The sequence below is a fragment of the Novosphingobium rhizovicinum genome (genome assembly GCF_040813635.1).
Classification (GTDB): Bacteria; Pseudomonadota; Alphaproteobacteria; order Sphingomonadales; family Sphingomonadaceae; genus Novosphingobium; species Novosphingobium rhizovicinum.
Map to the genome: position 1 here is coordinate 234,369 of NZ_JBFNXR010000054.1, position 114,469 is coordinate 348,837.

Genomic DNA, 114,469 nt, shown 5'->3' on the forward strand with positions numbered 1-114,469 from the left:
CCGTTCAAGCAACCACGGCGTCGCGCAGCTTTGCGCAAACCGCGGGTCCGGCTCCCAGAGCGTCGCTCATATAGCTGTCTAGCGAACCGTACTCCGCCTCGATGGCTAACAGCGCAGTTTCGAGGTATTCGGCCTCAACTCCCATGAGGACCCGAAGCGCCGCCTCATCGATTTCGCCAGCCATCGTGCGGATCGTTGCAGCTCCCGCTGCAATGCGCGCCTCCACGTCGCCCGCCGTATTGGTCAGCAGATAGTCTTCCAAAACATCGTCGCGATGAACTCCTGCAGCAAACTGCACCATCGCGACGGCAAGCCCGGTCCGGTCCTTGCCCGCCATGCAGTTTACAAGTGTCGGCCCCTCTCCCGACGCAACGGCAGTGATCAGCTGCGCCATCATCGCCTGCAACTCCGGACGAAAAGCAATTTTCGTGTAGTTTTGCAAAAGGCCTTCGCGCGTACTCTCCGCCGTGCGCTGCCGGGTCACTCGTGCGGCGGCAATATGCGGCGCGCTGTGCTCTGCAGGGTCGGGCGCATGGACCACGCGCGCAGCGAAGGAAGCAGGACGACGACAGGGATGGCTCGCACGCTCCCGATGAGAGCGGAGGTCGAACACAGCAACCAGCCCTAGGGAACCGATCCGCTCCAGGTCGGCCTCGCTTGCGCCATGGTGCTGGCCAGAGCGCCACAACACCCCACGACGTAGCCGCCCTCCTCCTGCGGTCGAATAGCCGCCGTAGTCTCGAAAGTTGTGCACGCCCTCAAGGGCCAGCACTCTGTCCTCGCTCATCCGACCACCGCTCTTGTCCACCTCAGACCCAGTATCCACAGGACCACTCCATTGTGAACACCGATCAGCGGCAGTAGGTCAAGTCGAGAGCAACAAGAACGCCTCGTCGGCTAGAGAATAAATGCCAGACCAATTGCGGCCCAACAACTAGCGCTGAAGCCAAGAGCGATGACAAGCCCCCGCGGGTTATGCAGTTCGCCCTTGGCCCCCACGACCTCTGGGCCGTGAAGGACAGATATTCTCTCCTGAAGGGCGACAACCTCTGCCTTCCGACCCAGGACTCTCAATTCACCGCCTCTTTTCATGCCGCACCCTCTGGAACGCTTGTCTATCCTTGTTTTTCTGAACAAACGTGAGCGGGTCAGGTTCCTTGTAGGTGGCATGATCGCCGCTGTTCAGGGCGACATTCTGCAACTGAAGGCGAGACACGGCAAGGGAGCATGGGAAGCGGTTCGTCAGCTTTTTGGCAGCTGCTTCGATGTTCTTATTCTCAAGCGCCTAACCATTGTGGATCACGCCTCTCGAACACGGAGGCCACCCCTTCAGCGTAGTCCCGCGTGGGCTTCAGGGCGGACTGCGCAGCATGTTCCTGCCGCATCGCTTCGACGACTGCATCCGCGAAGCCAGACGTGAGAGTGGAGCGTACTGCGCTCAAGGCCAGGGGTGCGTTGAACGCTATCTCCCGGGCCATGCGCCGGGCGCCCTCGCGCTCCTCACCCTCGCCGACAAGGCGATCCACCAGTCCCCATGTAAGCGCATCCGCAGGCTTCACCCGCTCGGCTGAGAGCATCATCCATGAGGCACGTTGCGCACCGATGAGCCTCGGCAGCGTGTGCGTCAGCCCAAATCCGGGATGGAACCCCAACCGAACGAAGTTGCTGGAGAGCCTTGCCCCAGGACCTGCGACGCGAAAATCGGCAGTGAGCGCAAGTCCGAGACCCGCTCCGATCGCCGCGCCTTGGACAGCGGCTATCATTGGTTTGCGACGCCTGAATATGCGCTCGGCCTGCGTATAGAGCCCGCCGATCGCGTTCATCCCCTGCTCACCAGTGATGCTCTCGTCCCCGGCCAGATCGGCACCGGCACAGAATGCCTTCCCCACAGACGAGAGCACGGTGCAGCGTACCTGCGGCTCTGCATCCAACGCTTCCAGCGCGTCTGCAATGCCGCGCAACAGTTCCGGGCAAGCGAAGTTGTGCGGTGGTTTGGCGAAGCGGACCTCTCCAATCTCGCCGTCTATGCTGACTTGAAGATCGATCGTCATAAAAAAGTGTCCCTTTCCGCTTCCGCCTTGCGTCTTTTCAGCGACTCGTGCGTTGCCCGCGTGACCGTTCCCGTGGCGAGGCGCTTTGCAGCATCAGAAAACTAGATCCAAGGCCGAGCAGTCTCGGTTAACGCGCGCGACTGGCCCGCTAAAGGGTACGCACGGTCCATTTAGATCATAGCTGAGCCTCACGGTTAACACGGCTCTCAGTGACAGGAAATACGGGGCTCACGTGCGATCAGAGGTGTCGAGAAAATTGAGGCTTGTTAACTTTTATGGCGCTATGCCTTCAGTCATGCCGCATCGCACAACGCCCTCCCGAATGGCTGCCTTGCCCAAGCGCAAGGCCCGAGGGCATCGGGATTCGATGGCATCGAGCGAGCACTCTGTCACAGGTTTCGGCACTCTCCGCAGTCGGATTGCTGGCGCACTGGCAGTTGTGTTCTTCTTCCTTGTCGCGACTCTGCTGGTTCTCCTCGCCGCGGGTTTCGCGACGATAGACATCTCGCTCAGCAGCGGAATGGGCATTGCGTCGGCAGTGCTGATCGCGACTTTGTTCGCGCTTGAACTCGTCCTCGTCATCGTCTTCGGACTGGCACTTGCCCGGACGATCACGCGGCCGGTGGCCGACCTGATTCGAGCCACACGCCACATTGCAAAGGGGCGTAAGACCCGGTTGCCCGTGGGGTCGGGCGATGAGTTCGGTCGCCTTGCCGAGAGTTTCAACGCCATGGTGGATGCAATCGAAGCGCGCGAACAGCGTATCGCTCACGCCGCTCTCCACGATGGTCTGACCGGCCTGCCTAACCGGCAGTACTTCGTGGAACAGCTCGAGCAGGCGCTGCAGCGTCGCCAGCCGGACGAGCAGGTTCTCGTAGCATACATCGACCTCGACGACTTCAAGATGGTGAACGATACGCTCGGCCATGCGGCAGGAGACAAGCTGCTGTGCGACGTCTCAGCACACCTCCGGTCGAGCCTCCCTGAGGCACTCGTCGCGCGGCTTAGCGGTGACGAATTTGCGGCAATGATACACGGCTTGGCTGCGGACGCGGACGTCGCCAAATTCGGCGCAAGGATTCAGAGTTGCTTCGCGCAAGATATTATTCTTGCGGGTCGCAGAGCGGAAGTCGCTGCAAGTATCGGCATTGCGGTAGGGCCGAACGACGGATTGGACGCGACGATATTGCTGAAGAATGCGGATCTCGCGCTCTACCGGGCCAAGCAGCAGGGCAAGGCGGGCCATCACTTCTTCGAACCCTCGCTGGACGAACGCGCGCGCCATCGCCGTCAGTTGGAGGCGGACTTACGGGAGGCGATCCGTGCGGGCGCTTTCGAGCTGCATTTTCAGCCGCTTTACAGTCTCACGGAAGAGCGGCTGACGGCCTTCGAAGCACTGGTGCGCTGGCCTCATCCACGGCTCGGCCTGATCGGACCGGCCGACTTCATTCCACTTGCAGAAGATACAGGGCTCATAGCCGAAATCGGCGAGTGGGTTATGCATGAAGCCTGCGCGCAGGCTTCCTCGTGGCCCGAACCCCTGGCGGTCGCCGTCAACCTGTCATCGCGGCAATTCCTGAGTCCTGCGCTGCCGTCCATGGTCGTCAAGGCGCTTGCTGCCTCCGGCCTTCCCGCCCAGCGTCTCGAGGTAGAGATTACCGAGAGCGCACTCGCGTCCAACGTTGAGAAGACGCTTGAGACCCTTCATGCTCTGCAAGGCCTCGGCGTGCGTATTGCGCTGGATGATTTCGGCACTGGCTACTCCTCTTTAAGCCACTTGCGACTGTTCCCGTTCGACAAGCTCAAAATCGACCAGAGCTTCGTGCGCGACCTTGCTCGCGAAACCAATGGCCATGCGGTGATCCGCGCCATCATTACATTGGCCGAGGCACTTGGAATTGAGACGCTGGCGGAAGGCGTGGAAGAGGCCTCGCAATTGGCCGTTCTGCGGCAAGAGGGTTGCCGCCAGATCCAGGGTTTTCTCCTCAGCCGGCCTATCGTCGGAACCGAGGTGTCTCACTTCATCGCGGACCGGGGTTCCCGCACCGAGGTCATCCGCCTGCGCGCATGACTCGCACACGCCACAGAGCACCTCAGGCAAACCCACAACGACAGTAAGCCGGCTCTGCCCACTCGGGCACGGCGGGAACGGCTGAGCCTTCCAACGGCTTTGGTCCTTGCCGGTTTTGCCAAACGCAAGGAGCGATCAGATGACCCTCAAAAAGGGCGACGCGGTGGAGTGGAACACCAGCCAGGGCACCACGCATGGAACGGTCCAGAAAAAGCAGACTTCCGACACCCACATCAAGAGCCACAAGGTCTCGGCTTCTAAGGATGAGCCTCAGTACATCGTAAAGAGCGACAAGTGCGGTGCCCTTGCTGCTCACAAGCCTGAGGCTCTGCGCAAGCGCTGACACCTCCTCACAGAGGGCACCTTGCAGATGTTGCAGTGCCTGGGGTTTGGTTCTCTTCGTACCACAGCGCGGTCAAAGGTTGGCGTTTATCCCGAAGTTCACCCGAGGTTGCCGATCGCCAGTGTCGTAGCGTGGTCCGGTCAGCGGCTGCGCAACTTCGAGCGACACATTCAAGGTGTTCCGCAGACCGAGGCGCAGGCCTCCTCCGGCAGAAGCAAGACTTCCACCGCCGAAGCCATCGTCGAGATTGGAAACCTCTCCGGCGTCCGCGAAACCGTAGACCTGAGCGCGCTTGAGGAAACCCGGCGGCAGATTGAAATCGTAGCGAAGTTCGGCGTACCCCATCGCGCCGCGGTCGCCCAAGCGCTCGCTCCAGTCATATCCCCGCAGATACGCTCCACCGCCTAGCCCAAGTTCCTCCCCGACCAGCAAGGATTCGCTGGCGAGTTGCCCGCTCGCTGAAACCTGAAGGCTGACACGCGGCACCAACTCCCCGGTCCACTGCCCCCAGAGACTCAAGGATGTGAATGTGCCGTCGGCATCGTAGCGCGATGCCAGGAGGTTGCGCGCTTCGGTGGCATCGAACAGGTCCAAGCCCCGGGAGACGACGGCGCCCCCGCGGATTCTTCCACCCAGCGCATTATGATAGCCATAGGCTCCGAGGCGAAGGACCGTGGTGCGATCACGCCGGAAGAGCCTGCCTGAGCCGGTTTGCTTGAGCCGATTGACCTCGAGATTTGCGGTCAGCCAGAGACTGGACTGCCGCGTCCGGTGCACTGGTTGCAGCAAACCGATGTTGGCGCTCCAGGCGCGACCCTCAATATCGTATTGGGACAGATAAGCCCCAGGACGCACAAGCGAATACGAGAACGAAGCCGTGGCCTCTGTCCCGCTGGCGTTCAGTCGTTTTTCGTAGCGGACGCGCCCGTACTGCAGTTCGCCGGGCTCGAAACTCGTGCCAGCGTAACCAAAGGTCACAGAATCGTCTGCATCAAGCAGTTGCGACAGCACGGCGGAGATGTAGACCTTTTCCCGGCCGATCGGCCGAGTACCATCGTTGCGCAGACTCACATCCGCCGAGGCCCTGTCTTCCGTCACCTCAACCACAAGCACGCGCTGGCCATTCTCCCGAAGGAGTCGGGAACGACCGATCTGAATGCCGTCGATGTCGTCCGCGAGAAGCAATGCACGCTCAAGCCGCTCCAGCTTCACAGGGCCTTCAGTGAGCCCTGCGAGAGCCGCTTTGACCGCAGTGTTCTGGCTACCGTCCAGGCGGACAGCATCCACCCGCCCCTCGTCGAGCAAGACGGTGAGTACGCCCAGGCTCAGGCGTTGCGGTGCGATCTGAGCGGTAGCGAAAACGAAGCCCCGATCGCGCGCACGCTGAGCCAGGCGATCGGTCAGGACCGCAAGGTCATTCGGCCCGGCAGTCTTGCCCACGTAGTCCGAGATAATGTCGGCAAATTCGCTCGGCTGAAGGCTCTCCAGGCCGGAGATGGAAACGGCGCCTATAAGGATTTGCTCGCCTTGCAGCTGTACGGTCCGCGACTTGTTCTCGACTTCTGTCGGCAGTTGCGAAGCGTCGCCTGTCGCGGCCGGTATTGCAACAGAGGCATCCCTTGGCGTCACACGGTCGAGGGCGCTCTGCGCAAATACCGGCGAAGCAAACAGACCACACGCTGAAGCGAACCAGATTGAGTTCTTCATATTAGGGATGCCCTCCAATTGTGGCGGCTAGCGAGCAACCCATTACGAAATCGTCAAATTCGAGAATTTTAACCTTCACCGATAACCAGCTGGCAAGATCGGGCCAAGTACCGGCACAATCGCATAACAGGGGGTACTTCATGCGTCTGGTTCACGGGCTTTGCACAGCGGCTGCCTTGCTGACATCAACCAGCGCCTTCGCTCAAAGCGGAAGCTGGACCATCAGCGAAGCAAGCGGGCGCGTTATCCTACGCGAGGGCCAGGCAGAGCGCAGTCTGTCACGCGGCGCCACGGTTCCCGCCGGCGGCACCGTCGTAACAGGGCCCTCATCTCGCGCTGTGATGGTGCGCGGAGAGGACTTCGTCACGATGAGCGCGAACACGCGCATTCGTGTGCCTGAGGCAGCGCAGGCCACCGGCTTGTTTCAGCTCATTGAGGAATGGGGCAGCGCGGTCTTTAAGGTGAAGCACAGCCCCAAACCCCGGTTCGGGGTCCAGACCCCCTACCTCGCCGCCGTCGTCAAAGGCACCACCTTCTCCATCAACGTGAGCAACGAAGGCGCAAGCCTGCAAGTCGTCGAAGGGGCCGTCGGGGTGGCGACGAGCGATGGAGGCGCGAACGAGCTCATCAGGCCTGGCATGGTAGCTGTCGTGGCCGCGTCCGATCAGTTCAGGCTGAATGTCCAAGGTCAGAGCGCCAGGACAATAGATTCTCCGCAACGTGGCGCCACTTCAACAGCGACCGATACGGGCGGGAGCAGCTCCGTAGATACGGAATCCGCCGGTGAGCAGAGCGCTACATCAAGCCCGCTGGGCGAGGGTCTGGAGCGATCGAACTCAGATAGCTTAGGCACGTCGATGGACTCGGCAGGTCCTCCAGTGTTCTCCTCCGAGGTTTTTGTATCCGACGGTGGGGCTGATCAGGCGATCGGCGCCGCAATAGAGGCCGAACCGGTCGATATCGCCGCTGCCACGCGCGGGTTGATCGGCGCTGGGCCACAAGCGGCGCCGCCCCAGACCGTGGCGGCAAGTATCGCCTCGGTGGCAACCGTCGCACGCGAAATCGAGACTCCGAACAGCCCCAATCCTGGACCGGGCAACGGAAACGGCAATCCCAATCCCGGTCCTGGCAACGGGAACGGCAATCCCAATCCAGGTCCTGGCAACGGGAACGGCAACCCCAATCCAGGTCCCGGCAACGGAAACGGCAATCCCAATCCCGGACCCGGCAATGGAAACGGCAATCCCAATCCAGGTCCGGGCAACGGAAACGGCAACCCCAATCCGGGTCCCGGCAATGGGAACGGCAACCCCAATCCAGGTCCGGGCAACGGAAACGGCAACCCCAATCCCGGTCCCGGCAATGGAAACGGCAATCCCAATCCAGGTCCGGGCAACGGAAACGGCAACCCCAGTCCCGGACCGGAGAACGGGAACGGCAATCCCAGTCCCGGTGACGGCAATCCCGGTGGGAACGGGAAAGGTCCCAAATAGCCTGATTGCAGCATCTCGTGACGCAATGTTAGGTTTTGGGCCTTAGGCGAGCGGCATGCAGATCGGTATGAAGAGCATGACGGAGCGTTTGGTCAGGCGATGGCGCGGATCAACGCTCCTCGTTGCCTGTCTGCTGGGCGTACTTGCCGGCATCACGGGTGCGGGCATCAGTCTGGAGCATACTCTCGCCGATCTTCGATATACGCTCCGGTCCCAGTCCAGCAGCGGCGAGCTCCATCTGGTTGAGATCGACGCCCGCTCCATTGAGGCAATCGATCACTGGCCGTGGCCGCGGGCGCACTACGCCAGGCTGGTGGACGAGCTGCACCGCGCCGGTGCCAGTTCGATCGCGTTTGACGTCGACTTCTCGACGCCATCTATTCCCCGCGAGGACATGCTGTTCGCCCAAGCGCTGGCGAGAGCGAATGGCGGAGTCATCCTCCCGACATTTCGTCAGCCGAGCGGCACCGGCCAGACATCCTACATCGACTCCATGCCGATCGACATGCTCCGCGCCCATTCGCAGGCTGCGACCGTCAGCATTCGCCCCGAAGCGGGAGGCGCCGTTCGGAAGGCGCCACTTGGGCAGATCACCGAAGGCATGCCCCGCCCTTCCCTCGCTGCCCTCATCGCCGGGCGCCAAGGCGCGGCGGACGCAGCCTTCCCAATCGACTTCGCAATCGATCCAGCTTCCATACCCCGGCACAGCTTCATCGACATCGCTAGCGGGCGCTTCGACCCAACCGAGTTGAAGGGCAAGCATGTGCTTGTCGGAGCGACGGCAATCGAGTTGGGCGATCGCTATGCAGTGCCCCGGTTCGGGGTGATCCCGGGAGCTGTCATCCAGGCACTTGCAACACTGACGCTGATCGAGGGCGTGCCGATCGAGGCTGGTTGGCTCCTTCCTCTGACGCTCACGCTCATCGTCAGTTGGCTGATGCTTCGCGAGCGGAGAGTAGAGCGATTTGGAATGGCTGCCGCAGTGGCGCCCCCCGCTCTGTTTGCGCTTTCCCTTTGTGCATCGGAATGGGGCTACGAGTTCTCCCTGGTGCCTTCGTACATTGCGCTGTCGACGGTTGTCGCAGCTGCCAGTGCCCTGTGCGTGCGACGCTGGCTGGCCGAGAAGCGCACTCATGACGAACAGACCGGACTGCCGAACAGGCATGCTCTGTTAGCCACCCTGCACGGCCAGGAGAGTTACGGCGTCGTGACAGCACGCATCGCTGAGTACGACAAGGCGCTGGCAGCACTGGGTCAGCGGGGCGTTAGTGAGCTCATCAACCGCGTTCGCGACAGGATCAGCGTTCTGGGCTCTGGTGTAACAGTTTATCGCATCGGGGATCGCGTGCTGGCTTGGCAGGCGACGGTTGAGGCTCGCGACGTCCCTATCCGTTGCGAACAACTCAGGGCGCTTATGCTCAATCCGGTTGAGGCACGCGGCCGCAAGGTCGATGTCTCGATAGCGATCGGCTATGCCCAAGGGAGCTTGGGTTCTGAGGCGGAGACGATCGACAACGCCTTTCTGGCCGCTGACCTTGCCCTTTCGCGCGGACAGCCATTCCACATCCATGAGGACACGGACTCTGCCATTGTCGAAGATGAGCTGTCGCTGCTCAGCGACTTGGACAACGCTTTGCTCGCAGGTGACGTCTCGGTTGTTTATCAACCCAAGCTTGATCTCTCGAGCGGGGTAATCACCAGCGCAGAGGCACTCGTTCGCTGGAATCACTCCACCCGCGGTCCCTTGCGCCCCGACTACTTTATTCCCATCGTGGAGAAGAGCGACAGGATCTGCAGCCTCACCATCTATGTCTTGCGCAGGGCAATTGCCGACCTGAAGCTGTGGAACACAGGATGCCCGGCACTCCGCGTAGCAGTGAACATTTCAGCCACCCTGCTCGAATCCCCGGCCTTTATGGATGAACTCCAGATCGTGCTGCAGGATACAGGCGTGGAACCGCAGAACCTGATTTTCGAAGTAACAGAGTCGGCTACGATGACAGGTCACGACCGGGCTGCCGAGGCTCTGCTTGCTCTGAAGGAAATCGGCATTGCAATCTCGGTCGACGATTACGGAACGGGCCAGTCGACGCTCACCTATCTCAAGAAGCTTACGCTCGACGAGTTGAAGATCGACCGGAGCTTCGTGGAGCATGCTCACCAGAACCGCAGCGATGCCGTCTTGGTGCGCTCAACCATCGACATGGCTCACGAACTTGGCTTGAAGGTTGTCGCAGAAGGCGTCGAGACGGCCGAGTGCCTCGACTTCCTGCGTTCCGTCGGCTGCGACATGGCGCAAGGCTACCTCATCAGCCGGCCAGTTCCGCCGTCTCGCTTCGGCGAGCTCTTGGCGGAGTACCGGCTGGCAGCGTGAGCGGGCGGCTGGAACCCCAGGTTCAGCGCCTATCGGCCAATAGCGTTCGGCAGTTCCTTTCGAGTGCGTATTTCCAGGCCGCGAGCCGGTGCGGCGCCGCGCTCTAACTGCATTCTTTCGTTGGGAACGGCGAGCAAGCCCGCGTGATTGATCTTCTCCAGCATCCGAAGCTCGCTGCGCACTCGGTGCCGAGCCAAGGCGGCGCAGATAGGGCCCGCGTCTCCTGGCACATGCCAGAATCCAGAGACGTCGGCGAGAAGCACCCGAAGCTCTTCGGCAGCCTCTCGGTCGGCATCCGTCACCACATGCATGCTCGTTCATCTCCTCGCACAGACTGCTGAGACGAAAACCATCTGCGTGCGCTGGAGTTCCAAAGAACGCCTTGTATATGATTGAAATAAAACGAACTCTGCCGCACGTCGAGCGGCTCGCGGGTGCTCCACCCAGTGCGGGCTGCACCCTCAGATCACGCCGGAAATCAGCCCGAGATCGAGCGCCTTGCGGGCCTCCACATACCAGTTCGATGGTGCCCGCTTGAGAACCTCGTCCATTGTCACACCAGAGCCGCGGATCAGGTTCTCGAACCCCTCGTTCTGTATCGCGATGGACTCCCTGATCTCATTGAGCGTCGCCTCCAGACCCGCGATGCACTGCGTCAACGGTCCCTCGACATGCAACTGCGTGTTCATCTTCCGCTCGTGGATCATGAGCCGGGTGCCGCGCGTAAGGTAGCGGTTCTCACGCGCGAAGAAGCTCATGAACGTCGTGCCGGCTGAGTAGACTGCCGCCTTACCCAAAAACACGAACCGCCGTGCCGGCTCGAGGTCGCTATGGAAGCGCACATCCTCGCCCATCACCCGCGCCACTTCCGGGTCGCCGCCGAGTGTCGTAAGTTCGATAACGACCAGACCCTGCTCGGGCGCGGTCTCAAGCTTCCCCCGAAAGTCAGCATACATCTGATAGTCCACCGGGCCCGAAAGCAGGATGGCCGGATTATGGAAATCCTTGGCGCTCAGTGCGGCCACTCCGGTGTCCGTCATTGCATACCCGCAGAATAGCCGGTGGCCGTAATGCCCATCGAATGATACTCGCTGTCCGTCTTCGCGCATGCAGCAGCGAAGCTAGCGCATAATGCCCCGAACGCTACTTCGTTCCTGTAGCGAAGACTCCCGGACCTCTAAAGTTTCCGTAGCGCGGACGCGACCCGCACCCCGAGGACCGGCAGCGAGCCAAGAACGCCGATTCCGAGCGTGAGGATTGCCCCTCCTGCGAGAGTGGCCAGTACAACCGGCCATTCAGGCGCCCAGCCGAACTCGAACACCCCGACAATGACGTACCATCCTGCAAGCACTCCAAGACCCAGCGCCAGCATGCACAGCACGGCGGCCAGTATGCCGTATTCAAGTGCCTGCGCCCCCAGTATCTGCCCACGCGTGGCCCCGAGAGTCTTGAGGATGACGCTGTCATAAGTGCGGACTTGCCGCGAAGCCGCAATCGCACCGACGAGCACGGCGATGCCCGCCAGGATAGCGACGGAGGCGGACAAGAGGATGGCCGTCGCCATCTGATCCAGGATTGTACGGACCTGACCCAGCACTTCGCTGACTGCGATGATCGATGCGGACGGAAAGGCCGCGAGCAATGCGCGTGACACTGCCCCCTCATGGCTGGGATCGATTTCGATGGTCGATGTCAGGCTGTGCGGCGCACCTTGGAGCGCATTGGGAGAGAACACGAGCACATAGTTGAAACCCATCGAATCCCAGTTGACCTGTCGCAGTGAGGCTATCCGGGCCTCGATCTCTCGACCGAGCACACTGACGGTCAGTGTATCTCCAACGCCGAGATCCAAAGTCTCCGCTGCCTCGCGGTCGAGAGAGACAAGGGGCGGCCCCTCATAGCCCTCCGGCCACCATTCGCCGTCTACGAGTTCGCTGCCCTGGGGAAGTGTTTCAGCATAGGTGACGCCCCGCTCTCCACGGAGAAACCAGGCCCCTTCCGGCAACTGCTCCAACTCAGCGACGCGCTGCTCTCCGTATGCTGCGATCGTACCGCGCAACGAAGGGACGATGTTGAACTCAGCCTCTGGCGCTTGCTCCCGCACCAGCGCCACGAAGCGTTCACGCTGGTCGGAGGGAATGTCGAGCACGAACTGGTTCGGTGCGCGCGCGGGTACGGCTCGGGTTATCTCCGCGTTCAGGCTCGTCTGGATGGCGGCCAGCGTGACGAACAGCGTAAGCGCCAGCCCCAGCGCAATGACGAGTGCACTTGTCTGCGCGCCCGGACGATGAAGATTCGCCATCGCGAGCCGCAACAGAGGCCTTCGCGGGCGCGGGAGCCGCGCGGCGAGCGCCTTTACCCCGGCGCCAATGGCGAGCAGCACCAGCAGGACCGCCGCAACGGCTCCAAGTACCGCCGCCGCGAAGAGAGGCTCCCGCGCCGTCGCGAGCGCGAGAGCGATCACGAGCACCGCCGCCCCTGCCACCGGCAACCAATCGCGTGGAGGCATATGCGGCAGAACCTCGACCCCGCCACGGAACTGGGCCGCAACAGGTTGCGAACGCGCCCTCGCCAGCGGCGGAAGCGCGAATGCCAACGCGATCAGCAAACCGTAAGCAGCACTTGTGGCGAGCGGTATCGGGTGCAGTCCGAGGCCAGGAGCAACGGGCAGGAGTTCGCGGACAAGCGCCACCAGCACGAGCGGCAGAACGGCACCGACAGCCACTCCCGCCATGACGGCGAGCAGGGCAACTGCACCGATCTGCAGCAGGTAGATGCGCGCGATGTCCGCCGATGTGGCACCCACGATCTTGAGCGTAGCTATGCTGTTCCGCTTGAGAGTGAGGTATGAAGCCACCCCATTGCTGACGCCGATGCCGGCGATCACAAGCGCGGCAAGGCCAATGAGGGAGAGAAACTGCCCCATACGCTCGAAGAACCGGACTGCGCCGGGCGCGGCGCGTGAACGGTCCTTGTATTCCCATCCGGCCTCTCCGAAGCGGGATTTCAGCCCCTCCACGACAGCCTCGGGATCGGCATCGGGAGCAAGGCGGATGCGGTACTTGGTTTCGTAAAGTGCGCCGGGACGCAGGAGCCCTGTCCGCTCCATGCCCTCTAGGGATACAATGGCCACGGGACCGAGGGTGAAGCCCTCACCCACCCGATCCGGCTCCTCGGCAATGAAGCCCGCGACCCGAAAGCTTGCATCGCCATACCGGAGTGCATCGCCCCGCCTTAGAAGCAGACGTTCAGCCAGCGCACGATCCACGAGCACTTCATCGACTGGAAGGTGTCGGTAGTTCCCCTCGGAGAGCTTGAGCTCTCCGTAAAGCGGATACCGGGCATCGACGCCTTTGAGCTCAGTAAGCACGGCATCGGGGGCGCCGGTGATCGGCTCCGCCCGCCGCGCCATCGCCCGTAGCCGGATCGTATCGCTGACCTCCCCCTGCGCAGTAAGAGCGGCATGCTCGTCCTTTGTCGCCTGGCGTTGCGTCATCGAAATCTCGACGTCACCACCGAGCAGAATGCGCCCACGAGCAGCTAGCTCATCCGTGATGGAGGACGTCAGGCTGCCGATGGTCGCCAGCGTGGATACACCCAGGAACAGACACACCAGGAGCAGGCGCAGGCCACGGAAGCCTGAAAGGAGATCCCGTCGTGCAATCCGCCAGCTTGCTTGCCACCCAAGCGCAGGCACCTGTAACAGTCGTCCGCTCATGCGGCAGTATCCGAAACGATGCGCCCGTCCCGCATCTCAAGCGTCCGATCGCACCGCTGCGCCAAAACCGGATCGTGGGTGATGATGAGCAAGGTCGCACCTGCATCGCGCTGCCGCGTAAACAGCAGATCGATGACCGCGCCGCTGGTCGCGCCATCAAGATTGCCCGTCGGCTCGTCAGCAAAGACAATATTGGGCCTTGGCGCTACGGCGCGTGCGATGGCGACGCGCTGTTGCTCACCGCCGGACAGCTGCACCGGATAATGCCCAAGCCTGTGGCCGAGCCCCACGGCACGCAGTTCTGCCTCTGCGCGGGCAAAGGCATCGGCCGCTCCAGCTAATTCCATCGGCACCGCAACATTCTCAAGCGCAGTCATGGTCGGGAGCAAGTGGAAGGCTTGAAGAACAATGCCTATGCGGCCGCGCCGAGCCAGGGCGAGACCATCTTCGTCCAGATCCGCATAGGCGACACCGGCCACACTCACCGTGCCGCCGCTCGCCTGCTCCAGACCCGAAAGGATCGCCATCAGCGACGACTTGCCAGAGCCCGACGGACCGAGGATCGCTACGCTTGTTCCTTGAGTGACCTCCAGATCGATGCCCTTCAGAATCTCGGTCGGAGCTTCCGCCGTACCGAGGCGCAGGGTGACATCGCGTGCGCGGATTGCGATATCCGCGGCCATATCATTCGACATCTTTGGAGAAACACCCGTGATTAAAAAGCTTGCTCTATATGCGGGTGCATTCGGGCTAGTCCAAGGTCTCACCGGCTGCACCGAAGAGAATGTCTCAGCCGATCGCGCCGGCTCAGAGAGAGTCCTCAACGACACGCAAGCCGTACCGGCGTCCGCCCCTCAAGACGACGAGCGCCTGGTCCTTGCATTCGGTGACAGTCTCTACGCAGGATACGGCCTTGATCCGAAGGAGAGCTTTCCGGAGCAGCTGGAGCAGGCGCTTGCCGCCAAGGGACTAGCTGTTGATGTTCGCAACGCGGGCGTGTCCGGTGATACGACTGCGGCCGCGCAAAGACGCCTTGCCTTTGCTTTGGATGGGCTGGACCGCAAGCCGGACCTCGTCATGGTCAATCTGGGTGGCAACGACATGCTGCGCGGGATCGATCCCGACGAAACCCGCCGCAATCTTACCGCGATTTGTGAGGAGCTGAAGAGCCGGGACATTCCGATCATGCTCACCGGCATGATCGCCGCTCCGAACCTCGGAAACGACTATGCGGACCGTTTCAACCCGATCTACCGCGACTTGGCAGAACGCTATGATGCCACGCTTTATCCCTTCTTCCTTGAAGGCGTCATCACCGATAGCGGCCTGATGCTTGCCGATCGCATCCATCCGAACGCGAAAGGGATCGAGGCGATCACGCGGAATGTCGCTCCGCTGGTGGCCACAGCGCTGAAGGCATCTTAACGGCGCCTGCAGCACTGTGGTGGGCTTCTCCGCGCAGATCAGACGATCCGCTTGTCCCAGTGCCCATAGCTCTCATGGATACGGCCTCTCGGGAAGCTGAGACCGATCAGCGCCACACCGATCAGAACGCTTGCGATCGTATGGGCAGTGCCTGCTTCAAAGAGGAACGGTGTGGCGAACTGTGCCAGCCCGAGCGGAATGAGGAGATAGCGCAGCGGGCGCGCCACTTCCGCGGCGGCGATGGAGATCACGGTCAGCGCGAGAAAACCGATTATGTGATCGGCATCAGCCATTGCGCCTTGGGCGTCGAAAGTCAGACGCGTAAACAGCAACGAAAGCGCCGCTAATCCCGCGACAACCAGGTTCCACGGCAAATTCACGCCCCCTGCCCACATGCCCTTGAGAACCTCTCCGGGGCCGCGGTCGAATTCGTCGCGGCGCTCGGGGCGAGCCCCTTCATCGGTATCGCCGAACAGAAATACTCGCAGCCACGGCCGCCCTGCTTTCGCCCGCCGCCGGACAAACTGCAGGGTGGCCAGCAGCTCATCGAGAGAATACGGAATCTGGATCAGCATCGCCGCGGCCCCTACGAGCGTGAGCGTAGCCCAGGTGCCGATCATCACCGGCTGGATGATGACAAAGAAGATCGAGACGACGCCAAGGGGCGCGATCATCAACCCGAAGAGGAACACCATCCAAGGCATCGTGCGCCAGCGCGCTCGGGAGCCGACGAGTCCAGTCACGACCTCCAGCGCATATGTGTAGCCCCCCAAAGCCGCATCCGGGATCGGAAAGGCCTCGGACACGAAGGAGGTGATGATTGCCTCCGTTCCGTTCTTGGAAGGATCATCCGGCAGTCCGGGGAAGAACGGGTCCCAGACCGAGCTGATGTGGCCTAGCTGATAGGCAGTGAGATAACGGGCCACCAGCAGGCCGATGAGCGCCAAAAAGATAATCGGAATGCGCTGCGTCCAGGTGGACGGGTTATAAGACCATCCTGGTGGCACATCGGGCCCTGTCATGCTGGCCAGGATCGAGGGCCCCGGCTCCGGTCGCGTACCAACAGCCAGCCCGAAAGCAAACGCGCCCACCAGCGTGTCAGAAAGGAAGGCAGCGGGATTCTCGGTCCAGAAGAGAAATGGCACCGCCATGATCAGAGCAGCCACCCCGGCCTGCGCCCAGCGAGCCCATGTAAGCTGCCAGGAGAGCGATAGCGTCGCGAACACGATCAGGGCTGCGCCAAGCACAACTTCCGACCAGAAAAGCAGTGGCTCCGTGACTTCAACGATGACCGGCTGGACCAGTATCCACAAACCCAGCGCCGCATTGATGAAATGCGCCCAACGGCTGTCCGCGTGCTGCGCGCGCCGGCGCCGCTCGTACTCCGCACGAAGAGCCTCCGGCTCACGCCCAATTTCCTCCGCTTCTTCCACGAAGGCAGGCGGGCTGATCTTGTTGGCTGCATACCACGCAGCCGGGTCGCTCTTTAAGTTGGCCACGATCGCGGGAAGCTTGTCCGCGAGGCGGTGTCTGGGTTCCCAGCCAAGCAATGTGCGAGCCCGCGTAATGTCGAGCGCGTAGTGATCGCTTGCCATGCGAGTCATGAAAGGCTGGATGAACGGACGCTCTCCTCCGTCAAGAGCATCGGGGACGACTGGCTCTGCCTTGTCCTGCGCCCAAGCACCCGCTCCGGCCAATGCACTCGGCAAACGGATCGTGGCCCAGTCATCCTCGCCATGAAGCAGACACCCCAGGCGGTCCTGAAGATCGGCATAACCGATCGCGTCTTCCTCGCCGACCAGGATCACAGTCTCGCCGGTGAAACGCTCACGCCGGTCCACGGTGCGCACGAATGCGTCAATCATGTCCTCACGGTGGACCATCGCCTGTCCCGCGTCGGTGTCACCCGAGTACAGATGGCTCTGGAAATCGCGCTCGTAGATACGGGCAATCTGGTTGGAGAACGTGGGAACAGAGGTTTTCTCGTCATAGACCCCGGCCAGGTGCAGGAACACCACGGGCATCTCTCCCCGCTCCTGCCGGATTGCATCCTCTGCCTGGGCCTTGGACTTGGGATAGGCCCAACCCGGCTCGATGGGGGTGCTCTCGTCGATGCGCTCGCCGGGCCGGCCGGGAGCATGGACAAGCATCGTCCCTGAATAGACGAATTGCTCGACATCGAAGCCGCGCAAGCTCCTGACCAGATTGCGGCTGCCCTCGACGTTGACAGCGCGATATTGCGGCTTGTCCTCACCGCTGAAGTCGAAAAATGCGGCCAGATGCAGGACGCTGGCGATAGTGTTGCCGTGCTCCTGCCTGAAGCGAGCCAAGGCATCGTCGACGCTCTTCGCATCGGACAGGTCCACCTCAAGGACCGGATAATCCGTGTCGCCCGTGCGGGTATCCAGGCCGACGATAGAATACCGTCCGCTTAGTGCCTGCGCCAGCGAGCGACCGAGATTGCCGGCGGCGCCGGTGATGAGGACGATCGGCTTCGTCGGCATGCGCCTCCCCCTTGTTCAGCAACCGCTACACAAAGGTATACCGTCGAACTCCGCGATAGTTCCGCCGCCTTGCGCCAGCGCTCTGACCGAGCGCTGGCGATGTTTTCCTTACTCTATGTCCCGCAACGACTTGCCTGCTGTTTCCCGCGTATAACGAAGCCCGACCGCGCCGACGAGACAGGCCGCCATCATGGTGTAGGCAGGCATCAGAAGGTTGCCCGTGGCATCGATAAGCCAGCTGTTGAACGCCGGTGCCGTGCCTCCGAACAACGACGTCGAAACGTTGTAGGAAATGGCGAAGCCGGCAAAGCGCACATGCGTGGGGAACATGGCCGGAAAAGTCGCCGAGATGGTCGCGAGTTGCGGCACGTAAAGCAGACCAAGCACCGCGAACCCGACGATTGCGCCGCTGATCCCGCTTCCCATGAGGAGATAGAGAGGCACCGCGCCCACGAACAGGCCGATCAGCGAGAACCACCACATCGGCTTGCGCCCAATCCGGTCGGAAAGGGCTCCGGCGAATGGCACCAGCACCATCATGAACAGCATACCCACGATCGGCACCACGAGCGCCGCATCGGTGGACAGGCCAAGCCGGCGCTGCAAGTACGTCGGCATGTAGCTCAGCAGCGTGTAATTCACCACGTTGAGCGCAACCACCATTCCGCCCATGGCCAGAAGCGGCCGCCGGTAGCGGGTGATCAGGTGCCTCAGCTCCGTTGAAGCGGCCGGCTCCGTCTCGTGATGGGCCTCGATCTCCCGAAAGACCGGCGTGTCCTCCATCTTGGAGCGCAGATACATACCGACCAGGCCCATCGGTCCGGCGACGAGAAACGGAACGCGCCAGGCCCAGTCGTACATCGTCTGGTCGCCCAGCAACAGTGAGAAGCCAAGCATGAGCAGCGCACCGAACGAGAACCCCGCAAGCGTACCGAACTCAAGGAAGCTGCCGCAAAAGCCGCGCTTATCGTCAGGTGCATACTCGGCCATGAAAGTGGCCGCGCCCCCATACTCCCCGCCAGTCGAGAAGCCCTGCACCATCCGCAGCACCACCAGCAGCAATGGCGCCCAAAATCCGATCGTCTCGTAAGAGGGAATCAAACCGACACCGACAGTAGCGCCCGACATCATGAGAATGGTGAGGGCCAGCACCGTCTTGCGGCCATAACGATCACCCAGCGGCCCCCAGAACAAACCACCGAGCGGGCGAACCAGGAACGAGATCGCGAACGTCGCCAATGCGAACAGAGTGGCATTCTCGGTCTGGCCGGGGAATAACGCGGCAGAGATATAGGTCAGCCCGTAAGCATAGATGCCGTAGTCGAACCACTCCGTCGCATTCCCCAGCGCAGAAGCCGCAATCGCGCGGCGGAGCACCGGCGCTGGAACGGCTTCGGGATGGCCTATGGGCACGTCGGCCCCGAAAAGCGGCGGATTGTCCGTGTGTGACGTCATGGCTTTTCTTCCAATTCTTCGTCGGCGCGAGGGTCGAGCGTTGCCGCAACCGGCGTGGTACGCGGCAGGACCTGGTAATTCTGCTGCTGATCGAGAGGCACAGGCAGCGCACGCAACTGTCGCCAGAACGCGAAGACCAGTGTTCCGCCGGCACACAGGGCGATGAAGAAGAACAACCCTGCCGGGCCCGCCACCGTCACCGCAGCCGCACCGGCCATAGGCCCAGCCGCAGCGCCCGCGGAGTAGAGGAGTACAAGCCCCCCGGTGGCAGCGACCCTCTGAGCCGGAGCGAGGTGGTCGTTGGTGTGCGCCACGCACAACGGATAAAGCGCGAAGCTCAAGCCCCCGAACAGTGCGGCAAGGGCAAACAGCGCAGGGCCTTGGCTTGCTAACACAGCGATGCCGAGGCTCGCCAGCAGAGCGCCGGCGAGGACGCCGACGATGACCTTACGGCGATCGAAGCGATCCGACAGCCGCCCAAGGGGCCACTGCAGAGCCACGCCTCCAAGAATCACCACGCTCATGAACAAGGCCGTGGCTGAGAGATCCATCCCCAGGCGGCGGACGAAAACAGGTCCAAGCGCATAAAAGGCGCCGAGCATCAGCCCCGTGATCGTGGCTCCGACTATCCCGAGTGGTGAAGCGGCATAGAGATCACGCACCGGCAGCGCCGCGCCATCGTCGGGCAAAGGGGCAGAGATCCGCGTGAGTACGACGGGAATGGCGGACAACGAGATCAGGATTGATGCCACCAGAAAGGGCATCGAAGGTTTGGTCTCACTTAAATTCAGCAGGAACTGTCCGACCGCCTGACCGGAGTAGAGCGCGATCATGTAACCCGCGAGCACCGAGCCACGGGTGGCTCCCTCTGCTCGCTCGTTGAGCCAACTCTCCAGGCAGACGAAAACACCTGCCACGCACAGGCCATCGATGAAGCGCAGAGCACCCCACAGCAGTGGATCGCGGTGAATGGCGTACGTCAGCGTACTGGCAGAGAGCAAAGCCACGAAGGCTGCGAAGGCACGAATGTGACCAACTCTGCGCACAAGCTGAGGCACACGCAGAGACCCAGCCACCAGCCCCGCGAAGTAGGCGGTCGCGACAAGGCCAATGAAAACGGCACTGCTTCCCGCGCGCTCAAGGCGGACGCTGACAAGAGTGGAAAGAAACCCGCCGCCCGCCATCAGCATAAAGATGGCGAGCAGCAGGCTTCTTACGGGCAGGATCGCTGTCAGCATGTCAATTAACGATCCGGCCTCTCAGATGATCCTGAAACCAGCGGTTGTGCCGCGGTTCGTCGTGGCAAGCATCACGCCGCGGCGCGTGCCGATTCACCGGATCCAGTATCGACCAGCGCTTCGTGCAGCGCCCTGACAGCATCGTCGAAGCGCGCGCGCTCAACGATAAACTGCACATCCACGTTCCGGATCTGATGCTGCATGGCGATCATCTCAACACCCGCCTTGTCGAGCGCGAGCAGGGCGCGAGGGACAAGCCCAGGCTCCGAGATATCGCTGCCGATCACCGAGACCATCGCGACTGGCTGCGATGTGACGGCCGAGCCCGGGAACGCGTCTTCCAACTCTGCGATCACTCTCGCAACTGTCTGCGAGTCCGTCGACAGGTAATGGGTGATCGTATTCGCGTTGGACGACTTGCTGACGATCCAGGCGCCGTGCCGCGTAAGCGTTTCGAGAATGGCGGCATCGAAGCCCTTCTCGCCCACCATGTCCTGTTCGAAGAACTGGAGTGCATAGACGGTTTTCAGGCCGGTGACGATCTCGACCCGCGGCTTGCTGGTGACATAGTCTCCGCAGATCAGCGTGCCGCCATCCAGCCGGTCGAAAGTGTTGCGCACGCGCAGCGGGATTTCAGCCTGCCTGAGGCCCCGTCCAGCCCTCGGGTGAATTGCCTCCATCCCAAGGTTCGCCAGTTGGTCCGCCACGTCATAGTTGGTGCGGCCAATCTTGCGTGCCTTGTCGACGCCGACCAGCTTGGGGTCCGCACTGGAGAGGTGGAACTCCTTGTGGATGATCGCCTCGCGCGCCCCGGTAAGAACCGCGATGCGAGAGAAAGTCATCTCGGAGTAGCCGCGCGCGTACCGCTTCACCATGCCGCCTTCGCAGCCGGCATAACCGGTCACGATCGGCATCTGCTTGGTGAGATCTATCGGCTCAAGCGCCTCGCGAATGCGCTTGTCCAGCGAGGCAAGATCGTCCTGGCTCCACAAGGTAAGGTCGACGAAAACCGAGTTCACGCCACGATCCCGCAGCAGCAGCGCAGTAGAGTGAGCACTGTGCGCCTCGCCAAAGCCCGCGAGCATTTCACGCACTGTGACAAGCTGCTCCTTGAGACAGAAGCGCCCATGCGCGCGCAAGCGGTCCAGATCGGCCAGACAATCGCTGAGTTGCTCAACTCTGCAATCCACGAAGGCATTCGCCTCGGCCAGACTGTCTGCACGAGCGAACATCTCCGCATTGCGCGCCTGCATCGCGTCGCGGACGGCTTCCAAAGCCTCGCGCCAGCATCCCTTCGACTCGTTGGCCGCGAAGCGGGCGTAAACCCCGGCCGCGCCCGTCTTCTTGTGCTCCAGAAGCAGGTCGGTCATGCCCGCATAGGCGGAGACGACAAAGATCCGGTTATAGAGTTCGGACCCACTGCGCCCGGCGATCAGCACATTGTCGAACACCGTCGACGTGGCGGCCATGGATGTGCCGCCGATTTTCTCTACACTATGTCCGTTCATGCAGCCATCTCCGCCAATGATCCCGCTTGGATGCGCACTGGCGAGAAATCGCGCTCAGCGATGAAGTCCGGCCGGGGAGCTTCGGCAGCGAACGGCGCTTCGATGTGGTTTGACACCGCGTTGTAAACGAGGAAGGCGTTCGCACGAGGGAACGGCGTGATGTTACCGTTGGACCCATGCATGGTGTTGCAGTCGAACACGATCACTGTGCCCGGCTTTCCGACCGGAGCCTCGATGCCATGCTTGTGCGCGAGTTCGGCAAGGGTGTCCGCATCCGGCACTCCGAACTCCTGTCGCTTGAGCGACATCTTGTAGTGATCACTCGGCGTGCGGCCGACGCAAGAGACGAAGACGCGATGCGAACCAGGGATCAGCATCAGCGGCCCGTTGTGCGGGGTGTTCTCTGCCAGCAGCACGGACATCGAGAGCGCGCGCATGCGCGGCATTCCATCTTCGGTATGCCAGGTCTCGAAGTCGGAGTGCCAGTAGAACTCCTTGCCCTGGAAACCAGGCTTATAGTTCAGCCGCGACTGATGGATGTAGACCTCGTCGTCGAGAAGGTAGCGGGCAACGCCTGCCAGTCGCTCGTCCGACGAAAGCCGCTCGATCACCTTGCTCTGCCGGTGGATCGCGAAGATGGACCGAATTTCCTGAGCTGCAGGCTCAGTGATGATGGTCTCTTCGTCCAGTCCGGCCGGATCAGCCAGTAGCCGGCCTGTTTCGCTCTGCAGAGCAGCCACTTCGTCTTCAGAGAAGACATTCTCGATTACGAGATAGCCATCGCGGTCGAACTGTTCGACCTGCGCCGCGCTGAGCGGTGCTCCCGGCTCCCACTGGCGATAGGCAACCGGGTCGTGGCGCGGCAGCAACTCGGGGGTCGCCGCCTGACGCGACGGGTAGCTGTCATTCATGGTTTGGCCCCTGTTGATCTTTCATTCAGTAAGCGCAGGCTCGCGATCCTGATCGACATCGGCGGGATACGCGCCGTTCTCGTCATGGACTTCGCGGCCCGACACTGGCGGGTTGAAGACGCAAGCGGTCAGCAGGTCTGTCGTCGGACGAACGATGTGCCGATCATGCTCGTTGAGCGCGTACATCACGCCGGACTTCAGGTCGTGGATTTCACCCGTACCCAGGTCCTCAATGGTCCCGGTGCCTTTGAGAATGAGGACGGACTCCAGATGGTTCTGGTAGTGCATCTTCAGTTCGGTACCGGCAAACATCGTGGTGACATGGAACGAGAAGCCCATGTTGTCGTCCTTCAGCAGCATGCGGGCGCTGACCCAGCCGTCTGACTTTACGTTCTTTTCGGACGAGCGGATTTCCTTGAGATCACGAACGATCATGATAATTTCTCCTTGTTACGCAGCGACGCCGTAGGCTGGCGAGAGTGCCGCCCGGATCGCATGCTCCAGAATGTCGAGGCCGCTTTCGAGAACAGAGTCCTCAATGGTGAGCGGCGCGAGAACCTTGACGATCTCGTCGTGCGCTCCGCTGGTCTCAATGATGAGGCCCTTGTCGAAGCAGGCGCTCGTAATCGTCGAGGCAATCTCACCCGAACCCACGTCAATGCCACGCATCATGCCGCGGCCGCGTGTCGACAGGCCGTGCTCCTTCGCCATGCGATCGAGCCGCTTCTCCAGCAGCGCGCCGCGGCGGGCGATATCGGACTTGAATGCCTCGTCCGCCCAGAAGTGCCGTATCGCCTTAGTAGCAGTTACGAAGGCGTGGTTGTTGCCCCGGAACGTGCCGTTGTGCTCGCCCGGCGACCACACGTCGAGTTCAGGACGGATCAGCGTGAGCGCAAAAGGCAGGCCCATGCCGGACAGCGACTTGGCCATCGTCACGATATCGGGGGTGAAACCCATACCCTCGAAGCTGAAGAAGTTGCCGGTCCGGCCGCATCCCGCCTGGATGTCATCGACGATCATGAGCGCGCCGTGCTTCTTGGCGATCGCGGCAATCTTGCGCAGCCACTCTGGCGAAGCGGCGTTCAGCCCCCCCTCGCCCTGGACCGTTTCGACCAGGATCGCAGCAGGAGCATCAAGCCCGCTTGAGGGGTCGGACAGCCGCTGCTCGAGGAGCGCGGCGGTGTCCACGTCAGGCCCATAGTAGCCGTCGAATGCCTCGTGGCTGACATGACTGAGGGGAATGCCCGCCCCGCCACGCTTCCCGGCATTGCCCGTGCAGGCAAGCGCACCAAGCGTCATGCCATGGAAGCCGTTGGTGAAGGCGAGGATCAGTTCACGTCCGGTAACCTTGCGGGCCAGCTTGATGGCCGCCTCTACAGCGTTGGTGCCGGTAGGACCGGTGAACATCGCACGATAGTCCAGACCGCGCGGCCGCAGGATGACGTCCTCAAGAGCGCCCAGGAACTCGGCCTTGGCATCGGTGTGCATGTCCAGACCATGAGTAATGCCGTCCGAGCTGATGTAGTCGATCAACACCTGCTTCAGTTCGGGATGATTATGGCCGTAATTGAGCGACGAGCAGCCCGACAGGAAATCAAGGTAACGCCCGCCGTTCCCGTCATGCAGCCACACGCCTTCAGCGCGATTGAACTGGCGCGGCATGGAGCGAGAGTAGCTGCGAACCTGCGATTCGCGTCGGTCATAAATGCTGATGTCCGGCGCAGAGGCGCTCGGACGTGCTGTAAGAGCCATGTGGAATTCTCCCTGTTCAGCTCGTGATTGTGTTTGGAAGCGGTGCGATCTGCACCTCCCATTCGGTGTCATGCGCCCCGCCGAAATGGACGTCCCGCTCAAAGCGCGGCGCCTTGGTCAACCCCGCGCCGTGACGCCGGGCGAAAGCGCCAAAGAGACGCCACGAGGCGGCATTGTCTTCGGTGATCGTGGTCGTCATCATGGTCGTGCCGGCAAAAGCGGGACGCACCAGCAGCTCATCGAGCATACGGCCTGCCAACCCTTCCCCACGCGCAGAAGCAGCCACGGCGACTTGCCAGATAAACAGCTTCTCGGGGGCAGATGGCGGACGATAGCCGGATATCCAGCCTTCGATCTCGCCGCCGCGCTCAGCCACGACACAGGTGTCGGCGAAGTCGCTGCACTGCAGCAGGTTGCAATAAACCGAGTTGGTATCGAGTGGAGGGCAGGCTGCGATCAGTTTCGCAATCGGGTAGCCATCCTCGGCCCGCGGACACCTGAAAGTGAACGGGGCCTTGAGCGTATGGGCGGCCTCTTCAGGGTCGCGCGCGCGCTCCTTTGCATTGCCTGGGACTTCGATAATTATTCGCTCCCCGAATTATCTGCACCGCAAACTTCGGCGGCATCCGACAGTGTGGGCGCTTTATATGGCTCTCTTCTGTCATTCCGCAACCCGCAACAGCAAAAAGATCACGAAACATGCTTCGGAAGCCGAAGGATAAATTTCGTTGGCAGAGACTGCGGCGGAGCATAGCAGGGCGTACATGAGCGACGTACTGACCACCGAGGCACTGAAAGCGCTGCGCCGTATTCTGAGGGCTTCCGATCTGGGCACGCGCAAGCTCGCGACGGCCACGGCGCTAACGCCATCGCAGCTTCTGGTACTCCAGGAAGTGGAGCAGCGCGGGGAGACCACCCCGAGCGCGCTTTCCGCTTCGCTGCAGTTCGGGCAGGCGACGATTACCAACATCGTCGATCGACTGGAGAACGCGGGTCTGGTCACGCGCCAGCGCAGCAGCCGCGACAAGCGTCAGATCATTCTCCAGGTAACGGATGCCGGCCGCGCCACGATCGAGCGCGCACCAGACCTGCTGCAAACACGTTTCAGCGAGGGTTATGAGGCTCTACCCGCATGGGAGCGCGCCATGATCCTCGCAGCACTTGAGCGCCTCGGCGAAATCATAGGCGCGCAGTCCATCGACGCCGCTCCGCTGCTGGACGCAGGCGCCATCGCCCGATCGCACGAAGTGTAAGGCAGGCCTTCCCGGTTCATGCCCAAGCGTCGCTGTTACAAGGGTAATCGGCGGAGCGACACGCTCCCTGTCTCGCGGGGAGGACGGCACCGGTTGCACCGCTGGTGGTGAAGAACGACAGCCGGTAGCGCTGGTCATCGCACGTGATACAAATGGCCAGTAATCGGTCCCGCGCAAGCTATTGCTGCCTGCGTACGGGGATAAGCCTCTACACACGGGCCGGTCGCTTCGGACGCTGCCTGTCAATTTGTTGGACAAAGGCGCCCGAGCGAACCTAAATGCGGGCACGGAGATAACTCGCTTACATGCAATCACTTCTTTCCCATTTTCGCACGGCGACGAAGGCTTCGCACGAGCTTCTCGACTCAGCTTTCGGGTCGCTGGACCTTTCCGACCGCGCTGATTACGTCCGCTTTTTGAGCGGCCACTACATGGGGATGGCGCCGGTCATCGGTCAGTTCAGAAACTTCGTGGAAGGCACACTTGGCCTCCAATACCCGGATTACAGCCGCATGCTGCGCGAAGACCTGGCGGCGCTTGAAGTGGATGCCGACAGTTTACCTGGAGTGACGCCGAGCGGTGAAGTGTCGCCAGAAGCGGCTGGATATGTTGTCTCCGGCTCACGTCTGGGACTCACTACACTGGCCCGCGCCGGGTACTGGGGCCGTTCTCACGATCTTCCGTCCGCGTACATGGATGACGTAGAAGGTCTCTCCATATGGAAGAGCACAGCAGCCCTGTTGAAAGAGGACATGCCGGACGACGCGCGCGCGAAACGTCAAAGCATGGCGGCCGTCGTGGTATTTGACACCTTCCGTGAAGCCTTTGCCACAAGCGCACCGGATCCGGTGCGGTAAGCGCGATGGTAGACGCGTTTCAGCAGGTGGACCTTTCGACCTGCGATCTTGAACCGATTCACATCATCGGTCGGATTCAAAGTTTTGGTTGGCTTCTGTCGTTCTCGAGCGACTGGATCATCAATCACGCCTCGCTCAACTGCGTTGATTTGTTCGGCGTGGATGCGGTGGAGATGTTCGGTCGCGCTGCGACTGACTTTATCGCGCCCAGCGCCCTGCACGACATCCGCACCCGGCTGCAGATCCTGGGGAGCCCCGACTCGGTCGAGCGGATCTTCTCGGTCGAACTGCTGGACGACGGACGCTGTTTTGACATCGCGCTTCATGCGTCAGGCCAGTCTTTCATCCTGGAGATCGAGCCGAGCGACACCGGACGCCGCCGTGACTACGTGAACTACGTGCGGCCGATGATCGACCGCATGCGCACGTCGAAAACGACTGAGCAATTGTGTGCCAGCGCTGCTCGGCATCTGCGCGCCCTCACCGGCTTCGACCGCGTAATGATCTACAGGTTCGAGCCGAATGGCGCTGGCGAGGTTATTGCGGAAAGCCTGAACGGCAGCGTGGACAGCTTCCACGGACTCCACTTCCCGGCCTCGGATATTCCCGCTCAGGCCAGGCGCCTCTACTCCCGCAATATCTTGCGAATTATCAGCGATGTGGACGACCCCACCGTAGCGGTGGTTCCCTACACAAGTCCGCGTGGCGAGCCGCTTGATCTCTCGATGAGCGGTCTGCGCGCGGTATCCCCCATCCACATCGAATACCTGCGCAACATGGGCGTAAAGGCTTCAATGTCCGTATCGATCATGCGGCGGGGAAAGCTGTGGGGGCTGATGGCCTGCCATCACTACTCACCCTTGCGCCTGTCTTACTCGGTTCGAACTGCGGCCGAACTGTTCGGAGAGTTCTTCTCTTACCTGCTGGATCAGCGAGAAAGTGACTATTCCTTCGAGAAGCGCAACCAGTCGATGCGCCTCCATGACGAGATCATGGCGCGCGTAGCAGGCGGCGATTCCCTTCTGGGAGCCTTTCACGATTTTGCCGATTCGATCGGGAAAGTCATTCCGTTCGATGGGATTCTCGGCTGGGTCGATGGCCAGTTCATGGCACAAGGATCAACGCCCACCCAAGTGCAGTTCGAGGCGCTGGCAAGGTTCCTGAACACCGCCGGTGCAAGCACCGTGTGGTCTACCGAGAGTATCGCCAGCGTTCATGAACCCGCTCGCGCCTTTAGCGAGAGTGCGGCGGGTCTGCTCGCTCTGCCCGTATCTCGAACACCACGTGACTACATCGTGCTTTTCCGGCGCGAACATCACCGCGAGGTCCATTGGGCGGGCAATCCCGAGAAGGCCATCGAGCTTGGTCCGAACGGGGCGCGCCTGACTCCGCGAAAGAGCTTCGATCTCTGGAAAGAAGAGCGGCGAGGCTTCTCCAGGCCTTGGACCGCCGACGAGATCTCTGCCGCGGAGTCTCTTCGCGTCACCCTGCTGGAAGTCGTGCTACGGCTCGCCGACGCGGCCAACCTCGAACGTGAGCAGGCGAACAAACAGCAGGACATGCTGATCGCCGAGTTGAATCACAGGGTACGCAACATCCTGAACCTTATCCGCGGGCTGGTGATGCAGTCCAAGGACGGCGCCGAGACGATCGATCATTTTGCCGAGATCATCGGCAGCCGCATCCACGCGCTTGCCCGCGCACACGATCAGGTGACGCAGACTGACTGGTCACCCTCTTCACTGTACAACCTCATCCGCACCGAGACGGACGCCTACGCCAGCGAAAGTGCAGACCGCGTGACGATCGACGGTCCCGACGCAATGATCGCACCGGGCGCGTTCACGACGCTGGCGTTGGTCATCCACGAGATGATGACCAATTCCTGCAAGTATGGCGCGCTCTCGGATTCGCGCGGCTCCATCGCCATCAATGTCAGCCATGGCGACGACCAGTCCCTTGAGATCGATTGGCGCGAGACCGGTGGCCCAACGGTCAAAACGCCGACCCGCCGCGGGTTCGGATCGACCATCATCGAACGTACTATCCCGCATGAGCTCGGCGGCTCCGCCGTCGTCGACTACCCGCCGGATGGACTCCGCGCGACATTCCTGATCCCAGGAGAGCACATCGCCGCATACGACACGCCGATGCCATCGGCCCACGAAGCCCTCGCTACGGTGCCAGAGGTACGTGAAAGTGCGCCGGAGCTCTTCTCCGCGACGGCACTCATTGTGGAGGACAACGTCATCATCGCCATGGAAGCCGAGGACGTCTTGCGCGACCTGGGCTTCGATGATTGCGAGATTGTCGGTTCGGTGAAGACAGCACGGGCGCTGATTGCCAGCGAAGACGTGAGCTTCGCGATGTTGGACGTCAATCTCGGCAAAGAGACGAGCGAGGAGGTCGCCGAACTCCTCCACGGTCGTGGCGTGCCCTTCATCTTCGCCAGCGGCTATGGGGATCGGTCCTTTACGACCGGCAGGTTTGAAGGGGTCCCGGTCATCACCAAGCCCTACACAGAACGCGACATCCGCGCGGCGATTGCACGCCTCAGGCGCGACTGAGCCAGAAGGCGCAGGCTTACGGCTCCGAGATTATGCAGAGGTATTCTCAAGGAAGACGATCAGCCCGCGTTCTTCCCGGGTCAGCCATTGCGTCTTTCGCGGAAGAGAGGCGGGCAGCGGAGGTGCGTTTCCATCACCTTTCGCCAAAGCCACCACCGCGGGATGAACATAAGACTTCCGGGCTATGGCCGGGGTATTTCCAAGCCGTTCGGACACCTCGCTCATCAGCCCTTTCAACGTCATCTGCGGCTCCTCCCAAAGCCGCCCGAACGCGAAGGCACTCGCTGCCCAGGTGCGGAAGTGCTTGGCGGTGAATGCGTCACCCATCGTCTCGTGAAGGTAGTCGTTCACGTCGTGGCTGTGCACGGGCGTAGAATTGCCCTCCTCGTTCAGGTACTGAAAGAGATGCTGGCCCGGTAGATCTTGCATTCGACGCACACACCGTACGAGCTTTGGATCATTACAATCGATCTCATGGAGCTTGCCGGACTTGCCACGGAAGCGCAGGCGCAGCATCCCCCGGTCGATCTTCGCATGCCGGCTGCGCAACGTCGTCGCGCCGAAGCTCTTATTAACTTTGGCATAGCGCTCATTGCCAATTCGGATTGCGCCTGTGTCCAGCAGTGCCACGACTGACGCAATCGCGCGGTCGCGAGACAGCTTGCGTGACGCCAAGTCCTGAGAAACTCGCTTTCGTAAAATCGGAAGTTCTCTGCCAAATGCTGGGCAAAGATCGAACTTCATCGCCTCCCGCTCTTCGCGCCAGTCGGGGTGGTACCTGTACTGCTTTCGCCCTTTCGCGTCGTATCCGATTGCCAGAAGGTGGCCGTTCGCATCGGGACAGAACCAGCAGTTCTCATACGCGGGCGGCAGTGCGATGCGATTCAGACGGTCAATCTCATCCCGGTCGGTAATCCGGGTGCCCTCGGGAGAAAAGTAAGCCCATGCGCCACTTCGCACTCTGCAGCGCGTAACTCCCGGCTCGCTGTCGTCTACGAAGCGCAGCTTGACCATGCGTGTTTGGCTTTCCACTCAAAGGTTTGCAGCCCAAACGCATCAATGCCCGCAAAGTTTGCACGGCATGTTCAATGCTCTGCACCAAAGGGCAATCGCCACCCCCTGCATGCGAACATATAACGAACATCATGGCTCATCTGTCTCTGAAGGAAAAGCTGACAATCCTGGCTGACGCCGCGAAGTATGATGCTTCGTGCGCCTCCTCGGGAACAGCCAAGCGCGATAGCCGGACAGGTGGGATAGGCTCGACGGAGGGCATGGGCATCTGCCATGCCTACGCACCGGATGGGCGGTGCATATCCTTGCTGAAAATCCTCCTGACCAACTACTGCCAGTTCGATTGCCATTACTGCATCAACAGAAAGAGTTCGTCGGTTCGACGCGCCGCCTTCACTGTTAAAGAAGTCGTCGATCTTACACTTGGATTTTATCGCCGGAACTACATCGAAGGGCTGTTCTTGTCCTCGGGCATCATCCGCAGCCCGGATCATACGATGGAGCAGCTGGTACAGGTTGCGCAAACGCTGCGAGAAGGCCACGGCTTCAAAGGATATATCCACCTCAAGACCATCCCGGACGCCGATCCGGAGATTGTTGCGCAGGCGGGTTTGTGGGCCGATCGAGTGTCCATCAACATTGAATTGCCTACGACAAGCGCGCTCACACGGCTGGCACCAGACAAGTCCGAGAAGCGGATTACCGGGGCGATGTCCGACATGAAATTCCTGATTGCGGATGCGAAGGACGCCAGCCGGCGCTACAAGTCTGCCCCGGTTTTCGCCCCGGCTGGTCAATCAACGCAAATGATCGTCGGTGCAGATGGCGCAACGGACGCACAGATCGTGGACCGCGCCGCTTCGCTCTACCGGGGCTATAAGATGCGCCGCGTTTATTATTCGGCGTTTTCCCCCATCCCCGACGCAAGCGCCGTGCTCCCTTTGAAGCGACCGCCACTCTTGCGCGAACATCGGCTTTACCAGTCAGACTGGCTCATGCGGTTCTACGGCTTCGCGCCTCACGAAATCAGCGATGCGGCAGAAAACGGTATGCTTCCGCTCGACATTGACCCCAAGCTCGCCTGGGCGCTGAAGTTTCGCAGCGCTTTTCCGGTAGATGTGAACCGTTCCGAGAAGGAGCGATTACTTCGGGTGCCCGGGCTTGGCGTCAAAGCAGTGAATACCATCGTGTCCACGCGGCGTTTTCGCACTCTGCGGCTGGAGGACGTGGCGCGCCTCACGCAGTCGATTGCCAAGGTGCGCCCCTTCATCATCGCAGCTGACTGGCGGCCCACGGCTCTCACCGACCGTGCCGACCTGCGAAGACTACTCAGCCCTCGCGAACAGCAACTGGAGCTTTTCGCGGCTTGAGAATCGTTCGCGACAGCAACCCCGGTCCATCCTGCCGGTTTTTCTCTGCAACAAGGAGATCGACAATGGCAGATGCCCGGATATTCCAGGACCTCAAGGCTGATCACGACCGTCAGCGCAAGATGCTCGCAAAGTTGGGCGATACGTCCGGCAAAGGCGATGAGCGAGCCAAGCTGTTCGAAGAGCTTCGCAAGGAACTGCAGGCGCATGCGGCAGCAGAAGAGGAATCGCTGTACGCCACCATGCTCGCCTGTCCGGAATTGCGCGACGAAGCACGCCACTCTGTGTCCGAGCACAAGGAGGTCGACGATTATCTCGGCGAACTCATGGATCTGGAGATCAGCTCTGAAGAGTGGCTCAGCAAGTTCGGAGAGATGCGCCACCGGTACCTTCATCACATCGATGAGGAGGAAGAGGACATGTTCCCGGAAGCTGCGAAGACGTTGAGCGACGAAGCCGAGGCCCGGCTGGCGCGCGTTTTCGAGGATCGCAAGCCCAAGGAGCTTCAGCTGGCAGAAGAAGAAAAGCCAGGTGACGAGCGCGAATAGCCTTCAGTCCAGCGACACGATGCGCGCGCCGCCGGCGCGCGCCGTTCGCCTTCAAAGCGAGGACGACTGGGAAGAATGGCGCGACGCGGCCCGTCGCTTCCTGGCTGCCCGCGTAGAGCCCGACCGGATCTCTTGGCACGTCGGCGAAAGCGCGGACGACTTATTCGCGGCAGGGGACCGCGACCTTCCTTCCCCTCCCCAGCTTGAACTTCGCGTTCCGCGGCGTTTTCCGGATCTGGCGCAAAGTGCATTGCTGCACTCCGATCCCGAGCGTTTCGCATTGGTTTACCGGCTCCTTTGGCAGGTCACCGAACACCCCGGACTGCTGGACGATCGCGCGGACCCGCTGGTCCGCCGAGTTGAGCTCATGGCGAAGTCTGTGCGAAGAGACCTCCACAAGATGCGCGCCTTCGTGCGCTTTCGCGAGACGGAGGAGAACGGCGGCAGCACGCGCTTTGTCGCATGGTTCGAACCTGAGCATCATATCGTGCGGGCCAACGCCGGCTTCTTCCTGCGGCGGTTCGCCAACATGGCGTGGTCCATCCTCACTCCAGAGATCTCCATCCACTGGGATGGCGAGACGCTGACTGAGGGGCCCGGAGCAGATCGCACGGCAGCACCGCGCGAGGACGAAATCGAAGAGATTTGGAAGGCGTATTACGGCGCCATCTTTAACCCGGCTCGGCTCAAGGTCGGGGCAATGACTCGAGAGATGCCTCGGAAGTACTGGAAGAACCTCCCTGAGGCGCAACTTATTGCACCGCTGATTGCTGGAGCACAGGCAAGGGAGTCGCACATGGTCGCACAGCAAGTACCACCAGCTGAGCGCGCAACCACTCTCCATGCTCTCGCAGAAGAGGCCCAGGGATGCCGCCGCTGTCCGCTTTGGAAGGGAACGAACGGCTGCGTCTTTGGAGAAGGACCGGGCGATGCCCGCCTGATGATCGTGGGTGAACAGCCAGGAGACGAAGAGGACAAGGCGCACCGTCCATTTGTCGGACCGGCTGGAGGGGTACTCGATCGTGCCCTAGGCGAAGCAGGGATTGATCGCGAGGCGGTCTATCTCACGAATACGGTCAAGCACTTCAAGTATGTGATGCGCGGCAAGCGACGGCTTCACCAGAAACCCGACGTTCCAGAGATCGAGGCGTGCAGATGGTGGCTTGATCAGGAGATCGGTCTTGTTCGCCCCCGCGCCACCGTAATGCTCGGAGCGACCGCAGTGCGGGGCGTAACCGGACGGACAGGTGCCATTGGCAAGATGCGCGGCTCGCCAGTTCCCCTGGATCACGGCGCCGGAATTGTCACCTGGCACCCATCGTACATCCTGCGCCTGCCTGACCGGGATGCGGCGAGCAATGCATTCTCTGGCTTGGTGGAGGATCTGCGCCTCGCCGCGAAGGAAGCGCAAGCCGGCTGAACACCTATGGCCCTGCCCTTTGGAGCAGGGAACGCCGCATGTCCCCTCGCGTTGATCCGTTAAGACCGGCCCAATTTGACCGCGAGGAGAAGACCATGGACCACGAGACCCGCGAGACGTTCTGGAAGGCGTTCGAAGACAGCCCTTACATCATGATGAAGCTGGAAGGCTCTCACGAACACTCCGAGCCGATGACGGCGCAGCTCGACAAGGACGCGCACCACGCGATCTGGTTCTTCCTTCCCCGGAGCAACCGCATCGCCGCTGGTGGCGCCGCAAATGGCCACGTTGCGACAAAGGGGCACGACACCTTCGCTTCGCTTACCGGCCTGCTGGTGGAGGAGACTGACGCCTCCGTTCGCGACAAGCATTGGAATACGGTTGTGGAAAGCTGGTTTCCAAACGGCAAGAACGACCCGAATGTCCTGATGCTACGCTTCGACATCAAGGACTCAGAAGTGTGGGTTGCTGACATGTCGCTCAAGGGCAAGTTCAAGATGCTGACGGGTCAGCCAGTCAAAGCCCACGAAGCCGGCGAGCACGCGACCGGTCGGGTCTGACCATAGATCGAGCTTAAATCACTTCCCAGTCTGCATGCTCGCGCATCTCCACAAGGTGGAACGCGCGAGCATGTGTTTACATTTCGTTCCGCGCTCCCCATCCTGTGGGCGCATGCCGCCCCTGTCTCTTCCCGCCCTTCATGCCAGCCACGCAGGCTCATGGCTGCTTGACCGGTCGGGTTCCACCCGCACCGTTGGCAAAGGCGAAGCCGTAACCGCGGCTGCGGACACCCCTCATCTCATCATCAACGCGCCCTTGGTGGCCACACGGCTCGGCTACCCGGATCTTTCCGGATTGGATGTGCTCGAACTCTTCGCCTTCGTGCACCCTGCTCGCTTCGTCGTCCCCACGCCCAAGGGCCTAGCCCATGCCCTGGGGCTACCGGAGCCTGCAGACGATGCCGAGGTGCCACACCTCCTTCAGAACGCAGCCGGGGTACTCTTGGCTACGTGCATGGACCCGGCGTGGCCGCAGCGGGAGGGCGCGTGGAGTGCTCTGCAGTCGCTTACCCGTTTGCGGTGGGCCTGGGCAGCACCTCTTGCCGGTCACATCGCGCGGCCCGAACGGGCAGAGCGCTGGCTCTTTTCCAAGCTGCCTGAATGGGAAGAAGCAGGCGAGCAGCCGCAACCGCGCCAGATCGCTATCGAAGAGGCCGCCACGCTCACCCGCCTGCAGCAGCTGACAGGAGCGTCGGCAGAACAGCGCGAAAGCCAACGCGACTACGCAGTGCGTGCCGCAAGCGCCTTCTTACCACGCCGCAAGTCTGGCGAGCCGCACCTGCTGCTCTCCCAGGCCGGTACTGGAATCGGCAAGACGCTCGGCTACCTGGCACCCGCTTCGCTCTGGAGTGAGCTTTCGGGCGGAACCGTGTGGGTCTCGACTTTCACGAAGGCGCTGCAGCGGCAGCTGCGAAAAGAGAGCCGGCGTGCCTGGCCGGAACGGCGCCCGGATGGATCGCAGCCAGTGGTGGTGCGCAAAGGCCGCGAGAACTACCTCTGCCTGCTTAACCTGGAAGACGCTCTGCAAGGCGGGTTTGCCGGTCGGGCTGCGATCCTTGCGCACCTTGTCGCGCGATGGGCAGCATACACTCAGGACGGAGATATGATCGGCGGGGACTTGCCCGGCTGGCTAGCCACCTTGTTCCGTCAGCGCGGCATCACGGCGCTGACGGACCGCCGGGGTGAATGCGTCTACGCGGGCTGTTCGCACTACCGGAAGTGCTTTATCGAGCGTGCCTCCCGCGCCAGCGCCAGCGCCGACCTGGTGATCGCCAATCATGCTTTGGTCATGGTGAATGCGGCGCGCGGGCGCGACCACGCCGCGCGACCGATGCGAATCGTCTTCGACGAGGGCCATCACGTCTTTGACGCTGCCGATTCCACCTTTGCCGCTGCCCTGACAGGTGCCGAGTCGATAGAATTGCGCCGTTGGGTTATCGGCCCGGAGAAGTCATCACGCGGGAGGCGTCGCGGGCTTTCGGCGCGTCTTGCAGATGTCGCCAGCTATGACGAGGCGGGTGGCCGGGCAGTCGAAGCCGCGCGAACAGCGGCGGAGGCCCTGCCCTCCGATGGTTGGCTCCAGAGGCTGGCAGAAGGGGTGCCCTCAGGCCCGCTTGAAGAACTGTTCGCCGCCGTACGCGCCACTGTCTATGCTCGCGACGAGACTGGCGGCACCGAAGCAGGGTATGGCTTGGAGACGGAAGTCGCCGGGCTGGAGGGCGCTTTCGTGGAACTGGCGCAATCTGCCCGCGCGGCTTTGGCCGAACTGCGACAGCCGCTCATCCGCCTCGGGACACGGCTGGAGGCCATGCTTGAGGAACCGCCCGATTGGCTTGACGGCCAAGGGCGCCAGCGCCTCGAAGGCGCTCGCCACTCACTTAGCTGGCGCGTGGATCTGCTCGCTGCCTGGGAAGCACTTCTTGAAAGGCTGGGCGGGCCCGCTGATCCTGAGTTCGTCGATTGGCTGGCCATCGACCGGAGCGAAGCGCGTGAGTTCGACATCGGCATCCACCGCCGGTGGCTCGACCCGATGAAGCCATTCGCGCGAACAGTACTGGAACCGGCACATGGCGTAGTCATGACCTCCGCAACGCTGGCCGACCGTACGGGGAATGAGGATGATGACTGGCGTCTGGCCGTAGTGCGTAGCGGGGCGCCACACATCGGCGTGATGCCGCAGCTGTCTGCCCACGAGAGCCCCTTCGATTACGCGGGACAGGCCGAAGTGCTTATCGTCACCGATGTCCCCCGCGGCGACATTCCCGCGCTGGCGGGGGCATACGGTCGACTTATAGAGGCATCCGGAGGCGGAGCGCTCGGCCTGTTTACTGCCATACGCAGGCTGCGGGCGGTGCACGGCCGAATTGCCGACCGCCTCGCGCGGGGAGGCCTGCCGCTATACGCGCAGCATGTCGACCCGATCGACACCGGCACTCTCGTGGACATCTTCCGAGATGACCCTTCCGCATCGCTATTGGGCACCGATGCCCTCCGGGACGGGGTGGATGTGCCCGGCCGGTCGCTGCGGCTGGTGGTGATGGAGCAGGTTCCCTGGCCCCGGCCCACTATCCTCCATCGTGCACGCAGGTTGGCTGCCGGCGCCCAGAAAGGCGGTGCAAGCGCCTATGACGACGGGATCATCCGCGCCCGGCTGGCGCAGGCATTCGGACGCCTGATCCGCAGCAAGGAAGATCGCGGGCATTTCGTCGTACTTTCGGCCGCCTTCCCCTCCCGGTTGCTGACGGCATTTCCACCAGCGACGCCAATCCGGCGCGTCACGCTGGACGAGGCCTTGCAACGCGTCTCCGCTCATGGTCTGGAGCCGACGATGAACGATCAAGCTGCTGCCCCTCTTGCATGAAGACCCTCGGCCTATTTCGCCATGCCAAATCCGACTGGAACGATGCACGCCTGCGTGATTTCGACCGGCCGCTGAACGAGCGCGGTCGTACGGGCGCGGGCCTGATGGGGCTGCACATTCGCCATTATGGGGTACGCTGGAAGCGAATCATCGCGTCCCCCGCGGTGCGCGTAACTCAGACGATTGAACTGGCCGCCCGTGCAGCCGGGCAGATGCCGCCTCTCAACTGGGATCGTCGCATCTATCTCGCCAGTTCACCGACGCTGGCGGATCTCCTGCGCGAACAGGACAGCGATCCCGCCTCTATCCTGATGGTCGGACACAACCCGGGCCTGGAAGATCTTATCTTTGATCTCGTTCCCGACGACGGGAGCAGCCCGTTGCGCGATGAAGTGGAAGAGAAGTTTCCGACCGCTGCATTCGCAGTCCTGGAACTTGAGATCGACGCCTGGTCCCAGCTCTCCGACAACTGCGGGCGGCTGAAGCATCTCATGCGCCCGCGCGATCTGGATGCAAAGCTAGGACCCCAGATAGAGGATTGAGCCTCGCCCGCAGCAACGCAGATTCATTTCAACGCAAAACGTCAGCAGCGGGCAAGTGCCGCGGCAAGTTCATCGCGAATCGCTCTGAGTTCGGTGTGAAGCGGTGACTGAGGCGCAGCAGAACGATTGGCGTACGACGCCGAATTGTCCGCCTCGATCGCCTGGCGTGCACCGCGCAGAGTAAAGCCTTCGCGATGCACGAGGCGGTCGATCCTCGCGATTAAGGCAACATCCTCGGGACGGTAGTAGCGGCGCCCGCCGCTGCGCTTCACGGGCCGGAGCATCGGAAACTGCTCCTCCCAGTAGCGCAGCACATGCTGCCGAATGTCGAGCGCCTTCGCCACTTCACCAATGGTGCGCAGCGCTTCTGGTGCCTTGCCGTCGTCGAACTCCGGCGTCATCGTTTCACCTCCCGCCGCGTCAGCCTCCTGCAATGCGATCCTTCAGCATCTGACTGGCGCGGAACGTCAGCACTCTACGCGGAGTGATCGGCACTTCAACGCCCGTCTTCGGGTTGCGCCCGATCCGCTCACCTTTGTCGCGTAGAAGAAAGGTCCCGAAACCTGAAATCTTGACGTTCTGTCCGTCTGCCAGGGCCTCGCACATGTGCGTAAGAATCGCCTCAACCATGGCAAGAGACTCGGCACGAGAAAGGCCAAGTTTCTTGTGTATCGCTTCGGCTATAGCTGCTCGCGTAAGCGTCTCCGTAGAGCGCATCGATCCCACCCTTTATCCACAAATTCCCCGCGGCCGTCATAGGTTATACGGCGAAGAAATCAACAAATGTGAACTAACGTGCAGAAGTCGAGCAGAGGAATGCCAGCGACTACATCCTTAACAGGCTGGCACCCCAAGTGAATCCACCGCCCATCGCTTCCAGCATGACGAGATCCCCCTGCTGAATTCGCCCATCGCGCACGGCAACATCGAGCGCCAGGGGAACGGAGGCAGCCGAGGTATTGGCATGCTGATCGACGGTGATCACGACCTTGTCAGCAGGCATACTGAGCTTCCGCGCGGTCGCATCCAGGATGCGGGCGTTTGCCTGGTGCGGGACGAGCCAGTCGATATCGGCGGTGCTCAGGCCTGCATCATCAAGCACTTCGCGCAGAACATCGGCGAGATTCACTACGGCGTGACGGAATACTTCACGCCCCTTCATCCGCAACTTGCCGACCGTGCCGGTCGTAGAGGCGCCGCCATCGACGTAGAGAAGCTGGTTGTGATTGCCGTCGGCATGCAGCTTGGTTGCGATCACACCTCTTGGCGCCTCGCCCTCAACCTCCTGCGCCTCGAGGATAACCGCGCCCGCCCCGTCCCCGAACAGGACGCATGTGGTGCGATCTTCCCAATCCAGAATGCGGCTGAAAGTCTCCGAACCGATCACCAGTGCGCGCTGCGCCATGCCGCTCCGCAGCATCGAGTCGGCAACGCCCACCGCGTAAAGAAAGCCGGAGCACACCGCGGCCACATCGAATGCGATGCCACCATGGCACCCGAGGTTGTGCTGAACAGTGGTTGCCGTGGCCGGAAAGGTTTGGTCCGGAGTCGCCGTGGCGAGGACGATGAGATCCACATCCTTGGCCTCAAGACCCGCCGCAGAGATCGCCTTGCGCGCTGCATCGGTAGCAAGGCTGGCTGTGGTCTCGTCACTCTCCGCAATGTAGCGCTGGCGAATGCCCGTGCGCTCGACAATCCATTCGTCAGTAGTGTCCACCCGCGCAGCAAGCTCCGCATTGGTGACTACGGTGCGGGGCAGTGCCGAGCCGGTGCCGAGTACAACCGAGCGACGCATCAGGCGCGTTCCTCCTGCCCACGCATCACACGCAGGGAATCGGCACCCACACGGGCAAGGTCGGCGGTGATCCGCTCGGTCACGTTTTCCTCCAGAAGGCGGGCAGTGACCGCCACAGCATTGGCGACACCAGCAGCGTTCGCACTGCCATGACTTTTCACAACGATGCCGTTAAGCCCGAGAAAGACCGCGCCGTTGTGGTTGTTAGGGTCCAGGTGGTGCTTCAGCAGTTCCGTAGCCGGACGAGAGATCAGAAATCCGATCTTCGAACGCAGTGAACTCGCGAAACTGCGCCGCAAGAGATCGCCCACGAACCGGGCAGTGCCTTCAACGGCCTTGAGCGCGATGTTTCCTGAGAAACCATCCGTCACGACAACGTCAACATCGCCGCGGCAAACCTTGTCGGCTTCAGTGAAGCCGTCGAAAGAAATCGCAAGATCGCTCGCGGCAGCCTTCAGGACGTTAGCGGCGTCGCGAAGCTCGTCAGTGCCTTTGGTCTCTTCCGTGCCGATGTTCAGCAGGCGCACGCGAGGCGCCTCGCGCGCTGTGACCACTCTCGAGTAGGCAGCACCCATGATCGCGAACTGCACAAGATTGCGCGTATCGCACTCGGTGTTTGCCCCCAGGTCCAGCATCACCACGTCATTGTCGCCAAGCGTTGGCAGCAATGCAGCGAGAGCCGGGCGATCAATGCCTGGCATCGTCCGCAGCGTGAGCTTAGCAATCGCCATCAACGCGCCGGTGTTCCCAGCACTCACAGCGGCTCCGGCATCACCTGCCTTCACCGCATTGATGGCCATGCCCATGGAGGTACCCTTGGCCCGGCGCAAAGCCTGGCTGGGTTTGTCCTCACCACTGATCACGTCTTCGGTGTGAAGAATCTCAGACGACGCGCGCAAGTTCGGATGGCTCTCAAGCGCGGCTTTGATCCGCGGCTCGTCGCCCACCAGCAGAAACTTGAAACGCTCGTGACGGCGACGCGCAAGTGCCGCGCCTTCCACCATCACGCGCACGCCCTCGTCACCGCCCATCGCGTCAACGGCGATACGCGGCAAGCTCATCGACAGTCTCCAGACCTCAGAGCGTCAGACTTAGGCTTCAACCGCGACGATTTCACGGCCGTTGTAGTGGCCGCAAGCCGTGCACAAGTGGTGCGGGCGCTTCAGCTCGCCACAGTTCTTGCATTCGCTGAAAGCCTCAACCGTGAGCGCGTCATGGCTGCGGCGCATGCCCCGACGGGAGGGGGATGTTTTTCTCTTAGGGACAGCCATTTCGGCACCTGTTCCTGAAAACTTGCGTTGCTGTTAAAAAGGCCGCCGAGACCAACAAGGGCCGGCGGCTTGCGAAGGCGCGCCTATACCCGATCTGGCGCGAGTTGCAAGCCGTAGTCGCCTGACGCATGCTTATACCTGACATTCAGTACGAGAGGGCAAGCATGATCCTGCAGACGACGTTGAGCCTGGCCGCGGCCGCGGTTTTCATCAATCTGTGGCTTTTCGTCCGAATAGTGCGGGTCCGCATGGCCGAACGCTTGATCCACGGGGACGGGGGCAATGCCCTGCTCCTGCAGCGGATGCGCGCCCAATCGAACTTTATCGAACACACGCCGCTGTTTCTTATACTCGTCGCCGTGATTGAGATGACCGGCAAGGGTCACAGCTGGCTGGCCATCGTGGGCTCGGTCTTCATGCTTGCACGGGTGGCGCATGGCTTCGGCATGGATCGAACGAGTGCGAATCCTTACCGTGCGGTCGGAATGGTGGTCACCCTCCTCTCCGAGATCGGCCTGGCTGTCGTCGCAGTGCTGATCGCCTTGCAAGTGATGTGAGACGCGAACGCGAGGGCCGGGGCTAATTGCACGCCTCCCCTGAGAGAACGTGACGACGCCGGGATGCGCAATCGCAAGAGGAGACGCTGGCATGGCAGGCCAGCATCTCCTTTATGCGCACCAGTCTAAGCGAGCTACGCGGTTGCCCTGGCCAGAGCGGCGTCGCTCACGAACGGATTGCTCCGCCGCTCCTCGCCAAAGGTGCTGATGGGACCGTGTCCCGGCACAAAGGTGGTCTCATCGCCGAGAGGCCAGAGGCGCTCCGTGATAGAATTCACCAGGGTTTCAAGATCGCCCTTGGGAAAGTCTGTACGGCCGATCGATCCCTGGAACAGAACGTCGCCGACGATCGCGAACCGGGACGGGGCGTGATGGAACACGACATGACCCGGCGTGTGCCCCGGGCAGTGGTAGACATCCAGCGTGAGGTCGCCAACCGTCACCTGATCTCCATTGAGCAGCCACCGATCCGGCTCAAAACTGTGCGCTTCCATGTTCCAGCGTGGGCCGTCCTGATCAAGCTGAGCGATCCAGAAGCGATCCTCTTCCTGCGGCCCCTCGATTGGAACATGCAGCTCCTTGGCCAATTCGCCAGCCATCCCGCAGTGATCGAGGTGCCCGTGTGTCACGAGCACTTTCTCCAGCTTGACCCCTGTCTTGGCGAGCGCGGCCTTCAACTGGTCCAGGTCGCCGCCGGGATCCACGAATGCACCCCGCATCGTCTTGGTACACCAGATGAGCGTACAGTTTTGCTGCAACGGCGTGACAGGCAGAATAGCCACGCGCATCGGCGGCTCCTGTGCGGATTTTGGGCTTTCATTCATCCCCGCGGAAATGGCGGGAGACGATGATGATTGCAACCGGGAGCGCGTGACTGACCTTCCTCAAAGGCGTCCACTCTTCCACACCACCCGCCCCACCAGGTCCAGTTGGTCTGGCGGGCATTCGATGGGTGGATAAGCCGTGTTGTCGCTGAGCAGAGAGACTCGCCCCGGTCTGCTGGTGTCCAGCCGCTTGACCAGCAGCGCGCCGTCGAAACGCACCACGTGAATGCCGTCGCGCAGGGTACGACGGCCTCCGTCCACGAGGATCTCGTCGCCGTCTCGCAAGGTGGGCTCCATCGAGTCGCCGCGCACGGTTATGGCGGAAAGCCGCTCCTGCTGGAGCCCCTGATCCCTCAACCAGCGCTGAGAGAAACGGAAACTGCCAATCGCGTCTTCGCCGATCACGTCCGCGCCGGGTCCAGCCGAAGCAGTGAGACAGAGTCGCGGAATCTCGATCCAGACCACATCGCCTTCCGGAGACGGATGCGCACTGTATTTTTCCTGCGGAGCTCCTAGCTCCGTTTCCGCGACACCAAAGAACCGAGCGAGCAGAGCGCGATCGCCCTCCTCAAGCTTGCGGGGACTTCCTTTCCGGACGAATTGCTGGAGATAGCTCGCGTTCTTGCCGATCATCCTCGACAACCGCGTCAGACTGACATGCCGCTCCTCCGCAAGAGCCAGCAACCGGCGGCGGGAGGTATCAAGTTCCATATTCGAGAAAGTACACGAGAGATATTTCCTAGACAAGTAGGATTTGGACTGGAACAAAAGGTGATCACCTGAGTCGAACTGAACGGAGGACATGATGTTGTTGCGGCGCATAGAGCGCTTCTTGCGGGCGACAGGTATGCCCCGCACAAAGTTTGGCCGCCTTTCGGTCGGTGATCCCAGGCTCGTCGACGATCTGCGCAACGGGCGTACCCCACGCCCTAGCATGGAGCAGCGAGTAGAACATTTCATGAACATATATCAGGAGGAAAGTCATGCTCGCTGAACCGGCGCGTCATCTGGAAATGATCGCAACCCTTCGTCATGCGGGTGCGCGCGGACCTTGGCTGGGTCTGCTCCGGGAAGTGCTGAGCCTGGCAGGGCCTGATGCGCAGTTCATGCGCCACTCCGAGCGGCCCTGGTCAAGCGCCACATTCTGCGGCGCACGGCATGTCGTCGCGCTTACTTACGAGGGCGCGGAGGCCATCGCCCAAGGCGAAGCATTCATCGCAGCCCTGCCCGACCATGAGTTCACGTTACGCGGAGCGCTCGTCGCCGATGCGACTGTTACGTTCGCCGAGCATAGCCTGCTCGACGAGCAAAGGCTGTCCATCGAAGCTGAAATACTCGTGCTCGACGATACGTAAGCCGCAATCAGTATCCGGCGCCAAGATCTACCGCATGCAGCAAGGGCTCGCCGGCAAGAAAACGCCGGCAGTTCGTCAGGAACCGTTCGGCACCTTTCTGGAAGATCGTGTCTTGTGAGCGGCCGGATAGATGCATCGAGATATGCACGTTATCGTACATCCACAGTGGGTGCTCAGCCGGCAGCGGCTCGGGATCGGTAACGTCCAGGAAGGCGGCGCCAAGTTGCCCGCTATCAAGCGCGGCAAGGAGCGCATCGGTTTCGATCACCTCGCCGCGTGCGAAGTTAAGAATCGCCGCTCCGCGCTTCATGGCTCGCAATTCTGCCGAGCCGATCAGGCCCCGAGTCTCAGGAGTCGAAGGGACTGCCATGATCACCCAATCGAACTCGCCAAGTCGCGCCTGCCATTCGCCGGGACGCAGTGCGCCCTGGCTGCTGCTTCGCCTGACCTCCGTCACCTGAACATCGAAGGCCCGGAGCAAGTGCGCGATGCGTCCGCCAATGGCGCCGGAGCCAACGATCAGCGCCGAAGTTTCCGCAAGCTCGCCCTTGCCGGGCGGCTCGCGGAGCCATTCATGCCGGTCTTGCGCGCGGACAACTTGCCGATACCCCTTGGCGATCGTCAGCATGCCGAGCAAGGCATACTCCGCAATCGTGCCAGCATGCAGCCCGGCGCCGTTGGTCAACATCGTTCCGCGCTCGGCCATCAACTGCAGCGGCAAGTGGTTGATTCCCGCTGCAACCGTGTTCAACCAGCGCATGTTCGCAGCAGAACGGACCGCATCGGGCATTGCGGCCGATCCGAACGCATCGAACCAGCCGATCTCCGCATCGGGCGCATGACGGACCATCTCTTCGGGCGTGGTGAACCACAACGGGGATATCTCAGCCGGTAGCCGTCCTTCCAGCAATGGGCGAGCCAGCGATGTGATGACTGCTAACGGCATGCGCCCTTTCCTCCCTCTTTTCCGTTCAGCCCAGCTTCCACTCCCAACCTAGTGGGTCGCCGTCCATTACCTCAACGCCGCGGCCAGCAAGTTCGTCGCGGAGAGCGTCGGAGGTTGCGAAATCCTTCTCCGCGCGCGCGGCCTTGCGCCTCTGCAGTGCGGTTTCGATCTCCGCTTCAGTCATCTCGGCAGCCTTCGGGCGCAGACGCAAGTCTGCCCGCGTCCTGCCGAACAAGTCCAAGCCCAAAACGGCGTCCATGCGCTCTACCGCAGCGCGCTTGGCGCCGGCATCGATCTTCTTGGCAGCCAGTGCGTCCTCAAGCGCCGTCAAGGCGACCGGCGTGTTCAGATCATCTGCGAGTGCGGTCGCGAACGTCTCCAGCAGCGGCGCCAGCTTGGGATGGATTGTGTCGGCCGCCTCTACCTCGCGCAGCCGCTCAGCCGCTATGATCATTCGCTTGAGGCGCGTGAGGGCAGCGCCCAGGTTCTCCCATGAGAACTCCAGTTCGCTGCGGTAATGCGCCTGCAGGCACATCAACCGGTAGGCGAGCGGGTGATATCCTTTGTCGATCAGCAGCTGCAGGCGCAGAAACTCGCCGCTCGACTTGCTCATCTTGCCCGAACGCTCGACGAGGAAGTTGTTGTGCATCCATATGCGCGCACCCGAATTTGTCGGCACGTCCAAGCCGTTGGTGCAGCAAAAGGCCTGGTTCTGTGCGATCTCATTGGGATGGTGGATCTCGCGGTGATCGATGCCGCCCGTATGAATGTCAAAGGGGAAGCCAAGCAGATCCCCTGACATGACGGAGCATTCTAGGTGCCAGCCCGGTGCTCCTCGCCCCCATGGGGAGTCCCACTCCATCTGCCGCTTTTCGCCGGCAGGAGTCTTGCGCCAGATCGCGAAGTCCGCTGCGTTACGCTTGCCCTCGACAGCTTCGATGCGCCCCTCGCCTTCCTCAGTCACCGCACGAGCGAGCCGGCCATAGTCTGCGACCGTCGACACATCGAAATACAAACCGCTCTCAAGTTCGTAGCAATGCCGAGGCGCGATCTTCTCCGCGAACTCGATCATCTGGGGAACATACTCAGTCGCTATCGACCACTTGGCTGGCTGCCGAATGTTCAGAGCGCGGATGTCGTCCCAGTACGCTTCTGTGTAGTGCTTCGCGATCTCCCAGATGGACTGTTCCTGCTGCCGGGCCATCTTCTCCATCTTGTCCTCGCCCGCGTCGGCGTCGTCGGTCAGGTGGCCGACATCGGTGATGTTGATGACGTGGGTCAGCTTGTAGCCGCTGAAGCTAAGCGTGCGGCCAAGGACATCGGCGAACACGTAAGCTCGCATGTTACCGATGTGAGGATAATTGTAGACCGTTGGGCCGCAGGTGTAGACCCGCGCCTCTCCCTCGTGGACGGGGGTGAACTCCTCGAGAGTACGGGTCAGGCTGTTATAAAGGCGTAGCGCGGTCATGGGCGGGACTTACGCTGCCCCCCTTTCCAGTCAAGCATAGCCGCGCGCGAACCCGCCGGTTGGATTAGCGAGCCTGAACCGCCGCCGTAGGTCCGCTCATTCCCAGCCGACGAACCGCACCTGCTCGTCAAGCGGCACCCGAGGCCGCTCGAACGTGTTCACAGGAGCATCGGGGTCCCGGTGGTCGATGGCGACACCACAGAACAGGATCTGCTCCTCGTCCGCCACGCCAATCTCTGCCTTGATGAGCCGGGCGTAGAGCGCCATCCACTCCTGCGGGCAGCTGTCGAGCCCCTCTTCGCGCAAGAGCAGCATGATCGTTTGCAGCCACATACCCACGTCCGACCACTGCGGCGGGCCCATGAAGCGTTCGAAGTGGCAGAGAAGCAGCACTGGTGCGCCAAAGGAGGTCAGGTTCTGCCGTGAGACCTGCTCCCGCAACGCCGTATCCTCACGGGCAATGCCCAGCGATCCGTACATGCAGGCGCCGAGTTCCTTGAGCCTTGCAAGGTGTCGCGGCGACTGGTTCGGCTCGGAAAAACTGTATTCGATGGAATCCTGCGGCTCGCTGGCGAGGAGCTTTTGCTGCAGCGCCGCCAAGGGCTTGCCCGTGAGAACGGTTGCGCGCCACGGCTGAAAGTTGCAGCCCGAAGGAGCCATGCGGGCCCGATCCAGGACTCTTCGGATCGTCGCCAGATCAACGGGAGTGTCATGGAACGCCCGGATGGAGCGCCGAGTGGCAACGGCTTCGGCGACGTTCATCAATCCTCCTCGAACAGGTCCGCCAGTTGCTCGATCATCGTGCCGCCGAGTTGCTCGACATCCATGATCGTAACGGCGCGGCGATAGTAGCGGGTGACATCGTGCCCGATTCCGATCGCGACAAGCTGAACCGGGCTCTGGCGTTCGATCCACTCGATCACACGCCGCAGATGCGCTTCAAGATAACCGGCACTGTTGACGCTGAGCGTCGAGTCGTCGACCGGAGCACCGTCCGAGATGACCATGAGGATGCGCCGATCTTCGGGCCGCGCAAGGAGCCGGCTGTGGGCCCACAGCAGGGCCTCGCCGTCGATGTTCTCCTTCAACAAGCCCTCGCGCATCATCAGCCCAAGGTTCTTGCGCGCACGGCGCCAGGGTTCGTCCGCTTTCTTGTAGACGATGTGCCGCAGGTCATTGAGGCGACCGGGGTGCTGCGGCTTACCGTTCGCAAGCCACGCCTCTCGGCTTTGTCCGCCCTTCCAGGCTCGCGTCGTGAAGCCCAGAATCTCCACCTTGACGCCGCACCGTTCCAGTGTGCGTGCAAGCACGTCAGCGCTGATCGCCGCGATGGAGATCGGGCGTCCACGCATCGATCCCGAATTGTCGATCAGGAGGGTGACGACGGTATCCTTGAACTCCACGTCGCGTTCGACCTTGTAGGACAGCGACTGGCCGGGCGAGACAACCACCCGCGCAAGCCGTGCCGCGTCGAGCAATCCTTCTTCCTGGTCGAAGTCCCACGAGCGGTTCTGCTGCGCCATCAGACGGCGCTGGAGCCTGTTCGCAAGCCGCGTGACGATGCCTTGCAGCCCCTTCAACTGCGCATCGAGATAGGCCCGAAGCCGTGTCAGTTCCTCTTCGTCACACAGGTCGTTAGCGGCAGTGACCTCATCGAAGGCCTCTGTGAACACCTTGTAGTCGAAGGTCTCGGGAATGTCGGTCCAGGGGCGGTTGGGACGAACGGGGAGCATTCCTTCCTCGCCCTCGTCGCCTTCCTGGCCTTCCTCCATCTCGTCAGAGGATTCGCCTTCCGCTTCGCTTTCGCCTTCGTCCTGCCCCTCGTTAGGCTCGGCTGCCACTTCGCTTGGCTGCTGCTCCTCGCCCTTGTCGTCGCCGGTCTGCTCTTCCTCGGTCTCCTCGTCGCCATCCATGTCGTCGGAATTGTCGGGTTCTTCAGGCAGCCGCTCGGTTCGTGTAAGCTCCAGGTGCTGCAGCATGTCCAGCGAGAGGGACTGAAAGGCCTTCTGGTCTTCCATTGAAGCTGCCAGCGCATCGAAGTCAGCGCCCGCACGCTCTTCGATCCACTGCCGGAGCATGTCGACGCCGCCCTGCGCCGCTTCCGGGATCGGCTGACCCGTTAGATGTTCGCGCAAGAGCAGTGCCAGCGCCGCCTGCACCGGCACTTCATCCGCGCTCTCCGCGCGGGTGATCGGATCGCCACCGATGCGAACGTCAAGCGCCGCGTCCAGGTTGTCGCGCATTCCCGCAAAGCGATTGGAGCCGAGTGCCTCATACCGCACAAGCTCAACCGCGTCATAGCAGGCCCGCGCCGCCGGCTCGAGGGGAGCATGGCGCTGGTGCAGGAGCTCATCGTGGTGGCGGAGCTTCAGTGCAAAGCTGTCCGCAAAGCCGCGGGCCTGCATCGCAGCGGCGCGTGGCAGCGATCGACCGGGCATCGGCACGCGGAAGGCCGTGCCGCTGGAGCTCGGCGTCTCTGCGGTCCAGTTAACCTCGACTTCGGGTTCATGCGCGATGGCACGGCTGGCGCCCGCGAGAACGGACTTGAAGCGATCGGCGGGAGATTCGTCGGACATGTCTCGAAAACGCTAGAGAGCCGGTGGCGCTTCGACAAGCGCCACGCCCGATCGCTCCCGTTTCATCACGGCCGAGCCGGGTGAAAGAGGAGCGATCTTCATCCTCAGATCGACTGCCCGGTCTTGGCCCAGTCTGCGAGGAACCCCTCGATGCCCTTGTCGGTCAGGACGTGCTTGAACAGCGCGCGGATCACGGCAGGGGGGGCAGTCATCACGTCCGCGCCGATCTTTGCGCATTCCAGCACATGGACGGGGTGGCGGATGGAGGCGGCGAGGATCTCCGTCTCAAACGCGTAGTTATCGTAGATAAGGCGGATGTCGCGAATCAGATCGAGACCGTCGAATCCGTTGTCATCATGACGGCCGACGAAGGGCGAAATGAAGCTTGCACCCGCCTTCGCAGCCAGCAGTGCCTGATTGGCCGAGAAGCACAGCGTCACATTGACCATCGTCCCATCGTCGCTGAGCTTGCGGCAGGTCTTGAGGCCATCGATCGTCAGCGGCACCTTGATGCAGACGTTGTCCGCAATCTTGCGCAGCACTTCAGCCTCACGCATCATCTCTGCATGATCCAGCGCGACAACCTCGGCGCTGACCGGCCCTTTGACGAGGCCGCAAATTTCCTTGGTGACTTCCATGAAGTCACGGCCGGATTTCGCGATCAGCGAAGGATTGGTGGTAACGCCGTCGAGAAGGCCCGTTTCGGCCAGATCGGCGATTTCCTGGGTGTCGGCAGTGTCGACGAAGAACTTCATGGTAGTTTCCTGTTGAGCGGTTTGGGCGTCCTATAGGGGCCGGAGCAGCAAGCCGCCAGCCCATCCTCCTCCGCGAGAGTCAGCCTCCGAAGACTCTTTTCAGCACTGGGTCGCCGCTCTTGCCAGGATCACGCCGGATGGCGGCCTCCTCCGCGCCAATCTCATACCAGATGGCGTTGTCCGCCTCGAGCGCGAGAGCATGAGCCGCCTGCGCGACATCGACGCCTGCAAGGAGCGATAGAGCCTGGTTGACGAGTGGGTCTGAGGTGATGCGCATGATATCTTGCAGCTCGGGTATCATGGCGTTCACCAGCGCTGCCCCCATCTGCGCGCGCAGGAATGTCGTCGCGGCTGACGGCTCACCCGTGATGAGGGCATATGCGTTCTCGATGCCGATCGTGCGGACGGTGTCCGCGACCACGGGCGCAGCGGCACGGGCGCCATCCTCAGCGATAATGTTCAAGCGATGTTGGAGCCGTTCGCGAAATGCCGGCGAGCGCAAGATGCCCTCCATCACGGAGCCGCGCTTGCCGAACAGAACGGGAAGCTCGATCCGCGCCACGGCGCTGTCCCAAAAGCCTTCCGGAGCAGTCAGCCGGGCGAAAGCATTGCGGGTGGACGCTTCCAGCAGACGGCGCACGGCGTCGACGTAGAAATACTCTCCAAGCCCGCTGGTCGTCGTGCAAGCAGGCAGCACCAGCAGGCCGGCAAGTCCAAGGCCGCCGCCCAAAACGCCGCGGCGTCCTAGCGGTGCGCGCAGATTTACAGCGTATCGATCTACAAGCACGCCCCAATTCCTTCCCGAGAGTTTCCGTGAATGCCTATATGCGCAAAGATGTCCAACCCAGCGACTCCCATCAGGCGCATTCGTCTCCTCGTCTTCAACGCCGCCCTCGGCGTGCTCGATTACCGCGAGCCCGAGGGGCTGACGCTTGAATACGGCTCGGTCGTCGTCGCGCCCCTCGGGCCTCGCCAGATCATCGGCATCGTCTGGGAAGCGGAACGCCTGAACACCAAGGAAGTGCCTGACACAAAGCTGCGCGCTGTGCTTGAGGTCTTGCCAGTCCCCCCCCTGTCGGCGGAGCTGCGCAGGCTCATCGAATGGACGGCGGACTACTACTGCGCGCCAATGGCCAGTGTTGCACGCATGGCATTGGCCAGCAGCGCTGCACTGCGCGGCGGCGGTACCACAACGGAGTACCGGCTGACAGGCGTCGAACCCGCTCGTCTGACGCCGCAACGAGCCGCCGCGCTGGACGCACTTCAAGGCGAGCAAGGATCGATCCGCGAACTGGCAGAACTGGCGGGTGTATCAGAGGGTGTGTTGCGCGGCATGGTCGGCGCCGGGCTGCTGGAGTCACTGGTCATCGACTGCGACCGCCCCTACCCCGCGGCCCTGCCAGACTTCACACAACCTCAGCTCAGCGACGGACAGGCGCAAGCCGCGCAGGTCTTTGTGGAGGCGGTGCGGTCCGGCGGGTTCACACCGTTTCTCCTCGACGGCGTGACAGGATCCGGGAAAACCGAGACCTACTTCGAGGCCGTAGCCGAGGCTCTGCGAAGGAACCGCCAAGTGCTGGTGCTGCTTCCCGAAATTGCTTTGACGGAGAACTTCCTGCGCCGCTTCGAGCAGCGGTTCGGAGCTCCGCCCATTCTTTGGCACTCGTCGTTGAAAGCGAGCGAGCGGCGACGGGCTTGGCGCGCCATCGTCCGGGGCGAGGCCCAAGTCGTGGTAGGAGCGAGATCCGCGCTATTTCTGCCCTACGCGCACCTCGGCCTGGTCGTCGTCGACGAGGCCCACGAGGTCTCTTTCAAGCAAGACGACGGAGTTCGCTACAACGCGCGTGACGTGGCGGTGATCCGCGCCCGGTTTGAGAAAGCGCCGGTCATCCTCGCCAGCGCGACGCCTGCACTGGAATCGATGCAACTCGCCGAAGCCGGCGTCTACAAGCGTATAGAGTTGCCCGACCGCTTCGGTGGCGCACAGCTTCCCGAGATCGCAATCGTCGATCTCCGCAGCGAGGTTCCCGAACGTGGCCGTTGGCTCGCACCCCGACTGGTAGAGGAGATGAAGGTCCGGTTGGGACGCGGCGAACAGTCGTTGCTCTTCCTCAACCGCCGGGGCTACGCGCCACTGACGCTGTGCCGGCACTGCGGCTATCGCTTTCAATGCCCCAATTGCACCGCCTGGCTTGTGGAACACCGCTTCTCGAGCCGGCTCGCCTGCCACCACTGCGGCCACGAAACTCCGGTGCCAGACGCCTGCCCCGAATGCGGCACTCCCGACTGCCTTGTTGCGTGCGGCCCCGGTGTGGAGCGCATCGCGGACGAGGTTGGAGAATTGCTTCCCGAGGCACGGATCGCGGTTGTCACTTCCGACACCCTGAACTCGCGAGAAGCAGTCGGAAACTTCGTGGCGCAGGCAGAGGAAGGTGCCATCGACGTAATCGTGGGAACGCAGCTCGTTACCAAGGGCTACCATTTCCCGGAGTTAACGCTCGTTGGCGTAGTGGATGCCGATCTTGGCCTCGAAGGCGGTGACTTGCGCGCGGGTGAGCGCACTTATCAGCAGATCGCGCAGGTTGCGGGGCGCGCCGGGCGCGGCGAGAAACCGGGAGACGTGCTGATCCAGACACGCCATCCCGAAGCGGCAGTGATCTCCGCTCTTGCCTCCGGCGACCGCAGTGCTTTCTACGAGGCCGAGACCCAGGCGCGCCGCGAGGCGGGCGCGCCGCCGTTTGGCCGCTGGGCGGCGATCATTGTCTCGAGCGAGGATCAGGCAGAGGCCCAGAGTGCTGCCCGCGCGATTGGCGGCACCGCCCCCCGACATCCAGACATGCTTGTCCTGGGGCCAGCTCCTGCTCCGATGGCCCTGCTGCGGGGCCGTTACCGGTACCGCCTGCTCATCAACGCGAGACGATCGGCGGAATTGCAGCGTTACCTTCAGGAATGGCTGAAACCGCTGGAGTTCCCCCAAGGTGTGCGGGTCGCCATCGACATCGATCCATATAGCTTCGTCTGAAGGCTGCTGAGGCGATTGGCAGAAGCGGAAGACGGCCGCCCCTCTTTTTCATCCGCGCGTCACGAATTGGTGAGAGATCGGGCTATAATGCTCTTATCGTTTTCACCACTGGAGCGGCGGAACTCGGACGCGTGCATAGGGCCTGGCGAAGGAAACAAGCATGACGCTCCGGCGCATCCAGCGTGATCAGATCCGCCTGGGCATGTACGTCCACGCCTTCGAAGGCTCGTGGTTCAAGCACCCATTCTGGCGCCGCGGCTTCCTTCTCGAGCGAGAGAAGGACGTCGAAACGGTTCTCGCCAGCGAAATCGAGACGTTGCTGATCGACATATCGAAGGGCCGGAACTTGTCGCCTTTGCCGGTCACGGGCGCGCAAGAGGCCGCAGCGCTCGAAGCCGAGGCGCAGCACGACGAGAGAATGGCAGCTGCCACCGAGGTCGTGAATCGTTCCAGAGAGACAATGCGCGGCCTGTTGAACGAGGCTCGGCTGGGAAAGGGAGTGCGGTCGGACGCCGTCGTCTCCGTGGTCGAAGATGTCACCGCATCGATCGAGCAGAACCGACACGCCCTTCTCAAGGTACTGCGTCTCAAGACGAAGGACGAGTACACATATCTGCACTCTGTCGCCGTCTGTGCGCTGATGGTCAACCTGGCCCGCCAGATTGGGCTCGATGACGAGACGACGGCAGAGATGGGCACCGCGGGCCTCCTTCATGACATCGGCAAGGTGAAGCTTCCGGACGCCTTGCTCAACAAGCCGGGACGATTGACCCCGGATGAGTTTGCGCTGGTCAAGACGCACTCGATGCAGGGCTTTCAGATGCTTCAGGAAATCGACGGCATCCCGGCCGCCGCCCTGGACGTTTGTCAGCATCACCATGAGAAAATCGACGGAACCGGCTACCCACATGGGCTTCAGGCCGAACAGATCAGCTTGGCTGCTCGAATGGGAGCGATTTGCGACGTCTACGACGCCGTCACCTCTAGCAGGCCGTACAAGGAAGCCTGGCCGCCGGTCGATGCGATCACCCGCATGCGGCAGTGGATCGGTCACTTCGACGCGGAGCTGCTGTTCTCATTCATGCTGAGCATCGGCGTGTTTCCGGTCGGCACCATCGTCCAACTGTCGAACGATCGCCTTGGTGTGATCATCGAAGGCGGTCGACACGCGGCAAAACCAAAGGTGCTCGCCTTCTACTCAACTCGCCGGCGTAAATTCACGCGTACGGAACTTGTGATCGCCGGCGACGGTCGCTCGAGCGATGCGATCCTCGGTGAGGTCGATCCAAAAGCCTGGGACATCTCCCAGGAGCGGATCGACCGCCTTGTGCAGCTCGCAACTCCGTGGGTCTAGCCGGGCAGACCGCCGCCTGCGGACGCCATAGCATCGCTGCACCGACCTCTGGGCAATAGCACGCCGGCCTCGGGTACCGGCGCGCTATCGAACAGCATCTCAGTCGGGCATGCTCTCAGTCGGGCATGCACTGGCCGTCCTGGCAGGACCGTGGATTATAGGTCCAGCCGCCGTCGACCTTACGACAATCACTTACGGTCTCCCCAGCCTGAGCCGCAAGTTTGGCTGCAGCCCGACATTCGGACCACGTCGCAAAGACATCATAGCGTCCTTGCGCAAAGGCCGAAGGGCCAGCCACTCCAGTCACCAGAAGCGCTGCTATTACCAGCTTCTTCATCTGAGCCTCCTCTCCTTGCCCGTGTGTGGGCAGCCTGAACATTCCACTATTTCCTCGACTTAGACATCGACCGAAAGTTCATGTTCGAAGAAGGCAATCGGATTAGTCACTTTTGGGACGCTTGTAGGGGGGCAGCACCTTAAAACGAGATCGCTCCCCCTTTTCACGCCCTAAAGGGCATGGCGCCTCGCCCGACCGGGAGCGTTAGCGTCTGCCTGCATGACAACTCTTGTTCCCATTCTCGGCGATCAGCTTAGCCGAAACATCGCCAGCCTCGCAGGGTGTGAGAAGGCTTCCACCACTATCCTGATGATGGAGCTGTGGGACGAGGCCACTTACGTTCGCCATCACAAGCAGAAGCTGGTTCTTGTCTTTTCTGCCATGCGCCACTTCGCTGCGGCTCTGGAGGACGATGGATGGAGCGTCGACTACATTCGGCTCGATGACGACGGCAATACCGGCAGCTTCACTGGTGAAGTGAAACGCGCAATCTCACGTCACCAGGCTGAGCGAATTAGAGTGGTTGAGGCGGGCGAATGGCGAGTCGCAGAGATGATGAGCGCCTGGAAGGAGACCTTCCAGATCCGCGTCGACATCCTCCCGGACGACCGCTTTTTGTGCACCAAAGAGGAGTTCTATACTTGGGCACAGAGCCGCGACCGGCTGCTGATGGAAAACTTCTATCGTGAAATGCGGCGTCGCACGGGGCTTCTCATGGATGGCGGCGAGCCTGAGGGTGGCCAGTGGAACTACGACAAGGAAAACCGCGCCGGGCCCGACATGTTCATGGCCCCACCTCCCGTTCCCGGGTTTCCCCCGGACAAGGTGACCCGCGAGGTGGTCGCGCTCGTGGAGCGCCGTTTCGGAGATCACTTCGGCAGCCTCGACCGCTTTCGCTGGCCCGTCACCGCCAAGCAGGCGGCCAAGGCCCTCGACAAGTTTATCGCGGAGCGCCTGCCGGAGTTTGGAACCTATCAGGACGCCATGGCCCACGGGCAAGACGACCTGTTCCATGCGCTGCTATCGACATCGATAAACCTTGGTTTGCTGGATCCACTGGAGGTCTGCCGACGCGCTGAGAGAGCTTACCGCGAGCGAAAGGTTCCGTTGAACGCTGCGGAAGGATTTATCCGTCAGATCATCGGCTGGCGCGAGTATATCCGCGGCATGTACTGGTTTGAAATGCCGGAGCTGCGCGAAGCCAACGCGTTGAATGCGCAGCGCCCCCTTCCGGAGTTCTACTGGACCGGGGAAACTGACATGCGCTGCCTGGCAGACTGTATCCGTTCCACCCGCGAGAATGCACATGCGCACCACATCCAGCGCCTCATGGTCCTGGGAAACTTTGCCCTGATTACAGGCGTCCACCCCCAAGAGCTGCAAGACTGGTTTCTCGTCGTTTACGCCGACGCCTACGAATGGGTGGAACTTCCGAATGTCAGCGGAATGGCTTTATGGGCGGATCAGGGACGCCTTGCTTCGAAACCCTATGCTGCGAGCGGCAACTACATCAACAGGATGTCGGATTACTGCAGCGGCTGCCGGTACGACGTTGGGAAAAAGACGGGCGATGACGCCTGTCCGTTCAATTCGCTCTACTGGCACTTCCTCGTGCGGCACCGAAAGCTCTTTGAAGGCAATATGCGCATAAACCGGGTTTACGGCACATGGGACAAGATGGACCAGAGCAAGCGGGAAGCCTACCTCGAGAGCGCGGAGACATTCCTGGCGAACCTTCCACCTGCAACCAGCGGCCGGGCGCGAAACTGACCCAGGCCCTCTCCCTCACTTTCTTTCGCGCCGCAGGAGTTCGCGCTTCAGGTCGACTCCGTAGGCGTAGCCACCAAGCGCTCCACCCGTTCGGACGACGCGATGGCACGGGATGAGAACGGCTACATTGTTCGCGCCATTGGCGGACCCGGCTGCGCGGACGGCTCCCGGTTTGCCGACAGCGGCAGCAATCTGAGCATAGCTCCGCGTTTCGCCGGCAGGGATTCGCTGAAGCTCCTGCCACACCGCCTCTTGAAACGCTGTTCCTTGCACATCCAGAGGGATCGCCCGGGATTCGCCGGGGCGCTCGACCGATGCCACCACGTCGGCGATCAACTCGGAAAAGCTCTCGTCAGCTTGCACCAATTCGGCGCGCGGGAAACGCTTCGCCAGCACCTCTGGTCCCTCGCCGAACGAAAGGCGGCATATGCCCTTACCAGTGGCAGCGACGAGCATCTGCCCCAGTGTAGTGGGAACCACCGCCCAGTGGATCGTAACCCCTGCCCCACCTTTGCGCCAAGCTGAGGGTTCCATGCCGAGTTTCCTCTCACTCGCTTCGTAGAATCGCGAGGCCGCGCCATATCCCGATGCGTACACAGCCTCAGTCACACGCGCGCCGCCGCTCAGCGCGGTCCTCGCGCGTTCGAGTCTGACAGTACGCATGTAGGCCGCGGGGCTCATGCCAACGGCACGCTTGAACACCCGCTGAAAGTGCGTAGCCGAATACCCCGTCTGCTCCGCAAGCTGCGCGAGCGAGATTGAGCCTTCACTATCGCGCAGCAAAGCCAATGCGTGAGCGACTGCGGCTTCATCCCGCGCGACCTGTCGGGGGCTACATCGTTTGCACGCGCGAAGGCCGGCAGCCTCTGCCTCGTCCGCCGAGGCGTAGAACCGCACATTCTCCCTTTTCGGGTGCCGTGCCGGGCAAGACGGCCGACAGTAGATGCCGGTAGAGTGCACGCCCGTGACGAATCGTCCGTCGAAACGCCGATCACGTGCAAGCACCGCCGTCCAAGCCGTAGAGTCAGCAACCAACCCGCTCCCGCTACTCATGCTGTTTCTCCGCTCTCCAGTCCGACATGCACGCCATCGCGCTTTCACCACATGCGAAACGGAACCATGCCAGCGATTCGCCGTGGCAGCATCCCGGCGCTTGCGCTCAAAACAAAATCATCGTCGGACTGTTCAACGGCGGTCACCTCGGCGGCGTCGGTTCCACAATGAACCCGGAAGTAAGTGACGGCTCTGCGGCGATCTTTCCCCAGGTGGGTCGGGGCAGCTTGCACCATCGGGGAATCGCCGCTATGCGCCGCCCGGTCTGGGGGCTTCGGAGCGCGGTTTCGCGCCTTCGCAGGCGCGCCCCGGCGAACCTGATGCAAGGATAGGACACGCGTGGAGAATTCCGGCGGAATCAAGGCCAGTCTGCAGGGGCGTTACGCTTCGGCTCTGTTCGACCTCGCCAGTGAGAACGGCACCGTAACCGCGGTTGAGGGAGACCTCGATCGCATCGGTCAGGCCATTCGTGAAAGCGAAGACTTCGGTGCGCTGATCCGCAATCCGCAGGTGAGCCGCGACGCTGCCGGGCAGGCGATGAATGCAATTGCGCCGATCCTCGGCCTCTCTGATCTCACCAAGAACTTTCTTGGTGTACTCGCGGCAAATCGCCGCCTCTCCTCACTGCCAGAGATCATTCGGGCTTTTCATGCGATCGCTGCCGCCCAGCGCGGTGAAGCGACTGCCGAAGTCAGCTCAGCCCACCCTCTCAGCGACGGCCAGATCGAGCAGCTGCGCCAGAAGCTGGAGGCGCGTGAGGGCCGCAACGTCAAGATCCGTACCAGCGTGGACCCTGAGCTGCTTGGAGGACTGGTCGTCACGATCGGTTCCAAGCGCATCGACAGCTCGATCCGCACTCGTCTCAATTCGCTCGCCCAGGCCATGAAGGGCTAAGAAGGAAAACCCGATGGACATCCGCGCCGCAGAAATCTCGAAGGTCATTAAGGACCAGATCGCCAGCTTCGGCACCGAAGCGCAGGTCTCCGAAGTCGGCACCGTACTCTCGGTGGGTGACGGTATCGCTCGCATTCACGGCCTCGACAAGGTTCAGGCTGGTGAAATGGTCGAGTTCAACGGCGGCATTCAGGGCATGGCGCTGAACCTCGAAGCCGATAACGTCGGCGTCGTGATCTTCGGCTCGGACGCTTCCATCAAGGAAGGCGACAGCGTCAAGCGGACCGGCACCATCGTTGACGTACCCGTCGGCAAGGGTCTTCTCGGTCGCGTCGTCGATGCTCTGGGCAACCCGATCGACGGCAAGGGCCCGATCGTGTCGACCGAGCGTCGCCGCGTTGAGACCAAGGCTCCCGGCATCATCCCGCGCAAGTCGGTGCACGAGCCCGTGCAGACTGGCCTCAAGGCAATTGACGCCCTCGTTCCCGTCGGCCGCGGCCAGCGCGAGCTGATCATCGGTGACCGCCAGACCGGCAAGTCCGCCGTCGCGATCGACACCTTCATCAACCAGAAGGGCCCGAACTCGGGTACGGACGAGAACAAGAAGCTTTACTGCATCTACGTCGCCGTCGGCCAGAAGCGCTCGACCGTCGCGCAGATCGTCCGCCAGCTCGAAGAGAACGGCGCGATGGAATACTCCATCGTCATCGCCGCGACCGCTTCGGAACCCGCGCCGCTGCAGTACCTCGCGCCCTACACCGGCGCTGCCATGGGTGAGTTCTTCCGCGACAACGGCATGCACGCCGTCATCGTGTTCGACGATCTTTCCAAGCAGGCTGTCGCCTACCGCCAGATGTCGCTGCTGCTGCGTCGTCCTCCGGGCCGCGAAGCTTACCCGGGCGACGTGTTCTACCTGCACTCTCGTTTGCTTGAGCGTGCGGCGAAGATGAACGACGACTTCGGCGCAGGATCGCTGACTGCACTGCCGATCATCGAGACTCAGGCAGGCGACGTTTCGGCATACATTCCGACCAACGTGATCTCGATCACCGACGGCCAGATCTTCCTTGAAACCGGCCTGTTCTATCAGGGCGTGCGTCCGGCCATCAACGTCGGCCTCTCGGTGAGCCGCGTCGGCGGTTCGGCGCAGACCAAGGCGATGAAGAAGGTCGCCGGCTCGATCAAGCTGGAACTGGCGCAGTACCGCGAGATGGCCGCGTTCGCACAGTTCGGTTCGGACCTCGACGCTTCCACCCAGAAGCTGCTCAATCGCGGTGCACGCCTGACGGAGCTGCTGAAGCAAAAGCAGTTCTCGCCGCTGGCTATGGAAGAGCAGGTCGCCTCGATCTACGCAGGTACCAACGGCTATCTCGACAAGCTGCCGGTCGACAAGGTGACGCAGTACGAGAGCGAAATGCTCAGCTACCTGCACTCCGAGCACCCTCAAGTGCTCGCCGAGATCCGCGACACCGGCAAGTTCGAGGGTGAAACCCCCAAGCAACTGGCAGCCGCGCTCGAAGCGTTCGGCAAGCAGTTCGCCTGAAGTACGTCGTCCCGGGCTCAGCCCCGGGACTGGCATCCGATCTCGGCATTGGCCGGGACGATTTGGAGATGATTGAGTGGCTTCGCTGAAGGAACTCAAAGGCCGGATCAACTCGGTCAAGTCGACCCAGAAGATCACCAAGGCCAAGCAGATGGTCGCGGCCGCGAAGCTGCGCAAGGCTCAGGCCGCTGCCGAGGCAGCGCGTCCTTACGCGCAGCGTCTCGCCGAAGTGATGGGCTCGCTTGGCGGCAAGATCACCTTGACCGAGAACAGCCCTAAGCTGCTCGCCGGAACAGGTAGTGACAGCGTTCACCTGCTGGTCGTCGCCAACTCGGATAAAGGTCTGGCGGGCGCGTTCAACTCGAACATCGTCAAGGCTGCACTGGCCGCTGCCCGCAGGCTTGAGGCCGAAGGCAAGACAGTGCTGTTCTATCTTGTGGGGCGCAAGGGTCGCGCGGTGATCCGCCGCAACTACCCCCACGCAATCCTCCAGATGTTCGACACGACCGACGTACGCGAACCGGGCTTCAACGAGGCCGAGCGTATCTCCGATGAGCTGGTCAAGCTCTACGAGGAAGGCCGCTTCGACATTGCGCACTTGTTCTTCTCGAAGTTCAAGAATGCGCTGACGCAGGAGCCGACCGAACAGCAGATCATTCCGGTGCCTGCTCCCAAGGCCGCTGTTGCCAAGAGTGATGCCGTCGTCGAATACGAGCCGGACGAGGAAGAAATTCTCGCCGCCCTGCTCCCCCGTTACCTCAAGACCCAGATCTTCGGCGCTTTGCTGGAGAACATGGCGTCCGAGCAGGGCGCGTCGATGACCGCGATGGACAACGCCACTCGCAACGCCGGCGACCTGATCAAGAAGCTGACCATCCAATACAACCGCAGCCGTCAGGCCGCGATCACCACCGAGCTGGTGGAAATTATTGCAGGCGCGGAAGCGCTCTAAAGCCACGAAGGCAAGGAAACGAAAATGGCAACCGCACCCGTGCTAAACCAGACCACTACCGGCAAGATCAGCCAGGTCATCGGCGCCGTCGTCGACGTGACCTTCGAGGGCGAACTGCCGCCGATCCTCACCGCGCTGTCGACCGACAACAACGGCAACAAGCTGGTGCTCGAAGTCGCGCAGCACCTTGGTGAGAACACCGTGCGCTGCATCGCCATGGACGGCACCGATGGCCTGACCCGCGGGCAGAGCGTCACCAACTCCGGCGCGCAGATCTCGGTGCCGGTTGGCCCCAAGACTCTCGGCCGGATCCTTAACGTCGTGGGCGATCCCATCGACGAGCGCGGCCCTGTGGGCTCCGACATGTTCGCACCGATCCACGCCGAGGCTCCCGCCTTCATCGACCAGTCGACCGAAGCGGCGATTCTCGTTACCGGCATCAAGGTCATCGACCTTCTCGCGCCGTACGCCAAGGGCGGCAAGATCGGTCTGTTCGGCGGCGCTGGCGTTGGCAAGACCGTGCTGATCCAGGAGCTGATCAACAACATCGCCAAGGGCCACGGCGGCGTCTCGGTGTTCGCTGGCGTGGGTGAGCGTACCCGCGAGGGCAACGACCTTTATCACGAGTTCCTCGACGCCGGCGTTATCGCCAAGGACGCTGAGGGCAACCCGACTTCGGACGGCTCCAAGGTCGCTCTCGTATTCGGCCAGATGAACGAGCCTCCGGGCGCTCGCGCTCGCGTCGCTCTGTCGGGTCTGACCATGGCCGAGTACTTCCGCGACCAAGAGGGCCAGGACGTGCTCTTCTTCGTCGACAACATCTTCCGCTTTACGCAGGCAGGCGCAGAAGTGTCGGCTCTGCTGGGCCGTATTCCTTCGGCCGTGGGCTACCAGCCGACCCTGTCGACCGACATGGGCCAGCTGCAGGAGCGCATCACTTCGACCAACAAGGGCTCGATCACTTCGGTTCAGGCAATCTACGTCCCTGCGGACGACTTGACCGACCCGGCACCGGCAACTTCGTTCGCCCACTTGGACGCGACGACCACGCTGAACCGTGCCATTTCGGAGCTGGGCATCTACCCGGCCGTCGACCCGCTCGACTCGACCTCGCGCGTTCTTGAACCCCGCGTCGTCGGCACAGAGCACTACGAGACCGCTCGCAAGGTTCAGGAGACCCTGCAGAAGTATAAGTCGCTGCAGGACATCATCGCGATCCTGGGCATGGACGAGCTGTCGGAAGAAGATAAGCTCACCGTCGCCCGCGCGCGCAAGATCCAGAAGTTCCTCAGCCAGCCGTTCCACGTGGCCGAGGTCTTCACCGGCATCCCGGGCAAGTTCGTCCAGATCGAAGACACCGTGAAGTCGTTCAAGGCTGTCGTCGATGGCGAGTACGACCACCTGCCGGAGAACGCCTTCTACATGGTTGGCGGCATCGACGAGGCTGTCGAGAAGGCGAAGAAGCTCGCCGAAGAGGCCTAAGATCACGCGTAGCCCCTCCCGTGCGCGGGAGGGGTCGGGCAGAAGTGCGACAGGATCGCGCTGCCCCAGCCCATCCCCCGGCCCCTCTCCATGCGGGAGGGGAGAGGAAAGACAACAATGGCACTGCACTTCGAACTCGTGACCCCTGCCCGGCTCGTCCGCTCCGAGGAGGTCCACATGGTGGTCATTCCTGGCACAGAGGGCGAGATGGGCGTGCTCCAGGGCCATGCCCCGTTCATGACCACGATCAAGGATGGCGCGCTGAGGGTATATCGCACCGAAACCGGTGCGCCTGAAGACATTCAGATCCAGGGCGGCTTTGCGGAAGTGGGCGCAAACGGCCTGACCGTCCTGGCAGAGCACGTCGAAGCGTAAACTCTCTGGAGCATTTTCGCGATTGCGCGGAAATGCTCTAACCCTCGGTCTGCGCACTTTCTCACTTCAGCGGCCGAGCTTCTCGCAGAACACCTGTATCACCTTCTCCTCCTCGCAGTCCTCGCGTGGAAATCTGGGTGCTTGTCGCCAATCCAGGCGAGGAACCGGGCTACGGCAGGTTCGGCCCGCAGGCCCGATACGTCAGCCCCATGCCGCGCCAGCTCCGCATTCGCAAAGGTAGCGTGCAACGTGCGATGGCAGATTGGGTGTACAGGCACGGTCTCTCGCCCGCCGCGACTCTTGGGCACCGGGTGATGCCATTCTATCTTCGCGCCCAACGGCCGTGCGCACAACCAGCAGACAGGGCCGTCGATCTCACTCACACAGCTGAGATAGGACGTGAAGGATCTACGGCCAGAGTATGGCCACGGCTTTCGTGCACGACAGGCGCTTCGCTCCATTCCTAACGTGGATGCACAGACTGGCCCAAGCCATTGAGTTGGCGCTGCATTAGGAAGTTATCAAAGCTTCAACCTTAATACCCCCTGCAGATCGGAACTATCGCGCCCGCGACTGGTGCGGGCGCAAGGGGTTGATGAATTCATGACAGCATTCGGGCGTCGCAGCGGCATCGGCGGAGTGAACTCGGGGACGAGGCCCGCTTTTGGAGTGGCGAAACCACTTCGAGGAGCGCCCGAACGCGTTGGCTCTGGGGCACTACCTGGCGGGGAGCAGTTTCCGCCAATGCCGGCAAACGAAGTGCAGTCCGGATCGGCCAACTCCCGTGATGACGCGATGTCGCGCCTCGCCGACCGCGCCAACGCCGTGCACGAGCAGTCCGAGCAAGACGGCTTCGAGGCGTCGATTCACAAGATCAAGGAACAGGTGCTCCCCCGCCTCTTGGAGCGGGTCGATCCCGAAGCTGCCGCAACGCTTACGAAGGACGAACTCTCCGAGGAATTTCGTCCGATCATCGTGGAGGTTCTGGCCGAGTTGAAGATCACCTTCAACCGGCGCGAGCAGTTTGCGCTCGAGAAGGTTCTGATCGATGAGTTGCTGGGGTTCGGGCCGCTCGAAGAATTGCTGAATGACCCTGACGTCTCCGATATCATGGTCAACGGCCCCAACCAGACTTACATCGAGAAGAAGGGCAAGCTGCAGGTCGCCGGAATCCGCTTTCGCGACGAGCAGCATCTCTTCCAGATCGCGCAACGGATCGTCAATCAGGTCGGCCGCCGCGTCGATCAGACGACGCCGCTCGCTGACGCCCGCCTCAAGGACGGCAGCCGTGTCAACGTAATCGTGCCGCCACTCAGCTTGCGCGGCACTGCCATCTCCATCCGCAAATTCTCCGAAAAACCGATCACCATCGACATGTTGCGCGACTTCGGCTCGATGAGCGAGAAGATGGCAACCGTGCTGAAGATCGCCGGCGCATGTCGCATGAACGTCGTGATCTCTGGTGGTACCGGCTCGGGCAAAACGACAATGCTGAACGCCTTGTCGAAAATGATCGATCCCAACGAGCGTGTTCTGACGATCGAGGACGCGGCGGAATTGCGTTTGCAGCAGCCGCACTGGCTCCCGCTGGAAACCCGTCCTCCGAACCTGGAGGGCCAGGGAGCCATCACGATCGGCGATCTCGTCAAGAACGCCCTTCGTATGCGGCCGGACCGGATCATCCTTGGCGAGATCCGCGGCGCGGAGTGCTTTGATCTGCTCGCCGCGATGAACACCGGTCATGACGGGTCAATGTGCACCCTCCACGCCAACAGCCCGCGCGAATGCCTGGGTCGTATGGAAAACATGATCATGATGGGCGACATCAAGATTCCCAAGGAGGCGATTAGCCGTCAGATCGCCGAATCCGTCGACCTCATCGTGCAGGTGAAGCGCCTGCGCGACGGTTCGCGGCGTACGACCAACATCACGGAAGTGATCGGGATGGAAGGTGACGTCATCGTCACCCAGGAGCTGTTCAAGTTCGAGTATCTTGACGAAGCCGACGATGGCAAGATCATCGGCGAGTATCGCAGCTCCGGCCTGCGCCCCTACACACTCGAAAAGGCTCGGCAGTTCGGCTTCGATCAGGCTTATCTTGAGGCCTGCCTCTAGTCGCAGGGATGGAGGCAGAGGCTGCCTGTAATCAGCGGGCAAACCACTGCCTGATCCCAAGCCCCAGCATCACTACGGCGGCCATCAGCGCAAGAAAGAAGACGGTTGTCCACGGCATGAATCCGACCTGATCGAGGTTCGTGCGTCGCACCCGTCGCCCCTCGGCCAACCAGGATAGCAACGCGATGGAGGCTGCCATGCCTCCTCCGATGATCAGCCAATTGTCGCCCAGATCCATTCAGCCGCCTTGCCTCAACGCTGGGCAAGGGTAAACGCACCGAGTGAATACACCTCCCGTCAACATCGCGCCCGTTGCTCCTTCGGGGGCAGCGCAGGCTGCTCCTCGTGCCGACCGCCCCCTGCTTGCGATCAGCCTGCGACTTTGCGCGATGGTGCTACTCGCGACCATGTTCATGCTGGTCAAGTACGTCGGGGAATATGGTGTCGCTGCCACGGAGGTGATGTTCTGGCGCCAGGCTGTCACAGTGCCTTTGGTGCTTTTTTGGCTAGGCGCTCGCGGCCAACTGGGTGTGCTGCGCACGACCCGCATGGCCAGTCACGCGCGGCGCGCGGCGACCGGCACAGCGGGGTTGTTCTGCAACGTGACGGCGGCGATGTTGCTCCCGCTGTCGGAGGCAACGACGCTTGGGTTCACCACACCGTTGTTCGCAGTGTTGATCGCTGCGGTGGTGTTCCGCCAGCCGGTTGGTGTCTGGCGCTGGACTGCCGTCGTGCTCGGCTTTGTGGGCGTGCTCATCATCAGCCAGCCTGGGCATGAACCGGTCTCCCCGTGGGGTGTGGCTGCCGGACTGGGCGCAGGGCTGCTGGTGGCACTGGTAAGCTTCCAGATACGCGATCTTGCCCGCACCGAAGCGCCGATATGTTGCGTTTTCTGGTTTGCGTTCTACGGCGCGCTGATCGCCTCGCTTCTCCTGCCTACGTCCATCACGCCTCACGATGCAACCGAGTGGGCGCTACTGATCGGGGTTGGAGTCTCCGGCACCCTTGCTCAGCTCCTCATCACCTTCTCTTTGCGCTTCGGCCAGGTCGCAACGGTCGTGGTGATGGACTATACTGCGCTGGTGTGGGCCACAGCTTACGGGTGGCTGATCTGGGATCGCTTGCCGTCCGCCGCGACCTGGCTTGGTGCCCCGGCAATCGTCGCGGCCGGTCTGGTCATCACGTGGCGCGAGCATCGACTGTCACGCGCCATTTCGCCCGGCTCGTCCCTGGAGGATGTTTGAGGCTGGAAGGGAACACGGTACTGCATTGCGTGTTTGGTGCGCAGGCGCAGCGAGGTGAAACCGCAGCGCCCTATCGAAAGGATCAGGACATGCTCAGGAAAGTCGTTTTCGCACTCGTGGCAGGCAGCATCGCACTCGGCGCCACTGCTTGCAACACGGTCAAGGGCGCGGGCCGTGACGTAGAGTCCGTGGGCGAGGCAGCAGACCGGGCGCTTTAACCGCTGCGCGGCCGCGAAGAGAGAACTTTCAAGTTCGCTCACGTCTCGCGGCCGCCGCTTTGCGCCTCTTGGCTAGCGGTCACCGATCTCCGTCAGCGTAGGCTGACCGGGCGAAGCTGGTTGCCCCTTCCAGACCAACACCGGCTTGCGTGCAGCCAGCGTCTCGTCCAGCCGCCGCCGCGGTGCGTAGTGAGGAGCCGAATGCAACGTCTCGTCTCCACTGCGGGCGCGCTCGGCAAGACTGCGAAGCGAGCCGATAAAGCGATCCAGTCCCGCCTTGCTCTCAGTCTCGGTGGGCTCCACAAGCATCGCTCCATGCACGACGAGAGGGAAGTAGACGGTCATCGGGTGGAAACCCTCGTCGATGAGCCCCTTGGCCACGTCCAGCGTCGAAAAGCCCTCGGCAAAGCCTTTATCGCTGAAGAGCGCCTCGTGCATGCACGGCCCACTCGATCCGAACGGCGCGTTCAGCACGTCCTCCAGGCTACGCAGCACGTAGTTGGCGTTGAGTACCGCGTCCTCGGCCACCTGACGCAGTCCGTCGGCGCCGTGGCTCAGGATGTATGCCAGAGCGCGCGTGAACATGCCCATCTGGCCGTGGAAGGCAACCATGCGCCCGAAGCTGTTCGGGTGATCTTCGCCGGCAGTCTCCTCCTCGACCAGACGCAACTGTCCTTCCGCATCGCGCGTGACGAACGGCAGCGGCGCATAAGGCGCCAGCGCCTCTGACAGAACGACCGGCCCTGCACCGGGTCCACCTCCACCGTGAGGCGTGGAGAAGGTCTTGTGCAGATTGATGTGCATGGCATCGACGCCCAGATCCCCGGGACGAACCTTGCCAACCACCGCATTGAAGTTCGCGCCGTCGCAGTAGACGTAGCCGCCTGCCGCATGCACCGCATCGGCGATCGCTTTCATCTCGGGCTCAAACAGGCCACACGTGTTGGGGTTTGTGATCATGACCCCGGCGACGTTCGGCCCCAGCTTTTCCTTCAACGCCTCCAAATCCACGCGTCCTTCCACGGTCGCGGGAATGCTCTCAACCTTGAAGCCGGCAAAAGCCGCTGTGGCAGGGTTGGTGCCATGCGCGGACTCAGGCACCAGAACGACATCGCGGCTCTCGCCCCGCGCCTCGATCGCGGCGCGGATACAAAGAAGGCCGCATAGCTCTCCATGGGCGCCTGCCTTAGGCGACATCGCGACAGCCGACATGCCCGTCAGCGTGATGAGCCAGTCGGCGAGTTCGGAAATCACCTCGAGCGCACCAGAGACGCTTTGCTGGGGCTGAAGCGGGTGAACGTCGGCAAAGCCGGGAAACCGCGCAACCTTCTCGTTCAGGCGGGGATTGTGCTTCATCGTGCACGAGCCCAGCGGGAAAGGTCCGAGGTCGATAGCGTAGTTCTGCCGGGACAGACGGGTGTAGTGGCGTACTGTCTCGGGCTCGGTCAGGCCGGGAAGGTCAAGCGCCGCCTTGCGCAGAGGCAAATTGGAGAGCGGTGCACATTCCGGCTCATCCAGATCGACGCCGCACTTGCCATTGCCTCCCAGTTCGAAGCTAAGCGGCTCTTCCAGCATCAGGCCGTAGTCGCCGCTGAAGGTACGCGGCGTATCGCTCGACATGTCGACCTCGCCCATGGTCGGCCGCCAGCCGGCGGCATTCGTCGCGTTCATGACAGCACTCCTGCAAGCTCGGTCGCGAAAACCTCGATATCCTCGTCGGTGACCGTTTCGGTGGCAGTCACCAGCAAGCCGTTCGCAAGCGCATCGACACCGGGATAGAGCCGCCCCAGCGACACGCCGCCAAGTACGCCGCGATCCGCCAAGGCGCGCACCGCCTCACGTGCGTCTTTTGGCAGCAGAAGAGTCGCCTCGTTGAAGTAACTGGTGTTGAGGCACGTGACACCGGGAACCTTGGTCAGCCGCGCTACCATCTTCTGCGCACGCGCATGATTGACCCGAGCGAGCCTGCCCAGCCCTTCGCCGCCAAGCAGCGTCATGTGGATGCTGAAGGCGAGCGCACAAAGACCGGCATTGGTGCAGATATTGCTGGTCGCCTTCTCGCGGCGGATATGTTGCTCACGCGTAGAAAGGGTCAGCACGAAGCCGCGCTTGCCCTCCGCGTCCACGGTCTGCCCACAGAGGCGACCTGGCATCTGCCGGACGAACTTCTCACGGCAACCGAAAAGGCCGAGGTAGGGGCCGCCAAATTGCAGGCCCACACCCAGAGACTGCCCCTCGCCCACGACGATGTCTGCGCCCGCTTCGCCCGGCGCCTCGATGAGCCCCAGGGCGACAGGCTCCGTCACCACCGCGATCAACAAGGCGCCCTTCGCGTGCGCGGCGTCAGCGATCGCGGCGAGATCCGGGATGCGGCCAAGGATGTCGGGATATTGCACCACGACGCAGGAGGTCTTGTCATCGATAGCCTGGATGATCGCCGCGTCATCTGGCGCAGCGGTCAGCTCGGGGAGCCTCACGTCGATCTCGTCGTTCGTGAACTTTGCGAGGGTCTTTACCACTTGCGCATAGTGCGGATGAAGTCCGCCGGACAGGACTGCGCGCGCGCGCCGCGTCACCCTGCCCGCCATGAGGATCGCCTCCCAGCACGCCGTAGAGCCATCGTACATTGAGGCATTCGCAACATCAGTGCCAAACAGGCGCGCAACCTGCGTCTGGAACTCGAACAGCACCTGCAACGTGCCTTGGGCGATCTCAGGCTGATAGGGCGTATAGGCGGTCAGGAACTCGCCACGCTGGATCAGGTGATCGACAGAGGCGGGTACATGATGCCGGTATGCTCCAGCCCCCAGGAAGAATGGAGCGTTGCCCGCTGTCAGGTTCTTCGCGGCCAGCCGGCTCATATGCCTCTCCACAGCCGGCTCGCTGGCGTGGAGGGGCAAGCCTTCGATCGGGCCGGAGAGGCGCGCCTCTTCCGGAACATCGATAAACAGATCATCGACCGAAGCAGCACCGATCACGCGCAGCATCTCAGCGCGGTCGTTCTCGGTCAGGGGCATATAACGCATGATGCGGGAGCTCCGAAATGGCTCAGGATGACCCTCCCTCGCAGGAGGATCCGCAGGGCTTAGAGGCTTTCGACGTAGGTCTTGTATGCTGCCTCATCCATGAGCGCGCTCAGCTCTGAAGGGTCGCTCAGGGTTACGCGGAACAGCCATCCACTGGTCTCAGCATCGGTGTTCACCAGCTCAGGCGCGTCGGCCAGTGCGGCATTCGCTTCCGCGATGGTGCCGGAGACCGGCGTGTAAACGTCCGATGCGGCTTTGACCGAGTCCACGACGGATACAGAGTCGCCCTTTGCAACGGCGCTACCCTCACCGGGCAGTTCCACGAAAGTGATGTCGCCGAGTTGACCCTGCGCATAGTCAGTGATGCCGACAGTGCCGGTATCGCCTTCAACTTCGATCCACTCATGTTCTTGGGTAAAGTAACGGGTCATGTGAGACATCCTCAGCGGTGATAGCGGTGGGGGACAAACGGCATTGCGACGACGCTTGCAGGCAGACGCTTGCCGCGCATCTCCAGCTCCAGCGCAGTTCCTTCGGCACCAAGCGGACGCTCGACATAAGCCATAGCGATCGGCCGCTGGAGTGTAGGCGAGAAGCCGCCCGAGGTGACAACCCCGACCTGACGGTCGCCAGACCAGACTGTTGCACCCTCACGAGCTGCCATTCTGCCCTCCAGAGCCAGCCCCACGCGTGCTGTTGCGGTGCCGCCTTCAAGCTGCGCGAGTATCCGTTCGGCTCCGAGGAAGCCGCCCTCCGCTCGCCGACGCTTTGACACAGCGAATGAGAGGCCAGCACTTACCGGATCGATTTCTGGCGAGAGGTCGTGGCCATAGAGCGGCAGGCCAGCCTCGAGCCGCAGTGAATCCCGTGCCCCCAAGCCAATCGGCTTGACTTCAGGCTGATCGCAGAGCGCGTCGGCAAGAGCCTCTATATCTTCGCCGCGCACCGAAATTTCGAAGCCGTCCTCACCAGTATATCCGGATCGGCTTATGGCGAGCGGCCGCCCCTGCCATTCAAATTTCGCCGCTTGCATGAACTTCAGTTCATCCAGCCCCGGACCATCCGGGGATGCAGGCGTCAGCCCCAGGCGACCCAGTGCGGAGGCAGCCTTCGGGCCCTGCAGCGCGAGGAGACCATGCTCGTCCAGATGGTTGAGTGTGATCGCATCTGGCAGGAACTCCCGCAGATGAGCGATGTCGTCCCACTTCGTGGCGCCGTTCACGACGATGTAAAAAGCGTCGCCGCGGTTCGTGACCATTAGATCATCGAGAATGCCGCCGTTCTCGTCCAGCAGAAGCGAATAGCGCAAGCGCCCGGGCTTCAGAGCAGAGATGTCTCCGGGCAGCAGGGTCTCCAGGGCAGCGGCCGCGCCCTCACCCGAAACTTCCAGCTGTCCCATGTGGCTGACATCAAACAGTCCAGCGCTTTCACGGGTCCAGAGGTGTTCGGCGATGATGCCTTCGAACTGAACCGGCATCCAGTAACCGGCAAACTCGACCATTCGGCCACCACGTGTGCGATGCCAGGGATCAAGCGGCAGCAGCTGCGGCTCGATCGCAGTTTCCTCGTCACCAGGGGTATCTATTTCGCTCAAGACATAGCTCCGCACAGCTTTGGCACACCAATCAGGTGCCCCCTCTGTCACGGAAGCCTGAGAGCTTTCCCCCGCGCGAACGCCACGAGGTTACACCTTCGGCGGCTCAGCCCATGACAGGCAGAGCACTTTCCAGAGTCACGCTATAGACGCCGCGCGGTCCTTTTGCCTGAGAGTTTCCGGGGCGGTTGCTCCTTCGGCGCCAGCCTGATCCGCAAGCGAATCGTGCCGGTCTCTCCCGCGCTGTCAGCGATCACCGACCCTTGAGCGAGCACGGGGAGCAAGTCAACGTGAACCCGAGAGCAGCGCAGATCGATATCGAGGTGACCGCCGCCACGCGTATCAAAGCGAGCGAGCGGCCTTGAGGATATCATCATACTTATGGATAAAGCAGCCGGGCTCACTCTGCTCTGCCAGCGCAAGGATCGCGGACGCGACGTCTTGCGCGGCGATGGAATGGTACCGGCGCAGGGGGCCTCGCATCAAGATGTCGAGCAGATTGGCGGCGGCCTGAGCGATGCTTTCGAGCGCGCGCCTTTCATCACGATGGCCGATCAGTTGTGCTGGGCGCAAAATGTCCAAGCGCCCGAAGCCCAGCTGTACAAGACCAGCCTCCATCTCTCCCTTGGTGCGCAAATACAGGTTACGGCTACCGGAGTTCGCGCCGACTGAAGAGACGACGATCATCCGCTCCACGCCCGCGGCGCGAGCAGCGCGGCCGCAGGTTAGCACCAGATCGCGATCGACCGCCTGAAACGCTGCCGGCGAACCAGCCTTCGCTCGGGTGGTGCCCAAAACGCAAACGAGAACATCGGCTTGGGAAGAGGCAATAAAATCAGACCAATGCGCCGTTTCACCGCACAACACGCGCACCGACGGAGGGCCAGCTCCCATCGGTTGCCGTCGCGCGATCACGGTCAGCTGCAAACTCTCTCGCCCGTGTGCGCCTTCCAGAGCGAGACTGCCGATCAAACCGGTTGCCCCGACAAGGCAGACGCGTGTCTCGGCGTGGGGCAGCCTGCTCATGCGCCTGCTTACGAGATACTCACAGGGTTAAACATTGCTCAACCCGTCTGGCATGGTGCCATAAATATCGGCGTAACGCGCGATAGCGAAGCGGTCCGTCATTCCGGCAATGTAGTCAGCGATGTGGCGGCTGCGCTCCGGCTCGTGGCGCGGCAAGCCGTCGATCCACTCCTCTTCCATCAGCACCGGCTGCTGCGAGTAGGCACTGAACAGTTCGGCCACGACCGCTTTTGCTCGGCGAGCTGTTTCGAGTTGCTCGGGATGGTAGTAGAGCTTCTCGTACATGAAGCGCTTGAACGCCCGTTCCTGGGCAGCAAGTTCGTCAGAAAACGCCGCTATCGGGCGCTCGGCCGCGCGGATCTCATCGACGCTCCCAAACCCCTGCAGACGTTTGCGCGTTTCAGCAAGCAAGTCATTGACCATAAAGCCGATCTGGCTGCGGATCAGTTCGGCAACCTTGCGGCCCAGTGGAGCCGACGGGTAGCGCCTATCGACCAGCCGCCAGTGGTCAGCCACGAAGGGATGCGTCAGCACTTCCTCAAGATCGAGAAAGCCCGCACGCAAGCCGTCGTCGATGTCGTGGTTGTCATAGGCGATATCATCGGAAAGCGAAGCAACCTGCGCCTCCAGGGAGGGCCAGGTGCCGAGATCCATTGGAAAAGCAGAGTTCAGTTCAGCAAGAGCCCAGCCAGCCTGCGCTACCGGGCCGTTGTGCTTCGCAAGGCCCTCAAGCGTTTCCCAAGTCAGATTTAGCCCCTCATGCTCACAATACGGGGACTCCAGCCGCATCAGCGTGCGCAAGGTCTGGGCGTTATGGTCAAATCCGCCGTGATCGTGGAGCGCGCCATCCAGCGCTTCTTCACCCGCATGCCCGAAAGGCGCGTGACCGATATCATGCGCGAGCGCCAGTGCTTCGGTCAGATCCTCGTCCAGGCCGAGAGTGCGGGCAATGACCCGTGCAATCTGCGCGACTTCGAGGCTATGCGTCAGCCGAACGCGATAGTGGTCGCCATCGGGCGCAACGAAGACCTGCGTTTTGTACCGAAGCCGACGAAACGCGATCGAATGGATGATGCGGTCGCGATCCCGCTGGTAGGGACTGCGGGGCCCCCTTGCCACCGCGTTCTCGAGCGTGAACTCACGCCCTCGCGAACGTGTCCAGTCGGTGGCGTACGGTGCGAGGTTCACCCGAGTATCCACATTCACCCGAGTATCCACTCCACCGCGCAATCTGCGTGGACGGCCGTGCAGTCAAAGATCGGCAGCACGTTGGCGTCCACGTCCACGATCATCTCCAGTTCGGTACAGCCCAGCACAATCGCTTCGGCGCCTTCCTGTTCCAGAGTGGTGATAATGGTCTTGAGTTCACGCTCTGCCTGTCGGGTCGCCTTTCCGTACATCAGCTCTTCGTAGATAATCCGGTCAAGCATCTCCACGCGCTGCAGATTGGGCGGCAAAAGCTCAATATCGCGGGCGATCAGCTTCTGGCGGTAAAAGCTCTCAAGCATCACGTTGCGGGTACCGATCAAGGCCGCGCGCTTCACACCCTTCTGGACCATGCGCTCCGCCACGCACTCCGCAATGTGCAGGATCGGCACCGACACGGCGGCGGCGACGTCGTCATAGACCTTGTGCATGGAATTGGCGCCGATCAGGATCGCAGTAGCGCCTGCTGCCTCCAGCCGGCGAGCGGAAGCGGAAAGCTCCTGTGCTGCGCGGGCCCAGTCCTCGGCTCCCGAAAGGCGCATCAGCGCGGTAGAATCCAGGCTATCGATGACCATCGGCGCGCTTGCCTGCTTGCCGGACCGCGCTTGGACGCCATGTTGGATGTGTTCGTAATAGGTCTTGGTCGAGTACCAGCTGAGGCCGCCGATCAGGCCGATCTTGCGCACTAAAATTCCTTCCGGTCTGTGCATCGGTCGTTGCGTAGCACAATGCCTAGCGTGAGGCGGCGACTCCCGTCCAGCCCCATGAAGGGCTGGACAGCCCGAACGTCACGACCGGTTCACCATGTCGTTGACGGCCTCCTGCCTGGCCTGGTTCGCTCGCTGGAGGGTACGTCGCGTAGTGCGCGGCATCACGCCATTGCAAACGCTCAGGAGCCTGCCCGAGCGCAGGCCCTGCGGTTCTGCCGTATGGAGTACGGAGCGAGCATAACCACGAGACTCAGGCTCCGTTCGCGACGGCTTGGTGATCTGCAATCTGCCATGAACACCGGGCACCGTCCGGTGCCCTGTCAGCAACCGGGGAGCCCCCTGATCGCCGCCATAAAGCAGCCGGGGATCAAGGCGGTGAGACCCGCACCGGATCCCACACGCACCTCGGCTTCAGGTGCCAGCAGCTTCTTGAGGATTTCGGGCCCCGCCGCAGCGCGTATGTCCCCAGCGGCACGCTCTCTGAGGATGGCAATGCGGCGGCCCAGCGGCACGCCTGCGCTCAGGCGATCAGCATGACCACGGCAACGGCAGCAATGATCGAGGAGATCGTTCCCACCTTAACCAGCGTGAGGAAGCCGCTGTATGTGTCGTTGGCGGCTTTCATGTTCTTGCCGGATGCCATCGTGGTATTCTTCCCTGTTGATGCGGAAACTGGCTTGCGGCTCTAGCCGGGACCCTCTCCGCGCTCAAGTCCTCTCCATAAAGACGCGGAGTGTGGTTGGCTTAATTCCGTCTTTACCCGCTGCGGGTACGAAGAGGGCCGTTGCGAAAGCGAGGGCACACCGCAAGCGAACATGTCCGAATTCGAACCACGCCTGCTGATGCTGATCGACGACGAGCCGGCGCAATGCCGCCTCGTCTCGGCACTTGCCGCCCGCGAAGGTTGGCGCACCATTGTTGCGCGCGACGCTGAGACGGCCATCGCCACGCTTGGCACGCGCCAGGGTATGCAACTCAGCGCGATTATCCTCGATCAGTGGGTTCCGGGCGACGATGCCTGCGCGCTAATTGCTGAATTGAAGTCGCGCCGTCCCGCCATTCCCATACTGATGCTGACGGCCAGCACTTCGCCGCTGCTCGCCGTAGAGGCCATGCGTGCGGGCGCGACCGACTACCTGATCAAGCCCGTCGCACCCGATCGCCTCATGCACGCGCTTCGGGTCGCAACCACGCGGGAAGCGCCACAGGACGAGTTGGCACCTCTTACCGAGAAGATGCCTTCGACTCCTGATTTTGAATCCATGATCGGCGCTGCCTCCACTTTCCGGAAGGCGCTGGCAGTCGCCGCGAAGGCCGCGCGAGGACATGGGCCGGTTCTGATCGAAGGTGAGAGCGGCTCTGGCAAGGAAATGCTGGCGCGCGCCATGCACGCGGCATCCCCGCGTGCAAAGATGCCGCTGCGCATCGTGAACGTCGGAGGAACACCGGCAAATACAATCGAATCAGTGCTGTTCGGGCATGAGAAAGGCGCTTTCCCAGGGGCCTTCGACCGTCAGATCGGCGCGCTACAGCATTGCGATGGCGCGACTTTGGTCCTCGATGAGATCGACCGTTTGCCGCTGACAGTGCAGGAGCGGCTGCTCGAATCGCTGGCGCGCGGCGATGTTCGCCCGATCGGTGTGCGTCACAGTTTCCGTGTAGACGTGCGGCTGATCGCGGCCAGCAATGTTCCGTTGCGGGAATTGGCGGATGAAGGCTTGTTCCTGCCCGAATTGCTTGAAGCTCTCTCTGCAGTAAGCGTGACTCTGCCCCCCTTGCGCGAACGAATTGGCGACATCCCCTCGCTCTCCCGCCATTTTCTCGCACGCATTGGCGAACAGCCCGGCTTGCGAGAGCTCGGAATTACCGATGGGGCGTTGTCTCTGCTCGCGGCCTATGATTGGCCCGGCAATGTTCGCCAACTTCAGGCAGTGCTGTTCCGGGCCGCCGTGTTCTGCGACGGCGACGCCTTGACCTCAGAAGACTTTCCACAGCTTCTCAACATCCTTGGCCCCAAGCAATCCCCAGCTTCATCCACACCCGCGCAGAGCAGCTCCGGCGTCATGCTTTATACGGCCGACGGGAACCTGCGCCCTCTTGACGAGATCGAGGCAGACGTCATCCGGCTGGCTATCGGCCTCTATCGCGGACGTATGACGGAGGTGGCGCGGCGCTTGGGGATCGGCCGTTCGACTCTCTATCGCAAGCTCAGTGAGTTGGGCATCGACAACGCTGCCTGATGCTCTGACCTTTGCTTCCACGGCCTTGCTGAACGAGATGCAGGCGCCTGGGCGTTAGCTTTCGTTCAGCTCGGAGAGAAACTCACCCACAAGGGCGCGTACATCTTCGTGTCCGGTGGTGATACCGAGATCCCCCTCACGGGTCATTGCAAGCGCTACGCTGGTGGCCAGGAGCGCAATTCCCGCAGCTGACAGCCGAGGCGACTGGCCAGAGCGTTCCAGCGCCTCGGCAAGCGCCTCCACCTGTATACGCCGCGATTCCTCGATGAAATGAACGACTTCCTGCGCCAGACCGGGAATGCGGTGCGCGAGCGCCATGAACTGCGAAACCAGGCGAGCATCCGTCGTGTGGATGCACACGTCCCAAATCTCGCGCACGGGCCTTTGCGACGCACGCGCCTTGCTCAACCGCGCGAGTTCGCGTTCCGAAAGGCGCCTGAACGTCTCGATGATCAGGTCGTCCATCGTTCGGAAGTAATAGTAGACGAGGCGCTGCTTAACGCCAATTTGCTCTGCCACCCGTCTGGATGTCAGTGCTGCATGGCCCTCTTCACGAAGAATGGCTTCCGCGCCGTCCAGCATCGCCAGCCAGTTTTCCGACCCGGGAGGGCCCATGCGGCGGCCCGATGTTTCCTGCTTCTCTTCCATGTGCCTCCGGTGATCCCACGCTCGGTACTCGCCTATCTGGCGAGCGTAAAGGGCCGCGAGCGTCCCGGACGCAGCCGATATACAGCCCCTGGGTGGGTATCGCACAGGGCAAGTGAAACGCGCATTTTCCTGGAGGCCGAAGCATGCGCTATGATAAGATCGCCGGCGCAACCACCATGGAGTGGGTCTGATGAGCCGCTACCGCGTCTGCTTCTACAACGACTTGTGCGATTCAACAGGGCACGATCACCACGTGTGCCAGAAAGAAATCATCGTGGCCGGCGTCGAGAATGAAGACGCGGCCATCGCGCAAGCAAAAAAAGCTTTTGAGAAGCACGAACAAATCGCAGACTGGTCCTTGCACGCACGAAGTATCGATTGTGAGTGCATCAGCCAGGAAGCAGACTGAGAAGAAGTCCTGCGAGATAAGAAGTGCAGGCGTGCTTTCACGTCGGCGCACAGCCTCGCACAAGGATCGGTGCACACGCTGAGAGAACGATGCCTGATACAAGAGCCTCCCTTCTGGTCATTTGCCCAAGCTGTAACACAAGCAATCGCGTTCCCGCTCCGAAGCTGGCGAGCCACGGCAAATGCGGGCGCTGTGGAAATGCGCTTTTCACCGGCCGTCCGCTGACGTTGACGCAATCCAGTTTTGACGCACATGCCAACCGCAGCGACATTCCGCTGCTGGTCGATTTCTGGGCCGCCTGGTGCGGGCCATGCCGGCAAATGGCACCTGCGTTTGAGGGTGCCGCACGTGAACTTGAGCCTTATCTGCGCCTGGGCAAGCTAGACACTGAAGCGGAACAAGCGATTGCAGCGCGTTTCGCGATCCGCCCGCTCCCTACGCTCTTGCTCATCAGAAAGGGGGAAGAAGTCGTCCGCAAGTCGGGTGCCATGCCGGGCAGCGCGATTGTTGCCTGGGCGCGCCAAAATCTGGCTGCGTAACCGTGTCCTGCCCTTCAACCCTTGCGAGAAGCCGTCACGAGGCTGCAGCCAGTGTAAGCGGCCGAGCAAATTCGATCCGGTTCCGCCCCCTCTCCTTCGCGAGGTAAAGAGCGCGATCGGCTGCAGACAAGAGATCGGTCAGACTCTCTCCGTCGCGGCCAAGTTCCGCCAGGCCGATACTGACGGTCGCTGCTACTCCCACGCCCTGGACGTGATCGACCACGGTCGTCGCGAAGCGAGCGGCAATGTCGCTACCCAGCGATCCTGCGCGTTCTCTGGACACTCCGGGCAGCAGCGCGACGAACTCCTCACCGCCCAGACGCGCGAGAACCGGCCCCTGCCCTGCTGCGCCCCCCACCACGCGGGCAAACAGTTTAAGCACCTCGTCCCCCACGGCATGCCCGAAACGGTCGTTGATCGTCTTGAAGTGATCCAGGTCGAACGCAAGTAGCGAACAGGGCTTGCCGCCGCTTGCCCGCCCCAAAACGCGCTCGCCTTCCTCGAAAAACCACCGCCGGTTACCCAAGCCGGTGAGATAGTCCGTCCGCGATGCCTTCTCCAGTTTGGCGTGCGCCTCCTCTCGGATGAGAGCGAGCAGCGCCATCGGAAGGCCCACGGAGTACAAAACGCCTTCGTACATCGTCACTTTGCTGGCGACCGTAAGGATCGATGCCCCCCATGCGGAAACGAGCAACGGCAGCACCATTGCTCTGCACGCATAGAAAAGCCCATGCACAGCCGCAAAAGCCACCACGATACGCCATGAACGAAGGTGACGGAGCTTGTCGCACCGCTGAATCTCCCATGCCGTTAGCCCGCAAGCTACGGCGATGGGCGCCGCGCTGACATAGCTCCACAGCACCTCCGACCATCGCACACCAGCGGTCATCCAGAGAGAGGCCATCACAGCAAGGAGCCCCATGGAGAATGCGCGCCGACTTCGTCCTCGCAGCGCAGCAACACCATTGAGAATTACAAGGTAGCCGGAGAGCATCACCATGTTGCTCGCCGCGGCTCCGATGGGTTGCGGCCACCAGTCCCTCACCGTTGCGAGCGTACACCCGATCGCAAGAGCAGCGTAGCCAACGGCAAGGAGGCCAAGTTCTTTGGCTCGCTCGGGCCGCGCGTGCCGCTCCCATGCGGTCATGCCTGCGCTGAGCAAAAGCGTGCCGATCGCCAGAAAATACAAGGTGAGGAGATCAAAACGCATGTGGCCACCGGCTTCCTGCCGGGCACCTAGCGGGGAAGTCTGAAATTTCGCGTTAATGCCCGGCAAGCAACAATGCTTGGTGGCGTACCCGGCCTGACGCCTCCCATTCCTCCGCGACTCGACGCGGCGATGAGAGGGACTGCACTTTGGACTAATCCTTTGTGATTAGGCCAATCGCCATCGTCTAAAAGCTTCTACTCACCCTTCCAGAGCAAACATCTTTGCTAACACATTATTAACCTTTGCTTTCTCGAAACAGGACAGCAGTCCATTCGGAGTACTTGGCGCTCCCCCTGACATAGGGTATCTTACTGAAATCAAGCAATGATCCGGGTCGCGTGCCAGGGGCACAACTAAATCCGCAATGGAACCGGTGCGCATTTCGCTGCCGGAAACAGACAGGGGATGTCAATGACGACCGGAGCAACCGATGTCATTCTGCTTTGCCGTAACACCATCATTCGTGAAGGACTGCGACGGATACTGAATAGCGAAGCCTTCAACGTGGTTTTCTCAACGCATGATATAGCGGAGCTTGAGCAACTGGTACCTGTATCAGAGAACGCTATCATCCTGATCGATGCGGGTTCGGACGAGGTCGATATTGAAGCTCTTGCCGTTGCCCGCGCCCGTTATCCATCGTCTCATCCGGTCATCCTGTCGGACCGGTTCGACTATCAGGGCATGGTAGTCGCGCTGCGTCACGGCGCTCATGGCTACATCGTCAAGGAGATCTGCTGCGAGCCGCTGATCAGCAATCTGCAACTGGTTGCGATGGGCGAAAAGGTTCTGCCTTCCCAGCTCGCGGATGAATTGCAGATGCGGCCGATCACGACAGCGCCGATCGGAGGAACCGCGGCTGCAGCCAGCAACCTTTCGGAGAGAGAGCTGGAGATCCTGGAATGGCTCATCATGGGATGCCCCAACAAGGTCATTTCCCGCCACATGGAGATCAGCGAAGCCACCGTTAAGGTTCATGTCAAAGCCGTTCTTCGCAAGCTGAGCGTCAAGAACCGGACACAGGCTGCGATCTGGGCCGCCAATCATGGTCTGCGGCCCCGAGACATGGAAGAGGCGGCCGATTTCGACGCGGCCTATCTGACAGGTCAGACGGCGCCGGCACGCTCGCTCGGCATCCCTGCGCACGCCTGACACATCAGACACAATCATGGCCACAATGGTCAGTCGGTGGGGTGCCATGGCAGCTAACGCTGCCATGGCCTTGCGCCACCCTGGAAAGGCAGAGCGTGTTCGACTGATCGCAATCGGTCACTTGCTCTCTGGCAATTTTCTGAGCGCCGCGTTGATGCTGGTGAGCATCGCGATAGCCGCACGAGTGCTTGGCCCCGAGCGCTATGGGATCATGGTGATGGTCCTGTCCTTCAGCCGGCTGGTGGAACGCGTGCTCCGATTTGAATCGTGGCAGGCGCTCATCCGTTTTGCTGCCCAGGAAGAGCAGGAAAGCGATTCCAAGCGACAATCGCGCCTTTACGCCTACGGATTGCTCCTCGACATTGGCGCAGCCGCTCTCGCCGCGCTGGCATCGATAGGCCTGGCCCTGATCGGACAGGCTCTGTTCGGTATTGAGCCGCTTCACGTCGAACTTGTCGCGATCTACGCGGTTGCCTTGCTGCTCAACCTCGGCGGAGTGCCGACAGCAGCGCTGAGGCTCGCCGGCCAGTTCAGGCTGCTCGCCTATGCACAATTGGTGGCGAACGTGCTGCGCATAGGCCTGGCAGCTCTCTGCGCGGGGATCGGAGCGGGATTGATAGGGTTCATCACCGCATGGACCGTCGCGCAGGCAGCAGGATCGCTCATCATCTTTGCCTTGGGGATGCGCGCCTTGAAAGGCAGCGGCATTCCCTCGCCCTTCAAGGCGCGTCTTGGCGGCCTGCATCGCCAGTTCCCGGGATTTCTGAGCTTCGCCTGTTCGACCAATCTGTCTTTGACACTGCGCGTCATCACAACCGAAGCCGACTCCCTATTCGTCGGCACGGTAGCAGGCGCGCCCGCGGCCGCTATCTATCACCTGGCCAAACGCTTTGCGAAAGTGGCGATGCAGGTTGCCGCGCAGGTGCAGGCGGTGATCTATCCCGACGTGGCCCGCATGTGGGCTCGCGGGAATGTTGTTGGCTTCCGGCGGGCGACATACAACGCGCAAGTGGCTTTGGCGCTGGTGGGGATACTCATGCTTGTCGGCGCGGCGGTGATCGGCCCGTTCGTTCTGCGGGCCGGACCTGGCGAGTCGTATATGAGCACCTACCCTCTCCTGCTGGCCCAGCTGGTGAGTGTGATCCTCACGCTTTACGCTGCCCCCTCACGCTCGGCGCTACTTGCCATGAACGACAGTTGGCATGTGCTGAAGGTCTCGCTGTTCGGAACCGCTCTTTTCACAGTCATCGCGGTGACGACGGTTCCGCGTCTTGGCGCGATCGGAGCAAACCTGGCTCACGTCGCTTTGGGAGCATTCATTGCCGTGGGCCTCGGCTCTCGCCTGTTCACGCGCCTGCGCAAACACCAGCAGACCGCCGCGCCGACAGAAAGCTAACCGGAATACGATTGGCAATGTATTGGATCAGTCGCTCTCGGCGGATCCCTTGTACGGCCGTTCGCTGCCAAGCAGAACTGGACCGGCAGCACACAAACTCCCCCTACGATTTTGGGAGCGATCCGGTTCCATTGGCCAGAAGCTGAGCCACGATCTGCGTCCGGTTCGTTACACCGCTCTGCGCCATGATCGCCCGGACATGCACCTTCACTGTGCTTTCGCTGATGGCTAACCGTTCTGCGATAGCCCTGTTCGAAAGACCTTTTGCCAGCAGCTGAAGCACTTGCTTTTGCCGTTGCGTGAGGACAGCTGCGCCATCGTCGGAGATAGTTGGCGACGTGCTACGAGCCATTGCTCCGCCTCCCGCCGTCTCCGAACGGGGCGCCAACGAGGCCAGCAAGTCGCCAGGGACGACGACCATACCGCAGCGAATGAGCTTTATGGCAAGAGCGATGGCTTCTCCGTCCACCGAGGTTGGCAGGATGGCGCGAGCTCCGGCCACCAGGGTACGTAACAGAGGCTCTACACCACCAAGATCGACAAGGGCGATCAATGCCGCCTTGGGCCATCGATAACTCGCGGTGTTCAGGCTCTGCACGAGCACGGCTCCCTGGGGATCCGAAGAGGGGAGAATCACAACGTCGGGAACGCTGCTGCCCACGTAACCGCTCAGCGTGTTGGCGGTCATGATTACTCCGTCGAGGACGTCCTCCAACGCAGCAGCGGTACAGGACCTGCTGACAGCGTTCGCCTCTACGACAAGTATCTTGATCTTGTGCTGACCGGCCCCGTTCGAACCGTCAGCCGGCAGCAGGATCGTCATCGTGCCGCTGCACGCCCGTAAAGCGCATGGAGCCGGTCCCGCCACACTTGCAACCAACCGCGGCGAAGCTCTTCGCGGTCAGAATAGTAGCTGGCCGCGCCCATGTAGTAATCAACGGCGCCGCCATATCGCCGACGGGCATGCTCACGGTAGTCGACCTGGTTGATCACCGCGCCTGTGGCCTGGTTCTGAAGCATCTGCATCGCAGCGCTCATCTGCCCCGTTGTCGTGCTACCCCAGCGTACGACCATCAGCGTGCTGTCTGCCGCGCTGGAGAGCAAACGCGCGTCATGGACCGCAAGCACCGCAGGCGCATTGATGACAATGAGGTCGAACTGCTCACGCAGGTCACTCAGCAGACGCGTGATTTGTGACCCCCGGATCAGGGCTGCAGGATCTGGAACGCGCACTGGCGTGCTGAGCACCACGGGAAGATGCGCAGCCTCACCCTCGGCCGGCGCGGACCGGCTGGCATCCGGCGGGGGCAGAAGATCGGGTAGCTCTGACTTGCCGGTCAGGTAGTCCAGCAGGCTCGGTGCATCACTGTTGCTCTGGATGGACCGCAAAACACCCGTACCGGTCCGTCGCAGGTCCAGGTCTACAACAACGGCACGCCTTCCCAACGCTGAGGCAGCTGCCGCGAGCGTCAGGGATACGCTGGACTTGCCGTCCCCAGGGAGAGGCGAGGTGACCAGAATGCTCTGCGGCCCGGCGCCATGCGCCAGATCGGCAACCTCGTGCGCCAGCGCACGGGCCACCTCCGCGTATAGGGACTGCGGATCCGTCAGGACGGGATTGCTCTCCATCTCTTCCGGTAGCGGGTCCTTCAGCTTGGGCAGCATGGCGAAGGTGGGTAGGCCATACAGTCTCTGGAGTTGATCCGAGGTGCGCAGACGATTGTCGAACATCTCAATGGCAAGGACCAGCAGCAGAGCCAGCAGGAAGGAGCCCACCAAGGCAGCCAGCACCGCTTTCTTGGGAGTGGGCGAGACGGGCACTGTCGGCACTGTAGCCGCAGAAACCATGGTGGAGTTGATGCCGGTCGTGTCCAGCTCCGCCTGGATGGTCTGCGCGCGCTGAGCGGTTGTAATGTAAGCCTGCCGAGCCACCTCCACCCGGCGATCAAGCGCGGCGAGATCGACGTTCGCCCGGTTGCTTGCAAAAGCGCGATCGGTCAGCTGCCGCACGCGCGCCTGCAGCGATGCTGCGCGAGCGAAATCCGCGCCTGCTTCGCCGGAAGCCAGGCGCTGCTCACGAGCAGTTTCTGCCGCGTTACGGGCGGTTTCCGCCGCGACGACAGACGAGCGCACCCGGGCCATGTCGGCATCCACCTGGGCGATCTGAGCTTCCAGGCGCTGCATCTTGGGATGAGCGCTGCCGAGTGCCACGGACAGATCCGAGCGCTGCTGAGCCAGGGCTACCCTCTCCCGCTCCAGCTGCTGAAGCACCGGAGACGTCGCCCCTGCGCTCGTCCTCGCAAGCGCTGCACTCCTTACACCAGCCGACCGGACCGCGCTGGCCGACTGCAAGGCAGCGGCGCTGGCAGCCTCGGAAGCGAGCCGGTTGATTTGCTGGTAATCTTCAGCGCTGCCTGCGCCGATGAGCATCCGGTTGTCACGCCTGAAGTCGGCTACGGCCTTTTCCGCCTCGCCAAGTTCGGCCGCCAAGCGCTCGCGCTCGATCGCGATTTCGCGCAGGAGCTTGTCGCGCCAGTTCTGACGCCTTTCTCGCCGCAACTCCTGAAGACTGTCGACGTGCTGGTTTGCGATCCGCTGCGCGAGCTGTGGGCTTCCCGAGCGAACGGCGATGTCGATGAAGTCAGAGTCGTTCGTGCTGACCACCCGCGTGTGGGTGCTAAGCAGGCGCGCCGCGCCCTGGATGGTCATGGTACGGCCGCCTGTGAACACCGGGTTGGTGTCAAGCGCGAGGTCCTTCACCACCTCCTCGGCGAGAGCGGACGAGCGATATATGCGGGCTTCGTTGGCGACCCGCTGCAGATTGCGCGCAGCATCGGCCTGATTAGCACCGCTCGAATCGTTCAGTTCCACCTGAACCGTTGCGGTCGCCTCATAGAGCTCGTTCTGCCGCAGCTGCATGATCAGCACTGCAATCACGCAGGCTGCGACGATGCTTGCAATCAGCACCGCATGCCTGCGGACGAGATTCCATATCTGATGCGGCGAGAGCGGCTGCCCTGCGCTACCGCTCTGCCGTGGGGCGCCGTCAGCGTCGGCAGCACCGCCGCTCACGTAGGGGGAAGGGAGGATGATGGGAGTGCTCGCCACGTGCAGTCGCCTTTATCGCTAAGGCGCCCCCAGCCGGAAGCGCCGACCAGGGCAGACTGATGGAAGCCATGTCCTGCGGCAAAGGCTCTTGCGGGACACGGAAAGAGCAAAGGTAGTACGCGAACTGCTCAGTAGAGCGCCTAGGCAGACCTCAAGCGGCTTTCGCATGGTCGAAGCGACTTGAGGCGGTACCAAGCCAAGGCGCGCTACATCGCCTTTTGCTCATGCCCGCTACCCATTTGTTGCAACTCGCCAAAGCTTCAGGTCGCCCTAGAACGGCAACGCGATGAATGCGCCACCCGCCCCAAGGATCGGCCGCCTCGATGAGGGTGAGCTGCACCCCGGCTCGCTGGCCGAACAGTTCATGTCCGGCTGCCTGGCGGTTCTGGTTCGCTGCCCGGATCTGAAGGGCCGCCTGTGGGAGCCTTTGCTGGAATGCCGGGATGAGCAGTTGCCTTGGGAAGCCCCGCTGCTGGACATCGCACGCAATCACCATGGCTCTGGAGACATCACGACGGATCTTGGAGACCTGTTCTATTTCCAGCTTGGTCTTCACGGCTACATCGCCCGCAAGATCGAACTTGAACGAGATCTGCATGGCGGCATCCAGGCTTGCCCGCCTCACTTTGCGCAGGGACCTGACCGATTTTCGTCCTCTCCATCAACGCTGATGGAGTGCTGGGATTTGGCCGATCGTCTGCTTGAGGCGCTGACGCCGGAGGGGCGGGACCCGCCACCTTCCCGCATCGCTGTGCAACGGCTCAAGTACCAAAGCGGGGTATCCGAGTTTGATGCGCTCAGCGACCTCACAAGCAACTCGTTGGGTCGGTGGGGCCGGCTGGGGGCGAGAGTCGACCGCACGCGGCTAACCGCACGAGGCTGGCTCAAGCGCAAGGGACCATCGGATTTGTATGCTCTGCTGAACGAGGTGCCGCTCGTCAGGCAGATCGGGAACCGGCTCAATAAGCTACTTGAGCGGTACGACGCCATCGCCCGCGTTGCGCCCGGCGAACGTGTGATCGAGGCAGCGCACTATGATCACCGTTACTTCAGCGCCCTGTGCGGCAATCGCCCTGACATGGTCACCCAGATTTACTCCCATGGGCTATGGCAAGACCTCCCCGTCGGTCTGGATGAGCTGGCCATTCTTCCGGGCGAACTCGCGGCTCGACGGTTCGGGCTCCCAAAGGTTCTTCACCGCGTGCTCCATCGGCAGTCTTCGAGTGCAGCTGCATCCCCAACGGACGAGCGAACCCGCAACGTCACACTCCTGCTCGGTGCAGTTTGAAGGTCAGCTCACGGCCCGGCGTGCGTAGATAGTGCTGAGCGCAAGCATGATCGGCACGGCCCAGTTTCTTGAATACATGTGCGGAAGCGAACTGGTATAGATCAGAAAGACGATCACCACCGAGATCGCCATTGCACCTTCCCTGGGGCGGATTCTGAAGCCTTGCACCGCAAGGAGGAGCAGCATGCTCAGCATGGCGATAAGACCGGCAAAGGCAATGATCCCGCCCTCGTTCCAGATCAGCAAGTAGAGGTTGTGAACCGGATTATCATGGGCACTGACGAGCCGATACTGATCCACGCCCATGCCTATGAAGGCCGTATCCTCCGCGAAGTGCCACGCTTCCTCCATCAACTCAGCGCGATTGACGAAGGTGCCTGCCTGATTGAGATCGCCACTCTCCACGGCAGAGCCGACTCTCTCCTGGAAGGTTGAAGGGAGAGGTGCGCCACTGGCCAGGAAAATGCTGGCCGCTATCACCACCGCAAGCAGCAGACGCGCCAGGTAGCGAACTCCTAGAAGTGTGATGGTGACCAGAGCAGCAAGACTGGTCGCTGTGAAGCCCGTGAAGGATGCGCTCAGCATCAGCCCCCAGACCAGGATCACGGCGCAGCATAGGCCGACGATGGGGGACAGAATGCGCTCTCGAAGACAGTAGAGCAGCATCGGCATGGCGAACGCAACAGAGGCACCGTTGGGGTTCGGCTCCCCTGCCATCGCGCCAACTCGCCCATTGCCGCTGATGAAACCATCGCCAAAGTAAGGCAGCACGTCATCGAGCGTAAAGAAGAAGCTCGCGGCTACGCCGATTGCCTCAGATGCTGTGACGCCCATGACGAATACCGCGCAAAGGCGGCGGGTCCGATTCGGGTCCTGGCTCATCATCAGCATGGTGACGCCCAGGTACGCCATCGCGTACTGCGATGCGACATTCAGCCAGCGAAGCGGCTCCCCATTAACAAGACTGCTGACAAAAAGGCCGCTCAGCATCATGAGGAGCCCTCCGACCCAGAACGGCGTCAGGGAGCCGAACGGCGTCGCCGTCACACGGCCTTGCGCGAGCAGGATCATCAGAGAGCAAAGCAAGAGCGCGTCGGTCAGCGTGAAATTGATCGTCCCCACGCGAGCCAGATTCCAGGTACTGAAGAACACGGCACCGGCCAGGAGAAATGACCCTATGCGGGTCCAGCCAAGCGGGGCCGCCTTCGCGCCGATGTGGGAACGCTGACCGAGTTGCCGCGCATCGTACATCGCACGATTGGAGGCATCTGCTGAGGGTGACGTCGTAACCATCTGACGCCAACGTGCGCCCGAGAATAGCCCGCGGCAAAAGCCCATCGGCATCATTCGACATTTCTAAGGGATTAGCTCTCCCGCCGCGCCGCGCGTTCTGGTCACGCAATTCCTGCTCCCGTGCGCGGCCATATGGCTAGGTGTCAGCCGAGCCAACTACCCGAAATCGCCGTCCTACCCCCCTCCGTTTCTTTTGCGAGCCACAGCGCCAAACGCCTAATCTTCGCGTCGGATCTCACTCGGGAGAACAGTGTGTTCGACGTCGAGCCGAAGCGTAGCGGACCTAGTTCAATGGCTCATATCGGGCGTGCAGACCTTGCCTCTGAGGCCGAGTTGCCACCGGCGCAAACTGCCAGCACCACCGCAGCAGGGTCGCCGATCAAAGTGATCTATATCGCAGGCTACGGCCGTAGCGGCACCACCTTGCTCGACATCGCCCTCAGTCAAGCTGCCGACGTGATGGGCGCCGGGGAGATGAGCACACTGGCGCGGCACGTGTGGGACAATCGCGAATTCTGCGCCTGCGGCAAGGCAGTGCCCGATTGCGAAGTATGGAGTAGCATCGTCGAACGCTGGCTTCAGAGTCAGGGTACACCCGCGATGGCCGCGCATCGCAGGCGTCAGCCTTGGCGGGAGGCCCTGCTCGGACCGGGCCGCCTGCTCGACCGTCTACGGCCTCATGCAAGGGCTGCCTACGGGCACGAGACGCTTCAGCTGTTCCGCGAAGTGACGCATGTCACCGGTCGTCCCATCGTCGTGGATTCCTCGAAGCTACCCGGACGAGGCCTCGCACTCGCTGCGATCCCCGGTATCGAGCTATACGTCGTCCATATGGTTCGCGACGGTCGCGGCGTCGTCTGGTCGTTGCGAAAGCCCTACAAACGGGACGTAGAGAAAGGTCTTCAGCGCGATCTCAACCCCAAGCCGCTCTTTTATGCAGCACTACGCTGGATGAGCGTCAATCTCGCGGCAGAAAAGCTCTGCGGTTACGTGGGACCGCACCGAAGCCTGCGCATCCGCTACGAAGACTTCGTTGCCGCCCCCGAAGAGACGGTCGCCGCAATCCTGTCCTTGGTTCGGGGGGCGCCGGTCGGGAGCCGTGTGCTTCCGGAGTCCGGAGCTCTTGAACCATGGCACCAGATGGCTGGCAGCCGCCATCGCATGCAGCGGACGATCCGCGTTCGGGAAGACGGCAACTGGAAGCAGGTCATGCCCGCAGATCAGCAGCGCTGGGTGACGCGGCTGTGCGGCCGGCTGCTGCGACGATACGGCTACCTGGAGCAATCGGCATGAGCAGGCACTCCGCACCCGCGCGGCTATGTGCCCGCGGCCGTCCCGACCCTCTGCTCGGCCTTGGCGCAGGCGCGCTTCTGCTGCTCGCTGCCTGCAACAGCGAGAGCGGAGCCGAGACTCCGGGCGTCAATCCTTTCAACGCGCGGCCAGTAGCTGGCCCGCTGGCTTTTCCAGGCGCTGTCGGCTTCGGCGCAGGAAGCCGCGGGGGACGCGGGGGGAAGATCATTGAGGTCACCACTCTGGCAGATTCAGGCGAAGGGTCGCTCCGCGCCTGCATCCAGGAGAAGACACCGCGCGTCTGCGTGTTCAGGGTTGCTGGCGTCATCCGTTTCTCTGGGCGGCCGCCCATCATCCGCTCACCCTACCTGACCATTGCCGGACAGACCGCACCCGCGCCGGGCATTACGCTTGCGCATTCCGGCGGTCCCGAGGGCCGTACGCCGCTGCTGATCAAGAACACACATGACGTCGTGATCAGGCACATCCGTGTTCGTAACGATCGGTTGGGCGAGAGCCGCGGTTCCGAAGATTCCTTCACCATCGAGACCAGCGATAACGTAATCCTGGATCACGTCAGCGGAAGCTGGGCGCGCGACGAGATCGTCAACGGCTACGGCGACAATGACAGGATCACGATCAGCAATTCGATCTTTGCCGAAGGCATACCCCGGCACGACAAGTGCGCCCTCCTTGCCAGCGATCCGAAGGCAGCACAGCGGCTCAGCTTCATCGGCAACTTGTGTGCGCACAATGGAGACCGGAACCCGGACATAAACTTCCCCCCGGGCTCGTGTGTCGAGGTGGTCAACAACGTTCTTTACAATGCGCAGTCTGAGTTTGCGGAGGTCTGGGAGAGCTTCGGCGGATCACCCGTCTCGATCGTAGGCAACAGCTTCATCGCAGGTCCGGACACCAGCAAGAAGGCCATCGGCATCGCGCTCAATCGTCCTGGTTCGACCGGAAATGCTTCAGTCTATCAGGCGCACAACACGTTCGAAGGCGACTTCACCCATGTAGGCGCAGAGATCGCGACGGTCGCGGCGGACAGTCCCCCCTGCCCGCTGACGCTGCAACCCCTCTCAGCGACCATGGCATTTACCCGCGTCCTGGCAGAGGCAGGTGCATGGCCGCGAGACTCCTTCGATGGCAGGATCGTGCAGAATGTACGGAAGCGATCTGGAAAAATCGTAGCGGCGCCAGGCCCCATTCCCGCAGATGCGCAGAGCGGCGCGAACATGGCGTCTCCTTACCCTGACATCGATCGGGACGGTATGGACGACCGCTGGGAGGAGGTGAACGGCGCCAATCCGTACCAGCCTGACGCGTGGGCGGACCCGGATGACGACGGCGTCGCCCAAATGGACGAGTTCCTGGAGTACCTGCACCGCCGCCGTATGAGAGGAGCGGCGGAAGGATGAGCGCCTCCCTTGCCCTGACGGTGGAGCCGCAGAGCCTTGCACCTGAGTTGCGCGCAGCCCCGCGCCGTACCGTTTGCTTCCCGTTCTCGGGTGACGCGGTGGGCGGAAGCCACTTGTCAGTCCTTGGTCTGCTCGAGCAGCTGGACCCCGACCGCTATCGCGTGCTGATCGTGCCAGAGATTCCTGATGGGCGCGTCGCAGACCTGTTCAGTGCGTTCGAACAAGCTTCCGATCCCGGGGCCGCACCAGCTTTCCGTCCGGGCGAAGCGTTTACGCCCGCGAAGTTCGTCAGAGCACTGCGAGGATCAGGAAGCCGCAGCAAGTTCCTGCGCAGAGCAAAGGTGGACATTGTCCATCTGAACGATGGGCGAAGCTGTGCCAACTGGGCGCTTGCAACCCGGCTCTCCGGAGCCAAACTCCTATGGCACAACCGGGGCAATCCCGACGCACTCGGACTCCGATTTGCAGCCCCCGTACTTGCACACCAGGTCGTCGCCGTATCGGGCTTCGCACTTCCGCGGCGTGGGATCTGGTCCGCGAGCAACCGCGCAAGGGTGGTTCACAGTCCATTCGACACCGATCTTGCCATAGATCGAGCGCAGGCACGCCGCGCCATGGTTGACGCGCTCGACGTCGCGCCAGAAACACTGATCGTGGGCTACGTGGGCGCCTTCGTCCCGCGCAAACGCCCGGATGTGTTTGTGCAAGCCCTCGCCCGCCTCCGCAAAACGCTCGACCGGCCACTGGTCGGCGCGATGTTTGGAGAGGCGCGTGCGCAGGTGATGGCCGACCGCCTGCGCGATCAGATCACAAGCCATAACGCCGGCTCGTGGATCGGGCAGATGGGCTACCGGGAGCCCGGAGCTTTTTGGATCGCAGGTTGTGATATCCTGCTGGTGCCGGCGGTGGACGAGCCATTCGGGCGCACACTGGTCGAAGCCATGCTGGTGGGGACACCCGTTGTGGCGGCGCGGTCAGGCGGCAATATCGAGGCTCTGGATGGTGGGCTGGGACTGCTTGCCGATCCCGATGATGCAGACGCACTAGCCTCCGCCTGCGCACGGCTGGTCCACGAACCAGACCTTGCTACGAACATCGCCGTTCGTGCACAGACCTACGCGCGGGACCACTACAGCCGCGAAACGCACTTGTCCCGGATCTGCGCGGTCTACGACGAAATGTTGGCTTAGCATATCGCGGTTCGGCGCGATGCCGGTCCGCGAGTCAGATGATCTGGCGCACCAGCATGAACGCCTCGGCCGCGTCCCGGAAGACGGTCGCGCCTCGCAACTGCGCTAACGCACGTATGACCTGCGGCGATCGCTCATCCGGTGGGGCTTTCACCTGCGACTGGAAAAGAGCAAACGCGGCGAGCTTCTTCTCAAGCGTGTCACTGATGTCGATGAAAACATTGGGAAGGAAGCCGGGCGTGATACCGGGGGCCCACCAGTTCGTCTCAGACAACGTCTCATAGGCGAAAACTCTTGATGGCGCATCTGAGGAGCGGGGCCGTGCATGGACCAGAGCCGCGTTGAACACGGCCTGATGATCCGCGTGTATATCTCCAAGGAAGGGTATGAAAACCGTGTCTGGGCGCACGGCGGCGAGCGCTTCTTCAAGCGCAGCGTTCAGCGTGCTTTGTGGCAGTTGATCCAGTTCCGCTGCTGGAAAATCGAGAAAGCGCGTATTGGCGACGCCAAGAAGGCTATGCGCCGCCAGCGTCTCGCGCCTGACCTGATCCACAAACTCCGGAGTGAAACGAGGGGGCTGGCCACGAGTCACCACCACGACTTCCACGTGGACCCCTTCGGAGATCAGGCGCGCCATCGTTCCCCCACATCCCAACACCTCATCGTCCGGGTGGGGAGCGACAACCGCTACGCGCTTCATCGAGGTGGCGGTCATGCCGCATGTCTCGAGAGACGGCCATGCAGGATCGGAGGGCGATCCGTCTCGCTCGTCCATTCTGTTGCCCGGACCAGGTTCCCGTCTCCGCAGCGAACGGTAAAGCTGGTATCATCACGTGCCACGACCTGCCCCGCAGCACCGAGGTGACGTCGTCCGCCTTGCACTGGTTCTGCACTCCATACGCGCACTTCGCCGGATCGGCAGGTCGTGAATGCACCCGGATAGGGACGGCCCACCGCGCGGATAAGCCGGAGCACGTCGTCGGCTGGAGCAGACCAGTCTATCTCGCCGTCGGCATCCGTCCTGCGCGCACAGAATGTAGCGCAGCGCTCATCCTGTTTGCGGCGGGGACGCTCGCCATTGGCGAGCGCTGCAAGAGAGCGCTGCAGCATGGTCTTCAGCGCTTCCATGTGCTTGCTGTAGAGCGAGGAAGCCGTCTCCTCGGGCGCGACGTGGAAGAAGGCCTGGTCAAGAATCTCGCCCGTATCCACGCCGTCATCGATCCAGAACAGGGATCCGGCCGTAATCGGCTCTGCATTCAGGATCGTCCAGGGGATGACCCCACGGCCGCGAAGGCGCGGCAGAGCGGCAGGGTGATAGCCAATGACCCGCCCTGGAGCGAGCGCGCGGAAGGCCTCGCCGCAGATCTGGGACCAGCCAATGACGAAGATGTAGTCCGCCTCCACGGCCGCGAGACGAGCAAGAGCGTCCTCATGGTTGACGTTCTTCACCTCCAGCAGCGGTACGCCGTGCCGGGTGGCCGCCCCAGCCAGATCCGCTATGTCAGAATGACGCCCGGCCAGTTCGGGCAGGAGCGTTACGACGGCTGCCAGCTGGCAGCCTGGCGCATGCATCATGGCGTCCAGCGCCACCATGCTGCTATCAACCGCTCCGACGAGGATTGCACGCATATATCTGTCCCGTCCGGCGCTCACCGCCTATGATTACCCACACTGTCCGCAGCAGGATCGCCAGATCCAGCCGCCAGTTGCGTCGCTCCACGTAGGCAAGATCAATCGCCAGCTTTTCGTCCTGCGTAAGCAGAGTGTTTCCGCTGACCTGTGCGAGGCCGGTCAGGCCGGGTGCCACATCGCCGCGATGGACGCCCTCTTCTCCCATTTCGGCAACCGTATGCGGAAGGAGCGGCCGAGGTCCGACGAAAGCCATCTCGCCCCGCACGATGTTTACCAGTTCGGGCAGTTCATCGAGGCGCAGGCGACGAAGAAGACGACCGAGGCGGGGCGTGCGCTGCTGATCAGGAAGCAGTTCGCCTGCCGGATCACGCGCATCGGTCATGGTGCGAAACTTCATCATCTCGAAGGAGGTACCACCCCGCCCCGCACGCATTTGGCGGAACAGCACAGGACTGCCGAGGCCGATCCGAACCAACAGGGCCAGAAGCAGCAGCAGCGGAGCAAACAGGACGAGCAGCATGCCTGCCGTCAAGCGCGCGCCAACCCCGGGCATTACGCTGCGGCAGCCGTCAAAGCAGCGGCATCGCCCCGGACGCCGTCCGGATGGACTGTCACCAGCCCCATCGTCTGGAGCAGCATGGAATTTACGAGGTCCACGTCGTAAGTCCGCACGGCAGTGTCGCGCGCGGCCTTCCCCATGGCAGCGATGCGCCCTGGCTGCTCGGCAAAGCTGATCATCGCCCTGGCAAGCGCGTCAGGGTCGCGAGGCGGAACGAGCAGTCCGTTGACGCCGGGAATGATCGGCTCACGACATCCCGGCATGTCAGTCGTGATGACGGGCCGACCACTCGACAGCGCCTCAAGGATCGTGCGCGGCAATCCTTCCCGGTAGTAGCTGGGCAGCACGAACACGTGAGCGCGGCCGAGGACAGGACGAACATCGCGCGTTTCAGGTAGCAGCCCAATCAGTCCTTCGGCCTCCCAGGCTGCAAGCGCATCGGCCGGTATGCCCGTGGGGTTCTCGGTCTCCGGGCGGCCAAGCAGCAGGAACCGGCTTTCGGGAACGCTGCGGCGCAACTGCCTTGCGGCCTCGACGAATTCGAACACGCCCTTGTCGCGCATCAGCCGGCCCATCATCAGAAACGTCAGAGGCCCATCCGGGAGCGGCTGCTCCATGTAATGGCTGGTGTCCACGCCGGAGCCGGGAACCTGCTGCACCATCTGGCCGGGATCGATGATTCCGTTGTCCAACATTTCCCGCCGGTCATCGCCATTGAACACGAAGACACAGCGCGCCTTGCGCACGCCAGCTCGGTATAAGCGAGAGACCAGGCGCCTCAGGCTCTTGCGTCCCTCGGCCTCGCTGCTGAAGACATAGCCAAGGCCGCTCATGATCGGGAAGAAGGAAGCGATACCCGCCATTCGCGCCGCGATACCGCCATAGATGATCGGCTTCTGCGTGTAAGCCACCAGAACATCGGGCCGCTCGTGGCGCAGCAGCAGCCAGTAGTTCCATAGCGTCCGCACATCCGCGAAAACATCCGTGCCCGCGCGCGACATGGGAGTCACCCGGAACGTCACCCCCCACTCTTTGAGCGTATCCACCACTCCAGATTCGCCGTCGGGCGCACAGGCGATGACCTCGTGGCCGGCCGCGACCATCTGGCGGATCAACGCGCCGCGAAAGTTGACGAGCGACCAGGAAAGGCTCGACAAGATGACGATCTTCATTTGCGCTATCTTCCCCTCTGCCGAGTTCGTTGCCGCCTCGACACGCACCGCTGCGATCAGCGCCGCGCTCTGGCCCAGCCATAACTGATCGGCTGCCACGGCCGGGGTGAGCATCGGTAGACTATCCATCCGGACAGTTCTTGAACGCACCCGGTGCCCAAGTTTTCTCAAAAGGACTGGTTCACCTGCACCTGACCGCCCCGCAACGGGCATCGGGATATAAGTCCTTCGATCGATTTTCTGCAGTCGCGCGGCCTGTACTTCTTGAGCCTGAGCAACGCTGGCGTTTGCTCCAGATGGAAGGAACGGAACGATGGCGGGCAGTGGACTGGCATCCGCAGGAGAACCGGGGCTGCCCGGCAGCAAGCAGACCTTCAGCTTCGCGAACAGATGCTGGGCGGTACTGGAGCGGTTCGAGCGCAAATCGAAGCTGCGCAGTCCGCGTGCGTTCTGGTTTGCGCGTCTGGGCGCGATCCTCACGCTCGACGTTATGGCCGTCCTCGTCACGCTTCGCGTCACACGCGCAATGCTGCCCGGCGTTCGCACGCTGCAATCGATCAACGACCTGTGGTTCGGCCTTGCGCTCTCACTGCTGACAGTGGTCGGGCTTCAGATCGGCGGCGTCTACCGTCACAGCTGGCGCTACACGACTCCCGCCAACGTGCTGCATCTGGGCGGTACACTGTTCGCAACCCAGGTTCTCATCTGGCTTGCGACCGCCAGCTTCATCATCCCGCAACGGGTCTACCGCGCAGAACTGTTCACGTTCATCGGAACGCATATCGCGCTGATGATGGCGGCGATGATCTCCGTCCGCCTCATCAGGCGCGGCGTGCGCGAGCATATCAATTCGCATCGAAACCGCAGGATGAGCGGGCCGCGGCGTCGGGTTCTTCTGCTTGGCGAGCTCGAGTGGGCTCATGCGATGATCGATCTGGTCCATACCGACCCCTCCAAGCTGGAGATTGTCGGCGTGCTCACTCCCGATGGGCGCGAGCGGAACCTGCGGCTCGGCAACGTCCGGGTCGAGGGCTCCCCCGATCAGCTAGTCGACATCGTAAATCGGCTCGACAACGCGGGCCGACGGCCCAGCAGCATCGTCGTGCAGGAGAGCAGCGACATGCTTGCTCCGCAGACGCTAGCCAGCATCGCAACTGTTGCCGATTCTCTGTCGCTGACGGTCGCCCGCTTCCGTCCGCCCTGGGCACACTCGCAATCGCAAACAAGCGGCGTCGAAATCGAGCGCATGCCGCTTGCGGACCTCCTCGGCAGGCCCGAAATCTCGATCCAACATACCTACGTCGAACAGATGATCGCCGGGCGGCGCATCATGGTCACAGGCGCGGGAGGCACGATCGGTGGCGAGCTTGTCCGCCAGCTTGCGACGTATGGCCCCGCGGAGATCGTACTGCTCGATCATTCGGAATATGCGCTTTACGCAATCGAACTCGATATTCGCGAGCGCTTCCCCGGCTTCACCATCCATGCCGAACTGTGTTCGATTCGGCAGCGGACGGCCCTCTGGCAAGTGTTCGAGCGTCGCCGTCCCGAGATCGTGTTCCACGCGGCTGCGCTGAAGCATGTTCCCATGGTCGAAGCCAACCCATGCGCAGGCGTGCACACGAACGTGCTGGGCACGCGCAACGTCGCGGACGCCGCCTGTGCGTTCGAGGTTCAGGCCATGGTACAAGTCTCGACCGACAAGGCCGTCAATCCGGTTGGGCTGATGGGCGCAACCAAGCGTTTGGGAGAGCTCTACTGTCAGGCATTGGACCTGATCGGCAGCTCCGATCCAGACAGCCCCCGGTTCTTGACCGTGCGCTTCGGCAATGTGCTGGGGTCCAGCGGATCGCTGATCCCGCTGTTCCAGCGTCAGCTCGCCGCCGGCAAGCCGCTGACGGTCACGCATCCCGATATCGAGCGCTTCTTCATGACAGTGCAGGAAGCCGTGCTCCTGATCCTTCAGAGCAGCGCACGGGCACTCCAGACCGACGCCGACCGCGGCACCATCTTCGTTCTTGATATGGGCGAGCCCTTGCGGATCGTCGACATCGCCAAGCGGCTGATCAGAATGCAGGGACTTCGTCCGGACATAGACGTCCCGATCAAGTTCATCGGACTGCGGCCAGGCGAAAAGCTCTACGAGGAACTGTTCGACAGCAGTGAAGCGAAGATCGAGAGTGCCATTCCCGGCATCTTCGAAGCCATGCCCTCTCCCATTCCGCTGCATATGCTGATCAGGGGCTTCAATCGCCTTCAGGAACTGATCGACCTGGGCGACACAAAGGCGCTGTCCGAGCTGACGCATGCGATGGTCGGGTCCTCCTCCAAATCTCGCTGGTCCGAGATGCTGCGCCGCCTTGATGACGCCGCCACCACAGATGTCGTCCCGTCCATCGTTCCCCCGGTCAACGATGAGCCGCAGCAAATGCCTGGCTGGACTGGAAAGAGGCTAGCGTCCTGATGTCCACCGCTCCCACCCTGACTTACACCTCGCCCTTCCCTGGGGAAGCTCGCCGGGTCAGCCCTCTGGACGATCCTGCGCGTCGCTGGCCGCAGTACGAAGAGGACGAAATAGCCGCAGTCGCCTCAGTTCTGCAAAGCGGACGTGTCAACTCGCTCATGCACGGTGACCAGTCACGCGCCTTCGAAGAGGAGTTCGCTCGCTTCTGCGGAGTTCGCCACGGGATCGCGGTCGCTAACGGTACGCTGGCGTTGGAACTCGCGCTGCGGGCATTCGGCGTCGGGCCCGGCTACGAAGTCATTGTGCCCGCCTGCAGCTTCTTTGCGACAGCCGCATGCGTTGTTGCGGTCGGCGCCACTCCCGTCTTCGCGGACATTGAGGCAAACGGCCTCACCATCGATCCGGCCTCCGTCGAACGCATGGTAAGCCAGCGCAGCCGCGCTATTTTATGCGTGCATCTGGGGGGGCGTCCCTGCAACATGACGGCCCTTCGCGATGTCGCAGACCGGCACGGCCTCTGGTTGATAGAGGACTGCGCGCAGGCCCATGGGGGGACATTCGACAGTAGGCCGCTGGGCAGCTTCGGCGATGCGGCCGCATTCTCTTTCTGCACGGACAAGATCATGTCCACCGGCGGTGAAGGAGGCATGCTGCTCCTTAACGACGATACGCACTGGGCCCGCGCCTGGGCTTACAAGGACCATGGGAAGAACCCTGAAAAGGTGCTGAAACCCACCAGCGGCAATGGCTTCCGTTATGTGCACGACACCTTCGGCACGAACTGGCGCCTGACCGAGATGCAGGCAGCCATCGGTCGTCTTCAGCTGAAGAAGCTGCCACGCTGGCTAGAGCAAAGGCGACGCAATGCAGGCGTGTTGACCGAACTCCTCTCCCAGGAGGAGCGTCTAGTGCTTTTCGACACTCCTCCTGGCGCCGAGTCTGCTTGCTACCGCTTCTATTGCGCCCTCAGCCCATCCGCTCTGTCGGACAGGCTCACCCAAAACGCGGTCCTCGCGGGTTTGGTGGCGCGGGGCATCCCTGCGGGCAGCGGCTCATGCCCCGATATGTCCCAAGAGGCGGCATTCGGCGCACCGCCGCCAAAGCGGGACGGCGCGCTCGCTGTCGCTAACGAGATCGGCCGCAGAACCATCGCCTTTCCGGTCGATCATCTGCTCGACGAAGACGACATGCGGCGCATGGCTGCAGCGCTTCGCGAAACGCTGAACGAGCTTTCCGAAACATCTCCGGAGTCCCTTTCATGAACTCAACAGGGTTGCCGCAGTTCATCATCATCGGTGCAGTCAAGGGCGCCACCACATGGCTCCATCATCAATTGCAGCACCATCCGCGAGTCTACCTTCCTGCGCCGGAGCCGCACTTCTTCAGCCAGCATCACGAGCAGGGACTCGACTTCTATCGCGGCTTTTTCTCCGGCGCAGCGCCCGGAAAGATGCTAGGCGAGAAGTCAGCCGACTATCTTGCCCATCCACTTGCAGCGAAGCGCATAGCTGAAACGCTGCCCGATGTGCGGCTGGTCGTGCAGTTACGCAACCCGGTCGACCGCGCATATTCCGATTACAAGATGCTTTTCCGCCGGGGCACTGTGACCCGCGGGCCGGAGGCATACCTTCACCCCAACAATCGCGAGCAGCCCCGCTTCATCGAAGACGGCCTCTACGCCGCGCACCTGAAGCGTTGGCTTAAGTTTTTCCCGCGTGAACAACTGCTGGTGCTTCTGTTCGAGGACGTGAAGAGGGATCCCATCGGCACCGTATCGAGAGTGTGCGACCATTTGGGACTGCCGGTCCACTACTCGGAAGAGATCGGCGACACTCCGCGTAACGACAGCAGCGAGCAGTTCCTCCCGCTGCGAGTTAGAACTGCCCTCGCTCCATTGAAGGAGGCAGTTCGGCCGCTGCGGGGCAACGCGATGTTCGAAGGCATGCGCCGCGTTCTCGCGAGGGAGATCCGCTACCCCCCCCTCTCTCCCAGCCTTCGCAGTCGGTTGACCGACTTCTACGCCGACGACGTGGCGGAACTTGAAAACCTGATCGGCCGCGACCTCTCCACCTGGCGCGCGCCACGGCGTCAGGCCGCGTGACGGCCTGACGCCGACTAGCCGGGCTCTCCTGCCATGCTCTTCGAGCTTCTCCTTTGGAGGTAGACCGAGAGCTCCAGAGCCCGCGGCATTGGCCCTTTGCGCCAGGACGCTGACCTGAATTGCACAAGTTTCAATGCCCCCTTCCGGCTAGTTTCGAACCGCAGGAAACAGGAGAGCGGAAATGGTCTCGCACAAAGCATGGGTCGCAGCCCTGTCGCTGGCTTTGAGTCTTGGCGGGTGCGGCAATGGACTTTCACAGCTTGCGGCGCTGCCCAGTTCACCTGTCAACACGTACCGCGTCGGCGTGGGAGACGAGCTGCGGGTGATGATCCCCGAACTGACCGAAGGAAACGGTGCCAACGTCACTTACGTGGTCAACGAAGGAGGTAATCTTTCGCTGCCGGTCCTGGGAGACGTGCCGGCCAGCGGCAAGACCGTGCCGGAGTTGCAGCAAGACCTGGTGCAACGGTTGGTCAGCGCGCGCCTGCTGAGCGCCCCAACCGTCAGCGTCCAGCCTGTGCGGCTCCGCCCGATCTATGTCCTGGGAGAAGTGCAGAAGCCCGGCGAGTACGCCTTCAGCCCCGGCATGTCCGTCCTTTCGGCGATAGCCGCGGCCGGCGGCTACACTTTTCGGGCGAAGGAAAGCGCAGTGGGGATCACGCGGATCATCGACGGGAAGCAGACAACCGGCCGCGCCAGCGAGAACGACATGCTTCAGCCCGGCGATGCCATCCGCGTCTATGAGCGCTGGCTGTGAAGCGATTGGGACGTCAACTTACTGCGGCTATCGGCATGATGACGGTACTACCGTTCACCTCAGGAGCAGCGAAGGCGCAGGAGCTCAGGCCCGTCGCTTCGGTGCTGGGCATTCAGGACGAGGAGTACGAACCCCGGCCACTCAGCGTTGCGGGAGGAAACCTGTTCCTGGGGGGAACGGCCCGGCTGGAGTATGACAGCAACATCTACGCCCAGGAGTTCGACGAGACAGACGACATCAAAGTCATTGCCCAACCCTACGCACTGTGGCGCAGGCAGGCGGGAGCATTCGACTTGACCGGCTCGGCTGCGCTGAATGCCCGCAAATTCTTCAACAACTCCAGTGAAGACGCCGTGGCGGCCGACGTCGAGGCAGGCGTGCAGTGGAAACCCACGGCCGTCGATCTGATCGGCCTCAAGGCTGCCTATCGCCATATCGTCGAGGACCGCGGCGAGCCAGAGGGCCGGACCAACCCCCGCCTCGGCCCCCGTGAACTCGACTCCCTTGAAGGCGAGGTGGAGCTTGCGCATGAGTGGTCGAGGCTGGGCATCAGCGTTCGTGGCCTTGGCGCGCAGCTTCGTTATGACGACCTCAGCGATCGGAACCGCGACCTTAACCGCTATACGGGTCTCGTCCGGCTGAGCTACCGCCTGTCTGGTAACGTGCGCGGCTTCGGGGAAGGCGCTGTCACGCGGCGCGACTTTCGCTTCACCGAGATCGGCGGCGAGGATCGCGATGCGACGACCTACTCGGGACGTCTTGGAGTCTCGGTCGATCCCGGCGGGTTCATACGCGGTGAGGCAGCTGTTGGCGTCTACCGTTTCACCCCTGATAGTTCTCGCTTTGACTCCCGAACCGGCTTCTCGGCACAGGCTGGGCTGATCTACCAGCCCCGTCAGCGCATCGCTTTCACGCTCGACGGTTTTGTAGGCGATGTCGCCACCTACCGCACCGGTGCGCAGTCTCGCCAAGATACGCGCGTGCAGTTCGGTGTGCAGCAGGAGTTGTTCCATAACCTGCGTTGGCAGGGCAGCCTTGTCTATCGCCGCAGCGCCTACTTCGGGACCGACGTTCGTGAGCGCACTTACGCCGGCCTCGCAGAAGTCGAGTATCTCGCCAGCCGCCGGGTCAGCTTTGGTCTTCTGGTCAGGGCAGCGACCCGCAACAGCAGCGCCCCGCTGGAGGACTTCGAGCGTCTCAGGGCCGCAGTCCAGCTGAAGGTCTCACTGTGACCCGCCCGCTCACACCACTAGCATCGAAAGGAGCCGACAGATGTTGATGGCGCGCTCTCGCACTCCAAGCATTGCTTTCGTCCTGCAGGGCCTTGGCGCAGGTGGTTCGGAACATGTCGTCAGTCAGCTGTGCAACCACTTTGCAGGCAAAGGCTGGAAGGTAACGCTGCTCGCCTTCGACGACAGGGATACAGAGCCCTACTATGCACATCATCCCGCCGTGCAGGTCATGCCCCTCGGCCTCAAATCGAAGCGCCAGGGGCCCCTTGCCGCTGCCGGCTATTATCGCGAGCGTCTGAAGCTCTTGCGCAGTGCGTTTCAGTTCGTCGCACCCGATCTGGTCGTGAGTTTTCTGACGCGGACCAATGTGCTCAGCGTGCTTGCAGCGGGACGCAACGGCCCTCCGGTGCTGGTTTCCGAACGCAACAACCCTGCGCTTCAGACAGTAGGTCCGATATGGGAACTGCTACGGAGGCGCACTTATGCGCGCGCAGTTGGCCTGGTGACGATGACGGAGGGGGCGATGCGCCACTTCCCCGCGAGCATGCGAAAACGAGCCTTCGTCATCCCCAATCCATCAACCCTGCCGCCTGCCGCGGCTCAGCGAAACGCTGGGCAACCAACTATCGGAGCGGTGGGCCGGCTCGTTCCACAGAAAGGCTTCGATCGGCTCATAGAGGCTTTTGGCCGGTGTGCCGCTCAGATCCCGGAGTGGCGCCTGATCATTTGGGGCGAAGGTCCAGAGCGCGCCTCCCTCGAAGCGCAAAGGGACCACCTCGGCTTGACCGACCGGATCCTCCTCCCCGGCGTCACGCGCGAGGCGGGTGGATGGATCGGCGCGACCGACGTTTTCGTGCTGTCCTCACGCTTCGAAGGCTGGGGGCTGGTGCTCAGCGAGGCCATGGCGGCAGGCCTGCCTGTCATCTCTACGGACTGCGAGTGGGGCCCCAGCGACATGATCGAGCCCGGCAAGAGCGGCGTCCTTGTCCGCAACGGCGATGAGGCCGCGCTGGCCGCTGCGCTCGTACAGGTGTGCGGCAATGAGGAGCTGCGCACCAGCCTGGGTGATGCGGCGCGGAAACGGATGACCGCATTCGAGCCCAGCCGCGTACTCAAGCTCTGGGAAACCACGATCGAACAACTGATCGACGAGAACATGAAGGCGATGCGGTAATGATGAGCCAGAACATCAAGACCCTCCTTCGGTCGGCGCGGCGGCGCTACTGGCACGAGCCTCAGTTGCGCGCTGCTGCCATGCGCGCAGACGCCGTTCTGGTGTCGTTTCCGAAGAGCGGGCGAACGTGGCTGCGCTATCTTCTGTCATGCTATCTTGCAGAGCTGGCGGAGCTTGGTTTTCAGCCAGACCTTGCCACGACGTTCCGCGTGCTGCCGAACTTCGACCGCAGCCCCCACCGGGGCGTCGAGGGGTTCGTTGGCAAACGCCCCAACCTTCCCCTCATTCTTGTAAGCCATCTGCCCTTTGACGAGCGCCTGTTCCTGGATCGGCCTGTCATATTCCTGGTCCGCGATCCGCGGGATGTGATCGTCTCCGCATACTTCCATGCGACCCGTCACAAGCGGGTCTTCGATGGTCCTGTTGGCGCTTTTCTTGACGATCCAACCTATGGTTTGCCCGCTCTGATCTCGTTTACGAACGGCTGGGCGGGTGCCCTGACCACGCGTAGGCATCTGGTCCGCAGCTACGAAGCGCTGCATTCGGACACCGAGGAAGCCGTCACTGGCATCCTGCATTTCCTGGGCGTGAGCGTAGATGACGGCGCCCTGGAACGCGCCATCGCGTTGGCTCAGTTCGACCGGATGCGCAAACGCGAGCAGGAGCAAGGGATACCCGACCACGAATACGACCGCGCCGACGCTCAGAGTCTGCGGATGCGCAGCGGCAAGGCCCAGGCCTTCGGAGATGTCTTGTCGCCAACAGAGGCCGACCATGTGCTGGAAGCCTGCGCCCGAGGTCTCACCGCTCATGGGCGGGCGCTGCTTGCAGCCACCGGCGTGGACTTAGAAGATCATGGCATGTTGCCAAGAATGGAGTTTCAGGGGGAAGCGCTGTGCGCATCTGCTCCGTCCTGACGACCTTCACCGCAGGAGGCGCGGAGACGCTCGTAGAGAACCTCTCCACGACCTTTGCCGCGCGCGGGCACGAAGCCACGGTCCTCTCGCTCAGCGATGCCGCTCAGGTCGGCAATCCCGTAGAAGTCGAGCAGCAAATGCGTGCAAGGCTGGAAGCGAGCGGGGTCGGGACCCGATCCATGGCGCTGGCAAACAGGCGCAAGTTCGTGACCGGCGCAGTGACGCTGCGAAAGGCCCTGCAAGCCATTCGTCCGGATGTGATCCACTGCCACACCGCTGGCGCCGTCCCGATGCTCGGCCTCGCGGGTGCACGAGTTCCCGTGGTGCTCACCCATCACAACAGCCGCCTCAGCTTTCCCCCGCAGGCGTACTGGATATTCGACAGGATCGTCAGCCGGTATGTGGCGATCAGCCAGCAGTGCGAAGCACAAACCCGTCGCCATGCCCGTCGCCCGGTGCGCACGATCCTGAACGCCGCCAATAGCCGTTTCCAGGCTGCGCGCCCGCGAACTGCCCCCGCCCAGGATCCCGTCATTCTGGCGGTGGGAACGCCTTCGGAGCAGAAGGACTACGCCACCTTGGTACAGGCGGCCGTACTCCTCCGTAATCTCATGAAAGCGGAGGGGCGGCAGCCGCTGGTTCGCATCGTCGGGGGCGGCGCTCTGGTGGAGGACCTTCGCGAGATGGTCCGGCAGGCCGCCGTCAGCGACATCGTGGACGTAACCGGGGCACGAAGTGACGTGGACACGCTCATGCGTGAAGCCGATGTCTTTGTGAATTCGTCGCTGTGGGAGGGCTTCCCGATCGCCATGATCGAGGCATCCATGTCGGCCCTGCCAATCATCGCCACCGAAGTGGCAGGCAATCGCGAGATGGTTACGCCCGGCATAAACGGCATCCTGGTACCGCGGGGCAACCCGGAAGCGCTCGCCAGCGCAATCGCGAACGTTCTGAGCGACCCCGCGCTCTACAGCAGCCTCTCGAAAGGGAGCCTCGCATCGGCCGAGCGGTTTTCCATCGACCGCTGCGCCGATGAGCACTTGGCGCTTTACGGTGAGATCGCTGGCGCACGCAGGTCGGATCGCGGCCACTCTCTGCACGAGCACTCAGCCTTGCGAAGGGATGCGGCATGAGGATCGCCATGATCAGCGACGTGCATGCCGTCGCCTCCGCCTTCGAAGATGCGCTTTGTGCGGCGCGGGCCGAAGGTTTCGACGAGTTGCTGATACTTGGAGACCTCCTCACTTACGGCATCGCACCAACAGAGACGCTCGAACTGGCTGCCGAGGCCGTGCAGCGCGATGGTGCCGTGCTGTTGATGGGCAACCACGACCAACTTTATCTCGATCTCGCCGACGGCAAAGGCGCATACCGCGACGGCCTGCCGGAGTGGCTCCGTGAATCCGTAGACTGGACAGCGCAGCGCACCGATGCCGATGCCTTACGCGCGTTGCCCTGGCAGCAGGACTGGCGCACCGGCCCGATCTTTACGGCTCACGCGAACCCGTTTGCGTTCGGCGACTGGACTTACCTGAACGACGATGCCGCCATGGGGCGAGCGAGCGCCGCGCTCTACACGCGCGGTGCACGCTATGGCGTCTTCGGACACACGCACCGCAGCCGCCGCTACAACGACCCGATTGCCGAAATCCATACCCTGCCCTCGCTCGGGCAACCCCGTGATCGCGCCGATCAGCGGCTTTACTGGACGATGGCGGAACTGAGGGATGAACTGACGCTCTCATCCCGCCCCGTCGCCTTCGACCGCAAGGCGCACTGCCGCGCACTGCATGCCACTTCCATGTCCTCCCAAACAAAGAGCCATTTATGCAGCTGGTTCCTCTGAAGGCGCTCGTCACAGGCGGCGGCGCGGTCCTCGGCCAAGGTATCATCAAGGCGCTGCGAGGAAGCTCGCTCAAAGCCGAGATAATCGCCGTGGACCCTAACCCCCTTTCTTCCGGTCTTTATTGGGCAGACCGGGGCTGTCGCATACCGATGGCGTCGCAGCCGGGTTACCGGGATGCGATCTGGGAGGTCGTGGCGCGGGAAAACCCGGACATCATTTTCGTCGGCACGGACGTGGAACTCAGCTTTTTCGCGGAGCACCGGGCATCGCTGGAGGCGACCTTCGGCACGAAAGTGGTGGTGAGCGATCCGCGTGTCGTCGCCATCGCGGAGGACAAGTTCGACACCTTCCGCTTCATGCAGAGCAAGGGGTTCAATCCCCCTGCCTCGGCCCTGCCTGAGGAAACGGTCGCTTTGTCCAAGCTGATAGAGCAAGTCGGATTTCCGCTCGTCGTGAAGCCAAGGATCGGCGCGCGGTCGGCGGGAGTGTCGGTGGTCCATGACAAGGCTGCCCTCGATCGTGCGCTGGAAGGCCGGCGGGGTTTGGTCGTTCAGGAGTGCGTGGGAAGTGACGAGACCGAATACACGGCAGGCGTCGTGGTCTTCGACGGCAAGACACAGGCGTCAATCGTGCTGCGGCGCGACCTGAGGGACGGTAACACCTATCGCGCCTATGCCGGCAACTACAGCGCTCTGGATGAGCAGGTCCGGGCCTTTGGCGAGGCACTCGCCCCCTTCGGGCCGGCCAACTTCCAGTTCCGCACGGACGCGGACGGGACGGCCCGCGTCTTTGAGATCAATGCACGCTTTTCCGGTACCACGCCGATGCGCGCGATGCTGGGTTTCAACGAGGTGGAGATGTGCCTGCGCAAGCTTCTCTACGAGACCCGGATCGAACAGCCGCAGGGCCGCCCAGGCGTGATCCTGCGGTATCTTCAGGAAATGTACGTTCCCGAAGAGCAGATTGCGGCTGTGGTCTGAGGACATGCGGATCGCGCTGACGGGAGGCGGCGGTTACATCGGCCGCCACTTGGTGGAGCGCCTGGCATCAACGGGTCACATCTTGCGCCTGCTGAGCCGTCGCCCCGTAGCCCCGGCCCATCCGCGGATCGAAACGGCCCAGTTCGACCTTGACGCAGAGATCCCCGACGATGCCCTCCGTGGCTGCGATGTGCTGGTGCACCTTGCCGCCTCTATCCCCGCCGATCACGATGATCCGGCCAGCGCCGAATACTGCTGGCGCCTCAATGCTTTTGGCACGCTCAGGCTTGCAGAAGCAGCAGCGCGTTCAGGGGTACGGCATCTCGTGCAGACGACCAGCGGCAATGCTTATTCGCCAGGGAAGGGAGCCGCACGTCGGGAGGATGACCCGCTGATGCCCGTAAGTCGCGGATTCTATCTCGGGTCGAAGCTGCTCCAGGAAATCTACGCGAGAGAGGTTTGCATGCGTAAGGGCGTTGCCCTGAGTACGCTACGGCTCAGCTCGGTCTACGGCGGCATAGGAGCGCTCGGCCTGGTCGCCTCTCTCATCGAGAGATTTTCGTCAGGCGAGCCCGTGCACCTGGATAATGGCGGATTGTTCGGCGCTGACTTTGTTCACGTGGAGGATGTTGCCCACGCAATCCTGCTGGTCATCAGTTCCGGTGCCACCGGAGTGTTCAACGTCGGATCGGGTGAACGAACGACAGTGCTGGATTTGGCGCGGTCGGTCGCGCGCCTGTGCAATGCTCCCGAAGAGCTCATCATGATAGCGCCGGCCTCTGCAGATCCCGACAGCGGCTTCGCGCCGCTCGACTGTTCCCGGATGCGTGCCCTCGGCTATCGTCCGCGCACGCTTCGTGACGGCCTCGGGCAAATTGTCGGCTCGGACGACCCAAAGCCGCCGTCACCCGTGCGCTATCCATCCCCATGACGCCGGTTTCCATCCCCTCCTACCCCGTTGGCGTACCGCCGAAGAGCGATGGAGTACTCAGCCCACACTGATAGGTTCGCCCGGCCTCGCCGTGCTGACGGGGCGACGTTTACCGAGCGGAGATCCGATGCTTATCGCCCAAGCGCTTGCTTCCAAGCTTGCTCCTCCGCCACCGGCCGCGGGCGGCGCAGTGAAGTATCGCGCCGACATCGATGGCCTGCGCGCGTTGGCCGTCTTGGTAGTAGTGCTTTATCACGCCAGGCCGAGCATCGCACCGGGCGGCTTTGTTGGCGTAGATGTGTTCTTCGTCATTTCCGGTTACCTGATCACGCGCCTGCTTGATCAAGATATCGCCGAGAACCGCTTCTCGCTCTTCCGTTTTTACGAGCGGCGCGTTCGTCGCATATTTCCTGCTCTTTTCGCCATGCTGGCGGTGACGACCTTCGTCGCGGCACTTCTCCTCATCCCCAGCGACTTCCGCGCGTTCGGGCGAAATGCGGTGGGTGCTGCCGCCTTCGTATCGAACATCTTCCTCTGGCTACAAGGCAGCTACTTCGAAAGCGCAGAGGCCAGACCTCTCCTCCACACGTGGTCCCTCGCCATCGAGGAACAGTTCTACCTCTTCTTTCCGCTCGTGCTTGCGGGGGTACGAAAGGCGTGGCCGGGAGCGACAGTTCCCCTGCTGGCAGCCATCGCTCTCTGCTCTCTTGCGGCAAGTGTCGTCATGCTCCCAATGGACCCGACGGCGGTGTTCTATCTTCCACACTACAGGTTCTGGGAACTGCTGGGGGGTAGCCTCATCGCCCTCGGCATGGCTCCGCGCTGGACGAACTCCTTGTGGCGAGAAATCGCAAGCACAGCCGGGCTGTGCATGATCCTGGTCGCCGCTTTCGGCTTTTCCGACACCACCGCATTTCCCGGAATGGCGGCACTCCTCCCCTGTGTTGGAACGATGCTGGTGATCCACGCAGGCGAAAGTGGCTCAACGGCAGTGAGCCGGATGCTGGCGATCAGACCCATGGTCGCCGCCGGGCTGATCTCGTATTCGGTCTACCTTTGGCACTGGCCGCTGATCGTTTTCTTCACGTATTACAACATCGACGAACCCACGCTGCCGCAATCGGCGGTGCTGATCGTCCTCTCGTTTGTCCTCGGCGCGCTCTCGTGGCGTTTCATCGAACAGCCTTTCCGGCACGGATCGAAGCGGAAATCGCCCCAGGAGCGCCGCATGTTCGCCACGGCACTCGCTGCGATCGCCGGAACATTCGCTGTCGGATCGACGATCTATTTCGCACGCGGTTTCCCGGAGCGTTTTCCCGACGAGGTGCGGGTGCTGTCAGCCTTTGCCGGATCACAGAACATGCTGGCGGACGAGTGCTCGTCCACTCACCTGCAACTCATGCCTCGCTCCCCTTGCACGATCGGCAATCCGGATGCGGCTTCACTCTTTTTGTGGGGGGATTCCCACGCTGGCGCTCTTTACGGCGCCCTTCAGGAGATTGCACGCACTGGGCCGGGGACGGTCTATGCCGCGACACCTCGCTGCCCTCCGCTGATTGGCTTCGGCACGGACCCGAACTGTATTGCAGGCAACCAGAAACGCCTCGACCACGTGCTCAGCCACCCGGAGATCACGACCGTGATCATCGCGGCGCGCTGGTCCTTGTACTCGCGCGGCCGGGCCACGAAGATCGGGCCTGCAGAGACCAACTCCGATCTTCCCGTGTTGCAGAACGTATCGGGCAATGAATACCCGCAATTCACTCCTGAAGCACTCGAGGCTTTCAGGCGCGGTCTCTATGATCTTGTTGGGAAGTTGCTCGATGCCGGCAAAGAGGTCGTCATTATCTATCCTGTACCTGAGATGGGGTACGACATACCATCTACGATGGCGCGCCTCGCCGCGGAAGGCCGGAGGCCTGAGGCATTCGCGGTGTCGGAGAAGAGGTTCCTGCGTCGGCAGCGCTTCTCCATCCCTCTGCTGGACGGTCTTGGAGAACACCCGAAACTAACCCGCGTCTATCCGGACCGCACACTTTGCCCGTCGGACCAGTGCCTGGGGTACATCGACGGCACGCCGCTGTACTTCGACAGTCACCACCTGAGCATACCCGGCTCGAAACGCCTGGAGCCCGCGCTTGAGGCGGCGCTGAACGAGGGCGCCTGAGTGACGAGAGGCTCACGCCTGCTCTTCTGATCTTCCGTCTGCGCCTCGCCATGTGCGTTGGGCGTGTCCGCAGTTCCACCATCATGTAGATTGTAGATGTAACGCCAGAAGTTAATTCACAGGCTATACTCAGCATCGATAAATCCCACCCACGAAAATATACTGGCGGCGCGCTTCTACCTTCAAGCAGATCCACCGGACAAATCTTCCATCCCGTTCGCCCTGACTGAACCTCGTCTCGTCTTACAGCCGGAACAAGCCGACGATCCTTGGCTTTGGTCAGTGTAAGCACTCGAGAAAGGAAATGTCCGTGGAAAATCATCAGGAAGGGAGCGGGATAAAGGATGAGCTCAGAGAAGACACCGGCAGAGTAAAACATGCCGCGAGCGAGCGACTGCAATCCGAGGCCGATACTCGAAAGGGTCAGGTCGCCGGACAGGCGCACGCCGTGTCTTCCGCGCTCAACAACGCCGCTCGTGAGATGGGCTCCGACACGCCTGGCTGGGTCAAGTCAGCGCTCGAGCAAGGCGCCCGCTCCATCGACCAGTTGGCGCAGGCAGTGGAAGGGAAAGACTCCAGCCAGTTGGCCGGGGATGTTCAACAGTTTGCGAGGCAGCGCCCGGGTAGCTTCCTCGCCGGATGCGCCCTTCTCGGCTTCGCGGCATCGCGCGTGTTCAAAGCCGGTGGCGCGCATCAATCGCAAACCACGCGGGGTACTACGCCGGCGTCGCACGAGAACGATCCGCTGTACGAGCCCTACGCCCTTGGGACTGCGGCTGAGTCTCGCCCGATGATGGACTTCGGCAATGCCAATGCGGGCTCCGCGCCTGTCGCAACGCAGAGCACGGGGCATACATCAGGGAGGCTGCTGTGAACGCCGATACGCAACATGGAGGCGGAACCACCCACACGACCGGGGCTTCCGGACAGGACAACCTCGTTGATCTCGTCCGCCAGCTGACCCGCCAGGGGTCGCATCTGGCCGAACAGCAGCTTCATCTGCTGCAGGCGGAGGTGCGTGAATCAACCAACGAGCTGAAAGTCGCTGTCGGAGCCATGCTGGGAGCCGCAGTGGTGGGGGTCGCAGGATTGGGCGTGCTCCTGATGGCGTTCTCTTACCTGCTGGGCGATGCCATCGAGAACCTCGGCCTTGCGACGCTGATCGTGGGCGTCGTCACGCTCGTCGTGGCTCTCATCCTCTACAGCAGCGCACGCAAGAAGATGGATACCGCCCATCTCTCCCCCGATCGCAGCCGCCGCACGCTGGAACGCACGCCTGACGCTGCACGCGGCGACCTCACTCACGGAGCTTAAACCATGAACGACCAGAACAATCAGGATCCGGCCGCCATTGAGCGGGACATTCGGAACACTCAGGACGAGATGAGCCGCACCGTCGATGCGATCGGCGATCAACTCACTCCACGCAATCTCCTCAACGCTTTGCTGGACAAGGCCGAGAGCAATGACGTCGATGCGCGCATGCTGCTTGACGGTGCCAGGCGCAACCCGCTGGCGCTCGCCATGCTCGCAGGCGGCGCAATCTGGCTGGTCAGCGACAGCGACGCGAAGCTGCCCAAGCGGGAGCGACACAAACACGGCCTTGATGGCCACAATGAGGTGGATCCTCACCATCGCGACTACATCGCTCACATGGAGCGGGTGGAGATGCGCGAGGGAGAGGATTTTGCTAGCTACCAGCGCCGACGCGACGCTGCACGCGCGAACTATTTCATGGTTGAGCGTTCGCACGACGATGACGATCACAGCTTCCGGCAGAAGCTGGATCACGCAGCCGAATCCTTCCGGAGCCGGCGGCGTGCCTGGGCAGACAGCGGTCGTGACACCGGGAAGGCCGTTGCAGGTCGCGGCCGCGCGGCAGTCGGAAGGAGTCAGGACCTGTACGACAGCAACCCGCTGATTGGCGGACTGGTGGCTGCAGCGGCCGGGGCGTTCCTCGGCAGCCTTCTTCCCGAGAGCGAAGCCGAAGACCGTGCACTTGGCAACATCGGCGACAAGGCGCGGACCATGGCTTCAGAGCAGGCGGATCAGGCGATGAGCGCCGCTCGTGAGAAGAAGGACCAGTTCGTGGACACAGCCGAGCAGCGGGTGTCTCCGAAGGCCGATCAGGCACAAGGCACTACAACGCGGTCGCAGACAATGGTCTGAGCGCACGGTGCGCTCACTGCATGCCGAACGCCATCATCCTTTGAAAGGATGGTGGCGTTCCTTGCACGATGGGCCATAACCCCGCGTGTAGCGCCGAACTCCTCTAATGACCACACGATATTACAAAATTTGAATATCGTAATATTCGCGCTGGACAACCGCCCCCGCTGCATTGATGCTGCAGTGCGAAAGGGGACGAATCATGGTCATCGCGGTAACCAGGGCAGGCAAGGTCGCGCTACTGGCGGGAGCACTCTTCCTGGCGTCCTGTTCCGGAGCGCCGGACGGCCCGGCGGAGCCGCGCACCGAATTCAACATTGGCTGGTCCATCTACGCCGGATGGATGCCCTGGCCATATGCCCAGCAAGCCGGGATCGTGAAGAAGTGGGCCGACAAGTACGGCATCAAGATCAACGTCGTCCAGGTGAACGACTATGTTGAATCGGTAAACCAGTACACTGCGGGCAAGTTCGATGGCGTTACTGTCACGAACATGGACGCGCTGACGATACCGGCTGCAGGCGGCAAGGACACAAGCGCGATCATCCTGGGCGATTACTCCAACGGGAATGACGGCGTCGTGATGAAGGGCCCGGGAAGCGTCAGCGACCTCAAAGGCAAGCAAGTCAACCTCGTCGAACTCTCCGTTTCGCACTACCTGCTGGCGCGGGCCATGGGTTCCGCCGGACTTGCTCCCACTGACGTTCGCACCATCAACACCTCGGATGCGGATATCGTCGGCGCATTCACAAGCCCCGATGTCGCTGCCGCGGTCGCGTGGAACCCCCAGCTTTCCGTGATGAAATCACAGCCAGGCGCCAATCTGGTTTTCAGCTCCGCTCAGATCCCGGGCGAGATCCTGGACCTTCTCGTGGTCGATACAGCCACTCTCAAGGCTAACCCCAACCTGGGCAAGGCGCTTGCCGGGATCTGGTACGAAACGATCGCTCTCATGCAGCGGCAGGACGAGACCGGTGAGGCTGCACGGGCTGCGATGGCCAAGCTGGCCGGCACCACACAAGAGACGTTCGAAAGCCAGCTGAAGACCACGTACCTCTACTCCGAGCCGCAGGCTGCAGTGGAAGCCGTATCCTCACCCACGCTGATGACGAATATGAAGCGTGTGCGTGACTTCAGCTTCTCCAAGGGGCTGTTTAAGGGAACCTCCTCCGCTGACGCGATTGGTATGGCGTTCCCCGGCGGAAAGACACTTGGCGATCCTCAGCGTGTGACGCTTCGCTTCGACGAGAGCTTCATGCGGCTGGCTGCGGACGGGAAACTCTGAACCTCGGTTCGGGCTTCGTGAAGGTAAAGACACAATCATGCGCTGGGTGAACCGTCAGCCTCGAAAGGGCGAGCGTCTACTGCTGGGCTCGCTTCCCATACTCGCTTTGCTGCTGCTGTATCTGATCCTGGCCGCGCAGCGCCATGCAGCCAACCCGATGGACAAGGTCCTGCCGCTGCCTGCAACGATGGTTGCCAGCCTCAAGACCCTGATCTTCGAACCTGACCCGCTGACAGGCCAGTTCGTCTTCCTGGCTGATACACTGGCCAGTCTTCAAACGCTGGGGCTAGGCCTTGCTATTTCCACGCTCACAGCGCTTCTGCTCGGGCTGGTGCTCGGCACCCTGCCACCGATGCGGGCAACGTTCGGTCCGCTGGTGACCGGCATAGCCGTCATCCCCCCCATTGCGCTGCTACCAATCCTGTTCATCGCACTTGGTCTGGGGGAAACGGCGAAGGTCGCTTTGATCGCCATCGGCATCTCACCCGTGATGGTCCGCGATATCGCAGCACATGTTGCGGCGCTTCCCCGCGAACAGATCATCAAGGCGCAGACCTTGGGCGCAAGCAGTTGGCAGGTGATGATCCGCGTCGCGCTGCCGCAAGCGATGCCGCGCCTTCTGCAGGCGGTTCGCCTGTCACTTGGCCCGGCCTGGGTCTTCCTCATCTCAGCCGAGGCAATCGCTGCCGACGTCGGCCTTGGCTACCGCATCTTCCTGGTCCGCCGCTATCTCTCGATGGACATCATCATCCCTTACGTCGCCTGGATCGCACTGCTGGCGATCATGATGGACGTGTTGCTCACGTTCCTGAGCCGACGCTGTTTCCCCTGGGCACACGGAGGCGGACATTGAGCACACTCCTTAGTCTTCGCGACGTCTGGGTCGAGTACGGCGACAAAGTCGTTCTCGAACGGGTCAGTCTGGATGTGGATGCCGGATCGTTCGTGTCCATCGTGGGGCCGTCCGGCGCCGGCAAAAGCAGCTTCCTGCGCGTCATTCTCGGGCAGGAGGCACCATCGCGTGGCTCCATCCTTCTCGACGGCACGCCCTTGCCTCCCGAATGCGGGCCCGACCGTGGCGTGGTGTTCCAGCGCTATTCGGTGTTCCCGCACCTGTCCGCGCTTAAGAACACAGTGCTGGGCCTTGAGTGCGCGCAGGCGCCCTTCTCCGCGCGGCTTTTCGGTTCGGCTCGCCGGGCTGCAACCGAAGAGGCGGCCGCAATGCTGGCAGCGGTTGGCCTGGGTGACAGCCTTCACCTTTATCCTGCGCAGATGTCCGGTGGCATGCAGCAGCGGCTTGCGATCGCTCAGGCGCTCATCAAGCGCCCGCGCATTCTCCTCCTCGATGAGCCTTTCGGAGCGCTGGATCCCGGCATCCGATCCGACATGCATGCTCTCATCACGCAACTGTGGCGGGACTATTCCCTCACCATCATCATGGTGACCCATGACATCCGCGAGGCGTTCTCCCTGGGAACACGGGTCCTGGCTTTCGACAAGCGCCGTCACGATCCGCACGCGCCACACCGTTTCGGCGCCACCGCAGTCTACGATCTGCATCTCAACAAGCCTGCCGACGAAAGCGCTGCAAATCCCGCCAGTATTACGCTTGACAACAATCGTAATAACAATGAGGATGAATCATGAGTTCCGAAAACACCAGTCTGGCCCGGCTTAGCATGAGCCTTCCTGCCGACCTGTTCCGGCAACTCGACATGATGGTTGAAGAGCGGGGACTGCCATCCAGGTCCCAGCTCATCGCTGAACTTATCCGCCACGCCTTGGCTGAGCATGAAGCCTTCATCCGCCCGGATGAGATGCTCGCCGGGACGATCACCCTGGTCTACCGAGCTGACCGCGGCCGGGTTCGGCATCAGCTTGCCGAAACCCAGGGGGACTACCTGAAGGAAGTCATTTCCGCTCAGCACGTGTTCCTCGAAGAGGATCAGTCGCTCGAGGTTCTGCTCGTCCAGGGCCCCGCCGTTCGGCTGAAGGAGCTTTGTGACGCCCTGCGCCGAGTGCGCGGCGTGCAGCAGCTTCAGCTCGTGACCACCACAGCCCTTCTTCCGCCCCTTCACGAACAGGATGGGATGGGCGGCAAACCCTCGGGAGTTGCTGAATGAATCAGACTTTGGCGAACCCTTCGGCAGCTCGCGATCACGCCCGCGCGATGGCCGGCACGGTAGTCGAGGCAATGCCTACCGTTCCCCCGATGGCCGACGATCTGCCCGCGCAGGTCGCCTCTCACGACCTCCTCTGGGAGGAAACCCTCGGCGCGGGTGGATATGCCACTCGCCGTCTGCCTCGAGGCTCCCGGCTGCGGCTTGTCGACCTCGAAGGGGACGCCTGCGCGTCGCTTCTGATCTTCAACGCCGACATGCCAAGCGAACGGCTGAACGTGGCGGATACGGTCAAAGTACAGTGGAACGCGTATCTGGGCGAAGGCAAGCTTCTGCTTTCCGACATGGGCCGCGTGTTGATGACCATGCTGGAGGATCAAGCGGGGACGCATGACACATTCTGCGGCACGTCAAACGCAGCGACCAACGCCGCGAAGTATGGAGAAGGCCGCAACAGCGGCGTTTATCCGAACGGACGCGACCGTTTCCTGCTCGGCGTGGCGAAGCACGGCCTGCAGCGGCGTGACGTCCACCCTTGCGTCAACCTGTTCAAAGGCACCCGGATCGAGGAGGACGGCGCTATCACGCCACTCATTGGCCCGTTCGAACCATCCCGCCAGATTGTCTTACGGGCCGAGATGAACGTGATCCTCGTCATCGCCAACTGCCCCCACGTGCTGGACCCGCGGCCAGAGTACGCAGTGACGCCGCTACGCCTCACCTCCTGGCGCGCCCCCGTGACGTCGCAGGATGACCCTGCCCGCAATGCG

The 114,469-nt window shown here is 62.1% G+C and carries 106 protein-coding genes and 2 riboswitches (1 of these 108 running past the window's edge); of the genes, 56 read left to right on the plus strand and 50 right to left on the minus strand.

Annotated elements, in window-relative coordinates; all coding sequences use genetic code 11:
- Positions 1-4 precede the first annotated feature (4 nt).
- Positions 5-826, minus strand: a complete 822-nt coding sequence (locus tag ABUH87_RS17660; protein WP_367775424.1) for a tyrosine-protein phosphatase — start codon at positions 824-826, stop codon at positions 5-7.
- A gap of 451 nt (positions 827-1,277) precedes the next feature.
- Complete coding sequence (locus tag ABUH87_RS17665; RefSeq protein WP_367775425.1) at positions 1,278-2,051, minus strand: enoyl-CoA hydratase/isomerase family protein; 774 nt, start codon at positions 2,049-2,051, stop codon at positions 1,278-1,280.
- Positions 2,052-2,418: 367 nt separating this feature from the next.
- Here ABUH87_RS17665 and ABUH87_RS17670 point away from each other — a divergent pair, with 367 nt between their 5' ends.
- On the plus strand, positions 2,419-4,122 hold the full coding sequence (locus ABUH87_RS17670; protein ID WP_367775426.1) for a putative bifunctional diguanylate cyclase/phosphodiesterase: 1,704 nt from the start codon (positions 2,419-2,421) through the stop codon (positions 4,120-4,122).
- Positions 4,123-4,261: 139 nt separating this feature from the next.
- A complete protein-coding gene (locus ABUH87_RS17675) occupies positions 4,262-4,465 on the plus strand; it encodes a hypervirulence associated TUDOR domain-containing protein (protein ID WP_367775427.1) in 204 nt (67 codons plus the stop codon).
- Positions 4,466-4,537: 72 nt separating this feature from the next.
- On the opposite strand, the gene ABUH87_RS17680 is transcribed toward ABUH87_RS17675, so the two are convergent.
- Positions 4,538-6,172, minus strand: a complete 1,635-nt coding sequence (locus ABUH87_RS17680) for a ShlB/FhaC/HecB family hemolysin secretion/activation protein (protein WP_367775428.1) — start codon at positions 6,170-6,172, stop codon at positions 4,538-4,540.
- 140 nt (positions 6,173-6,312) lie between these two features.
- Here ABUH87_RS17680 and ABUH87_RS17685 point away from each other — a divergent pair, with 140 nt between their 5' ends.
- Both ABUH87_RS17685 and ABUH87_RS17690 read left to right on the plus strand, forming a co-directional pair.
- A complete protein-coding gene (locus tag ABUH87_RS17685) occupies positions 6,313-7,665 on the plus strand; it encodes a FecR domain-containing protein (RefSeq protein ID WP_367775429.1) in 1,353 nt (450 codons plus the stop codon).
- Positions 7,666-7,720: 55 nt separating this feature from the next.
- Entirely contained in the window at positions 7,721-10,039 is a 2,319-nt protein-coding gene (locus tag ABUH87_RS17690; RefSeq protein WP_367775430.1) for a putative bifunctional diguanylate cyclase/phosphodiesterase, read from the plus strand.
- 29 nt (positions 10,040-10,068) lie between these two features.
- Here ABUH87_RS17690 and ABUH87_RS17695 read toward each other — a convergent pair whose 3' ends face one another.
- The 4 genes from ABUH87_RS17695 to ABUH87_RS17710 form a co-directional block, all read right to left on the minus strand.
- Positions 10,069-10,350 carry a hypothetical protein gene (locus ABUH87_RS17695; protein WP_367775431.1) on the minus strand — a complete coding sequence of 94 codons (282 nt, stop codon included), beginning with the start codon at positions 10,348-10,350 and terminating at the stop codon, positions 10,069-10,071.
- 150 nt (positions 10,351-10,500) lie between these two features.
- Positions 10,501-11,079, minus strand: coding sequence for a peptidase S14 (locus ABUH87_RS17700; protein WP_367775432.1), 579 nt, complete (start codon positions 11,077-11,079; stop codon positions 10,501-10,503).
- Positions 11,080-11,216: 137 nt separating this feature from the next.
- Positions 11,217-13,736 (minus strand): ABC transporter permease, encoded by a 2,520-nt coding sequence (locus ABUH87_RS17705; RefSeq protein WP_367775590.1) that lies wholly within the window; start codon positions 13,734-13,736, stop codon positions 11,217-11,219.
- Positions 13,737-13,753: 17 nt separating this feature from the next.
- The gene (locus ABUH87_RS17710; protein ID WP_367775434.1) at positions 13,754-14,440 is read right to left on the minus strand and encodes an ABC transporter ATP-binding protein; all 687 of its coding nucleotides are present in this window, start codon (positions 14,438-14,440) and stop codon (positions 13,754-13,756) included.
- Positions 14,441-14,471: 31 nt separating this feature from the next.
- Here ABUH87_RS17710 and ABUH87_RS17715 point away from each other — a divergent pair, with 31 nt between their 5' ends.
- Positions 14,472-15,182 (plus strand): arylesterase, encoded by a 711-nt coding sequence (locus tag ABUH87_RS17715; protein ID WP_367775591.1) that lies wholly within the window; start codon positions 14,472-14,474, stop codon positions 15,180-15,182.
- A gap of 38 nt (positions 15,183-15,220) precedes the next feature.
- Here the strand turns inward: ABUH87_RS17715 and ABUH87_RS17720 are convergent, their stop codons facing one another.
- The 8 genes from ABUH87_RS17720 to ectA all read right to left on the minus strand — a co-directional run bounded on the left by ABUH87_RS17720 (position 15,221) and on the right by ectA (position 25,130).
- Positions 15,221-17,686 carry a vitamin K epoxide reductase family protein gene (locus tag ABUH87_RS17720; RefSeq protein WP_367775435.1) on the minus strand — a complete coding sequence of 822 codons (2,466 nt, stop codon included), beginning with the start codon at positions 17,684-17,686 and terminating at the stop codon, positions 15,221-15,223.
- A 108-nt stretch (positions 17,687-17,794) separates the two neighbouring features.
- The gene (locus ABUH87_RS17725) at positions 17,795-19,141 is read right to left on the minus strand and encodes an MFS transporter (RefSeq protein WP_367775437.1); all 1,347 of its coding nucleotides are present in this window, start codon (positions 19,139-19,141) and stop codon (positions 17,795-17,797) included.
- Positions 19,138-20,379, minus strand: coding sequence for an MFS transporter (locus ABUH87_RS17730; RefSeq protein ID WP_367775439.1), 1,242 nt, complete (start codon positions 20,377-20,379; stop codon positions 19,138-19,140). The genes ABUH87_RS17725 and ABUH87_RS17730 overlap by 4 nt, the downstream gene beginning before the upstream one ends.
- A gap of 71 nt (positions 20,380-20,450) precedes the next feature.
- Positions 20,451-21,887 (minus strand): aspartate kinase, encoded by a 1,437-nt coding sequence (locus ABUH87_RS17735; protein WP_367775440.1) that lies wholly within the window; start codon positions 21,885-21,887, stop codon positions 20,451-20,453.
- The gene (thpD, locus tag ABUH87_RS17740; protein WP_367775441.1) at positions 21,884-22,798 is read right to left on the minus strand and encodes an ectoine hydroxylase; all 915 of its coding nucleotides are present in this window, start codon (positions 22,796-22,798) and stop codon (positions 21,884-21,886) included. The genes ABUH87_RS17735 and thpD overlap by 4 nt, the downstream gene beginning before the upstream one ends.
- Before the next feature lie 21 nt (positions 22,799-22,819).
- The gene (locus tag ABUH87_RS17745; protein ID WP_367775443.1) at positions 22,820-23,233 is read right to left on the minus strand and encodes an ectoine synthase; all 414 of its coding nucleotides are present in this window, start codon (positions 23,231-23,233) and stop codon (positions 22,820-22,822) included.
- Between the two features lie 15 nt (positions 23,234-23,248).
- Complete coding sequence (ectB, locus tag ABUH87_RS17750; RefSeq protein ID WP_367775444.1) at positions 23,249-24,550, minus strand: diaminobutyrate--2-oxoglutarate transaminase; 1,302 nt, start codon at positions 24,548-24,550, stop codon at positions 23,249-23,251.
- Between the two features lie 16 nt (positions 24,551-24,566).
- The gene (ectA, locus tag ABUH87_RS17755; RefSeq protein ID WP_419956721.1) at positions 24,567-25,130 is read right to left on the minus strand and encodes a diaminobutyrate acetyltransferase; all 564 of its coding nucleotides are present in this window, start codon (positions 25,128-25,130) and stop codon (positions 24,567-24,569) included.
- 184 nt (positions 25,131-25,314) lie between these two features.
- Here ectA and ABUH87_RS17760 point away from each other — a divergent pair, with 184 nt between their 5' ends.
- From ABUH87_RS17760 to ABUH87_RS17770, 3 genes are all read left to right on the plus strand, one after another.
- Positions 25,315-25,803 carry a MarR family winged helix-turn-helix transcriptional regulator gene (locus ABUH87_RS17760; protein WP_367775445.1) on the plus strand — a complete coding sequence of 163 codons (489 nt, stop codon included), beginning with the start codon at positions 25,315-25,317 and terminating at the stop codon, positions 25,801-25,803.
- Positions 25,804-26,108: 305 nt separating this feature from the next.
- Entirely contained in the window at positions 26,109-26,660 is a 552-nt protein-coding gene (locus tag ABUH87_RS17765) for a biliverdin-producing heme oxygenase (protein ID WP_367775446.1), read from the plus strand.
- 5 nt (positions 26,661-26,665) lie between these two features.
- Positions 26,666-29,227, plus strand: a complete 2,562-nt coding sequence (locus tag ABUH87_RS17770; protein ID WP_367775447.1) for an HWE histidine kinase domain-containing protein — start codon at positions 26,666-26,668, stop codon at positions 29,225-29,227.
- A 30-nt stretch (positions 29,228-29,257) separates the two neighbouring features.
- Here the strand turns inward: ABUH87_RS17770 and ABUH87_RS17775 are convergent, their stop codons facing one another.
- Positions 29,258-30,241, minus strand: coding sequence for a DNA topoisomerase IB (locus ABUH87_RS17775; RefSeq protein ID WP_367775448.1), 984 nt, complete (start codon positions 30,239-30,241; stop codon positions 29,258-29,260).
- A gap of 131 nt (positions 30,242-30,372) precedes the next feature.
- Between ABUH87_RS17775 and ABUH87_RS17780 the strand changes: the two genes are divergently transcribed.
- From ABUH87_RS17780 to ABUH87_RS17805, 6 genes are all read left to right on the plus strand, one after another.
- The gene (locus tag ABUH87_RS17780) at positions 30,373-31,611 is read left to right on the plus strand and encodes a putative DNA modification/repair radical SAM protein (RefSeq protein WP_367775449.1); all 1,239 of its coding nucleotides are present in this window, start codon (positions 30,373-30,375) and stop codon (positions 31,609-31,611) included.
- A gap of 65 nt (positions 31,612-31,676) precedes the next feature.
- Entirely contained in the window at positions 31,677-32,159 is a 483-nt protein-coding gene (locus tag ABUH87_RS17785; protein ID WP_367775450.1) for a hemerythrin domain-containing protein, read from the plus strand.
- Between the two features lie 19 nt (positions 32,160-32,178).
- Positions 32,179-33,579, plus strand: a complete 1,401-nt coding sequence (locus ABUH87_RS17790; RefSeq protein ID WP_367775593.1) for a UdgX family uracil-DNA binding protein — start codon at positions 32,179-32,181, stop codon at positions 33,577-33,579.
- Positions 33,580-33,617: 38 nt separating this feature from the next.
- A complete protein-coding gene (locus ABUH87_RS17795) occupies positions 33,618-34,139 on the plus strand; it encodes a pyridoxamine 5'-phosphate oxidase family protein (protein ID WP_419956720.1) in 522 nt (173 codons plus the stop codon).
- A 112-nt stretch (positions 34,140-34,251) separates the two neighbouring features.
- Positions 34,252-36,999, plus strand: a complete 2,748-nt coding sequence (locus tag ABUH87_RS17800; RefSeq protein WP_367775452.1) for an ATP-dependent DNA helicase — start codon at positions 34,252-34,254, stop codon at positions 36,997-36,999.
- Positions 36,996-37,541 carry a SixA phosphatase family protein gene (locus tag ABUH87_RS17805; RefSeq protein WP_367775454.1) on the plus strand — a complete coding sequence of 182 codons (546 nt, stop codon included), beginning with the start codon at positions 36,996-36,998 and terminating at the stop codon, positions 37,539-37,541. Before ABUH87_RS17800 ends, ABUH87_RS17805 begins: the two co-directional genes overlap by 4 nt.
- Positions 37,542-37,582: 41 nt before the next feature.
- On the opposite strand, the gene ABUH87_RS17810 is transcribed toward ABUH87_RS17805, so the two are convergent.
- The 5 genes from ABUH87_RS17810 to rpmF all read right to left on the minus strand — a co-directional run bounded on the left by ABUH87_RS17810 (position 37,583) and on the right by rpmF (position 40,607).
- Positions 37,583-37,942, minus strand: coding sequence for a MerR family transcriptional regulator (locus tag ABUH87_RS17810; protein WP_367775455.1), 360 nt, complete (start codon positions 37,940-37,942; stop codon positions 37,583-37,585).
- Between the two features lie 19 nt (positions 37,943-37,961).
- Positions 37,962-38,258 (minus strand): integration host factor subunit alpha, encoded by a 297-nt coding sequence (locus tag ABUH87_RS17815; protein ID WP_367775456.1) that lies wholly within the window; start codon positions 38,256-38,258, stop codon positions 37,962-37,964.
- 109 nt (positions 38,259-38,367) lie between these two features.
- Complete coding sequence (locus ABUH87_RS17820) at positions 38,368-39,336, minus strand: beta-ketoacyl-ACP synthase III (RefSeq protein ID WP_367775458.1); 969 nt, start codon at positions 39,334-39,336, stop codon at positions 38,368-38,370.
- The gene (plsX, locus tag ABUH87_RS17825; protein ID WP_367775460.1) at positions 39,336-40,397 is read right to left on the minus strand and encodes a phosphate acyltransferase PlsX; all 1,062 of its coding nucleotides are present in this window, start codon (positions 40,395-40,397) and stop codon (positions 39,336-39,338) included. The genes ABUH87_RS17820 and plsX overlap by 1 nt, the downstream gene beginning before the upstream one ends.
- Positions 40,398-40,427: 30 nt before the next feature.
- Complete coding sequence (rpmF, locus tag ABUH87_RS17830) at positions 40,428-40,607, minus strand: 50S ribosomal protein L32 (RefSeq protein WP_367775462.1); 180 nt, start codon at positions 40,605-40,607, stop codon at positions 40,428-40,430.
- 164 nt (positions 40,608-40,771) lie between these two features.
- Between rpmF and ABUH87_RS17835 the strand changes: the two genes are divergently transcribed.
- Positions 40,772-41,164, plus strand: a complete 393-nt coding sequence (locus ABUH87_RS17835; RefSeq protein ID WP_367775463.1) for an MAPEG family protein — start codon at positions 40,772-40,774, stop codon at positions 41,162-41,164.
- Between the two features lie 134 nt (positions 41,165-41,298).
- On the opposite strand, the gene ABUH87_RS17840 is transcribed toward ABUH87_RS17835, so the two are convergent.
- Together ABUH87_RS17840 and ABUH87_RS17845 are read right to left on the minus strand one after the other, a co-directional pair.
- Complete coding sequence (locus tag ABUH87_RS17840) at positions 41,299-41,988, minus strand: MBL fold metallo-hydrolase (RefSeq protein ID WP_367775464.1); 690 nt, start codon at positions 41,986-41,988, stop codon at positions 41,299-41,301.
- Positions 41,989-42,048: 60 nt separating this feature from the next.
- On the minus strand, positions 42,049-42,699 hold the full coding sequence (locus tag ABUH87_RS17845; RefSeq protein WP_367775465.1) for a S24 family peptidase: 651 nt from the start codon (positions 42,697-42,699) through the stop codon (positions 42,049-42,051).
- A gap of 272 nt (positions 42,700-42,971) precedes the next feature.
- On the opposite strand from ABUH87_RS17845, the gene ABUH87_RS17855 reads away from it, so the two are divergent.
- Positions 42,972-43,343, plus strand: coding sequence for a hypothetical protein (locus tag ABUH87_RS17855; protein WP_367775466.1), 372 nt, complete (start codon positions 42,972-42,974; stop codon positions 43,341-43,343).
- Positions 43,344-43,350: 7 nt separating this feature from the next.
- Here ABUH87_RS17855 and ABUH87_RS17860 read toward each other — a convergent pair whose 3' ends face one another.
- From ABUH87_RS17860 to ABUH87_RS17885, 6 genes are all read right to left on the minus strand, one after another.
- Positions 43,351-44,289, minus strand: a complete 939-nt coding sequence (locus tag ABUH87_RS17860; protein ID WP_367775467.1) for a D-2-hydroxyacid dehydrogenase — start codon at positions 44,287-44,289, stop codon at positions 43,351-43,353.
- 25 nt (positions 44,290-44,314) lie between these two features.
- On the minus strand, positions 44,315-45,757 hold the full coding sequence (gene cysS, locus ABUH87_RS17865) for a cysteine--tRNA ligase (RefSeq protein ID WP_367775468.1): 1,443 nt from the start codon (positions 45,755-45,757) through the stop codon (positions 44,315-44,317).
- A gap of 96 nt (positions 45,758-45,853) precedes the next feature.
- The gene (locus ABUH87_RS17870; RefSeq protein ID WP_367775469.1) at positions 45,854-46,519 is read right to left on the minus strand and encodes a nitroreductase; all 666 of its coding nucleotides are present in this window, start codon (positions 46,517-46,519) and stop codon (positions 45,854-45,856) included.
- A complete protein-coding gene (cobT, locus tag ABUH87_RS17875; RefSeq protein WP_367775470.1) occupies positions 46,519-48,333 on the minus strand; it encodes a cobaltochelatase subunit CobT in 1,815 nt (604 codons plus the stop codon). Before cobT ends, ABUH87_RS17870 begins: the two co-directional genes overlap by 1 nt.
- Positions 48,334-48,437: 104 nt before the next feature.
- Positions 48,438-49,088: a fructose-6-phosphate aldolase gene (gene fsa / locus ABUH87_RS17880; protein WP_367775471.1), complete on the minus strand. Its 651-nt coding sequence runs from the start codon at positions 49,086-49,088 to the stop codon at positions 48,438-48,440.
- A gap of 79 nt (positions 49,089-49,167) precedes the next feature.
- Positions 49,168-49,875, minus strand: coding sequence for a DUF4197 domain-containing protein (locus ABUH87_RS17885; RefSeq protein ID WP_367775472.1), 708 nt, complete (start codon positions 49,873-49,875; stop codon positions 49,168-49,170).
- A 69-nt stretch (positions 49,876-49,944) separates the two neighbouring features.
- On the opposite strand from ABUH87_RS17885, the gene ABUH87_RS17890 reads away from it, so the two are divergent.
- Positions 49,945-52,110: a primosomal protein N' gene (locus tag ABUH87_RS17890; protein WP_367775596.1), complete on the plus strand. Its 2,166-nt coding sequence runs from the start codon at positions 49,945-49,947 to the stop codon at positions 52,108-52,110.
- 160 nt (positions 52,111-52,270) lie between these two features.
- A complete protein-coding gene (locus ABUH87_RS17895) occupies positions 52,271-53,464 on the plus strand; it encodes an HD-GYP domain-containing protein (protein WP_367775474.1) in 1,194 nt (397 codons plus the stop codon).
- Between the two features lie 115 nt (positions 53,465-53,579).
- Here ABUH87_RS17895 and ABUH87_RS17900 read toward each other — a convergent pair whose 3' ends face one another.
- Positions 53,580-53,801 (minus strand): hypothetical protein, encoded by a 222-nt coding sequence (locus ABUH87_RS17900; protein WP_367775475.1) that lies wholly within the window; start codon positions 53,799-53,801, stop codon positions 53,580-53,582.
- 219 nt (positions 53,802-54,020) lie between these two features.
- Here ABUH87_RS17900 and ABUH87_RS17905 point away from each other — a divergent pair, with 219 nt between their 5' ends.
- The gene (locus tag ABUH87_RS17905) at positions 54,021-55,571 is read left to right on the plus strand and encodes a cryptochrome/photolyase family protein (protein WP_367775476.1); all 1,551 of its coding nucleotides are present in this window, start codon (positions 54,021-54,023) and stop codon (positions 55,569-55,571) included.
- A gap of 15 nt (positions 55,572-55,586) precedes the next feature.
- On the opposite strand, the gene ada is transcribed toward ABUH87_RS17905, so the two are convergent.
- Positions 55,587-56,624 (minus strand): bifunctional DNA-binding transcriptional regulator/O6-methylguanine-DNA methyltransferase Ada, encoded by a 1,038-nt coding sequence (gene ada, locus ABUH87_RS17910; protein ID WP_367775477.1) that lies wholly within the window; start codon positions 56,622-56,624, stop codon positions 55,587-55,589.
- Positions 56,625-56,963: 339 nt separating this feature from the next.
- On the opposite strand from ada, the gene ABUH87_RS17915 reads away from it, so the two are divergent.
- The 5 genes from ABUH87_RS17915 (at position 56,964) to ABUH87_RS17935 (ending at position 61,870) form a co-directional block, all read left to right on the plus strand.
- Complete coding sequence (locus ABUH87_RS17915) at positions 56,964-57,518, plus strand: F0F1 ATP synthase subunit delta (protein ID WP_367775478.1); 555 nt, start codon at positions 56,964-56,966, stop codon at positions 57,516-57,518.
- Between the two features lie 13 nt (positions 57,519-57,531).
- Positions 57,532-59,061: a F0F1 ATP synthase subunit alpha gene (gene atpA, locus ABUH87_RS17920; protein WP_367775479.1), complete on the plus strand. Its 1,530-nt coding sequence runs from the start codon at positions 57,532-57,534 to the stop codon at positions 59,059-59,061.
- 76 nt (positions 59,062-59,137) lie between these two features.
- The gene (locus ABUH87_RS17925; RefSeq protein WP_367775480.1) at positions 59,138-60,013 is read left to right on the plus strand and encodes a F0F1 ATP synthase subunit gamma; all 876 of its coding nucleotides are present in this window, start codon (positions 59,138-59,140) and stop codon (positions 60,011-60,013) included.
- A 24-nt stretch (positions 60,014-60,037) separates the two neighbouring features.
- The gene (atpD, locus tag ABUH87_RS17930) at positions 60,038-61,495 is read left to right on the plus strand and encodes a F0F1 ATP synthase subunit beta (RefSeq protein ID WP_367775481.1); all 1,458 of its coding nucleotides are present in this window, start codon (positions 60,038-60,040) and stop codon (positions 61,493-61,495) included.
- A 117-nt stretch (positions 61,496-61,612) separates the two neighbouring features.
- Positions 61,613-61,870 (plus strand): ATP synthase F1 subunit epsilon, encoded by a 258-nt coding sequence (locus tag ABUH87_RS17935; protein ID WP_367775482.1) that lies wholly within the window; start codon positions 61,613-61,615, stop codon positions 61,868-61,870.
- A 98-nt stretch (positions 61,871-61,968) separates the two neighbouring features.
- Here the strand turns inward: ABUH87_RS17935 and ABUH87_RS17940 are convergent, their stop codons facing one another.
- The gene (locus ABUH87_RS17940) at positions 61,969-62,253 is read right to left on the minus strand and encodes an HNH endonuclease (RefSeq protein WP_367775484.1); all 285 of its coding nucleotides are present in this window, start codon (positions 62,251-62,253) and stop codon (positions 61,969-61,971) included.
- A 220-nt stretch (positions 62,254-62,473) separates the two neighbouring features.
- Here ABUH87_RS17940 and ABUH87_RS17945 point away from each other — a divergent pair, with 220 nt between their 5' ends.
- Entirely contained in the window at positions 62,474-63,985 is a 1,512-nt protein-coding gene (locus ABUH87_RS17945) for a TadA family conjugal transfer-associated ATPase (RefSeq protein WP_367775485.1), read from the plus strand.
- Positions 63,986-64,016: 31 nt separating this feature from the next.
- On the opposite strand, the gene ABUH87_RS17950 is transcribed toward ABUH87_RS17945, so the two are convergent.
- Entirely contained in the window at positions 64,017-64,223 is a 207-nt protein-coding gene (locus ABUH87_RS17950) for a hypothetical protein (RefSeq protein ID WP_367775487.1), read from the minus strand.
- Between the two features lie 43 nt (positions 64,224-64,266).
- Between ABUH87_RS17950 and ABUH87_RS17955 the strand changes: the two genes are divergently transcribed.
- Positions 64,267-65,229: a DMT family transporter gene (locus tag ABUH87_RS17955; protein WP_367775488.1), complete on the plus strand. Its 963-nt coding sequence runs from the start codon at positions 64,267-64,269 to the stop codon at positions 65,227-65,229.
- An 89-nt stretch (positions 65,230-65,318) separates the two neighbouring features.
- Positions 65,319-65,447, plus strand: a complete 129-nt coding sequence (locus ABUH87_RS17960; protein ID WP_353984120.1) for an entericidin A/B family lipoprotein — start codon at positions 65,319-65,321, stop codon at positions 65,445-65,447.
- Positions 65,448-65,519: 72 nt separating this feature from the next.
- On the opposite strand, the gene gcvPB is transcribed toward ABUH87_RS17960, so the two are convergent.
- From gcvPB to ABUH87_RS18000, 8 genes are all read right to left on the minus strand, one after another.
- Positions 65,520-67,118: an aminomethyl-transferring glycine dehydrogenase subunit GcvPB gene (gcvPB, locus tag ABUH87_RS17965; protein WP_367775489.1), complete on the minus strand. Its 1,599-nt coding sequence runs from the start codon at positions 67,116-67,118 to the stop codon at positions 65,520-65,522.
- Positions 67,115-68,473: an aminomethyl-transferring glycine dehydrogenase subunit GcvPA gene (gcvPA, locus tag ABUH87_RS17970; protein WP_367775490.1), complete on the minus strand. Its 1,359-nt coding sequence runs from the start codon at positions 68,471-68,473 to the stop codon at positions 67,115-67,117. Before gcvPA ends, gcvPB begins: the two co-directional genes overlap by 4 nt.
- A 59-nt stretch (positions 68,474-68,532) precedes the next feature.
- Positions 68,533-68,904 (minus strand): glycine cleavage system protein GcvH, encoded by a 372-nt coding sequence (gene gcvH / locus ABUH87_RS17975; protein WP_367775491.1) that lies wholly within the window; start codon positions 68,902-68,904, stop codon positions 68,533-68,535.
- 11 nt (positions 68,905-68,915) lie between these two features.
- A complete protein-coding gene (gcvT, locus tag ABUH87_RS17980; protein ID WP_367775493.1) occupies positions 68,916-70,067 on the minus strand; it encodes a glycine cleavage system aminomethyltransferase GcvT in 1,152 nt (383 codons plus the stop codon).
- A 34-nt stretch (positions 70,068-70,101) separates the two neighbouring features.
- Positions 70,102-70,213: riboswitch (glycine riboswitch) on the minus strand.
- 1 nt (position 70,214) lies between these two features.
- Positions 70,215-70,318, minus strand: a riboswitch (glycine riboswitch).
- A 91-nt stretch (positions 70,319-70,409) separates the two neighbouring features.
- Positions 70,410-71,093, minus strand: a complete 684-nt coding sequence (locus ABUH87_RS17985) for an NAD(P)H-binding protein (RefSeq protein WP_367775494.1) — start codon at positions 71,091-71,093, stop codon at positions 70,410-70,412.
- A gap of 27 nt (positions 71,094-71,120) precedes the next feature.
- Positions 71,121-72,281: a deoxyguanosinetriphosphate triphosphohydrolase gene (locus ABUH87_RS17990; RefSeq protein WP_367775496.1), complete on the minus strand. Its 1,161-nt coding sequence runs from the start codon at positions 72,279-72,281 to the stop codon at positions 71,121-71,123.
- A gap of 14 nt (positions 72,282-72,295) precedes the next feature.
- Positions 72,296-72,985 carry an aspartate/glutamate racemase family protein gene (locus ABUH87_RS17995; RefSeq protein WP_367775497.1) on the minus strand — a complete coding sequence of 230 codons (690 nt, stop codon included), beginning with the start codon at positions 72,983-72,985 and terminating at the stop codon, positions 72,296-72,298.
- 544 nt (positions 72,986-73,529) lie between these two features.
- Complete coding sequence (locus tag ABUH87_RS18000; RefSeq protein ID WP_367775498.1) at positions 73,530-73,652, minus strand: aa3-type cytochrome c oxidase subunit IV; 123 nt, start codon at positions 73,650-73,652, stop codon at positions 73,530-73,532.
- Positions 73,653-73,824: 172 nt separating this feature from the next.
- Between ABUH87_RS18000 and ABUH87_RS18005 the strand changes: the two genes are divergently transcribed.
- On the plus strand, positions 73,825-75,249 hold the full coding sequence (locus tag ABUH87_RS18005) for a sigma-54-dependent transcriptional regulator (RefSeq protein ID WP_367775499.1): 1,425 nt from the start codon (positions 73,825-73,827) through the stop codon (positions 75,247-75,249).
- Between the two features lie 54 nt (positions 75,250-75,303).
- Here the strand turns inward: ABUH87_RS18005 and ABUH87_RS18010 are convergent, their stop codons facing one another.
- Positions 75,304-75,897 carry a TetR/AcrR family transcriptional regulator gene (locus tag ABUH87_RS18010; RefSeq protein WP_367775501.1) on the minus strand — a complete coding sequence of 198 codons (594 nt, stop codon included), beginning with the start codon at positions 75,895-75,897 and terminating at the stop codon, positions 75,304-75,306.
- Positions 75,898-76,087: 190 nt separating this feature from the next.
- Between ABUH87_RS18010 and ABUH87_RS18015 the strand changes: the two genes are divergently transcribed.
- The gene (locus ABUH87_RS18015) at positions 76,088-76,306 is read left to right on the plus strand and encodes a hypothetical protein (protein ID WP_367775502.1); all 219 of its coding nucleotides are present in this window, start codon (positions 76,088-76,090) and stop codon (positions 76,304-76,306) included.
- A gap of 89 nt (positions 76,307-76,395) precedes the next feature.
- Complete coding sequence (gene trxC, locus ABUH87_RS18020; RefSeq protein WP_367775503.1) at positions 76,396-76,845, plus strand: thioredoxin TrxC; 450 nt, start codon at positions 76,396-76,398, stop codon at positions 76,843-76,845.
- A 34-nt stretch (positions 76,846-76,879) separates the two neighbouring features.
- Here trxC and ABUH87_RS18025 read toward each other — a convergent pair whose 3' ends face one another.
- Complete coding sequence (locus ABUH87_RS18025) at positions 76,880-78,055, minus strand: GGDEF domain-containing protein (RefSeq protein ID WP_367775504.1); 1,176 nt, start codon at positions 78,053-78,055, stop codon at positions 76,880-76,882.
- 411 nt (positions 78,056-78,466) lie between these two features.
- Between ABUH87_RS18025 and ABUH87_RS18030 the strand changes: the two genes are divergently transcribed.
- Together ABUH87_RS18030 and ABUH87_RS18035 are read left to right on the plus strand one after the other, a co-directional pair.
- Positions 78,467-79,207: a LuxR C-terminal-related transcriptional regulator gene (locus tag ABUH87_RS18030; RefSeq protein WP_367775505.1), complete on the plus strand. Its 741-nt coding sequence runs from the start codon at positions 78,467-78,469 to the stop codon at positions 79,205-79,207.
- 46 nt (positions 79,208-79,253) lie between these two features.
- A complete protein-coding gene (locus ABUH87_RS18035) occupies positions 79,254-80,603 on the plus strand; it encodes a lipopolysaccharide biosynthesis protein (RefSeq protein WP_367775506.1) in 1,350 nt (449 codons plus the stop codon).
- 103 nt (positions 80,604-80,706) lie between these two features.
- On the opposite strand, the gene ABUH87_RS18040 is transcribed toward ABUH87_RS18035, so the two are convergent.
- Together ABUH87_RS18040 and ABUH87_RS18045 are read right to left on the minus strand one after the other, a co-directional pair.
- Positions 80,707-81,426, minus strand: coding sequence for a helix-turn-helix transcriptional regulator (locus ABUH87_RS18040; protein ID WP_367775507.1), 720 nt, complete (start codon positions 81,424-81,426; stop codon positions 80,707-80,709).
- Positions 81,423-83,711, minus strand: a complete 2,289-nt coding sequence (locus ABUH87_RS18045; protein WP_367775509.1) for a GumC family protein — start codon at positions 83,709-83,711, stop codon at positions 81,423-81,425. Before ABUH87_RS18045 ends, ABUH87_RS18040 begins: the two co-directional genes overlap by 4 nt.
- Positions 83,712-83,997: 286 nt before the next feature.
- On the opposite strand from ABUH87_RS18045, the gene ABUH87_RS18050 reads away from it, so the two are divergent.
- The gene (locus ABUH87_RS18050; RefSeq protein WP_367775510.1) at positions 83,998-84,999 is read left to right on the plus strand and encodes a hypothetical protein; all 1,002 of its coding nucleotides are present in this window, start codon (positions 83,998-84,000) and stop codon (positions 84,997-84,999) included.
- A 3-nt stretch (positions 85,000-85,002) separates the two neighbouring features.
- Here the strand turns inward: ABUH87_RS18050 and ABUH87_RS18055 are convergent, their stop codons facing one another.
- A complete protein-coding gene (locus ABUH87_RS18055; protein WP_367775511.1) occupies positions 85,003-86,292 on the minus strand; it encodes an O-antigen ligase family protein in 1,290 nt (429 codons plus the stop codon).
- 252 nt (positions 86,293-86,544) lie between these two features.
- On the opposite strand from ABUH87_RS18055, the gene ABUH87_RS18060 reads away from it, so the two are divergent.
- From ABUH87_RS18060 to ABUH87_RS18070, 3 genes are read left to right on the plus strand one after another with little or no spacing between them, the layout of a single operon-like run.
- Positions 86,545-87,585 carry a sulfotransferase gene (locus tag ABUH87_RS18060; protein WP_367775512.1) on the plus strand — a complete coding sequence of 347 codons (1,041 nt, stop codon included), beginning with the start codon at positions 86,545-86,547 and terminating at the stop codon, positions 87,583-87,585.
- A complete protein-coding gene (locus ABUH87_RS18065) occupies positions 87,582-89,003 on the plus strand; it encodes a pectate lyase family protein (protein ID WP_367775513.1) in 1,422 nt (473 codons plus the stop codon). The genes ABUH87_RS18060 and ABUH87_RS18065 overlap by 4 nt, the downstream gene beginning before the upstream one ends.
- Positions 89,000-90,193, plus strand: coding sequence for a glycosyltransferase family 4 protein (locus ABUH87_RS18070; protein ID WP_367775514.1), 1,194 nt, complete (start codon positions 89,000-89,002; stop codon positions 90,191-90,193). Before ABUH87_RS18065 ends, ABUH87_RS18070 begins: the two co-directional genes overlap by 4 nt.
- Positions 90,194-90,227: 34 nt before the next feature.
- Here the strand turns inward: ABUH87_RS18070 and ABUH87_RS18075 are convergent, their stop codons facing one another.
- Genes ABUH87_RS18075 through ABUH87_RS18090 form a run of 4 tightly spaced genes read right to left on the minus strand, consistent with a single transcriptional unit; the run spans position 90,228 to position 93,670 of the window.
- Entirely contained in the window at positions 90,228-90,908 is a 681-nt protein-coding gene (locus tag ABUH87_RS18075) for a PIG-L deacetylase family protein (protein WP_367775515.1), read from the minus strand.
- Entirely contained in the window at positions 90,905-91,822 is a 918-nt protein-coding gene (locus ABUH87_RS18080) for a methionyl-tRNA formyltransferase (protein ID WP_367775516.1), read from the minus strand. Before ABUH87_RS18080 ends, ABUH87_RS18075 begins: the two co-directional genes overlap by 4 nt.
- Complete coding sequence (locus ABUH87_RS18085) at positions 91,794-92,357, minus strand: sugar transferase (protein WP_367775518.1); 564 nt, start codon at positions 92,355-92,357, stop codon at positions 91,794-91,796. Before ABUH87_RS18085 ends, ABUH87_RS18080 begins: the two co-directional genes overlap by 29 nt.
- Before the next feature lie 20 nt (positions 92,358-92,377).
- A complete protein-coding gene (locus tag ABUH87_RS18090) occupies positions 92,378-93,670 on the minus strand; it encodes a glycosyltransferase family 4 protein (RefSeq protein WP_367775519.1) in 1,293 nt (430 codons plus the stop codon).
- 199 nt (positions 93,671-93,869) lie between these two features.
- Between ABUH87_RS18090 and ABUH87_RS18095 the strand changes: the two genes are divergently transcribed.
- From ABUH87_RS18095 to ABUH87_RS18190, 20 genes are all read left to right on the plus strand, one after another.
- Positions 93,870-96,020, plus strand: a complete 2,151-nt coding sequence (locus ABUH87_RS18095) for a polysaccharide biosynthesis protein (RefSeq protein WP_367775520.1) — start codon at positions 93,870-93,872, stop codon at positions 96,018-96,020.
- Positions 96,020-97,282, plus strand: a complete 1,263-nt coding sequence (locus tag ABUH87_RS18100; RefSeq protein ID WP_367775522.1) for a DegT/DnrJ/EryC1/StrS family aminotransferase — start codon at positions 96,020-96,022, stop codon at positions 97,280-97,282. Before ABUH87_RS18095 ends, ABUH87_RS18100 begins: the two co-directional genes overlap by 1 nt.
- Positions 97,279-98,121, plus strand: coding sequence for a sulfotransferase family protein (locus ABUH87_RS18105; RefSeq protein ID WP_367775523.1), 843 nt, complete (start codon positions 97,279-97,281; stop codon positions 98,119-98,121). Before ABUH87_RS18100 ends, ABUH87_RS18105 begins: the two co-directional genes overlap by 4 nt.
- Before the next feature lie 181 nt (positions 98,122-98,302).
- Complete coding sequence (locus ABUH87_RS18110) at positions 98,303-98,878, plus strand: polysaccharide biosynthesis/export family protein (protein ID WP_367775524.1); 576 nt, start codon at positions 98,303-98,305, stop codon at positions 98,876-98,878.
- A gap of 35 nt (positions 98,879-98,913) precedes the next feature.
- Positions 98,914-100,110 (plus strand): outer membrane beta-barrel protein, encoded by a 1,197-nt coding sequence (locus ABUH87_RS18115; protein WP_367775526.1) that lies wholly within the window; start codon positions 98,914-98,916, stop codon positions 100,108-100,110.
- 40 nt (positions 100,111-100,150) lie between these two features.
- Positions 100,151-101,284 (plus strand): glycosyltransferase family 4 protein, encoded by a 1,134-nt coding sequence (locus tag ABUH87_RS18120; protein WP_367775528.1) that lies wholly within the window; start codon positions 100,151-100,153, stop codon positions 101,282-101,284.
- Positions 101,284-102,201: a sulfotransferase domain-containing protein gene (locus tag ABUH87_RS18125; protein ID WP_367775529.1), complete on the plus strand. Its 918-nt coding sequence runs from the start codon at positions 101,284-101,286 to the stop codon at positions 102,199-102,201. Before ABUH87_RS18120 ends, ABUH87_RS18125 begins: the two co-directional genes overlap by 1 nt.
- Positions 102,180-103,334, plus strand: coding sequence for a glycosyltransferase family 4 protein (locus ABUH87_RS18130; protein WP_367775530.1), 1,155 nt, complete (start codon positions 102,180-102,182; stop codon positions 103,332-103,334). Before ABUH87_RS18125 ends, ABUH87_RS18130 begins: the two co-directional genes overlap by 22 nt.
- The gene (locus tag ABUH87_RS18135; RefSeq protein WP_367775531.1) at positions 103,331-104,047 is read left to right on the plus strand and encodes a metallophosphoesterase family protein; all 717 of its coding nucleotides are present in this window, start codon (positions 103,331-103,333) and stop codon (positions 104,045-104,047) included. Before ABUH87_RS18130 ends, ABUH87_RS18135 begins: the two co-directional genes overlap by 4 nt.
- Positions 104,029-105,027, plus strand: coding sequence for an ATP-grasp domain-containing protein (locus ABUH87_RS18140; RefSeq protein ID WP_367775532.1), 999 nt, complete (start codon positions 104,029-104,031; stop codon positions 105,025-105,027). The genes ABUH87_RS18135 and ABUH87_RS18140 overlap by 19 nt, the downstream gene beginning before the upstream one ends.
- On the plus strand, positions 105,011-105,958 hold the full coding sequence (locus ABUH87_RS18145; RefSeq protein WP_367775533.1) for an NAD-dependent epimerase/dehydratase family protein: 948 nt from the start codon (positions 105,011-105,013) through the stop codon (positions 105,956-105,958). The genes ABUH87_RS18140 and ABUH87_RS18145 overlap by 17 nt, the downstream gene beginning before the upstream one ends.
- Positions 105,959-106,085: 127 nt before the next feature.
- Entirely contained in the window at positions 106,086-108,125 is a 2,040-nt protein-coding gene (locus ABUH87_RS18150) for an acyltransferase family protein (protein ID WP_367775534.1), read from the plus strand.
- 310 nt (positions 108,126-108,435) lie between these two features.
- Positions 108,436-108,999, plus strand: coding sequence for a hypothetical protein (locus tag ABUH87_RS18155; RefSeq protein WP_367775535.1), 564 nt, complete (start codon positions 108,436-108,438; stop codon positions 108,997-108,999).
- Positions 108,996-109,439, plus strand: a complete 444-nt coding sequence (locus ABUH87_RS18160) for a phage holin family protein (RefSeq protein ID WP_367775536.1) — start codon at positions 108,996-108,998, stop codon at positions 109,437-109,439. The genes ABUH87_RS18155 and ABUH87_RS18160 overlap by 4 nt, the downstream gene beginning before the upstream one ends.
- A gap of 3 nt (positions 109,440-109,442) precedes the next feature.
- A complete protein-coding gene (locus tag ABUH87_RS18165; RefSeq protein WP_367775537.1) occupies positions 109,443-110,294 on the plus strand; it encodes a DUF3618 domain-containing protein in 852 nt (283 codons plus the stop codon).
- Positions 110,295-110,496: 202 nt separating this feature from the next.
- Positions 110,497-111,579 (plus strand): putative urea ABC transporter substrate-binding protein, encoded by a 1,083-nt coding sequence (locus tag ABUH87_RS18170; protein WP_367775538.1) that lies wholly within the window; start codon positions 110,497-110,499, stop codon positions 111,577-111,579.
- Between the two features lie 37 nt (positions 111,580-111,616).
- Positions 111,617-112,432: an ABC transporter permease gene (locus ABUH87_RS18175; RefSeq protein WP_367775539.1), complete on the plus strand. Its 816-nt coding sequence runs from the start codon at positions 111,617-111,619 to the stop codon at positions 112,430-112,432.
- On the plus strand, positions 112,429-113,226 hold the full coding sequence (locus tag ABUH87_RS18180) for an ATP-binding cassette domain-containing protein (RefSeq protein WP_367775540.1): 798 nt from the start codon (positions 112,429-112,431) through the stop codon (positions 113,224-113,226). The genes ABUH87_RS18175 and ABUH87_RS18180 overlap by 4 nt, the downstream gene beginning before the upstream one ends.
- Positions 113,223-113,702, plus strand: coding sequence for a CopG family ribbon-helix-helix protein (locus tag ABUH87_RS18185; RefSeq protein ID WP_367775541.1), 480 nt, complete (start codon positions 113,223-113,225; stop codon positions 113,700-113,702). Before ABUH87_RS18180 ends, ABUH87_RS18185 begins: the two co-directional genes overlap by 4 nt.
- Positions 113,699-114,469, plus strand: partial view of an urea amidolyase associated protein UAAP1 gene (locus ABUH87_RS18190; RefSeq protein ID WP_367775542.1) — the 5' portion only. The gene runs 54 nt beyond the window's last position; 771 of the gene's 825 nt are visible here — the first part of the coding sequence; it begins with the start codon at positions 113,699-113,701; the stop codon falls past the right edge of the window. Before ABUH87_RS18185 ends, ABUH87_RS18190 begins: the two co-directional genes overlap by 4 nt.

Coding starts and splice junctions, on each gene's coding strand:
- ABUH87_RS17905 (WP_367775476.1), top strand. CDS start 54,021: ATGACAACTCTTGTTCCCATTCTCGGCGATCAGCTTAGCCGAAACATC.
- ABUH87_RS17810 (WP_367775455.1), bottom strand. CDS start 37,942: ATGACGCCGGAGTTCGACGACGGCAAGGCACCAGAAGCGCTGCGCACC.
- gcvPB (WP_367775489.1), bottom strand. CDS start 67,118: ATGAACGCGACGAATGCCGCCGGCTGGCGGCCGACCATGGGCGAGGTC.
- trxC (WP_367775503.1), top strand. CDS start 76,396: ATGCCTGATACAAGAGCCTCCCTTCTGGTCATTTGCCCAAGCTGTAAC.
- ABUH87_RS17845 (WP_367775465.1), bottom strand. CDS start 42,699: ATGGAACTTGATACCTCCCGCCGCCGGTTGCTGGCTCTTGCGGAGGAG.
- ABUH87_RS18035 (WP_367775506.1), top strand. CDS start 79,254: ATGGCAGCTAACGCTGCCATGGCCTTGCGCCACCCTGGAAAGGCAGAG.
- ABUH87_RS18055 (WP_367775511.1), bottom strand. CDS start 86,292: ATGGTTACGACGTCACCCTCAGCAGATGCCTCCAATCGTGCGATGTAC.
- ABUH87_RS18040 (WP_367775507.1), bottom strand. CDS start 81,426: ATGACGATCCTGCTGCCGGCTGACGGTTCGAACGGGGCCGGTCAGCAC.
- ABUH87_RS17785 (WP_367775450.1), top strand. CDS start 31,677: ATGGCAGATGCCCGGATATTCCAGGACCTCAAGGCTGATCACGACCGT.
- ABUH87_RS18015 (WP_367775502.1), top strand. CDS start 76,088: ATGAGCCGCTACCGCGTCTGCTTCTACAACGACTTGTGCGATTCAACA.
- ABUH87_RS18135 (WP_367775531.1), top strand. CDS start 103,331: ATGAGGATCGCCATGATCAGCGACGTGCATGCCGTCGCCTCCGCCTTC.
- ABUH87_RS17775 (WP_367775448.1), bottom strand. CDS start 30,241: ATGGTCAAGCTGCGCTTCGTAGACGACAGCGAGCCGGGAGTTACGCGC.
- ABUH87_RS18120 (WP_367775528.1), top strand. CDS start 100,151: ATGTTGATGGCGCGCTCTCGCACTCCAAGCATTGCTTTCGTCCTGCAG.
- thpD (WP_367775441.1), bottom strand. CDS start 22,798: ATGAATGACAGCTACCCGTCGCGTCAGGCGGCGACCCCCGAGTTGCTG.
- ABUH87_RS17670 (WP_367775426.1), top strand. CDS start 2,419: ATGGCATCGAGCGAGCACTCTGTCACAGGTTTCGGCACTCTCCGCAGT.
- ABUH87_RS18140 (WP_367775532.1), top strand. CDS start 104,029: ATGCAGCTGGTTCCTCTGAAGGCGCTCGTCACAGGCGGCGGCGCGGTC.
- ABUH87_RS18000 (WP_367775498.1), bottom strand. CDS start 73,652: ATGGCATCCGGCAAGAACATGAAAGCCGCCAACGACACATACAGCGGC.
- ABUH87_RS17805 (WP_367775454.1), top strand. CDS start 36,996: ATGAAGACCCTCGGCCTATTTCGCCATGCCAAATCCGACTGGAACGAT.
- atpD (WP_367775481.1), top strand. CDS start 60,038: ATGGCAACCGCACCCGTGCTAAACCAGACCACTACCGGCAAGATCAGC.
- ABUH87_RS17840 (WP_367775464.1), bottom strand. CDS start 41,988: ATGAATGAAAGCCCAAAATCCGCACAGGAGCCGCCGATGCGCGTGGCT.
- plsX (WP_367775460.1), bottom strand. CDS start 40,397: ATGAGCTTGCCGCGTATCGCCGTTGACGCGATGGGCGGTGACGAGGGC.
- rpmF (WP_367775462.1), bottom strand. CDS start 40,607: ATGGCTGTCCCTAAGAGAAAAACATCCCCCTCCCGTCGGGGCATGCGC.
- ada (WP_367775477.1), bottom strand. CDS start 56,624: ATGAGTAGCGGGAGCGGGTTGGTTGCTGACTCTACGGCTTGGACGGCG.
- ABUH87_RS18150 (WP_367775534.1), top strand. CDS start 106,086: ATGCTTATCGCCCAAGCGCTTGCTTCCAAGCTTGCTCCTCCGCCACCG.
- ABUH87_RS17685 (WP_367775429.1), top strand. CDS start 6,313: ATGCGTCTGGTTCACGGGCTTTGCACAGCGGCTGCCTTGCTGACATCA.
- ABUH87_RS18125 (WP_367775529.1), top strand. CDS start 101,284: ATGATGAGCCAGAACATCAAGACCCTCCTTCGGTCGGCGCGGCGGCGC.
- ABUH87_RS17950 (WP_367775487.1), bottom strand. CDS start 64,223: ATGGATCTGGGCGACAATTGGCTGATCATCGGAGGAGGCATGGCAGCC.
- ABUH87_RS17730 (WP_367775439.1), bottom strand. CDS start 20,379: ATGCTGACAGCGATCCTGCCCGTAAGAAGCCTGCTGCTCGCCATCTTT.
- ABUH87_RS17985 (WP_367775494.1), bottom strand. CDS start 71,093: ATGAGCAGGCTGCCCCACGCCGAGACACGCGTCTGCCTTGTCGGGGCA.
- ABUH87_RS17760 (WP_367775445.1), top strand. CDS start 25,315: ATGAGCGACGTACTGACCACCGAGGCACTGAAAGCGCTGCGCCGTATT.
- ABUH87_RS17855 (WP_367775466.1), top strand. CDS start 42,972: ATGCTCGCTGAACCGGCGCGTCATCTGGAAATGATCGCAACCCTTCGT.
- ABUH87_RS17665 (WP_367775425.1), bottom strand. CDS start 2,051: ATGACGATCGATCTTCAAGTCAGCATAGACGGCGAGATTGGAGAGGTC.
- ABUH87_RS18075 (WP_367775515.1), bottom strand. CDS start 90,908: ATGACCGCCACCTCGATGAAGCGCGTAGCGGTTGTCGCTCCCCACCCG.
- ABUH87_RS18095 (WP_367775520.1), top strand. CDS start 93,870: ATGGCGGGCAGTGGACTGGCATCCGCAGGAGAACCGGGGCTGCCCGGC.
- ABUH87_RS17765 (WP_367775446.1), top strand. CDS start 26,109: ATGCAATCACTTCTTTCCCATTTTCGCACGGCGACGAAGGCTTCGCAC.
- ABUH87_RS18105 (WP_367775523.1), top strand. CDS start 97,279: ATGAACTCAACAGGGTTGCCGCAGTTCATCATCATCGGTGCAGTCAAG.
- atpA (WP_367775479.1), top strand. CDS start 57,532: ATGGACATCCGCGCCGCAGAAATCTCGAAGGTCATTAAGGACCAGATC.
- ABUH87_RS18115 (WP_367775526.1), top strand. CDS start 98,914: ATGATGACGGTACTACCGTTCACCTCAGGAGCAGCGAAGGCGCAGGAG.
- ABUH87_RS18170 (WP_367775538.1), top strand. CDS start 110,497: ATGGTCATCGCGGTAACCAGGGCAGGCAAGGTCGCGCTACTGGCGGGA.
- ABUH87_RS17870 (WP_367775469.1), bottom strand. CDS start 46,519: ATGAACGTCGCCGAAGCCGTTGCCACTCGGCGCTCCATCCGGGCGTTC.
- ABUH87_RS17790 (WP_367775593.1), top strand. CDS start 32,179: ATGCGCGCGCCGCCGGCGCGCGCCGTTCGCCTTCAAAGCGAGGACGAC.
- gcvH (WP_367775491.1), bottom strand. CDS start 68,904: ATGACCCGTTACTTTACCCAAGAACATGAGTGGATCGAAGTTGAAGGC.
- ABUH87_RS17860 (WP_367775467.1), bottom strand. CDS start 44,289: ATGCCGTTAGCAGTCATCACATCGCTGGCTCGCCCATTGCTGGAAGGA.
- gcvPA (WP_367775490.1), bottom strand. CDS start 68,473: ATGCGTTATATGCCCCTGACCGAGAACGACCGCGCTGAGATGCTGCGC.
- ABUH87_RS17935 (WP_367775482.1), top strand. CDS start 61,613: ATGGCACTGCACTTCGAACTCGTGACCCCTGCCCGGCTCGTCCGCTCC.
- ABUH87_RS17720 (WP_367775435.1), bottom strand. CDS start 17,686: ATGCCGACGAAGCCGATCGTCCTCATCACCGGCGCCGCCGGCAATCTC.
- ABUH87_RS17945 (WP_367775485.1), top strand. CDS start 62,474: ATGACAGCATTCGGGCGTCGCAGCGGCATCGGCGGAGTGAACTCGGGG.
- ABUH87_RS17960 (WP_353984120.1), top strand. CDS start 65,319: ATGCTCAGGAAAGTCGTTTTCGCACTCGTGGCAGGCAGCATCGCACTC.
- ABUH87_RS18025 (WP_367775504.1), bottom strand. CDS start 78,055: ATGCGTTTTGATCTCCTCACCTTGTATTTTCTGGCGATCGGCACGCTT.
- ABUH87_RS17735 (WP_367775440.1), bottom strand. CDS start 21,887: ATGAACGGACATAGTGTAGAGAAAATCGGCGGCACATCCATGGCCGCC.
- ABUH87_RS17770 (WP_367775447.1), top strand. CDS start 26,666: ATGGTAGACGCGTTTCAGCAGGTGGACCTTTCGACCTGCGATCTTGAA.
- ABUH87_RS18080 (WP_367775516.1), bottom strand. CDS start 91,822: ATGCGTGCAATCCTCGTCGGAGCGGTTGATAGCAGCATGGTGGCGCTG.
- ABUH87_RS17895 (WP_367775474.1), top strand. CDS start 52,271: ATGACGCTCCGGCGCATCCAGCGTGATCAGATCCGCCTGGGCATGTAC.
- ABUH87_RS18010 (WP_367775501.1), bottom strand. CDS start 75,897: ATGGAAGAGAAGCAGGAAACATCGGGCCGCCGCATGGGCCCTCCCGGG.
- fsa (WP_367775471.1), bottom strand. CDS start 49,088: ATGAAGTTCTTCGTCGACACTGCCGACACCCAGGAAATCGCCGATCTG.
- ABUH87_RS17725 (WP_367775437.1), bottom strand. CDS start 19,141: ATGACGTCACACACGGACAATCCGCCGCTTTTCGGGGCCGACGTGCCC.
- ectB (WP_367775444.1), bottom strand. CDS start 24,550: ATGGCTCTTACAGCACGTCCGAGCGCCTCTGCGCCGGACATCAGCATT.
- ABUH87_RS17815 (WP_367775456.1), bottom strand. CDS start 38,258: ATGCGCTCTACGGAGACGCTTACGCGAGCAGCTATAGCCGAAGCGATA.
- ABUH87_RS17745 (WP_367775443.1), bottom strand. CDS start 23,233: ATGATCGTTCGTGATCTCAAGGAAATCCGCTCGTCCGAAAAGAACGTA.
- ABUH87_RS18100 (WP_367775522.1), top strand. CDS start 96,020: ATGTCCACCGCTCCCACCCTGACTTACACCTCGCCCTTCCCTGGGGAA.
- ABUH87_RS18050 (WP_367775510.1), top strand. CDS start 83,998: ATGAATGCGCCACCCGCCCCAAGGATCGGCCGCCTCGATGAGGGTGAG.
- ABUH87_RS17675 (WP_367775427.1), top strand. CDS start 4,262: ATGACCCTCAAAAAGGGCGACGCGGTGGAGTGGAACACCAGCCAGGGC.
- ABUH87_RS18070 (WP_367775514.1), top strand. CDS start 89,000: ATGAGCGCCTCCCTTGCCCTGACGGTGGAGCCGCAGAGCCTTGCACCT.
- ABUH87_RS18165 (WP_367775537.1), top strand. CDS start 109,443: ATGAACGACCAGAACAATCAGGATCCGGCCGCCATTGAGCGGGACATT.
- ABUH87_RS17835 (WP_367775463.1), top strand. CDS start 40,772: ATGATCCTGCAGACGACGTTGAGCCTGGCCGCGGCCGCGGTTTTCATC.
- ABUH87_RS17795 (WP_419956720.1), top strand. CDS start 33,618: ATGTCCCCTCGCGTTGATCCGTTAAGACCGGCCCAATTTGACCGCGAG.
- ABUH87_RS18110 (WP_367775524.1), top strand. CDS start 98,303: ATGGTCTCGCACAAAGCATGGGTCGCAGCCCTGTCGCTGGCTTTGAGT.
- ABUH87_RS18005 (WP_367775499.1), top strand. CDS start 73,825: ATGTCCGAATTCGAACCACGCCTGCTGATGCTGATCGACGACGAGCCG.
- ABUH87_RS17690 (WP_367775430.1), top strand. CDS start 7,721: ATGCAGATCGGTATGAAGAGCATGACGGAGCGTTTGGTCAGGCGATGG.
- ABUH87_RS17780 (WP_367775449.1), top strand. CDS start 30,373: ATGGCTCATCTGTCTCTGAAGGAAAAGCTGACAATCCTGGCTGACGCC.
- ABUH87_RS17700 (WP_367775432.1), bottom strand. CDS start 11,079: ATGACGGACACCGGAGTGGCCGCACTGAGCGCCAAGGATTTCCATAAT.
- cobT (WP_367775470.1), bottom strand. CDS start 48,333: ATGTCCGACGAATCTCCCGCCGATCGCTTCAAGTCCGTTCTCGCGGGC.
- ABUH87_RS18030 (WP_367775505.1), top strand. CDS start 78,467: ATGACGACCGGAGCAACCGATGTCATTCTGCTTTGCCGTAACACCATC.
- ABUH87_RS17695 (WP_367775431.1), bottom strand. CDS start 10,350: ATGCATGTGGTGACGGATGCCGACCGAGAGGCTGCCGAAGAGCTTCGG.
- cysS (WP_367775468.1), bottom strand. CDS start 45,757: ATGACCGCGCTACGCCTTTATAACAGCCTGACCCGTACTCTCGAGGAG.
- ABUH87_RS17680 (WP_367775428.1), bottom strand. CDS start 6,172: ATGAAGAACTCAATCTGGTTCGCTTCAGCGTGTGGTCTGTTTGCTTCG.
- ABUH87_RS18175 (WP_367775539.1), top strand. CDS start 111,617: ATGCGCTGGGTGAACCGTCAGCCTCGAAAGGGCGAGCGTCTACTGCTG.
- ABUH87_RS17820 (WP_367775458.1), bottom strand. CDS start 39,336: ATGCGTCGCTCGGTTGTACTCGGCACCGGCTCGGCACTGCCCCGCACC.
- ABUH87_RS17710 (WP_367775434.1), bottom strand. CDS start 14,440: ATGGCCGCGGATATCGCAATCCGCGCACGCGATGTCACCCTGCGCCTC.
- ABUH87_RS17900 (WP_367775475.1), bottom strand. CDS start 53,801: ATGAAGAAGCTGGTAATAGCAGCGCTTCTGGTGACTGGAGTGGCTGGC.
- ABUH87_RS18090 (WP_367775519.1), bottom strand. CDS start 93,670: ATGCTCACCCCGGCCGTGGCAGCCGATCAGTTATGGCTGGGCCAGAGC.
- ABUH87_RS18065 (WP_367775513.1), top strand. CDS start 87,582: ATGAGCAGGCACTCCGCACCCGCGCGGCTATGTGCCCGCGGCCGTCCC.
- ABUH87_RS17800 (WP_367775452.1), top strand. CDS start 34,252: ATGCCGCCCCTGTCTCTTCCCGCCCTTCATGCCAGCCACGCAGGCTCA.
- ABUH87_RS18185 (WP_367775541.1), top strand. CDS start 113,223: ATGAGTTCCGAAAACACCAGTCTGGCCCGGCTTAGCATGAGCCTTCCT.